Raw genomic sequence first — 115343 nt, forward strand, 5'->3', positions numbered from 1 at the left:
ACTTGCATGTATTAGGCACGCCGCCAGCGTTCGTCCTGAGCCAGGATCAAACTCTCCATAAAAGAAGTTTGACTTGCTCATTACTTATATTGCTTTTCCATTAATTCGTTAGAATTAACAGGGCAGTTTCGCTCGTTGTTCAGTTTTCAAGGAACAATCTCTTTCCCTCTTGCGTATCGCCAATGTCTCAGCGGCGACTTTTATAATATATCACAGGTGCCTAGGACATTGCAAGTACTTTTTTTCTTTTTTTCGACATCTTCCGTCGTGAATCGAATCTCCTTACTCTGCTCGATACGGCGACAACTAATATAGCACATTGGTTTACACGCGGTCAATTTCTTTGATGATATTTATAGAAGGAACAAATCACCTGACGGATGACAGGATTGCTGTTCATACCTTTGACATTTCGTTCCCCACATTTAACGGTTGCCATTAAGCTTATTCTCTCTCAGTTTTCACTTTTATTGCTGTAACGCGTTCCAGAAGGCTTACTTCTCACTTTGACGCGCGATAACGCGCTCTATAAGTGTGATTGCATATCCAATCCTTGAAACCAATTGTATTCGAAATGACACGCCTGCCTCGCTAATGCCCCACGACATAACGAAGCTCTATTTCCCCATTTGCCGAATTGTCCTGCATAACGACCACTTCTTTCAAATAAGAACGCTTTACCAGCTTTTGAATTACTAATGAGAGCTCTACACCCAATCGTTCAATGTCAGGGTAAGCCTGAAGCTCCGCAATGCTCCACGGTTCCTCTCTCCCTTGCATAATTCTGAACAACATGTTGCAGCACGACTTCATCTTGCTCATAACCGAGAACTCGCAAGCCAGCATGACAAGCTGCACACGCTGCTCCAGCGTCTCCGGACTCGCTGTCAGTTCTTCAAATAACTTGTATACTCCAGGATGTACACGTTTTATTTGTTTCCATACGGTTAGCTCCGGATGTTTTCCTTCTTCAACCAGTACGATGTGTGCCCAATGCTGGAGCGCAGTAAGCACATGCCCATATGCATCCAATAGATGCCCGTCAAGCAAGTCCTGCTTGGCATGCAGGTACGTTCTAAGAAATCCTATGAACTCCACCAGTTGCTTTTGCTCGCGCATAGCTTCAGGAAATGACAGCAGCTGCTCACGAATACCTGCCAAATAACCGTCGCGATCCAACACAATCTCCCCCCGGACCAACCACTCAATAATATTGCGGTTTTCCCCGCTGGCAATCCACCTTTGCAATTGCGATTTATGAACTGTTCGAATTAACGTTCTCTCTCCATTATATTGAATATGCTCTGTACTTTCTTTCACATTATCTCCCGCTGCAATAAGAAGAACTAGCAAATCAAGCCCGTCTATTAATGGATTGTAAGGATAAGGATTTTTGACAACGGTTAAAGCAAGCAAGTCGGACTGCTGACCAAATATATCATTGAAATAGGATTTATACTGTTCCACTAGCGCCTCCGTATAGCTAATAGCTCATATTTAGGCTATAATATTAAATGCAGTACTTTCTTTTTCGACAGATCGGTTATATATTCCTGCTTTTTTATGTTGGAATTTCTGTCTTTTTGATTCCATTCATGTATTAATTTGAAGGATATAAATATGGGAAGGATATGAACAATGAAACGATTTTTTTTCAAGTCAGCTAAAATTAACGAATTTCGCCTATGGGGCCTTGTCTTTACAATGGTCGGAATGGGAATTATGATACTTGGCACAGCTGGAATCTTGTTATGGGGACAAGCGGGCAAGATTTTTGCAGCAATATTCATGGTATTGGGCATGATCTCTTTGCTCGTCAGCGTAGCCGTCTATTTTTGGGCCGGTATGCTGTCGACCAGCGCTACTATGCTGACGTGTCCGGAATGCAATCGACAGACGAAGATGCTTGGCACGACAGACCGTTGCATGTTCTGCCGCACCATGCTGACCTTCGATCCATCCCAGGCTAACGCACACCCCGCCAAGCAACAGCAAGCGAACACATGAGATTCGGTATGTAAATAAGTCCCCTTCAGGCAATTACTGAAGGGGACTCTTTTTAAATATATATTATGGCCTTTTTGTCAAAGCTTCGTCGATAGTACTCCATATAGCGGGAGTCTGGAACGAGCGCGCCCACGTCGCCACTCCGGCAAGATCATATTTCCTCACGATATCTACCCTGGCCCGCATGGATACATCATCCTCCAGCCAGATCCGCTTCAACGCCCCATCTTCCTCGTACTCCACGTAGTTCTGGCCGGCAACCTCATCGAATACTGGCTTAAGGTCCTTCTCCTCCACAATCGCCTTTACACTCTCCATGCCGATTGCCTTCGAAGAAACTTTCACTTTGCCTTGTTCGTCCTTCTGCTCGGTCCATACACGGGTATAGAGCGGCATGCTTAGAACAAGCTTCTGAGCAGGTACGCCATCCTCCTCCAGTATTCTGGCAACGGAATGATCCGTCCAAGGAATCGAAGCTACGGAGCCCGCCTTCGGACTAGCTGCCCAATGCTCGTCGTACGCCATCACCATCATATAATCGACCACTCGTCCAAGCGATTCCCGATCCAGGAATGCCGACCACATCTCACTGTTGGATTTGGGTGTAACATCGATGGATACAACCAGCCCTTGCTCATGCAACAACGGAGTGAGCTCCTTGACGAATTGAACAAGGTTCTCCTTATCCTTCGTATATACATTTTCGAAATCAATGTTGATGCCTTGCAGATCATATAGTTCAGCGAAGGCGATCAACTGCTGAATCATGGAGAAGCGCGTTTCCACCTTGGACAGCGCCTCTGTCGTCTGATCCGGTTCAAATCCGTTATTGAACAGCGCCCATACTTGATACCCGCGTTCATGCGCCCATTTCACATAGCCGGGGTCCGCTTTCCCTTTAATCGTCCCTTGGCTGTCAACCAGCTCGAACCAGGTCGGGCTAACCACATTTACGCCAGGCATGTCACCGATTTTCGTATAATCGATTTTACGGTTGTAGACGGCTTCCCACGTCATATTAATTTTATGACCCATCACTTTCCAAGGTACGAACTTCGGCTCCCGCTCCGTCTCCGGTATTCGTTCAATCGCTGTCAACTCAGCATGCTTCTTGTTAAGATAGCCGATATGACCGGCACTGTCCTGAACGAGCAGCCATCCGTCCTGTTCGCTCCATATTCGCACCGTCTCCCCGTACGGGATGCGAAGCAGATACGGCTCGCGGATGGATGGCGCCGATCGAAGCGGTGCGTCGTCCGAAGATACATCCGCTTGCTGTATGACATTGCCCTCTCTCAGAAGAGTAACGATGCCGCTTCCTTCATCATACTCCGCCCTGAATCCGTATAGTTCTTCTAACGGTTCCATCGGAATGTAGACAATATCTTCCGCAACCTCCGCAGCAATCGACAGCGTATACGGCTTCTGATTAATCATACCCGTCAGAGCATCCGTCTTGAGGCGCAGCACTTTGTCAAGCGTCGTCATCACCAGCGTACCGGTCTCCTGTTCATAATGTATAGGCTTGTCCGCAGCAAGAATCCCATCCAGCAGCGGCAGAGGAAGCAACACATTGCCGTTCTGGATTAATGCACCGTGCTTCTGCTCAACGCCCTGCATAATAATGGGATGCTCCGATGAATAACTGGGATCTATTTTTTCCTTGCTGGGAATGTATTTCATATAACCCAGCCATCCTATCGTAGCCAGTGCAACTGCGATAAATATAGCAAAGAATAAACCTAATCCGCCTCTTCTTCTCTGTCGCGACGGTCGATGATATACCGTTTCCAACTTTCTCTCCTCCCATGTCCAACCCGATATCTCTCCCTATAGCTCCGCTCCACATTCCCTAGTTTCACCCAATCTTCTTGGTGCTGAAAACCGTGTCTTTCTAACACGAACTATAAGCAAACAAAAACGTGCAGTGTAGCGCACAATCGCTTACCGGCACGTTCTTGAGCCATGCATATTCAAATACGCTTAATTGTCCTTGGTGTTGCAAGCGGCACAGACGCCATAAATCTCCATTCTATGTCCCTGAACGACAAAGCCCGTCTCGCGAGACGCCACTCTCTCCACCTCAAGCAATGGCGGATAGCCGAAGTCAACAATTTGCCCGCAGCCCTTGCATATCGCGTGATAATGATCGGACAAATCGGCGTCGAACCGACTGGAATCATCACCGTAAGTCAGCTCGCGAATCAAGCCCGCTTCCACAAATAGCCGCAAATTATTATATATTGTAGCAACACTCATGCTTGGATAAGCAGGTGAGAGCGCCTTATAAATCTCATCCGCTGTGGGATGCGACTTGGTATCCATTAAGTAGCTTAAGATGGCGTGCCGCTGCGGGGTCATGCGAACGCCATTCATCTTCAGTTGCTCCAAGGCCAAATGTACGTTGGCTGCCATTCCCCTCACGCCTTTCTTTAGAGTCATTATTATTATTGTACGTTCATCGTTCCGAATTTGTCAATGAAAGCGCCTTGCAAGTTCTCCCTTAACGGCAATAATGTTATGCTGTTAGTCGCGTTAATCTGAATCCTGTACGTCCCGTCTCCAATCATTCCCCGTACAGCTTTTCCGCTTTTTCTCAGAGGTAATTCCGAATTAATATTACCGAAAGTTACCGATCCGTACATCGTGTAATGGCCCTCCTCGGGAAGCATCAATACGATCTCTCCCACCGAGCTGTCCAGATCCCAATCTGCTCCCACGACTGAGCTTGTTACATGTATGCCGCCATTGAGTGTATCTGCTTTTATAGATGAAGCCGCATCAATAATCACAATGTCCCCATTCTTCGTCTCTGCCTCAATATCGCCTTGGATCATCGACAGCTCGATACTTCCGTTGGAGGAATTGGCATGTAACAGTCCACCACTTATATTACGCGCTTCGATAATGCCATTTTTCGTATTTAGCCTCGTTATCCCGCTGATGGATTTCGCTTCAATATCGCCATGTTTGCTCTGCACCGTCAATGAGCCTGTCAGATTGGATACTTCTACAAGGCCACTGTTGCTTTTAATGACCGCCCCGCTCTCCAAGACCACTCCTTCGAGGGATACAGACCCGTTTTCGGCTTGAATTTCAAGCTTTTTGATCCCTCTGGGCACGACCAACTGCATGTTTATTTTCGGTTTGCGGTTGCCGCTTGCGCCATAGGTTTTCCCTTCGCTTTGGAAGAGCACCTCCGCTCCCGTCGAAGTCTTCACAGTTGTGTGCTCGGCTACAGCATCCGCTTCCGCTTGATCAGATACGTCTATCCATACCGCGGTATGCAACTCGATGTCCCGTGCAGTACCGCTTCGTACGACAACATCTCCGTTATCGCTCTTTATTCTAATAATAGAGACACTTTCATTCGCAGGCACCTTCACGATAGGCCGCTCATAATGGAAGCCCCGTTCTTCGCCGTACTCCACGTATCCGTTCACATCAACATTGAACTGATGCAGTAGTTTGGCCGGATATCCGGCATACTGTGTAACAGAGTAAGCGACGACAGCAACCACCAGGGCCGCGGGTAGTCCTAAGGCGTCAATCCGCACCCTCTTGGAACGCCTCCGCCATATTGTACTGTATAGAATCATCTCTAACCCTAGCAATAAAAATAAAATCGGCCACCACTCCAACAGCTTGATGATGGCATTCCGGTCTTGCCACTGACCCCATAGTAGCAGTACGCCTACTATTGTCATAGTCAGCACTGCGGTAATGCGACCGAATGTGAACATCGGAAGAAAGACCCTCTTACTCCGAATCGCCAACCAGACGGCAGACAAAATGAGTAGCGGTCCAACACTCAGTTCCGCCAGTTCGTTCATCCACGGAATAAGCGCTGCTGGAGGTTTTAACAGGAACATTGCAAGCACTCCTATAACGAGCAGCATGACGCCATGCACCAGTGTAATCGCACGCTCTCCCTCATTATCGCCGGCTCGCCCCGACTCCTTGCACTGCAGAGCGTCAAACACGCTGTAGAAGTAGAAGCAAGGCAGCAACAGTCCCAAGTAAACGATAAATAGCAAATGCCTTCCGCCATCGGAGTAAGCAAGACGAAAAATTGCAGTAAAATTAAGAAACAAGCCCGACATGATGAGCAAGCCTTTCGCATAGTAGCCGTTATAGACATGCCCGAGTCCCGGCATCAGGAAAGCGAGTAGAGCGGTAAGCCAGCTTCTCTTGCCCTTGCCTTGCACAAGCTCTTTCACGCTATCCCTCCCCCTGATGTTTTTACTTGTCAATCGCCTGTATGCCTATTTTAGCAGCAAAAATGCAAAAACGCGATTCATTCGCAAAGGAATAAATCGCGTTCTATTGCCATTAGCCGTTCAGACGCTCTACGAGCATTTTGTTGATCAGTCCCGGATTGGCCTTGCCCTTCGTTTCTTTCATAATTTGGCCGACGAGGAAGCCAATCGCCTTCTGCTTTCCAGCTTTGAAGTCTTCTACGGACTGCGGGTTACGCTCGATAATGGTATCCACAATGCCAAGCAGAGCGCCCTCATCGCTAATTTGAACAAGACCTTGCTCCTCCACGATCTGTCCTGGCAGCTTGCCGCTCTCCAGCATAGCCTTGAACACCGTCTTGGCAATCTTGCCGCTAATCGTTCCCTTCTCCAGCAGCCCGATCATCTCGCCAAGTCCTTGTCCTGTCAGACTAACGTCAGACAGCTCCTTGCCGTTACCGTTCAAGTAAGCCAGCAGATCGCCCATAATCCAGTTCACAACCGCCTTGGCGTCCTTCGTATAGGAGAGGCTGTCTTCGAACAGGTCGGCAAGCCCCATGGAAGCCGTAATCACGTCCGCATCGTAGGAAGACAGTCCGTAATCCGCCTCATAGCGCGCCTTGCGCGCATCGGGAAGCTCCGGGATGCTCTTGCGCACCTCTTCCTTCCACTCTTGGCTAATATGAAGGCGAACCAGATCAGGGTCCGGGAAGTAGCGGTAATCATGTGCCTCTTCCTTGCCGCGCATGGAGAATGACTTGCCGACCGCATCGTCGTAACGTCTCGTCTCCTGTACGACCTCGCCGCCGCTGTCCAGAATTTCCGCTTGGCGGAATTGCTCATATTCCAATCCGCGCTGCACGCTGCGGAACGAGTTCATATTCTTCAGCTCAGCACGCGTACCGAACTCCTTCTGACCATAAGGACGCAAGCTGATGTTGGCGTCGCAGCGCAAGCTGCCTTGCTCCATCTTCACGTCGGATACATCGCAGTACTGCATGATAGCACGCAGCTTCTCGAGGTATGCCTTCGCTTCCTCAGGCGTACGGATATCCGGTTCCGATACGATCTCGATGAGTGGCGTTCCTACCCGGTTGAAGTCTACCAGCGAAGCATAGCCGCCGTCTACATGCGTTAGCTTGCCCGCATCTTCCTCCAGATGCACGCGGGTAATGCCGATCCGCTTCGTCTCCCCGTTCACTTCAATGTCAATCCAGCCATGCTCGCCAATGGGCTGATCATATTGCGAGATCTGATAAGCTTTCGGCGAATCGGGATAGAAGTAATTTTTTCGGTCGAACTTGCTTACGTCGGCAACCTGGCAGTTCAATGCCATGGAAGCTTTCATCGCGTATTCCACCGCTTGATGGTTAAGCACTGGCAGCACGCCGGGATGGCCCAGACATACCGGGCATGTATGAGTATTAGGCGGAGCGCCGAAAGCTGTGGAGCAGCCGCAGAAGATTTTGCTCTTCGTATGCAGCTCCACATGCACTTCCAATCCGACGACCGTCTCGTATTTATTCGCAACAGTCATTCTTATCGATCCTTTCGTATCCATTCGCTTATTATTACAGACTTGGACGCAGCTTGTGATGCTCCGTATTGGCTTCATAGGCATGAGCCGCGCGCAGCACCGTCGACTCCTGGAACGCCGGGCCGATAATTTGCAGCCCGATCGGCAATCCGTCCGCCATGCCGCACGGCACGCTAATAGCCGGAATGCCCGCAAGGCTGACAGGAATGGTACAAATATCGTTCAAGTACATCGTCAGCGGATTGTCCACCTGCTCCCCGATCCGGAATGCCGGAGTCGGTGCCGTCGGTCCCACGATTACGTCGTACTGCTTGAACACTTCATCGAAGTCGTTCTTAATCAGCGTACGAACCTTCTGCGCCTTCAAATAATACGCGTCGTAATAGCCGGAACTGAGTGAATACGTTCCCAGCATGATGCGGCGCTTCACTTCCGGTCCGAATCCCTGGCTGCGCGACTTGCGGTACAAGTCGATCAGATTGTCAGGATTATCCGCACGCACGCCATAGCGCACCCCGTCGAAGCGAGCCAGATTGGAGGAAGCTTCGGACGAGGCAAGCAGATAATACGCGGCAATGGCGTATTCCGTATGCGGCAGCGATACTTCCTCCCAGGTAGCGCCCATCGATTCGTATACGCGGAGCGCGTCCATAACGGCTTGCTTGACGCGAGGATCGATTCCTTCGCCCAGGTATTCCTTAGGCACACCAATGCGCAGCCCCTTCACGTCGCCGGACAAGGCGGAGGTGTAATCCGGAACATCCACATTCGCCGAAGTGGAATCGTTCTTGTCATAGCCTGCGATCGCCTGCAGCACGTAAGCGGCGTCCTCGACATTCTTCGTCAGCGGCCCGATGCTGTCGAGCGATGACGCGAAGGCGACAAGCCCGAACCGGGATACCAGTCCATAGGTTGGCTTCAAGCCGACGATGCCGCAATAAGCGGCTGGCTGCCGGATGGAGCCCCCTGTATCGGAGCCCAGCGAGAAGTAGACTTGTCCGGCTGCAACGGAGGCAGCGGAGCCGCCGCTGGAGCCGCCGGGCACATGATCCCGGTTCCATGGATTGCGCGTCGGGTGGAAGCTGGAATTCTCGTTGGAGCCGCCCATGGCGAATTCGTCCAGATTCAGCTTGCCGATTGTAATCGCTCCGGCTTCCTTCAGCTTGCGCGATGCGGTTGCATCATAGATGGGATCATAATTTTCAAGAAAGCGGCTGGCGCATGTCGTGCGAAGCCCTTCCGTTACGATATTGTCCTTGACGCCGGCAGGCAAGCCGAACAGGAGCCCCCGCTCCCCGCCCTTCGCCAACTGCTCGTCCATCCCGGTAGCTGTGGAACGGGCCTTCTCTTCGTTTAAAGTCAGGAACGCTCCTATCGCTTCCTCGGTTTCTTTAATTCTTGCATATGATGCGTCAACAAGCTCCGTCACGGAGAGTTGTCCATCCTTCAGCTTGTTATGTACATCCTGCAGGCGCAGATCAAACAGTGCCAACTGCAGTTCCTCCCTTCAAAAATAACCCTCTGTATTATTCCAGCACCGCCGGCACTTTAATTTGTCCGTCTTCTTCATCAGGCGCGTTCTGCAGCACCTTCTCAATCGGTAATGACGGCTTGACGACATCCTCGCGCATCACATTCGTGACGTTCAGCACATGGCTTGTCGGCTCCACATTGTCTGTATCCAGCTCATTCAGCTTCTCCGCGTATTTCAAGATCGCATTAAGCTGCCCGGTGAACTGCTCCTTCTCTGCGTCGGACAGCTCAAGACGCGCCAAATTCGCAACATGTTCGACATCCTTCAACGTTATGCTCATCAGAGTCTCCCCCTCTATACAGGTCATTCTTCCTATTATAGCCTACAATGATGGCGCTCAGCAACGCAGGACAAGCAGCGCAGCGAACAAAGAGGGACCAAGAGCGCAAGCGCTCTTCATCCCTCTTCAAATCCACGCCTTCAAATTCACCTGGCGAATGAAATCCTCCCGACTCGAAGGTTTCGTCTCGCCATCCTCCTCCGCCTCTTCCTTATCCCCGTTCATAATGCGGTAAAATAATTGCTCGTTATGGGTGGCTAGCGCATAATCGATAAGCGCTTCACGCTCAATCCTCTCCACTTCAAGCTCAACCAGCGTCTCTTCCAGCTCCACGTCTTCAGCGGGAACCAGAACGTTGCGATTGGCCTTCGGCACGCGTACAACATAGTTGAATACATTGTCGGCATTCCGGTCGTATGCGATAATATAGCCGTATTCGCCGATTGGCAGCTTCTGTTCGAATTGGTCAGCCACGATGACGACTTTGGCTCCAAGCTCTAGCATGAATTCAACTCCTATGTTCTCTTCTTTTGCTATAAATATATAACAATGCTTTCTATTATCCTACTAAAAATTGATTCTTGTGTCCATGAAGACGGAAAATTGCATTCCGCGACAAAAAAAGCCCCCTCCGAATGGAAAGGGGCCGTGAGCTAAGCATTTCTGTTGTCTTCGTTTGCAGCCGGAAGAGCGAACTGAGGGCTGTTCATCAGCAGCTTCGTCAGCTCCTCACCGTAATTCTCATCCTGATTCTCTTTCATAACCGAAATCTCGCGGTTCAGGCGTTCCATCTGCTTATCCAGACGATTGGCGGCGTCTGCTGCCTGCTTCAATTCCATCAGCAGACTGGTCGGGACGGACTGTGCGTATTTGTAGAAGATTTTGTGCTCGAGACTTGCCCAGAAATCCATTGCAATGGTTCGGACCTGGATTTCGACGCATACGTTTTCTTTGCCGTCGGACATAATAACTGGCACTTCCACGATCAGATGCAGACTGCGATAGCCGTTCGGCTTCGGATTTTTGATATAATCTTTTTCCTCTAGTATTGTCAGTTCGAACTGATTTTGCAACATATCTCGTATGCGATAAATATCGGGAATGAACGAACAAGTAATTCGCAAACCTGCAATATCTTTAATATTATTCTTAATGCTGTCCAATGAGATCGGAATGCCTTTTCGGCTAATCTTGCTCATCATGCTTTCCAGCGACTTCACACGGGACTTCGTATGCTCGATAGGATTGTAGTCATGCAAGAAGTGGAATTCTTCCTTCAGAATTTCAATCTTCGTCTCCAGCTCATTCAATGCGAACTGATACATCATCATGAACCGGGTGACTTCCGTCTTCAGCTTCTTGAATTGTTCCATCTGTAACTGGGTAACCGGTAAGTTATTCATACGTCTTCTCCTTCACGCTGAGAATCCAGCCTTACTCTCCTGACACTGAATTCTTCCATCATAGTATGAACGAAGACGCATTGCAAATTCACACTACTCAATGAGGATATACGTTCTGAAATTCTACGCCACATGGACCGCTGTCCATGTTCGCATCCACCTCGGCTACTGATCCGTCTGCATAATACAGCGGTCTGTAATATTGACCGATCTTCGTCGCCGAACTGTTGGCGTAGTGGCAGATGAATGCACGGCGGAAGCGGTCCTTCGTCTTATTCCGGTAGGAGCCGTGAATCAGGTTGCCGTTGAAGAAGAGCACATCTCCTCTTTCCATCACTGCAGGTACCGCTTTCTTGTCCTTGGGAGGCTTCACGAAGTGTGTCGTGAACGACTCCTTCGCATCCGCCAGGTCGGGACAGACAATGTCGTATTCATTCGTCTGCGGCACGACCAGCAGCCCGCCGTTCTCTTCATCAGCGGCATCGATCGCCGTCCAGGCCGCAATACAGTTGCCATCCTCCACCTTCAAGTAGAAGTTATCCTGATGCAGCGCCTGGCCTCTGGAGCCTGGAGGCTTGAAGTAGAACATGCTCTGCGCTGCGATTGCAGGTTCGCCGTATAAGTCCTCCAGAATGCGCATGACCGGCTTGTGAAGCATATATTTCATGGCGGTATCATTGAAGCGATGCGGATGCATGACGCGCGGATAACGCTTCAGGGGATCTCTCGTCTCACTATCCAGCTCCGGTTCAAAGTGCCCTGGAACGATTCGCTCACTTATCTCCTGAAATGTCGCGTCAATCTCCTCTAGCTGCTGCTTGGTGAACAACCCTTTCACAATAATATATCCCTGTTCCTCAAATGCACGCTTCTGTTCTTCTGTAAGTCCCATGAATTCTGCTGTCATTTTATAAACCTCCTATGCTTATTACACATGCTACATAAATTGACCTTCGCCGAAACGGTATGTTATTAGCATACTTACCAGATCTCATTGCGTGAAGCAACAATTCTGCTTATCTGTCACACTATTCTGCTATTGTTGCTTTCATAGCGGAAAGAGATCAGTTATAGTGGAGGGAACCAATCAAGAGGGAAACGCGAAATACTGACAGGAGGAGCACCTATTATGAAACATTCCTTGATCATTGCAGGTCACTTCCATGAAAAAGAGGATTATTTTGCCACTCGCGCCGCTGGAAGAGACGATTGGCTCATCGTATACACCGTTGAGGGTCACGGCGAATTTCATGTGCCCGGTGAATCGCTATTGTGCCAGGCCGGGGACGTGACCATACTAAGAGCCGGCACACCCCATCATTACGGAACATGCCGCGGGGAAGAGTGGCAGCTGCAATGGGCTCACTTTACTCCGTTACCGCAGCATCTGCCGCTGCTGCCATCTGGCAGTCTGACGAATCAGAAAGTGCCGGGCGATTCCGATCGACTCCGAATTCATCAAGCGTTCAACAGATTATTGGACGATTCCAGGAAGCGAGGCGGTTATTGGAATGAACTGTGCATGAATGCCTTGCAGGAGGTGCTGCTGCTGCTTGCGGAGCAGAGAAAGCAGCGATTGGACGGGAGAATCGCGGAGGTGATGCATACACTGGCTCAGCGGATGCATGAGCCCTTAAGCATTCCGGAGCTCGCGAAGCAAGTGGCGCTGTCTCCCTCTCGCCTCTCTCACCTGTTTAAAGAAAATACAGGGATGTCGATTATTGAATCGCTGAATACGATGCGAATTAGAGAAGCAGTACTGCTGATGGAGCATACCGATCTCAGTCTTGCCCAGATCGCCGACCGTGTCGGTTATCGCAATTACAATCACTTCGCGAGTCAATTTCAACAGCAGCTGGGGATGCCTCCCAGTGTTTACAAACAGAAGAGGGAGCGCTAGCGCCCCCTCTGGTTCTTTCCTTATAATTGTTCCAAAACGCCTTTACGGTCAGCGGAACGAATCTCCGCTTCGACGATATCCATCGTGTCGGCCACGCTCTCGGGAGAGCATACAACGACGGCTTCATTATTCTTCACAGCGTCTAGGAAGTAGCACAGCTCGCGGTAATAACCCGTATCTTCGGACAGCTCGGCTACGAAGCCTGCGTCTTCGTTCGGATTCACCTTCAACTGACCGTTCTCGAATACGAGATTGGCCCCTTCAAAGTTAACGCGATATACCATGGTGAAGCCAAAGTCGCCTTGCAGTGTCCAGTCTGACTGCGCATTGACGACCTTGCCGTCAGGATACACATAGTTGGTGGATACAATATCATAGGCGCCTTCTGTCAGCACGGTGCGCGCCAATGTGGATACCGCATCTGGCTTGCCGAACAACCAGTTGATCATATCCACATCATGTACATGCATATCCATCAGGTTGCCGCCGCTCTGGCTGCCATCTCTGTACCAGCCAAGCGGTGTCGAGCTGCCGCGGAAGAAGTAACCTGCCGTCACCGCTCCGTAGCGGCCGTCTTCGATGCAAGCCTTCAAGTACTCATAGGCCGGCCAGAAGCGCAGGCATTGTCCGATCATCAGCTTCTTGCCGGTCCGCTCCGACGTTTCCGCCATGCGGCGGGCGTCCTCTGCTGTTCTGGCCATCGGCTTCTCACAGAATACATGGATGCCGCTCTCCATCAGACGGATTGCAACATCCGCATGAAGAGGAGTCGGCAACGCAATATCCACGATATCGAATTGCTCGCTGGCAAGCATGGCGTCAATATTGTCGTAGAGGTTGTATGTGCTCAGATCATAGACATCGCGACCTGTATCCAGATTTGTCCATACTTTGCTGTTCTTTAATTCTTCGATGCGAATATCGCAGATAGCTGTCAGTTTGATGTTAGCGCCTTCCTTCATCAAGCGCTCGTAATTGTCCAGATGCATACGCCCCATGAACCCGAATCCGATAAGTCCTACTTTCAGCATGTGAGGTCACTCCTTCAGTTTTGTAGATATGGATCCATTGCTGACAGCAATGGTCGTCTTAGCGCTCCGTGCGGCCGAGGATAGCATCCATCGCACCGGAAGTGTTATAAATGATTTGATCTGTATACGTTTTGTAAGATGGAATCATCTCAGCCGTTACATAGTTGTCATAACCGATCTCCTTGAGCGCCGCTACAACTGCCGGGTAATCCACGTCGCCTGCCAGCAGATCGACGAAGCCGTGCAGCCCGCCCGCCTCGCGGCGATAGTCTTTGAAGTGCACACGCTTGATGCGCTCGCCAAGAATGCGAACCCAATGCTCAGGGTAGCCGGAGTACAGGACATTGCCTACGTCGAAGTACGCACCTACGCGGTCTGACTGATGAGCGTCAATGAACGAACGCATCTCCAGCGGCGACAGCAGGAACTTGTTCCAGACATTCTCGATCGCGATGGATACGCCGGCACTCTCGGCATGCGGAACCAGGCTTCCGATCGCTTCCAGGGCGCGATCATATGCGCGCTCGTAATCAATGACAGCAGCGCCAGGAATGAAATCAACGCCTACTGCGCCTGGTATGACAAGAATCGCATCTACGCCCAGCCCTTGCGCGACCTCAATTTGCTTCTTGCACACGTCGACAGCCTTCGCCCGTGTTGTCGCGTCATCGCTTGTCATTGGATAATCCCAGTAAAGACCAGTTGCAAGTGAAGTAAGGGCAATGCCGGATTCGTCAATCATGGCGCGAACAGCATTGATCTCCTTGTCCGTCGCATCCAGTCCCAGCTCGCCCGATGCGTTCAGGGACAGCTCAATCCCTTCGAAGCCGGCCTTCTCAGCCAGCTCGATGCACTGCTGGATCGTCTTACCTTCTCTGAATGACCAAATGTTAATGCCTTTCTTCATCATTATCGCCTCCTGAATAATGTGTAATTCGTATGCCGCGTGGGCATTATCATGATATCAGTTCGAATGTTCCAAAGCTGGATGGCACATGATAATTCACTGCACCTGTAGGACGCCAAGCTTGATATTCCCGGTTGCCTTCGGCATCTTCGTCGATCCGGTAGAAGTTCAACTTCCAGCGGGCGCCTTGCTTCAGCCCATCCTTGAAGGCAGATGCCGGGAAGCAGATCACATAACGCAACAGATCATCGGACTCTCGCTCCACCGTCGTGCGCAAGCCATCGCAATTCCATTCTAAGTCCAGCTTGGCGACGGAATTCGCTCCCGAATTCTCCACCCTCGCATCGAAGATTACGTTATGAGGACTGATCTGGAACTCCATATAACGCTTGCCGTCTCCCTCTTCGTCGATGAATACTTCCACGACGTCCTGCTCATAGAGGGGCTCGTCCCGCTGCGTATAATCCGAGACGACGTGGCGGTCCTGGCACAGAAAGGTTACATATAACCACTCCGGACTCCAGCAGGCCTTGACCTCCGTCCATTCCTTGGTCGCTGCGCCCGTTACCGTATCTGTCAGGATGATGGCGTCGCAGACGCTCCAATCTACAACCCTGTCTCTCTCGCCATCGCGAGACAGATAACTGGCAGGTTTGCAGCGATATCCGTTGCTTGACTCGCTTGCTATGACTATCGCCTCCTTCTTTCGGCATAATCTTTTTAACGTATTCCGTCATTATTGATAAGAGCGCAAAAGTAAGCGATAATAGTTTTATATTACCCTTTGTACGGTATGATTTTCTTTAGCGAGATAAGATATTATTTGCACAATTCAGTTGTATAGTTATGAAAAGATTGGAAGAGGGAGCTATAGGCCGACATGATCGAAACGGATCTGCAATTTCCAAAACAACGGCAAGCGCCATTCCGGGATTGGTCGCCCAGTATTCATTATGCCCAGTATCAAAGAATGCCCAAGGGCCCGCTTGCCGAACGGAGGATTTATGACTTCGAGCTGCTTTATGTATGCCAGGGGGAAGCAGTAACGATAATGCAAGGCAAAGAATATAAGCTGACAACGGGCCAGCTCATCTTCCTGCCATCCGGAGTGTGGCATCGGAATGAGGTGTTGACAGAACCCGATGCGCGCTTCCTCGGCATTCACTTCGACTTCTTCGACGAGCTGGATATTCAACGTGAATCCGATATCATCTCTGATGGAGATGAAGTAGAGTGGGAGCGATTCGCTACGGAAGCGGTATGCGACAGCTTCCCGCCACTCTCTCATCAGCCCGTCTACACGCCGACGCTGGATTGTGTTCAATTGATGGATCAGCTAGTCCATGAATTCACGATGCGTCCGTTAGGCTACGAGCTGGCCTGCAAAGCGATTATGTTGAACATCCTCACTCATCTGCTGCGCTTGCCGGTATCGCGAGCTCGCTCTTATTCGTCCCAACATGCTCAGAAGCTGAAGGAGATTATCGAGCAGATCGAGCAGCACCCTTCCACGCCGTGGTCCAACAAAATGATTGCCGATCAGATGAAGCTGAGCATTGATCATACGGCCAAGTTATTCAAGGAAATTGCGGGACTTCCTCCCAATGAATTCATCCATACGATCCGCCATCGCGAAGCTAGAAGACTGCTAAGAGAGACGGATATGTCCATCGAGCGGATCGGCGAGCAAGTGGGGTACTCCGGCATCCACTACTTCAGCCGACTGTTCCGGCGTCATGAAGGCATATCTGCAACAGAGTATCGGAAGCTGTCCAAAGTGTTATAACGCCATTGCAAGGGAGGTTCATGTATGCCGCGTTCCAGGCTTGTCTTTGTTGTTGTAATTGCTGTGGTGCTCGCCGTCGCCGTATTGACGCTCCAGCGCGACCGCGCGACCTTACCCGATAGCGGGGCTTCTCATCAATCCCTAAGAGAACATATGGACGTCTCTATCGCTTTTTGGGATATTGGGAACGCATTCGAACCGAAGGATGACGTCTTGCAACATGTGGAGCAGAAGTTCAACATAACGATTGATCCCGTTCAAATTACAATGTCCGACTATAATCAGAAGTTGCTCATGTGGGCGACGTCGAACAAGCTGCCGGATGTATTCGCACACTCCATCGCCAGCGATTCCCCTGGCATCTACGACGAATGGATCAAGCACGGACTAATCCGGCCGTTGCCGGAGGATCTGACGCCATATCCTCACGTGGACAACATTGCCCAAATCCCCGATATCCGTCTGCTTAAGAAGAACAACAAGCTGTACATGCTTCCCAGAATCGGCTATCCAACGAATAGACTATGGATGTTGGAGAGAGTCGTATTTGTCCGCAGGGACTGGATGAAAGACGCCTTAATTCGGGAGATCCGCAGTTTTCATGAGTTTTCCAACATGCTGATCACCTTCAGCAACCGAAGATCCAGCGATGCGAACCACGACACGGTCGGCTTGACGGCTGCCGGCATGGGCTTTCTGTCATGGGCGCTGAGCCCGACATTTCCCCAATTCGCGGCGGGACAGTGGGTGCTTGAGGATGCGCAATGGATTCCGTTCTACGCCTCGCGCAAGATGGACGATGTGGTGATCCAGCTACGACAACTATACAGGGAAGGCGCACTGGATCAGAATTTTTATTATATGAAGGAAGACGATGCGGTAACCAAGTTCGCCCAGGGGCTCGCCGGCGCGCTCGTCTACCGCGCCACTCCGAATAGCCTGCGAGAACTGGAGGACAGATGGAATCAATATCAGACGGATACGAACTTCCATGACGCAGTGGACATCCTTCATCTATGGCCCGACGAGGAGGGGAAGCGCCATTACTATGTTGCGCAGACGTATTGGTCGGAGAGCTTCTTCAACGCCCGATTAAGCGACGAGAAGATGAACCGCATCCTCAAGCTCTATGATTACTTGCTGTCACCGGAAGGACAACGGCTGACGAGCTACGGCCTGGAGGGCATCGATTATGAGATGGACGGCGATCGCATCGTCATCACCCGCCCGATCGACGAAGCGACGAATAGGCCTATGCCGTTGCACGATACTTATCCTTCCGTGCCCATTCTCCGTTCATTGGCTTCATGGGGGAAGGAAACGTACTTTCGGCTGAACGAATCCAACAAAATGAATCTCGGCGAGAATAATATACGGAAGAGCCTGGCCGAGATGGAATGGCAGTTCAAGCATGCGGTAGCAACACCCGCTTACCATAAGATCAATTCGCTGTCCACGCCAGCCAAAGATAAGATCAGCACACTCATCAATCCGCTGGAAGATTTGATCAAGGTGACGATTGGCGACGGCGATCCGCTGCAGCTATGGCACAGCTACTTGGAGCAGTACCGTAAGTTGGGCTTGAACGACGCCATCGCCGAGGTGAATGAAGCGTTGCGGCAGCGATGAGGCTGCGTTAAGGTTCGTAAGTGCTATAGGATTACCAGTCACATATTGCGAGGTGAAAAGCCACCCGATCAGTAAGCAGATCGGCACGCTCGGTCATGCGCAACTCGCCGTAAGCCGTCTTCGCTATCGGAGCCGGCAGTTCGGCGGCGATGACGCCGAAGTGCTTCACCATCACCTCCCGCACAGCTTCGTACTTCGGCGTAATGTCGCACCATTCTGTCAGCGGCGCGTCGTAATCATAGCTTGTAACTGTAGGATCTGCACAGCAGCGCTACCAACCTCGGTATAAGCTCATCATAATACGCGTCCACCTTGGCCAAGTATCGCGGATCGCTGCAGCGAAGCGCCATCTTTAAGCCGAGCAGCCAGCCCGGCAGGCCTGCGAATTCCCACTCCGCGCATATATACGGGTTTTCTGTGTCCACTCTTGGTGCACCGATGGCGAGCGAAGGCAACTACGCCCCCGCCACTCTCGGAATGGGCAGTGGCTCCTTGCCAAGCTCTGCCCAGATGTACTTCATGAGCAGCTCCATCTTGAGCGGCTGCGCCCCCGGTACATCCCATAGATTGCGAAGCTCGCCCGGATCTTCCTGAAGATCGAATATTTCGCCGTACGTTTGCCCGTAATACACTGTTATTTTGTATCGCTTGTCCACATATGTCTTCTGATGCACCTTCGTCGGCTGCATTCGGTATTCGCATATAATATGGTCTCTCGCTGCACTCGACTTCCCTTCCCATACTCCCCGCTGACTGACGCCGGACATTGCGCGCGGCACTCCCAGTCCTGCGAAGTCTAGGAAGGTCGGCGACAGGTCTACAAGAGACTGCATCGCAGCCTGCGTCTTCCCGGCAGCCACGCCGCCTGGATAACGGACGATGAACGGCAGCTTTAGTACGTCCTCATAGTGGAAGCCGCCCTTGTCATGCAGTCCGTGCTGCCCATAGAAGTGTCCGTGATCTGTCGTGAATACCACGATCGTATTGTCCGCCAGCCCTAATTCGTCCAGCTTGTCCAGGATAGAGCCGATATACTTGTCCATCATACTAACCATCCCGAAGTAGACGGCCATATTGCGGCGGGCTTCCTGCTCGCCGATGCCAATATGGGAATGATAGCCAACTGAACCAAATTCCGTCTCCTTGTAAGACGAGAAGTCGGGATTCTCCTCCTGCGTCAAGCGGAAGTGCGGCGGATTGGCATCATGCTCACCTTCCGCGACAGCAGGCAGCGTCAGCTTGTCGGGATCGTACATCGTATCCCACGGCTGAGGCACAAGATACGGATGGTGAGGATCGAAGAAGCTCGCCCACATCATGAAGCTCTCATCATTCTCTTTATACCCTTCCAAGAGCGCATTGCAGCGCTCCGCAATCCATGAGTTATAATGATATTCCTCCGGTATAGCCCATGTATACTTCTCGTCAGGCGCCATCGTGCCGGTCGGGGCGAGGAAGTAGTCGCGCCAGTTGGCGCAGCCCTTCTCTTCCATCCATAATGCATAATGCTGTCCGACATGGGCTTCATTTGTATGATTGCGCGCCAGCTCCACATGATCGAATCCGTAGAACGGCCCGTGAAATTCCTTCCAGAACGGCAAATCCTGCAGAAGCGGGTAGGCTTCCAGAGAAGTGACCTCCTCCGTGGACTTTAGCGGCTGGAAGTGAGCCTTGCCAACCAACGAAGTGCGATAGCCCGCCTCCTGCAGATGATCGCCGACCGTCTTGCATTCCTCAGACAGCTTGGAGCCGATCGAGAATGCGCCATGCTGGCTGGGATACAATCCCGTGATGATGGATGATCGGGACGGCGTACAGGTTGGATTCGGACAATAGGCTCTAGTGAATGTCGTTCCCTCGCGCACCAGCCTGTCCAGATTAGGCGTCTTAATCTCGCTATTGAAAGCGCCGATTGTATCCCAATGCTGCTGATCGCTCGTAATGAGCAGAATGTTCGGTTTCTTCTTGTTGTTCATCGCTTGATCTCCTCCCCTTTCCCAGTGAACGACTATCCTTTAATCGCGCCAGCTACGCCTTCCACAAAATACTTCTGAAGCGCAATAAACACCGCAATAATCGGGATGACGGAGATCGTGGCCGCGGCTGCTAGTCCTGTATTGTCGGAGGAATACTGACCGACGAACGAGGAAATGCCGACGCTGAGCGTACGCAGCTCCGGATTATTCAAGGTGAATACAAGCGGCGTCAGGAAGGAATTCCACGTCCACATAAATTGCATGACGATAGTTGTAGCCATAATCGGCTTGGACAGCGGCAGCATGACCGAGACGAACGTACGGAAGAAGCCGGCTCCGTCCATCTCCGCCGATTCCTCCAGATCCTTCGGCAATCCTGAGAAATGTGCGGTGAACAGAAGAATGAACAACACATGCGCACCGCCGGATTCCGCCAATATAACGCCCGGCATCGTGTTAATGAGGCCCAACTCCAGAATAATCTGATATAGCGGAATAATCGTAAAGCCCTTCGGAATGACCAGCGTAGCCGTAATAGCAAGCATGAACAGCTTCTTGCCCCAGAAATCGACGCGCCCGAGCGCATAGCCGGTCATGGCGCACAGCACAACGACGATAGACACGGTGCTGACCGTCAGCACGACGGAGTTCTGAAAGTATTGGGAGAAGTTCGCCACTTCCCAAGCTCGGGTGTAATTGCTGAGATCCAGCTTCTCCGGAATAATGGACAGTCCGTTGCGGAAGTACTCCGTATTGGACTTCAGCGACGAAGAAACCATCCATACGAACGGATAAATCCAGATGATGCCCAGCAGTACTAATACGATATGCGTTATCTTGCGTCCAATTGATGATGTCATCTCTTATGCCCTCCGATCATTGGATCGCTTCACAATCCAGCCTAACGTAATGGAAATGACGAATATGACCATGCCGAAGAAAATGCCCGCCGCAGATGCGTACCCGACCTCCGGCATCCCAGCGCTTGTGCCTGAGAATGCGTAACGGTAAATGTATAGATCCACCACTTCCGTCTCGAAGCCCGGTCCGCCTTCGGTCATGACCTTGACCAGATCGAAGACGTGGAGGGAATTGACGACGGACAGGAGCAGAATCACTGCGCCGATCGGCATAAGCAACGGAATCGTCACATGGCGGAAGGCTTGCCATTCGTTGGCTCCATCGATCTTAACCGCTTCATACAATTCGTTCGGGATGGACTGAAGCCCGGCCAGCCAATACACCATCTTCATGCCGAACAGCTTCCAGCTCCCGACGAATATAAGCGCCCACATCGCAAGGTCGCCGTTCTCCAGCCAACGGATCGGATCGCCGATCAAGCCGAATTTCATCAGCATGCCGTTCACCAGACCGTTATGGTTGGCGAATACGTTACGCATAACAGCGCCTACGACTGCTGTCGTCGTGACGACTGGCAAGAAGTAGAGCGTCCGGTAGAACGTTCGTCCCTTCATCTTCGCATTGTTCAGTATGATGGCCATAACAAGTGCGGTAGGCAGCATGATGCCGACTGTGCCGATCATGTAGAGAAAGCTGTTTTTGAAGGCATTCCAGAACAAGGGGTCTTGGGCTACCTCCTTCAAATTCTGCAAGCCGACGAACTTGTTCATCGGACCGATGCCGCTCCAATCGTATAAGGAATAAATATAGCTCATCATGATCGGATACAACGTAAATACCGCAAACATAATCAGTTGCGGCAATATAAATATATAGGCCCACATACGCCGCTTCATTGCCCGCTTGCTTATGCTTCCTGCGCCAATTGTGACAGCCTTGGACATCATTTCCACCTCTCCCTCTATAATGATGCGCCTATCCACCGGTCAGGGGATAGGCGCATGAGTACTGCATTTCCGCATTAATACTTGTCTGCTGTGTAGTCCTCTTCCATCTTCCAATCCTTGAATATCCAGCGATCCTTACTTGCGCCCTTCACGCTTCCAAGCGCCTCTTCGAAGAATGCAGCTTGTTCGGCCGCGTAATCATTGAAGTACTTCTCCAAATTCAATTCGCCGCCTGCGAGGTAAGCTTGCACCGTGTTGCCGACAGGCAATCTCGTCTTCTTGCCCAGGAACTCCGTCATCACCTTCGCTTCAATGGGATCGATAACCGCTGCGTTGGGCTGAATTTTGATCGTGGCATTGTTAATATCGATCAACTGCTTGAATTTCGGATGAATGTCTGCCGTCTCATTCAGCTCGGAGATTGGGGACAGGCCGATATGCTGCTCCAGAATCATCGTATAGAACTTGTCGGTTAAGTAGGTCAGCCATTGTGTCGCTTCCTCGGCATGCTTCGTCGTGCTTGCGATTGCAACGCCGTTCGAAGCGCCGCCGAATGTGCCGAAGTACGGCAGCTTGCCGGATTGCGAAGGCAGCATCGCCACACCCAGATTCAGATCAGGGAAGTCTTGAATGAGCGATCTCAGATGCCATTGCCCGTCCATGAAGAATGCGGCTCGGCCGTCTCCGAACGTAGCGAGCGCATCGGGCAGCCCGGAAATCATCACGTTGGGGTCGAGCAAATCTTCATCCTTCATCGACTTCATGAACTGTACCGCTTGCACCATCGGCTCAGGCGTAACCATGACGCCCTTGTCCCACAAGAAGTTCTTATCTTCAATGCCCGGCATGGAGATGCCGCCGCCTTCTACAGTCGTCGCCAAATGCGAGATCAGCTGCTCCACGAACCAGGCGCCCTTGAAGCCAGTCGTCAGCGGGAACGTGTTCCCATCGACAGCATCCTTGATCTGCTTGGACTGCTGAATCAGTTCGTCCCACGTGACCGGGGGCTTCTCCGGATCAAGTCCTGCCTGCTCCAGAATATCCTTGTTGTAGAACATAACCGCGGCAGTGGACTTGAATGAGCTGTCAGGCCATACGTAGATGTCGTCTCCGATGATTGTGGAGCCCTCTACCCATGTGCCTTCGTCGAAGCGATCGGCGAACGCCGGCTCGAACGGAATAGGCTGCACCACCTCAAGCTCCTTCATTTGCGTCAAGGACAGATTGGGATGGACCTGGAACATGTCAGGCATGCTCCGCCCGGAGATGGCCGCTTGAATAGCCGACATATACTGGTCGATGGGATATTGCGTCACCTCTACGGTGATGCCGTCCGTATTCTCCTTATTAAATTGCTCTGCAATAGACTTGTAGAAGTCGAACGTCTCTGGGGTTCTGATCCACATACTCAGCTTGACGGGCTCCTTCGAACTTCCTTCATTTAAAGCGCCTTCAATCGAGCCCCCTGTATTGTTTCCTTTGCCGCATCCCGCAAGCAAGGAAAGCGCCATTACTGCCGTCAACCCGAATGCTAACGTTTTCTTCATTTTGTTGACCCATCCTCTCTGTTAGTTGAACACGCTTTCATTCTATCGCTATTTCAGCAGATTCGTAATGTAGGGGCTTTTTGCATTTTAGTATGTTTTTTTTGCTTCCAATCTCTTTCGGTATTCCTGTGGGGTTTCCTGATAGTATTTTTTGAACACTTGCGTGAAATAACGGGAATCGAAATAACCCACTTGCTCGGCAATAAATGCGATCTTGTGGGTAGGATCCGCCAGCAGAACCACAGCCCGTTCCATACGCAGATCCGTCAGATGCTTAATATAGGTACTGCCATTGGCGGCCGAGAACTTCCGGCTGAAGGCAGCCGCATTCATGTTCACACGTTCTGCAGCCTCTTCCAGCGAAGCTTCGCGGATGTGAACCGCCATCCATTGCTTCACATGATGAAGCCAACTCACGCTGTCGCCTTGGATGGAGGAGGCGCTGTGCGCATCGTGCTGACGCCTCTCGGATACATTGGTGCGCAGCCTCTCCAGTACGGCGCTTAGCTCCTCTTCCTCCAATGGCTTCGTCAAGTAATCGAATGCGCCAAGTCGAAGCGCATTGCGCGCATATTCAAATTCCGGAAATCCGGAAATAAATACAATACATAAATCGCCGAAATCTTTGCGTATCTGCTCCAGCAGCTTGATTCCGTCCATTCCGGGCATCTTGATATCGGAAAAAACCACATCGACCTGGCTGCTTGACAGTTGTTCAATGGCTTCAATGCCGCTGGCTGCCTCCCAGACCACTTCGAATTCGGGATGGCGATTGATTCTTCTCGTCAAGCTGTTGCGAAATAAAGTCTCATCTTCAATGACACTGACATAAATCATGCGAACACTCCTGCTCTATGCTGTAATGAACGTAGTGTATCACATTTGACCGCTACCGCTCACATTCGTTATGATGATTGGCAACGACAGCCTAAGACATGAAGGAGTGCGGCCCGCTTGTATCAACCATCCTTATCCAGACGCATATTCATTACGAATATAATATTAGTTGCGGTGCCGCTGTTCATTATCGGAATTATCGGCTACTACGCCTATACCGGAGACTTGAAGAAGTCGACCGAGCAATATCAACATCAAATCTTAACCAAGCTGGAGCAGCAGACCGACGACTACTTCACGCAATTGGACAACATGCTTGTTACCTTATGGCTTCAGGGCAATGTGCAGCGGCTCAGCGATCTGCCGCCGGAGGAATGGAGGAACGAGACAGGGCTCATCTACGCCTTAAGTCGGTATATGACGAATCTGTTCAGCGCCAGAACCGGCAGCGAAGGCATCTTCCTGCTGACAACAAGCGGAGGCGTCTACCATGAGCTGACGAAGAGCTTCGTTAGGCGCGGCTATCCGTTCCAGGAGCAACCTTACTTCAAGGATAGCGAGCACCGGCGAAGAGCCTGGGTTAGCGGACCGGCCAAGCAGGATTACAGCGGAGGCTCGCTTGTCTTCTCCTTGAACCGCTCGCTGCTGCTGACGCCAGAGCTGAAGTGGCGGGGCGTCATTCGATATGATATCAATGCTGATGAAATCTATCGGCTGATTGAAGCAACCGAGCCTAGCGAGAACGGCTATTACGCCGTCGTCGACGAGGAGGGAAGAATCATCTATCATCCCAATCGAGACAAGATCGGAGAAGCGGCGAGCTTATTCTTCGACGAGCCGCTGCTGGCCATGAACGAAGGCCATATCATCGGCGACGTAGAGGGACGTAAGTCGCTGTCCACGATCGTCACCTCCGAAGTGACCGGCTGGCAGATGATCGGCATAGCGCCGTACGATCAATTAATGGCGGGTGCATATGCCGTGCGCAATCTGTTCGCAGGAGTCGCCTGCGCAACGCTGCTGCTAGGCGTTATTGTTATCGCACGCCTCAATCGATCACTGCTGGGGCCTCTTCATCGGCTGAATCATTCCATCAAGCGGCTAGGCGCCGGCAATATGTCTACCCAAGTGGAAGTGCCGCGTATCGTAGAGCTGCAAACGGTCACCGTGCAGTACAACGAGACGGTGCGGCGGTTGAAGCGGCTGCAGCAGGATCTGCTTACGACACAGCTCGCGCAGAAGGAAGCGCTCATCCGATATCAGGAAGCGGAAATCCGCCAGCGGGATGCGGAGCTGTCCCAGCTGCAAGCACAGATTAACCCGCACTTCCTGTACAATACGCTCTCCTCTATCGACAGCATGGCTGAGGAGCAAGGTGTCTCTTCCATCAACCAAGCGATCAAGCATCTGTCCCGCATGCTGCGCTACTCCGTATCCACTGGCCAGAAGCTAGTCTCATTGCGGGAGGAAATACAGCAGGCGCAGTCCTATGTCGCGCTGCAGCAGCTGCGGCACGGTCATCGGATCTCTGTCATTTGGGACATTGACCCGGCATGTGAGCGAGCGACGATCATCCGGCTGACACTGCAGCCACTGATTGAGAACGCCTATGAACACGGTCTGGAGCCCAGTCTGGAGGGCGGTACGATTCACGTATGTGCAAAGATAGCGAATTCGCAATTAGTGCTGGAGGTGAGCGATAACGGAGAAGGCATGGAAGAAGAGACGCTCCAGGAGTTGCAACGGTTTATCCGTTCACCTGCCTATTCCGAGACAATCGACGCTACCAAGATTAGGTTTTCGGGACTGAGGAACGTGATTAGAAGGCTTTTTCTAGCATACGGGGAGGATTGCGTGGCGGATATCGCTTCAAGCGAAGGAGAGGGAACGCGCATCGTCATTGCGCTCCCCCTCTCCTAGGCACATCCCCATGGGCTCAATCATATATTATCCTGACCTTATTTCATGGAAAGGCAGGAGGTCCCTATGAGCATGGCGCCCTTGAATGATGCTTCGCCGTCTATTCAGTACGCTTATCACATGGCCAACAATCCCGTATTTCAGAAGGATAGCCATAATTATTTCACCGGTGTCTCCGTCAACGAGCTGAACTCGGTGGGTAATGCGTCTTTGCTGGATATCTACATGACGGCGGGCAATGTGATCGAGCCGCATTACCATCAGAACGCTTCAGAGCTGGTATATGGCATTATCGGAACAGCCACGGTATCGCTGATCAACCCCTTCACCAAGCAGTTGCTTACCTTCAGAGTGCATCCCGGCTCCGTCGTCAATATTCCGCAAGGCTGGTGGCATTATATTATTGCGGAAAGCGCGCATACGCATATGCTGGCCATTTTCGACGCCCCCGTCCTTGAAATCATGAACGGCTCCGACATCTTGCGCCTGACGCCGCCAGACGTGCTGGCGCATACGTATGGTCTGAATGAAAACGCACTGAAGGAAGTACTCGCGCCGTTGCAATCGACTGTCACCATCGGTCCGCCGGAAGGTTGCATGCAGCGGCAAGAGCAGCCTGCTTCTTATCGGCAAGAAGAGGTCGGGCTTTCCGACTATGCGCCTGTCGGCGGGGTGGCCGTCGGCCACGATGTCGAGTATGGCCATCATCACCGGCCGCAGCACGTCCCGACGGCGGAGTATCCCTTCCATCCTATCCCGTTCCTATACCGGAGATGGGTCTGATTATCGGACAGCCTCAGCCGATCAGACCGCTGCGTTCCACACTTTCTACGAAGTAGCGCTGCGCGAACATATAGAGCAAGATGATCGGTACGATGAACAGCAGTTCGCCCGCATTTTTGACCAGATAGGCATACAGCGGATCGTTCAGTGAGAACGAGGCCCACATGACCGGAAGCTTCGTGGAAAGCACATCTGTAGAGGTAAGGAACAACGAGACGAAGTAGCTGTCATTCCACTGCCAGACGAAGGAGAACAGAATAACTGTAACGATCGCCGGTACAGCATTCGGCAGCATGATCCGGTAGAAGGAACGGAATACCGAGCACCCGTCGATGTAGGATGCTTCCTCCAGCTCGGTTGGAATACCTCTGAAGAACTGTCGGAATATGAAAATGAACAATCCGCTCTTAATGCCCATTCCCGTAATGGATTGCAGGATAAAAGGCCAGTAGCTATCCAGCAGATTGACCCCCTTCTCCCCCGTAAACAGACTAATCAGTCCGAATATGTCGAAGTAGCGGTAATTCAAATAAGTGGTAATCATAATGGTCTGGACCGGTACGATAATCGTGAAGACGACGCAGCCGAACAAGAAGCTGCTTCCCTTGAACTTCAGTCTGGCGAATGCGAAAGCAGCCAGCGCGCAGGAGAACACTTGCAGCAACGTCGTCATGCCAGCGATCGTGATGGAATGCAAGGCCGTCTTGGGATAATCCAGTGCCTGATAGGCGATTCGTAACGTCTCCAACGTAAAATGTTTCGGTATCCATAATACCGACGTATCATATACGTCCATACGATCCTTGAAGGAGACCGAGAACTTGAAAAAGAGCGGATACAAGATGACGAAGCAAAATCCGACGATCAATATCGTGCGCAGCGCAACCCAGCTCCAATGCTTCATCCATTGAAGTGGATAAAGCCTCTTGCCCCTAATGATCAAGCCTTCCGCGCGCGAAGTCATTGCCGGCTTCATAGGCGGCTTCCCTCCTTAATCGTAGTAGAATATTTTGCGGGATATGAGCGAGGTCGTGACAACGAGAATAACCGTGACGACCAAGAAGTATACCCATGCCATAGCCGCGCTGAGACTGAAATTCAAGCTTTGAAAAGCCGTGTCCCTGATCATCTCGCTAAGCTCATTGCGGCTATAGGCGTCTACAACTGTATACACGACATTCGTCAACAGAATGGGACTGATCATCGGCAGCGTAATTTTCCAGAAGGCTTCGTACCCGGTCGTCCCTTCAATCTTGGCGGCTTCGTACAGAGAAGGGGAGATGGATTGCAGCGCAGCCAGGAAAATGAGAATTTGCACGCCGGACGAGCTGATCACCTCATAAATCCGATCCACCGAGCCTGTAATATAATCCACAATGATGCTTGATACTCCCGATTCCAGCAACAGCCTCTGCAGCTCAAAGCTGGTGAAGGCGAAGCCGCCTTCATCCGAAACGCCCGTTACTGTAGATGCAATTGCAGTCATCTCGCTACTGCTCTCCAGAGACAATACCGGAGCGGCCAGCAGGACGGGTAGGAAGAAGATCGATCTTGCAAAGACACGGCCGCGAAACTTCTGATTGATTAAGGTGGCGACGAACAAACTGAATATCGTGATCGACGGCACATTAATGACGATGTCAGATATGGCTTCTACCAGCGTTCGATTGAAGGTGGGGTGAGACAGGAACAGCTCCCTGTAGAAGCCGAAGCCTTGAAAGTCAGTGTCGAAGCCATTCTTACCCAGCTTCAAGTCGTTCATGCTGTAAATAAACGATTGTATAAGCGGCACGAGGAACAGGAAAATAAACCCAAGAAACCAAGGTGTTACGAAGAGTAGACCCAAAGCGGCCTTCTTATGTCTTAGAGGCAAATTGCCCAGCTTCATGGTCCATCACCGCCTATCACTCGATAGTCCTTGCCCGCTATCGTCATGCCTTCTACACTGACAGGGGCTTCATTGTAATTCACTACGATCGATAACCCTTCCTCGTAAGTTGTCATATAGACATTCTCGGCCAGCTTCCGATGATCCGCAATCGTCTGATGACGCACCTGCTTCAGGATGCGATTGCTCTCCTCGTACAACTGAACAGCTTCGTCTAGCCAATGAGAGTAATCGGAGGCGTACATCGCATTCAGCTTCGTATCGCGAATCGCGGAGGGATTGTCGTGCATCCATTGATAATAGAGGAGCGATCCCGTCTCCAGCGTCTGCAGCAGCGCACTGCGGGCATCTTGATCATACCCGTGATTAAGAGGCATACCGGCCAGATCAACGTAACCATGCAGCACGATGGAATAGAATGGCACCTCTTCATACGCTATATTGAACTTGCTGCTGGAGAGCGGTGCGTTCACGATCGTATCCGCATAAGGGATGGCATAAGCATTGCCCCCATCCACCATCACACCGTTCACTTCTCCCGCAATCCGCTTCATGCTGTCAGCCACTGCCGTCATGGCATCCTGGCGATCCGTCGTCGCGCCCCCCGCGTCCACTTCGCTATACAGATCATGGCCCAGATCGCGCAGTGACAGGCCGTTGCTTCCGTAGGAGGCGTAATCCTTCAGGAAGTCGTTCACCACTCCCGGCAGCTTGCGAGGAGACAGCAGATAATGCTCCCTGCCTTCGGGATTCGTTGTAACGGGATCCCGGACGAAGCTGCGTATCGCCTTCCGGTTCAGGAAGCGGGTCGCATCCCGCGACGGTCGGAAGCCGTCCCCCCTGTCATACACGCGCAGAAATGCCACGTCGGGATATAACGCCACATGGCGGTCCTCCGCATATTCCAGCAGCCGTCGGAAGCCCGATCTCCCCCCCAGCTCGGAATCCAGCCTGATCGCTCTCGGCAGTGTATGGCGGTATCCTTCGTTGAACCATCCGGCATACTTCAGTTGAATATTGTACACCCCTGCACGCTGCAGCTGATCCAGAATATCTATGGCCTCTGTATATGTCGTCATCGGCTCCACCGCATCGTAAGGAATGCCCAGGAATGTATCACGCACCGACACCGCTCCGATCAACTCTAGCACGAACGGCATATCCGTCCCCCCCTGCACACGCTCTAGCTGGAAGCGATCGATCAGCTCCTGACGGTAAGCAGCCGCCATGCCGACATAATTGGCATCCTTCCCCGTCAAGAAGCGGTAGGAGATACCAATACCGTCATCGTATAGCTCGGAGAACTTCGGCACGCGCCTCGTCATGGATCCTGCACGGAACTCCACCGGCTCCATCTCCCTTACCCTGAACGATGCGCCGATCCGATTGTAGCTATTCAGCTTGCCGCTCGTGTCCGCTGTAATCACCGCTTGAGCGTCGCCTTGCCCGATGATCGCGAGCATCGCATGCTCGCCCCTCTTCATGCCGAAGACAGGCAATCTGGAGACGGCGACAATCTGAAGCACGGCACCTTCATCCTGCTTCGTAGTGCTATCCCTTCCGTATAGAGGCACCTCATACGCACGCGCTCCCTTGTTCGTGTCGTTCAAGCCGATTAGCGCACCGGAGCCGTCCGGTACAAGCATATATCCCTCCTCCTCCATGCCCGCAGCTGCGAAGAACGGCAGCAGTTGAATCTGATGGAGCGGGAATGCTTCCGTATCTGTCACAGCTTTCGTATCGACGGCAACGAACAGACTGCTGCCGCGCAATTCGTAACGGATCGGAATGGTGAAGCGGGGAGCAAGTTCCTCGCGCTCCGGATCATCAGCGGCGGCAGCGTTATCCTGCTTCGCTTCTTCCGCCGTGTAGCCGATGCTTTCCAGCAACGCGACCACATCCTTCACGATGTAGTCCTGCATGTCCTTCCGCTCATACTGCTCCTTCTCTTCATTGAAGAAGAAGCGGGTACGCAGCCGATTCCTCGCTTGCTCGTCCTGAATTCGGCCCAGAATCCGCTCTTCGAACCGCTCCTTGGACACCACCTTCGGAATCGCGCTCAACCCCTTCTCGGAGCTGCCTATCTCATAGATGATCGTAAGAATTCCTTCTTCCTGAACGACCTCGAACTGGTTCTTCTGCACACTCTCGACAGCGTTGTTCATATAAGACAAATGCCCTCGGTCGTTGTAATAGGACACGATGAGCTGCGAGTCCAGATCCGTCCTGTTCACTGCCGTGGCGATATCGTCCTTGTCGCGGTCCAACGGATTCGTCGCCCAATCCCGTCCGGTAGCCTTCTCCCGGACGACGACCTCCGTCGTCCCGGGATGGAACAGCAGCAGCAAATGCTCATTCTCTGCCGCCGCCTGAAAGCCGGGAGGAATGGGGGATGCTGCGGAAGCCGCATTAGCCAACAGCACTTGCTGAGCAACTGCGGCGACCGGTGCTGCATCCTGTCCGGCTCCCGGCTTCTGCCCGGCGATATATTCGACCTTCTGCCCGACATGCTCGGATACGGCCGGCACGCCGCCGTTGTCCGCGGCGCCGCTCAGCAGCGCCGTACCTCCCAGGCATACGCTAGCGAGACAAGCCGCCATGATGTACAAGCGCTTCTTCCTTCCTCTCATGTCAGCACCTCCTAAGCTCTAGCCGATATTTCGGTAAACAGGGATATGACGAACGCAATCATCTGCTGCAGCAGACTGAAGCACAGAATGCCTATGAATACGATGAACAGCATCACGACAACGGTCAGCAGCAGCGTGGTGATCGTCTTCATAATGGAATATTGGTGAACCGTCATCATGCCGACGAACAGCAGCCACAGGAACCAGATCACCGCGATCGTCTCGAACAGGTAGTAGAAGGCGGCTTCCTCGCGCGTAATGATATTGCTGAACAGAATCTGCGGCAAGTAGAGCGCCACAAGCGGAAGCATGGCGTAACCGACAGCCATGACGATCTCGTGGAATTTCCCCTCGCCGTCCATTAGCGTCGTCAGCGACCAGTTCGCTACACAGAATAGCAGGAACGGAAGCACAATGTAGATCAACTCATCCACGCTGTTCAATTCGCTCAGCTTATTGTAATTGACAATAAACCCGGAATACTGCCGCTTCATCACCATCGTGACGACGAGGGCCAGGACAATAGACAAGGCAATGGTTAACCGTCCCTTCCCCTCGTACTTCAGCTCCCAGAACCCGTTGAACGGACGGAACAGCGTGTAGAATGGAACGCGCATTACGCGTGTCTCCACGAAGTAAGCGTGCTTCCGCCTCCGCACCCAATAGATGCGGGCTGCGACCGTGAGCACGGCGCCAGTGATGAGTAGGGTCATGATTGTGTCGAAGTGATTCCACATATATTCCTTGCGGTACCGCTTGAACGCCTCGGAATAGTATTGGCGATTATTCCCATTCTGAAAGTACGCCATCGCCAGTCGATTCTCGTCCTGCTTCAAGAGCGCCTTGCCCATACCGATATACGCAATGTCGAAGTTGGCATTCATCTGCAGCACTTCATTCCATGCCTTCGCCGCATCATCCGCCCGTCCCGCATCATGCGACTTGACGGCTTCCCTTATATAGCTGCCATATCGTGTCGGCGCGAACAGCGTCAGCCGGTTCATCTCGTTGTCCAGCACCGCCAGTCGGTCGCCGACCATCTCAATGGCGACCGGCTTCTGGAAGTTGTTCCACTGCGTGCCGATCCCTCCCAACTGATAGAGCAGATTGCCGTCCCTGTCATAAGTGAAGATCCGGTTACGGGTAGAATCCAGGCCGCTGTACATACCGCTGACATCCGATACGACGTCAATGAATCGAGAACTGCCCGTATTCATAAGCCCCACGTCTTCGCCGGCAGCCGCCTCGACGTGGATGACGTCAACATCCCCAATGGGCGGAAAGTAGCCCTCACGGCGCAGAATATCCTCGCCGCTGGGATTGAAGCGCTTGATCGGCGCATTGGAATTGGCTTCTGAGGAGACGGCATAAATAAATCCGCGCTCATCCAGATCGATATTGCTGAATTCAATCGGGAGGAACAGCTCCATCTGCTCCGCTTGCTCCTTCGTCGACAGCCGCTTCCACAGCAGATCAGCAGGGCTGAAGCGAACCTTGTTCGTGCCGACATAGCCCTTGAAGCCGCCGAAGCTATCGAGCTCCATAATGCCCTCGTATGCCCCTTGGGCTACAACATACATGCGATTCGCCTTGTCGACCTGAAGCTTGAGCGGAAAGTATTGAAAGTTCTCCGGCAAAATGCTGGAATCCGGCGACTCGAATATCCCGATAAGTGATCCATCATGCGCAAGCTGCACAATCCGGTTATGATGTGTATCCGCAATAAAGATATCGTTATTGTCATCGACGAAAACGCCGTATGGCTTGTTGAAACTATCGTTCTCTCCATTGTGAAGAAATCCGTCAATCGTCCGAATCAGATTGCCGTACTCATCCAGACAGACGATGCGATTGTTGCCCGAATCGGCAATGTAGATGCGACGATCCGTCGCCACGAATACATCCTGGGGCGTATTGAAGTGGCCGATGCCAAGCTCCGTGCCGTACACATGCTTCTCCGCTCGGTAAGGATAAGGCGCAGGCTCGGCGTCTCCCCAATACGAATAGTTGTAGCTATAATCCGGAAGCGCGTGGCCCGGCGCGGCGAAGCCGACGATGCCGCACAGTGTCAGCAAGAGACCTACCGTACGCTTTATAACTGCCACCTGGCTCCCCCCTTTCTTCACTATTCCTTCAGTCCGGAAGACGACATCGTCTGAATGACACTCTTCTGCGTGAAGAGGAAGATCGTCACCGGAACAAGCATCATGATAAGCGCCGCGGCGGCTAGTGGCCCAGATCGCATGAACCCGCCGGACAGAATCTGGCTGAACGCATAGTCCATCGTCTTCAGCTGCTCACTGTATACGAAGGCCGCTCCCTGACTGCCGCTGCCCGTTCCCCATAACCCCTTGAAGGAAAAGATGATAAGCGTCAGCCAAGCAGGTCTGACCATGGGCATAATAATCGTCCAGAAAATCCGGTATTCACTTGCCCCGTCGATCTTAGCCGCTTCAATGACCGCATCCGGAATGCCCTCCATGAACTGCTTCATCAGGAACAGCCCCAACGACGTGGCGAAGGCGGGGAAGATAAGCGCACCATAAGAGTCCAGCAGCCCCACCCATGTGATAGTCAAATAGTTCGGAATCTCCGTAATCTGGGGAGCGAACATAAGCGACAGCACGACAACAGTGAACAGCAGCTTATTGCCCGGCAGCCTCAGCTTGGCAAGTGGATAGGCCGCCATCGAAGCAAGCACGACATGGCCGGCCGTCCCCGTCACCGCCACGAATATCGTATTGAACACATAGCGGGACAGTGGCACCCACGAATTGGAGAAGATGAGCGACAAATCGTAGAAGTTGTCCAGCGTTGGCGAGCGGACAAAGAAGGTCGGCGGGAACAGAAACAACTCGTCTAACGGCTTAAGCGCCGTGCTGATCATGAAGACGAAGGGAATGGCCATAAAGGCCCCCGCGCCGCTCAGTATTAGAAACAAGATGAAATCCATGCTAAACGAGCGGTTCAGCTTCTTCCTTCTGCGCAGCCGAAGTACAACGTTCATCCTAATCGCCCACCTTCCGCAGCAATTTCTGCACAATCAGATTGGAGCCCAGCATCATCACGAATAGCACGGTGGCGATTGCGCTGGCATAGCCCATCTCGAAGCGTATGGATCCGAAATCTTTCAAGTGGGTGACGATCGTATGACCGGCATACTGTGGGCTCGGAAAACCCACCATGGAAGTGGCGACATCCGCTACTGCAAAGGAAGAAGTAATCTGCATAACGGCTCCGAACATTAGCATCGGGCGCATCGAGGGCAGCGTAATGAACCACAACTCTTGCCACCGATTGCGGATTCCGTCAATCGCTCCAGCCTCGATAAGCGTCGCGTCCAACCCCTGCAACCCCGCTATAAAGGCGAGAAAGGCCGTGCCCAGGCTTAGCCACAGCTGGACAAGCATGACGATCGCAAGCATATACTTGGGGTCCTGCAGCCACTGGACGGGTTCCAAGATGAACCCCCACTTCATGAGAAAGGCGTTGACATAGCCGAAGGAATCGCCTGAGAAGGCCACCTGCCATATCAGATAAGCGTTGCCGGATATGGACGGTGCATAGAACAATAACGTCACGACCGCACGAATGCCCGGAGACAGCTCATTAATGAGCCAAGCCAGGAAGAAGCAAGCGATATAGCTGACGGGGCCCGTAATCGCTGCGAACAGCAGCGTATTTTTCAAGGCGATCAGGAACACTTCATCCTTGACGAACAGATTGGCGTAATTGTCCCATCCGATCCATACCGGCGCTTCCAGCACATTGAAATAAGTGAAGCTGAGTCCGAACGCCATTAGAACAGGAAAGGCGGTAAATACGAAAAACAAGATGAAATATGGAGCCATTAGGATGTATCCCTGCCTCTGCCTCTTCACCTCGCCGCGCAGCAGAACCAGTCTGCTGCGCAACGTGGCGAGTCGACTTGCAGGCACTTCATTGTCTCTTACAGCGACACCGGCAAGATTCTCGTTCCCCATTGAGAGCCCCTCCCTCTTCGAAGATTTCTTCCCCCGTTACTCAATCGGCAAGCCGAATTCCTTACGCTTCTTCATAATTTCATCGTTGATATAACGGGTATAAAGGTCGATAGCCTCGCGCGGATCTTCATTGGAGATGACGACGCTGCGGAATGCGTTGTCCAGATGCCGCCCCGTGAAGTAGCCTCCCGCTACCTCCGGTATGCCCCGAGCCCACTCCCATTGCTCCATCAGCGTATTGTAGTCCTTCACCTGCCACGGAATGCGGGCGACGGCCTCTATCGTCGCGGCGGCATTACGGCCAGCCGGTCCGAACAGACCTTCCAGCTCCAGACTGAACTTAGCTTGAACCTCGGCGCTAGTCCACCAGTCCAGGAAAGCCCAAGACGCTTCCTTCTGCTTGCTGTCACTTAGCATGACCGCAGCAGCGCCCGATGAAGGCACGTCCCTTCGGATCGTGCCATCGGATTGCCGCGTGCCAGGCACCGGTACGAAATCCCATAACCCCTTCAACTCCGGCGCTGCGATGGTAATAATGTTGAACCTCTCGTAATCATCTATGCCGATCGGCATCTCGCCACTGCGGAATCGGTTCGTAAAGTCCGTCGCTAGCGGAAGCTTATAGGTGGTATATAGCTCCGTCCATTCCATGAACGTCTTGATCGCTATCTCCGTATCTAGCGCGCTCCGCATGCCGTCGTCGCGATACAGCTCCCCGTCGTTCTGGAACAGCATCATGCCGAAGGCAGGATTGACGGGCAGCGTGGCATTGTCCTGTACGTTGGAGCCCAGCTTGATCAAGATCTGGATCGGGAAGCCGAACAGCAGGTTCTGCTTCTGAAGCTCCGGAATCATCTGGAATACGTCATCCCAGGTATCCGGCACTTGCAGATTCAATTCCTCCAGAATATCTTTCCGGTAGAACAACACCGGGAACGATTGCCGAACGGGCAGACCATACGTCCCCCCGTTGAACGCATAAGGCACGATCGCACTTTCATGAAAGCGCGACTTCACCTCTTGAAATTCCGGGAACCTCGACAGATCCTCTACGCCGCCGCGCAGGGCATAATTGACCGGCTTGTCGTCCGGCAGAGCGAATGAAACATCCGGTCCGCGGCCGGCAAGCATCGCTTGAAGCAGCACCGGCTCGTTCACCACTTGAATATCCACGCTAATTCCCGTATTCGGCGTGAATGATTCATCGATCAACCGCTTTACGATCTTGGCCTGATCCAGTCCCTGCGTCATCCATAGCGTAATTTTCTTGTCGCCTTCCTTCGCAGCAGACAATTGATTGAAGTCGGTGACGAATGACAAGAAGAAAGCTCCCGCACTGTGCTTCATCCGCTCCCATAACGTCGCTCGAGCCTCCGGCATGCTGCGATCGGGAGAGGCAACGACGAGATAGTCCACCGACAACGGCATATAATTGATGGAATAGATCCAATCACCCAGCGAGCTTGTATTCGATTTGAATGTCTCTAACCGGCGAGCGATCGTATCGGGATGCTCCGCCATATCTCGAAGCTGATAGAGGAGTCGCTTCAAGGTAGCCGTACGGTCGCTGTCACCGCCGGCGATCAGCTCCACTTGCTGAATAACGGAATCCAGCACGCTCGCCTGCTCTTCCAGCACGTTCACCAGCTCCGGTATTTTCTCATCCAGCTGGTAATCGCGGTACTCATCGGGAACCGTACCCGTGACCATAATAATTCGACGATAGAGCCGGTTCAGCTCCAGCACGCTGGACTCCACCGTTCTTAGCAGCAGCGCCATATCGCCAAGCGTGACTTCAAGCTTGATCTCATGCCGTCCCTTGCTCAGATAGAACTTGTAGGCACCGTCTTCGTCGCCGAGCCGATTCATACTCCAATTGCTGGAGAAGGGGAAAGCGAGGCTGTCCATTTCCCGGAACGGCAGCTTGCCGTCAATATACAACCGCCGATAGGAAATCATGCCTCTCTGAAAACTTTGCAAATATTTGATGCCAATATGATAGAGTCCGTCTTCCGGAACTTCGATCTCCCAAGTCAGCCATTGTCCGGCTTCTGACCAATTGTAGCCGCCAATCGTGTTTAACCGGATTTGGGACATATGGTAAGGCTCTGTTGCGGGGCTGCTACGATCCATCATAGGATAGATGACCTGACTCGACTTCAGTTCAGCGTCTTCCCCCTGCACTTTGATGAACACATCCAATGCGTCCTTATAGCCGTTCCCTTCATAGCTTGCCGCTACCGAACTATACTCTTCCGCTTCTTCCCATTGCTTCAGCACAATATAATCGATCAACAGCCCTTCTCTTGCGGATACTAGCGATATTACATTGGTACCTTCACGGAAGTAGAAGAGATACGGGGTATTATGCCTGCCGTCGGAGCTCTGCAAGAACGTTTCCTGCCAGATGGGGGTTTCCTTCTGACTGAGATGCATATCGTTGCCCCGGTCGTCCCGCTGCATCTCCCCGTCACTTGCCCATACTCTGCGGAAGGTGAGATTGCGGCTCTCCATGAAGGGTGTTTTCCCATTAATGAGCAGCTCTCGATCAATATCCGCACCTTTACCGGCAACGGGGAAATAGCGAATCGCGATTCCGTACAGCCCTTCTTCTTTCACTTCAACTGTCCAAGTCATGGAGCCCGTCTCGCCTGTCTCCACCACTCCCCCGCTTGCCCCGTCCATATACGGGACGATTCGCGGCTGCATCGCTTCCGAACCGGAGAAGTCCTCGCCTTGCAGCATGATCTCCCGATTCGGTCTTGGCATACCCTTGTATTGACGCAAGTAATGGTCATAGCCGCCCTTGACATAATTGCCCAAGCTGCCCGCTTCCGCCTCCCTTGCCGCAGATGCATAGACTTCCTTGTCAGACTCCCCTCTGGTATGGGGGGACTGGGTTAGGAGGCTAGCGCTGCACATGGCCGCCAGCAATATGATTTTCATTCCTTTGAACGTCTTCTTCCCGCTCCCCATCGTACACCCCTTTCCCGCTTATGAGAGACACCCCAACCGCCGGACTGTTGCAGCCGATTGGGGTGCCTGCCGAATACCTATTGTTCATCCGCTTACTTTTTCAAGGTAACGTCGATCGCTGCTTGCGCCAGCGGCTTGATTCTGGCCATTTCGCTTGCCGGCGTGCCGTTGCCGGACGTGATATTATTGATCGCTTCATTAAAGTAGTTCGCCAATCCTTCATATGCGTAAAATTGCAGCACGGTTCCGTTCCCCAACATTTTACGCAGCGTATTCAAGCCTTCCTGATTTCTGAAGTTGGCCTCCTCTGCGCGAATTACCGCATCTTTGCTCTTGACCTGATCACGCTCGTACAGTTCTTTCCATACAGCCATTACTTCCTTCGGATTCTCCACATCGCTCATCAGATGCCACATATTGATTGGCGTCGGCACGACGTAGTTATCCGCATTGGGGCCTTTCGGGAAGAAGACGTAGCTCCAGTCGTCCGCCATGTTCTTATTGAAGTCGAATGCCGCCCAGCGATAGTTGGGATAGAACAGCGCTGTTCCTTCCGGCCAGCTTCCGCCGACTACCTTGTGCACGTTATACAGATCGGATACGAACTGCAGCGCCTCCATCGCTTCCGGATTGTCGAATGTAATCTGGTCATCCTTGGTCACATAAGCATTATTAGAGTAAATAAGCGGAATCGCTAAGTCGGAAGGAGTCGACGGCGGCACCACGCCGAACGTGCCGTCCTTTGTGACCGCCTTGGCCATCTCCAGGAACTTATCCCACGTCCACTCTCCGCGTTCCTGCAGCTCATACGGATCTTCCAGTCCGTTCCGTTGAATGAGCGTCTTATTATAATAGAACCCGTGGCCATTATTGTCCTTGTCGGTGAAGCTGTACTGCTTGCCATTGTATTTGCCGTAATTGAGCATAATCTGATTCCAATTGGGGTCATTCATATCTACCAGATCGTCGATCGGCTGAATATAACCCTCGCTCACCATTTTCGGAATCGACCATTCCAGCGGAATCATAATAATATCGGCGAACGGCTGGCCTGCTACGGACGTCGTAATAATCCGGGATTGAATTTCTCCGAACGGCACCGTCACATATTCAATCTTTACGTTGAACTTCTCTTCTGCTTTGCGTTGCAGCTCCTTCTCTTCCTCCGACAAGTAGTTTTCCATTCCCCACCACTGGCCGATCCGAATCGTTCTGCCCTTTAAGTCGATTACTTCATTCTCGGGAGCTTTGGATGGAGGGGCTTCGGTCGCTTTAGGAGCTTCCGTCGCTTTGGGAGCTTCTGTCGCCTTAGACACTTCCTCATTGTTATTGCTACCAGACGATTCTCCGGACGAGCAGCCCGCGAATAGGAATACCATCACCAGGACAAGTAATAGCGACAACCATTTTGCTTTCATGACTCTTCCCCCTGTATCATCGATTTTAATGAAGCGCTTTCAATTGTTGTACGATTCATTGTAAATGAAGCCGCAGACGATTGGTATATATGGAATTGCATACTTATTGTACATAAAAAGCCCCTATCGCTAGGGGCAGGCCAATCAACAACTAAATATTGTACATAAGGCCTTCAAAGCATCTCCATACGAAATTGCGAAGGCGTCTTGCCAATGATCTTCTTGAATATCTTCGTGAAATAGAAATAGTCCGCATAGCCTGCCTTCTCCGCGATCTCTCCCACCATCAGTTCAGTATCCGCCAACAGCTCGCAAGCATAGCCGATCCGAAGCTTGGCGATATAGGAAGTGAACGTCTCTCCCACCTCCTTCTTGAACAGCTGGCTAATATAGCTGGGACTGGTGTAAAACATGCGGGACAAACTCTGTATCGACAATTCTTCCAGGAAATGCCAATTGACATAGTGCAGGATGTTCCGGAATGTCTCATTGCCTGACTCCGCCGAACTATATTCGGGCGCTTCTAGAATATTCTTGCTGACGAATTGTCTCAGTTCCTGAAGCATCTCACCGGCATTCCCGTAATGACTGAGCAGCAGATCATGGCTGTACAGCATATTGTCAGCGGCATCCGCCCTGTAGCGGTACATGAACGAATATACAATATTGTACAGTTGAAGTGCGTGCTGAACGGTGTAGCGGTGTTCGCGGAATTGTAGCGCAAGCGCATCGAACGTCCGGCCTGCGGCTGCTACGTCGGCGCTTCGTATTGCCTGATCCAGTTGCTTCAAGCTTTCCTTGAACGATTCGTAAGGCGATGCCGCATGTTGACGGTATACGGCTGACCGGCCCGTCATAAAGTAGCCGTCCGACAGATGGCTGGCGCTTTCTATCGCCTTTCGCAGCATGCCCAGCTCCGTCACTTTCCCACTAACGCCGATTCCCTTCAAATCAGCGGACAACTGCACGCTCTCCCGCTCAATCATCTCCTCCAACTGCTCCCAGGGCACGATGATCACATACTTGTTTTTACCGATCTTCACATAGTGGCTCCGTTCCTGAGCGTGAGAGGCAAGCTCCGCACCAGGTGCAGTCGTGCATACGATTGCACCGACCTCCAGCCCGCTCTCCGAGAGGATTCCGCATGCCATCCATTCCTCTAACAGTCGGCTGCCGTGTTCTACTCCGGGGTCCTCCAGGTACAGATGCAAGGCGCTCTCTTCCGTTGGCCGCTTCGTCTCCCTGCCCTTCTTGATCCTGCCAAGAATCGAGACAATCTCGTCCTCATCGAACGGCTTCAGACAATAAGCCAGCGCGCCATAAGCCAGCGCCTTCTGGGCATATGCGAATTCCGCATAACCGCTAACTACGATGAACCGGGTGTGCGCATGCAACTCGCCGCCCCGCTTGATAAGCTCCAGCCCGCTCATTCCCGGCATTCGGATGTCGGTGAATACGACATCTGGACGAATGCTATCCATCATCGCCAGCGCTTCCTGGCCGCTGAGTGCCGTGCCCGCGACCTCGAAGCCAAGCCGTCCCCAGTCGACACTGGCCTTCAGACTTTCCACCACCCAAGCTTCATCGTCTACCAGCAGCACTTTGCAGCTCATCTGAGCATGTCTCCTTTCGTCGGAAGCTTCATCGTTACAGTCGTGCCTTGCATTAACACGCTCGTTACCTGCAAGCCGTAGCCTTGTCCGTATGTCAGCTTCAGTCTGGCATCCACATTAGAGAAGCCGATGCTGCTGTTGCTGTCCTCCCTCGGCCAATGCCCCGATTCCGAAGACGTCAGCTCCTGCAGTCTTTTTAGCCGCCGCTCATCCATTCCCACTCCATCATCTTCTATCGTCAGGATGAAATCGCCTGTCTCGTCCATGATGCCAGACAGGCGAAGCGTTCCATGCTCCTCCTTCGGCTCCAGCCCGTGATAGACAGCATTCTCCACAAGCGGCTGCAAGATCATTTTCGGCACCAGAATGTCCTGACAGTCCTCGTGGATCGACAGCTCTACGCTGAATCTGGACCCGAATCGCAATCGCTGAATTTGAAGATAGGACTCCACGATCGACAGCTCGGTATGCAGCGGTACAATTCCGTCTCCCTTGATCGTATAGCGGAAGATGCTGCCTAGAGATGCTGCGGCGTCCCTGATCTCCTTTGCCCCTTTCACCGCGGCCATCCCCTTAAGCATCTCCAGTGTATTGTACAGGAAGTGCGGGTTGATCTGACTTCGCAAATAAGCGAGCTCTGCCTTCTTCTTCTCCAACTCCGTTCCATAGAGGGTGGCGTGCGTGTCCAGCAGCTCTCGGGTCAAGGAGTCGATCTTGTTCAGCATGTCATTGAATTGATTAGCCATCAGACTCATCTCGACATACCCGTCCAGATCGATTCTGTTGCGCAGCTTGCCAAGATCTCCCCGTCTCACCGTGTTCATGAACGTCATCAATTTCTTGAGCGGCGTCAATATATTGTTCGTGACGACCTTGAACATCAACCCCATAACGATAGCGCCGACCAGAAAGATGAGAATAAAAAAAAGACGAATCGCATTCATATCGCGCATGAGTTCATCCTTCGGTATCATGCTGACGATGGAGCTTTTAATTTCCGGCAAATATTCCGTATGCGTAATGTAACGCTTATCTTCCCATTCAGTCTCCCTCAATACGGAGCCCGAGCGAAAATCGCCCAGAAACTGAAGCTCGCTTCCCGCTTGGAGCTGATCATTGCCGGACACAACCTTGCGTTGCCAGTCCATGAAAAATGTAATCGCATTCATTTCTTTCGTCAATTGATCAATTTCACTGATTAGCGCCTGGGGGGATACTACGAAGAATAACGTCCCGACCGACTGATTGAACAGTTCTCCGGGCTGTGAGTATTTGATTCTGCTGCCGATCAGGAATACATTCTCATGCGCGTACCGATCGCCGAATTGCTGTAAGCCGTAATAATAAAAAGACTCGTCTTGCGGGATTGCTCCCTGGTAGGACTCTGTCACCCTTCTGCCTTCCGCAATATCCATCCAGCGACCGTCTGCGCCAAGGATGACGATGTCCAATATGCCCTCCTTCAAGGTACTGGTGTTAATAAGCAGACTGTCAATCCGCTTCGCAAGCAGGAAGGCTTGTACTTTATCTTCCTCTACAAGGAAATTTTGAACATCCATATTGAAGGCGATATTCATCATCAACCTCTCCAGCACATCCTTATTGGCATACACCGTTCCCTTCATTTGCCCAATCAGATCACTGGTGAATTTGTCATTGTTCAAGCTGATAATCTTGGCCATCTGAAGATAGCTTGCAGACAACATAAACATGACGACAAGCGCCATTAGCAGGGAGATGACGAAAATCTGCGATCGTATCGTAAGCTTGCGCATCAGGGCCATGCTGATCGCTCCATTCCGCGCGTAATGTCAAATTCCGCCCACATAGCGGGCAAGCCCCTGCCGGGAAACGAATAATCACTGTAACCGGCAGGGGCATGTTCTTATCGCTACTGACTGGCGCTTGCCGTCAATGCCGCGGATATGGCAGCATTGATGCGCCCCCTGACGTCCAGCAGCCATGCCATATCGGTCGGATAGCGCTTGAAGTGCAGCGGCTCCGCCAAGCCATGCTCGATCAGCTCCAGCGCCTTGTCACGTCCGGCCAGCGATTCCAGCAGCTCCAGCGCTCGCTGATCCTGCTGTGCTTCGCGGAATACTTCCCAGCGCAAGGAATCGATCGGACCTTCTTCGCCCGGATAGACGACGAACGCATCGCCTGACGGGAACGCGCATACGGCATCGGTAACGCAGAAGGGGTCGATGACACGCGTGGAGTATTGGCTGTACCAGAAGTTATAGCCCCAATGAAGGAAGCCCTGTACGTCGAACTTGTATAACTGCAGGCCAAGTACACGATTTCTCGCCGAAGGCATGCTGAAGAAGCGATTGGACACTTCACGGAACTGTCCGCAGCAATAATACGTCCATAACGGATTGGTGTTGCCTTCCAGGAAGGCATCCATATGATCATTGGACGGTACGGGAATCTCCACCAGCCCATGTTCATAGAAGGAATAGTCCGACAAGGCGTCAATGAATTTGAAGCCGCCCAGGTGGCGGCGCAGCAGCTCGCTTGCCCGCTTGTATGGTTCCAGGTGATCGGCTTGCGGCTCATCCGACACGTGGAAGTATACCGCATCCTGCAGCCCTCTGTCCTTGATGAAGGAGACGAGCTGTGGCAGGAACTGATTCAGGAAGCCAGCATATTCCTCGCTGGCTGCATCCGTCTCCCAGCCGAATATGCGCTCCTCTCTCCCGTTGACCGTCGCCATAATCTTGGGCGCATGCTTCGCTCCCCATTGCGTGAACAGATGCGACATCTCAAAATAGCGGATGCCTGCCGAGCGGCACATGCCGATCCATCTGTCCAGCTTATCGAAGTTGAAGCGATACCCCCCATCGCCTGTCTTCTCCACTCCGACAAGCTGCACGGTTGGCCGCTCGCCTCCGACAGCCGTGTCCAGCGGCGGGGTGAACAGCGGCGTCAGCAGCAAATTCACGCCATGCTCCGCCGCATTGCGGACATATCGGTCCAGCAACTTCCAGTGGTCTTCGCTGAAGATGTCAACATCGTACTGCGTCGCGATACAATCGGTATGGAACCACTCCGTATGAATCAACTTCTGCTCAGGCAGCTCTGCCGGAATGATGTCCAGCCGGAACTCTTCTTGCCCGAGTACCTCGCCGGACTGCTCCTTGAGCGTCAACTTGATGTCATATAAGGAGGCCGTCTTGCCCTTGCCCGCCAGTCCCGCTTCCATGGCTGGCAGCTTCACCGTTACCCAGACGGCACGCCAACTGTTCGGCAGCGCGCGTAGCCCTTCGCTCTCCGCAACAGGATACAAGACGTCGGGGAACAAGCCTGGCTCTGTCGTTATGTAATTAGAATCTGTCTCCGCGTAGGCTGGCATCTCTGAAGGAGACAAGCCGACGGCGCGAATTGTCGCATAGGGGGCCAGCTCAGAATCCAGTTCCACTCTTATGCCTTTGATCAGCCGATCGGAGCGATAAGCAACCTGGAACGAATAGACTTCGTTCCATAGCGCCGTTCCGGTCTGGATTGGCGCGTCCTGCAGCTCCGCTTGCGGGAATACTTTGCTTAATGAACTGAGACAACGTGTTTCAAAGCCTTGCGATTGCTGTGTCATAGCGTTAGCTCCTTCATCTTAATCATGGTCAGACTGGTCAGTCTGATTATAAAAATTCGCCATCCAGTGCCTGCTTTCCTTCCGGAAGCGGCAAAGAGGAAAAACGAAGGTCTGATGCGACCTTCGTCTTGTCTCTCTCTTATCTGTCGCTTCATCGGAGGTGAACGGTCTGCACAGATCCAGTCCTACTCGGCAGAACTACGATCCAATACCGGGTAGTCTTGCAGCGCCACTTCATGCTTCGCGCTGCCGTGCAGTTCGAACAGAATGAGCTCGTTGGCGCCTTGCTTCAGCAGCGGCCCCGGAATGTACAACGTCTCCTGCGGACCGGCTTCCCAGTAGCGGCCCAGATTGAAGCCGTTAATATAAGCGACGCCCTTCGTCCAGCCTTTCACATTCAGGAAGGTGTCGGCTGGCTCATCCACTTGGAACTCGCCCTTGAAGAATGCAGGCTGATTCGCTTGCACCTTCGACTGCCCGATAGGCTGGAAGCTCAGGCTGGCGAGATCGTCCAGCGGCAGTGATTCAATCGTCCAGTCATACAGGAACTGCTGGCCGAAGCGAATGCCCTCCGTTACGCCTTTCGGGTCCTTCAGCAGCGGTCCGTAATTGACGCGTCCCATGTTCTCCACCAGCACGCTGACGGTTACGCCCCCTGCGGGAACCGCGAATTCCACTGTCGAATCCGGATTCCAGCGCTCGATCACGCCTTTGTATTCGCCATCGACGAATACCATTGCACGATCGCGAACTTCCTGAATGTTCAGCTTGCTGGATTCGCGCGGCCCGCTCAGCTTCGTCGTATAGCGGATGAAGCCGTAGTTCTGTCCCACCAGCTCCATAGGCTCCGGGCAAGTGCTCTGAACGACGGTAGCCAGTCCTTCCACGGAGTCGTTCAACGAAGCGTACGCTGTCATCGCTACCGTGCCGTAGCTCTTCTTCGGAATGGCTGGAGGCAGCTCCAGCTCGCCGATATCTTCATAACGGGCGATCACTTCGCGCACCGCATGGAACTTCTCCGTAATGTCTCCGCTCTCCCCGACCGGCACGTCATAATCATAGCTTGTAATCGTCGGTTCGTACTTCCCGCCGTGATTGGCTCCGCTGTAGAAGCCGAAGTTCGTGCCGCCATGGAACATATAGAAGTTGACGGACGCGCCGGCCGCCAGCATATCGTCGAGCACTTGCGCGACGTCGGCCGCATCTCTTGTGTGATGCTCTTCACCCCAATGGTCGAACCATCCGTTCCAATACTCCATGCACATGAGCGGCTGGTCGGGCTGATACTCCTGCAGCTTGGCGAACGATTCCTCGGAGCGCGATCCGAAGTTCGCGGTCGCCCATACGCCAGGCACCATGCCGCCTTGCAGCATGAAGTCCGTCGGACCATCCGATGTGAACAGCGGAACGTCGATGCCGCGCTCCAGCAACGCATCCTTCAGGTAGGTCAAGTACTTGATGTCGTTGCCGTAACTGCCATATTCATTCTCGATCTGAACGGCGATGACCGGTCCGCCCTTCGTCGACTGCAACGGAGCGATTCTTGGAATAAGCTCATCATAATAAGCGTCGATCTTGTCCAAGTAAGGCTTGTGATAGCAGCGCAGCCGCATGCCTGGGTCGCTCAGCAGCCATGCGGGCAGGCCTCCGAACTCCCACTCCGCGCATATATAAGGACTCGGACGAACGATGACATACAAGCCGAGATCGCCAGCCGTTCTGATAAAGCGCTCCAGGTCGGCCATGCCTTCGAATTGGAACTGTCCTTCCTTTGGCTCATGGAAGTTCCATGGCACATATGTCTCCACCGTGTTGAAGCCGCATGCCTTCAGCTTCCGCAGCCGGTCCTCCCAATACTCCGGCACCACTCTGAAATAATGAATCGCTCCGGCGATGAGACGAATCGGCTTGCCATCCAGCATCATTTGCTTGCTATCCAAAGATAATAGGCTCATAGGGAACTCCTCCTAATGTAATTGCTATATTTCTATATTGCTATAGCTTAATAGTAGTCAGAATACGGGCAAGCTCACAATGCACAAAATACGCATAAAGTTAACCTTTTGTGCCGAAAGTTAAGCTTATGCCGTGTTATAATGCTAGTGAAGTGAACGCTGATTACCCGATCGCCCCATTTTTAGAATGCAGACATCTATTGCGACGACGATAGATCGCGATCATAGATTTGGACGTGGGATGGGGAGTTATTATGATCACCCTCCCTCCTTTGCAATTAATAAATGGATTTTGTGCACTTATTTTTCCAAAAATCATCGTTCGCGCACACTTTACATGGAAAAAGTACAGTTAGAATTGGTCAAATAGGAGCTCAGCTCCTTTTACGAATAAAATAGTTGCAAGAAATCCAGTTCTTTATCATGCAGAGGATAATTCCGGAAAATAAAAGACATAAAATCCAGTTAGTTGAATGATAAGGTGGCTACGTTCTACGTTGGCTGGGTTCTAGTTGACCGGGTTCTCTACATTTAGTTAAGTTCCAGTTGATGAGTTCTATAGTGGCTACGTGTTGAGGTGGCTACGTTCTACGTTGGCTGAGTTATATGTTGGATTCGTTCAATGTTACGGGGAGGAAATGCAATCTGAGTTGGTGAAACATTCTGTTACAGAGAAGGAGGACAGCTGTGGACACCTTATTTCAATTCCACAACGCAACGAGCACGTTCCAGCTTGTCGGCTGCCACTTCGGCATTAAGCCGCAAGGATGGTCCTATCCGAAGCACCACCACCACTTGTATGAGCTGAGCTGCTGCATGGAAGGTGGCATCACGCAGAATATTAACGGTATTGAGGTGTCCGTAGAGGCCGGAGACTGGTTGCTGCTCAAGCCTGGCGTGAAGCATTCCCTTCATAACACGTCCCCATTCCATTACGCCTTCTTCAACTTCCACTTCGATATCGACGATCTCGGCGTGCGCAATCGGCTCGGCGCCGCGCCGTTCTTGATCATTCCCTCCTCTCCTGCAGAAGAGAGCAGACTGCCGGGGCTGCTCCAGCAATGCGAGGCCATGATGCACAAGGGCTCTTGGAAGGACGGGGAGGCGGAGCCGGAATCTAGAATTATCGAGCTTGCCGCACACGAACATCTGGCGCTGCAAGGCTATATCATGCTGATCATTCATGAAGTGATCGTACTGGCCAATTCTCTTGACAGCCATCCTGATGCAGCAGGGCAACAAGCGTCAGCTTATGAACTGGACATTGCCCATGCGGTTGAGCACAGGCTGTCGCAGAGCTTGTCCGAAGCTCCCAGCATTAGCGAGCTTGCGAAGCAGTTGAACCTCAGCCGCAGCCAGCTGTCGAAGATCTTCTCGAAAGTATATGGACTCTCGCCGCGTCAATACTTAAGCAGAAGGAAGTGGAACAACGCGAAGGAACTACTGACGACAACGAACTTGACCGTCTACTCCATCGCAGAGCAGCTCGGCTTCCGTTCTGTCAACCACTTCTCGCGTCAATTCCGGCGCTGGGTAGGCGTCTCGCCGAACCAATACCGCAGATCGAAGACGGATGGACCGCAAGTTTGAAAAGTGTGTAAAAAACGCTTGCAAATACGTGTCGAACTAGGTAGAATCGACAAGGGCTTGTTGCAAGCACCACTATTATAAATGAAGGAGCAACTATAGATGAAGAGATCTATCGGCGTTCACGAAAGACCGCCAGCAGCAACGAGCATCGTGCTCAGTCTGCAGCATTTATTCGCCATGTTCGGCTCTACCGTGCTTGTACCGAACTTACTGGGAGTCGATCCGGCGATCTGCTTGATGATGAACGGGATCGGCACGCTGCTGTACATTTTCATTACGAAGGGGAAGATCCCGGCTTATCTGGGCTCAAGCTTCGCGTTCATCGCACCTGCGGGGGCGGTGATCGGAAGTTCCACAGCCGGCGGCAGCTATGCGGCCGCGCTGGGCGGATTCATCATCGTCGGCATCATCTTCACCGTCGTCGCGCTTATTATACAATATGCCGGAACCGGATGGATTGACGTCGTCTTCCCGCCTGCGGCAATGGGAGCGATCGTGGCGATTATCGGCCTTGAGCTCGTTCCCGTCGCAGCCAGCATGGCCGGATGGATACCGGACCCGAACAATCCCGCCGCGGCAGAGACATGGGTGATGGACAAGAATACGGTTATTCTGTCCACCTCTACGCTAGCGGTAACTGTACTCGGCTCCGTCTTGTTCCGCGGATTCATGCGCATCATTCCAATTCTGTTCGGCTTAATCTTCGGCTACCTGCTCGCTATCCCGTTGAAAATGATTGATATGAAGGACGCACTTGCTGAAGCCAGCTTCATCCAGCTGCCGACATTCACGACGCCGGAGTTCCACTTGACGGCGATTATCGCCATCGCGCCGGCCGCACTAGTCGTCGTGGCGGAGCATATCGGCCATCTGGTCGTGACGAGCAACATCGTCGGCAAGGATCTATCCAAGGACCCCGGCTTGCATCGCTCCATGCTGGGCAATGGCATATCCACATTAATCTCCGGCTTCGTCGGCTCCACGCCGAACACGACATACGGCGAGAATATCGGCGTGCTTGCCATTACGAGAGTATATTCGACTTATGTCATCGCTGGAGCGGCTATCATCGCGATCCTGCTGTCCTTCCTTGGCGATGTGTCGGTGCTGATCTCCTCCATTCCGGTTCCGGTCATGGGCGGCGTGTCCCTGCTTCTGTTCGGCGTCATCGCCGCATCGGGTCTTCGCATGTTGATCGAATCCAAGGTCGACTACAGCAAGCCGACGAATCTGTTTTTGACGACGATCATCCTGGTCATCGGACTCAGCGGCGTGAAGCTGTCGATCGGGGATGTGGAGTTCAAGGGCATGGCGCTGGCAACGATTGTCGGCATCCTGCTCAGCCTCTTGTTCAAGCTATTCGAAGTGCTCCGCATGTCGAACGACAGCGAGGCTTCCGGTCACTGATTTTTATCAGTCCTCAGGCATATGACATGTCTGGGGACTTTTTTCTTTTCACCTTACCGGAGAGGTTCGCGAAACGTTCCCTGGAAGAATTGCGTATTACGATAACATATACTTCTAATAGTCACACGTAACTGGAAGAAAATCGCATATGCGAAAGGAGGATTATGATGTCAGCAGCAACGGGATCTGTCTTCGGATTTGGCGTTATTCTGGTATTCATCTTCTTCGCTTTATTCCTGCTGAATATTGCTACGAGCGTGTGGGCTTACCGAGATGCGAAGCGGATGGGCAAAAGCAGCGAATTCGCCATTCTTGTCCTTATTGGCACTCTTATCTTCCCGATTGTCGGGTTAATTGTCTATGTGCTCATCCGGAAATATTAATCCCTTTATTCTAATGATAAGGAGGTCAGGCGATGCCTAAGCTTCTGGAACTGAACGAGCAGCTTGCCCTGCTGCGGGGAAACGAACGGCAAAAACATAACTGGGAAAGCCACTTGAACCAATTGTCCGAGGAACTGAAGCGGCATACACGCGAGCGGGACGAGTGGAAGCAGCAGCTGAAAAAAGAACAGCGAGATGTGGAAAAGCTGAAAGGAATAAGTTTGGGATCATTCTTCTACACGCTCATCGGCAAGAAGGATGACAAGTTGACCGAGGAAGAGGAAGAAGCGCTCCAAGCGAAGCTGAAATACGACGAGGCCGCCGAAACCGTACAGGAAATAACGGATGAAGTGAGCGAACTGAAGCAACGCCTTCTCCCGCTCGCATTCATTCAGAATGACATTCAAGTCTTGTTAAATGAAAAGAACGAAGTCATCATCTCCTCCTATCCCGAATTGGCCGCTGAGCTCAAGCGGCTAAGCGACGAAGAAGCGGAAATAGGAGCCGATACGAAAGAGCTGAAGGAAGCGGTATCCGCCGGACGCGCCGTGCTTAGCGCGCTGGATCAGGCTAAAGAGAAGCTCGGCTCTGCGCAAAACTGGGGCACATACGATATGCTAGGCGGCGGCTTGATAGCAACAGCGATTAAGCATGAGCGGATTGACTCGGCGAAGTCGGCCATTCATAACGCCCAAAGCCGCTTGCGCAGGTTTCAGGCGGAGCTGAAAGATGTAGAGCGAGATGTCCATGTTACCATTGATATCGGAAGCATGCTGACCTTCGCCGACTACTTCTTCGACGGCTTCATTACAGATTGGGTCGTACAAGGGCGGATCAACGAATCGCTTCAGCATGTGGAAGATAAGCGGCATCGGATTCATCGTATCGTCTCGCAATTATCGAAGGAGCTGGCTGCTTGCGAAGCGAAGCGAAATGAGCTCGTACGGCGGCAATCGTCAATCATTGAGAACGCTTGATAGAGGTGTCTGATCAGACGCCTCTTTTTTGCGCTATTTTGAAATGTGGATTTTCAATATTTCATGTGGTAAAAAGTTGAAAATGAATCATACTAAGCGGGAAACTTGTCTATCTGAAAGGAGCAACGCGGGTATGAACATCTATGATTCCGTGCAGTCGGCATCAAGCGGCACGCTGTTAAGCGGAAAGACTGCCTTCATTACAGGGGCGGGCTCTGGCATAGGAAGAGCAGCTGCGCTAACGATGGCAAGACACGGCGCCGCCGTCGGCCTGATCGATCTGATGGATGGCCGTTGCCATGAGGTGGAAGAGGAAATCCGGAGTGAAGGCGGACGGGCGCTATTCGTAGATACGGATGTGTCCAATCCGGAACGAATGGCGCGCGCCGCAGCTTCCGTTGCTCGCGAATTCGGCGGGCAGATTCATCTGCTGTTCGCCAACGCAGGCATTAACGGCACTTTGGCCCCTATTGAAGATATGACGCCAGAAGACTGGGACAAGACGCTTAACGTCAACTTGAAGGGCTCATTCCTTGCTCTGAAATATAGCATCCCCTACATGAAACAGTCGGGCGGCAGCATTATTATTACAAGCTCCATTAACGGCAACCGGAAATTCTCGGGATTCGGCATGTGCGCCTACAGCTCTTCCAAGGCGGGACAAGTCGCCTTCGCCAAGATGGCTGCGCTGGAGCTGGCGCGCTATCATATTCGCGTGAACGCAATCTGTCCTGGCGCCATCGATACCAACATTGGAGAGAATACGAACAGCACTCCTCAGCTCGACAAGATCAGTATTCCCGTCAATTACCCGGAAGGAAGTCAGCCGCTGGAGCACGGTCCGGGACATCCGCAGCAGGTGGCGGATCTCGTCTTGTTCCTCTCGTCCGACCATGCCAGCCATATTACCGGCACGGAAATCTATATCGATGGCGCCGAGACCTTATTGTAATCGGTACGTCTTAGCCTTCGCTGGTCGGCAATACCGGCGTCTCTATCAAGATGTCGCTGTATTCATGCATCCACTTCTTCAGCTCGCCGGCAAGCTGAAGCAGCACTTCATGATGCTGCGGGTCGTCGAACAGATCTGCCGTCTCCCAAGAATCGTTCTGCAGATCGAACAGCTGGATACGATCTACACCTGTCTTCGTAGCAGGTGAATAATAAGTGCGGATCAGCTTCCAGCGGCCATCCGTCGCCATCCGCTGCACATCCCTGTAAGCGGAGCAGACGACATGACGCACTCTGTCTGTCTCTCCCTTGAGCACAGGCAACATGCTGACGCCCTCCACTTCGTTAGGAAGAGGGATCTGGCACAAGGAAGCGAGCGTCGGGAATATATCGATGTTGCTTACCGGAGCAGCCTGGCGTCCACCTGCAGGAACCGAAGGGCCTCGCAAGATGAACGGGATCCGCACGCTATGCTCATATACGTTCTGCTTGCCCATCAAGCCGTGCTGACCGACCGACAAGCCATGATCCGCCGTATAGACAATGATCGTATCGTCATAGATGCCTTTGACCTTGAGCGCTTCGACCACTCTTCCGATCTCGGCGTCAAGATGAGTAATCATTGCATAATAGTCGGCGATATGACGGCGTATCTCCCCCGCTTCGCGCGGTAGACCGGCCAGTCCTTCGTCCCTTACGGTCATATCGCCCGTATCGAAGGGATGCTGCTCCATGAAGTTCGCCGGCAGCGGGATATCCTCTTCCTTATACATGCTGCGGTAAGCTTCCGGAGCCGTTCTGGGATCATGAGGGGCCGTATAGGCTACATAGAGATAGAATGGCTCCTTCTCCTCATATTGTGCGATGAAATCCACCGCGGCGTTCGTGAATAGCTCCGTAGAGAACGTATGCTCCATATACTCCCGTTCCGGCGGATACTGCCCTGTCGGATCGAAATCTTGCACCGGCACTTCTGTGTGATCGCTCATACCATGGAAGAACAGCTTGTCCCCTCCGTCGAACGATCGGGCGAAGCTTGGCTTGTCATTATGCCACTTGCCGACGGCATGCGTGCGATAACCCGCTTCCCGCATTGCCTGTGGCATCAGCTTCACATCAGAGCGGATGGTAATGGCATGCTCCCAGGACATGACATCCTTGCCAATCATCGCATTGAAGATGGACTTGCCCGAGTTGACGCACGCCCGGCTTGGCGCACAGACCGCTCCCGTCAGACCGCCGAATATATGCGTATTGCTGAAAGCCGTCCCTTCCGCCGCAAGACCATCCAGTACCGGCGTCCGGACGATGGCATTGCCGGATGCCCCGAGCGACTCCTCCCGGTGATCGTCCGCAATTATAAATACGACGTTGGGCTTGCGTCCTGTGTGAACCGATTCCACATTTGACATTGTACTCCCCCGCATTTCGTCTTGGAATAGGGTGAAACGCTTGCAGAGATGTTCTGCAAGCGTCCGTCCCCCTGCGCGCAGCGCAGATGCTAACTATTTATTTTGGTTCCAGCGGTCATAGGCTTCCTGATAGATTTCCTCAATACGGTCGGCGCCCATCTTCTTCAACGTACCGACATAATCGTCCCACTTGTCCAGTGGTTCCTGTCCGGTGACGAACTTCGCTTCCATCTGCGTAACATATGTGCGAATATCCGACATAAGAGTAGTCACTTCTTCTTGCTCGTTCTCATGCAAATATACAATAGGATAGCCAATTCTGGCAATCGGCTCAAGCAACTTCTCGTTCTGTTCCTTCACCCAATCGTCATATCCCGACTCTAATCCGGAGTTAATCTCTTCCATCTTGACTGTTGGAACGACAATACCGAAGTTCGGAGTCAGCGTCGCACGGTAGTCTTCGCGCTTCATGTCTCCCGGCACTTCCAGCCATTCCTTCTTCTTGCTTTCCTTGTCCGCATATTGCCACAGCGTTCCTTCAGGACCGATGGAGAAGAGCTTAGCGCCTTCATAGGAATACTGATAGTCGATCCATCTCATCGTCGCTTCAGGAGCAGGATTGCTGTCCGTTATGGCGAATGCGCCTGTAGATATCCCGGAACTGCGATTGAATACAGGCTTCTCTACGAAGTCGCTCTGCACAGGTTGATACAATGGATGGTCGCTATTGGGCTCATCTCCTCCCATCACGAAGCTGGCAGCGTACGCTCTGAACATGCCCAATTGATTCTGCTTGCCTTTCGCCTGGCGTTGCTGATTCGTCTGCGTGAACGTCTCCTGATCCAGAAGCCCCTCGGTCCACAGCTTGTTCATAAAAGCCAAGTATTCCCTATAACCCGGTTGCGTCGGCACAAAGTGGACCTTGCCTTCATCGTCCGCATAATACTCCTTGTCCTTCTCGTAATATACGCCCCATGTACCGAGCAGCCAGCCGCGAATATCGTCAAGCTTGGTCGATGTTAACGGAATCTCATCGGCTTGACCGTTGCCGTTCGGGTCCTCTTCCTTCACACGCTTCAAGTACGTATACAACTCGTCCAGCGTTTGAGGCGTCTCCATATTCAGCGCGTTCAGGTAGTGCCCGTTATACCAGATCGGATTGGTAATCCACAAATGCTCGAGATTTATGGATGGGAGAGAATAGATATGGCCGTCCGGTGTTGTAATGGACTTGCGGATGTGCGGATTTTCATCCAGCAGCTTTTTAATATTCGGCGCGTACTTGTCAATGAGTTCCTCTAACGGAATGAGAATCCCTTGCGAGCCATAATTCACTTCTTCCGCCAGCGTGATATTGGCGCCATAGAAGATGTCGGGATACTCGCCGCTGGAGAACACCAGATTTTTCTTCGTCTCAAAGCTGTCGGTAGGCGAGTTGCGGAATTCCAATGCAATCCCCGTCATTTCTTCCATTTGCTTGAATGCTGCCATCTCTTCCCACTTCGCCATGCCTACATCTTGTCCCATCAATGTAAGCTTTACCTTCTCGTTCACGATGGGAAAGCCGGTTTCGTTGAAGTTTTCAACGGTTCCTTGACCGGACTGGTTGTCTGCATTGCCGCCTGCTTGATCGGCATTTCCATTGCCAGAGTCGCTGCATCCGGCCAGCAATGATGCCGTTAGAGCTGTAGATAACAAAACCCCCGATAATTTTTTCAAGTTGCTCAACTCCTCTTATTCTATAGATGTGCATATATCATAATCCGTATCTGATGCGAGACGGGTATGATCTCGACTTAACAATACTGGCGTCTCCTGCTATACAACTAGCCTTTCACCGATCCAATCATGACGCCCTGCACGAAGAAGCGTTGCAGGAACGGATAAATGATGACAACCGGTAAAGTAGATACAATGATGACGGAGTATTTCATGAGCGAAGCGATCTCCGCTTTCTTATCCATCGCTGCTGCCGAATCACCGGAGACACCGATTCCCATGGACTCTGCCGATAATTCCTGAAGCACCAGAATTTTTCGCAACACCATCTGAAGCGGGAATTTATCCGCATCGTTCAAGTAGATCAGCGCGCTGAAATAGCTGTTCCAGTGCGTAATGCCGTAGAAGAGGGCCATCACGGTAATGATAGGAGCCGATAACGGCAACACAATGGAAATAAACAGCTTGAAATCAGAGCACCCGTCAATTTCCGAAGCCTCTTGAAGCTCCCGTGGAATGGTGGATTGGAAAAATGTTCGAGATACGATAATATTCCATACTGTAGCGGCCGACGGAAGGATAAGCGCCCACATGGTGTCAATCATATGCAAATCCTTCACTAGTAAATAAGTCGGAACCAGTCCCCCGGAGAAAAACATGGTGAACAGGATCAGTCCCATAACCAAGCCGCGTCCCGCCAAGTCCTGCCTGCTCAACGCATATGCCGCCGGAAGTGTGACAGCCAAATTGACCAGCGTACCGACTACCGTATATAGAATCGTATTGGAGTAGCCGCCCCAAATCTCTTCGTTTTGCAATACTCTGCTATAGCCGTCAAAGGTAATGCCCATGGGATAGAGCCACATTTCTCCGGAACCGACATACTTCGGATCGCTAACGGAAGCGCTGATAATATAAATTAAAGGATAGATGACGATAACAAGCGCTACTAGCAAATATAAATAGCAGCTAAGGACAAACAACCGGTCGCTCTTCGTTTCTTTAATCCTAATGGTCATGCCTCAACGTTAACCTCCCTTACCATAAGCTATTGCTGTTGTTTATTCGACGGACAATACTGTTGACGCTGACGAGCAGAATGACATTGACGATGGAATTGAACAGGCCAACAGCGGTTGAAAAGCTGTATTGCGCGTCAACCAGACCGGATCGATAGACGAAGGTCGAGATGACGTCCGAGCTCTCCATATTGAGCGCATTTTGGAGCAACAGAATTTTCTCGAAGCCCACGCTCAGGAAAGAGCCAATGTTCAATATAAGCAAGATCGTCATTGTCGGTATGATGGTTGGAATATTAATATGCCATACACGCTTTACACGGCTCGCTCCGTCCATGACAGCGGCTTCATGCAGATGCGGATCGACCGCAGATAGCGCTGCCAAATAAATGATGGTGCCCCAGCCTGTATTCTGCCAGACGCCGCTCATGACGAATATCGTCTTGAACCAGCCCGGCTCTCCTAGAAAGTCCGTGGCCGGAAAACCTAGAAAAGTTAAAATATGATTAATGATTCCCGTAGTGGGGGATAAAAACGTGATGACTACACCCGCCATAACCACAACTGAAATAAAGTGTGGCGCGTACGTAACCGTTTGCACGCCCCGTTTGAACAGCCCGTCCTTGATTTCATTGAACACAAGCGCCAACAGGATAGGTAGAGGGAATCCGACGGCAAGCTCATACAAGCTGATGCTGAGCGTATTCCATAGCAGGTCCCAAAAATAGTAGGATTGAAAAAAACGCTCAAAATGGTCGAATCCAACCCAGGGACTTCCCGTAATGCCATCAACAGGACGAAACTTTTTGAACGCAATCTGAACGCCATACATCGGCAAGTAATGAAACACGATGAAATAAAGCACAGCCGGCGTGAGGAAAAGGTAAAGCTGCCACTTCTTCAACACGGTTGATATTCTGGAACGACGCACTGCTTGATTCATTGCTAACCTGCCTTTCTATTGAAATAAGTGCCTGTAAGGATCTTCAAATGCATTCATCGTGCTGCGCAACTGTTCGTGCAATCGTGCGATGCGATACGCATATTGATGGTCCCCCGCCAAATTATTCATCTCACAGGGATCATGAAGCAGATCGAAAAGCTGCGTCTCCCGGCATCCTTGTCCTGTCACCGGAGACTTCCGGTAGAGGATAAGCTTCCATCGCTCATCCTTTATCCCCCGCTGTACATCTCTATAGAGGGAATAGACTGTTCCTCTTATCGGCTGCGTACGTCCCCGATCCCGCATAACGGAATAGTGGCTGATTCCCCGCACCGAATCCGGCACCTGCAAGCCAACCGATTCGCACAGCGTCGGGAAAATATCGAACTGATAGCATAAATCGTCCAGCTGCAGTCCGGCTTCTATGCCCGGTCCCTTCATCATCCACGGAACCCGTATACTATGTTCGTACATGCATTGCTTCGCCATCAGCCCATGTCGACCGAGAGCCAGACCGTGATCGGAGGTGTATACAATGATGGTATTATCCGCCTGTCCGTTCTTCTCCAGCGCCGTCATCAACCTGCCGATCTGCGCATCCATATGAGTAATCATGCCGTAATAGTCGGCAATATGCCGGCGTATTTCTTCCGGTTGGCGAGGCTGCGCCGCCAAGTATTCCCCTCGAATATCTCTTGCCCCGTGATCGAACGGATGCTCCGGCAGAAAGTTGTCAGGAAGGGTGATTTCATCCGGATCGTACATGCTATCATAGGGCGCCGGAGGGGTCCTCGGATCATGCGGAGCCGTATAGGCGACATAGAGAAAGAACGGCTCGTCCTCTTTCTCCTCTTCGATGAATGCGATTGCGCTTTCGGTGAAGAGCTCCGAAGAGAAGCCGGCTTTCACTTGCCGTTGCTCCGGAGTATAATGGCCCTCCGGATCATAATCATGCACAGGCACTTGATCATGATCGCTCATTCCTCCGAAGAAGATGTTCTCACCGCCCTGAAAGCATCGGTTAAAGCTGGCAAAGTCATTGTGCCATTTGCCAGTGGCAAAAGTCCGATAACCGTGTTCCCGCATCACGGCAGGCAGCAATGCGTTCTCGGGCCGCATCGTGATATTGTTCATATCATCTTGTAATGTACCGCTTACTGTCGCCTGAAAGTACGGATTGCCGGTATGGACGCAGGCTCGGCAAGGGGCACATACCGCGCCGCTTGTACCGCCGTTAATATTCGTATTCCGAAATACGGTGCCGCTTGCCGCCAATCGATCAAGCGAAGGAGTCTGAACCGCTTGATTGCCCAGCGCATGTATCGCATCGTGTTGATGATCATCCGCGATAATAAAGACGATGTTCGGTCTCCTCCCTGACAGTTGCCGGTTCATATCCTCCCTCTTCATGACAACTGCTCGCCCGACTTCGCTCGCGTTCTTCCCGCTTCAATCATTGTCTCCAGTTCCCCACGCAGCTCGCTGATCAGCTGTGGCTGCTCCATACTGACATTGGAGCTTTCGCTGCGGTCGCTGGACATGCGGTACAACTGCTCTGCCGGATCGCCGGGAAGAATCTCGCGGTCGCTCGTATGAGGAATGCCGATAATCGTCCGCTTGCTTTGGTCGAAGCCGCCCCCCCCTGCACCTCTTACATATTTCCAGTCACCCTTACGAAGGCCCAGCATGCCGTCATAAGCCTGAAGAATAACAGACTCCCTGATTGGTCTAGTTCCCTCTTCAGCAGTGAGGTCGGGCAGCATGTCAATGCTGTCCTCGCCGGCGTCATCCGGCAACGGAACGCCGATAATCGACGCGCAGGTGGCCAGCCAGTCCGTCAGGCAGACCAGTTCATCGCTAATCGTGCCCGGCCTCACCTTAGCCGGCCAGCTGACGATGAGAGGTACCCGGTGGCCGCCTTCCCATATGTCCGCCTTCTGGCCTCTCAGCCCTCCCGACGGGTCGTGACCGTGCACCGTGATCTCCTCGCGGAAAGGGTCCGCACCGTTATCGCTGGTGAAGGCGATAATCGTGTTGTCCGCAATCCCTCTCTCCTCCAGCAGCTTCATCATCTGACCGATCGTGTCGTCAATTTCCAGAATCAGGTCGGCTCTTGGACCGATGCCGCTCTTGCCTTTGAACGCTTCGCTTGGAGACCACGGGGTATGAGGTCCCGTCAATGGCAAGTACAGGAAGAAGGGACGATCTCCGCCACTTGATTCTGCGATGAACTGCAGAGCCTTTCCCGCCAGAACAGGATGAACGTCCTCATCGCGCCAGCCCGGGACCATCAGCCCACCGCGCCCGCGCTGGCTGAAGTCTTCAGGGTCCTTCGGCTCGCTCGGAATGCCTACCGTACGGTCATTCTCAATGAAGCAATACGGCGGCATGTCCAGCGAAGCGGAAATGCCGTAGTAATAATCGAAGCCGAACGACAACGGCCCGTTCTGAATCGGCTTGCTGTAATCCACATCGCTGACGGCAGGGCCGATGCGCTCCCAATCCATACCCAGATGCCACTTCCCGATGCAGGCTGTCACATAACCGTTGTCCCTCAGATAGGAAGGCACCGTCATGCGGCCCTCTTCCATCAGCGTGCCGTCGTGTCCATGCAGTACGCCGCTCTGTATTTTGCCTCTCCAGCAATAGCGTCCCGTCATGACACCGTACCGGGAAGGCGTACAGACAGCGGAGGAAGCATGGGCATCGCGATACAATCGTCCTTGCTCCGCTAATTTATCAAGATTAGGCGTCTGGAATTGTGTTGCGCCATAACAGCTCAAGTCGCCATAACCGAGGTCATCCGTTATAATATAAATCATATTAGGTTTTGACATGGTGACGCTCCTTTATTGTGTGTTATTTATCACTGGTTGGAATGCCCCCATCGTATCACGCGAAGTTAGGTCAACACCATGGCAGCGCTTTCGGTATTTTTGACTTATCGACCAGTCTGTATCGAATGCCCATCTTGAGAATCGAAAGGAGAAGGTTCCTTGTTTATTCTTGGCGACACCTTCCATATCGATCATCTGCGCATGCGGATCAACTGGATCCGCAATATGGACAAATCGGCTTCCTTTGCTTTCGACCGCATTCGCATTCCCTATACGCTCATATGGTTCGTCCTAGAGGGCAGGCTTCAAGTGGAAATCAACGGGCAGAGGCACTGGGCCGAGCCAGGCGATCTGATCATGTGCCCGCCCAATACGCAATTCGGTCTTATCCCTCGGCATACCGGAGAACGCATCCACTATTTATCATTTTGCGCAGATTTGAAAATCGGCAATATGGATCTGCTCCCGTTATATGGACTGCCAACTTATTGGAGACTGGATCCTACAGATGGCGTGGAACGTTGGAAGCGAGAATGGCTGGCGCTTGTGGATACATTCGACCGGTTCGGCGAGCTCGTCAACAAGAAGACGGCGTCAGACGAGGGGAAGGGAAAAAACACGTATTTGCTGCATACCGATATAACGATTCATTATATGGAATTGCAAGGATTGATCTTCCGCTGGGTACAGCATTGGTTGACTGTACTGCGCGACAAGCTGCCCGATGAGCCGCTTCGCTTCGATCAACGCGTCATGCAAGTGTGCGATTACGTTCGCGACCGGTTGGACAAGCCGCTGCGGCTGCAGGAGCTGGCGGAACATGTCCATATCAGTACAAGTCAGCTCTGCCATCTCTTCTCCGAAGTGTTGGGAACATCGCCGATGGAGCTTGTCCGCACGATGAGATTAGAGCAAGCGAAAATTTTGCTGATGAACAATGAACTAACTCTTCGCGAAATTGCGGAGCGAATCGGCTATGAGGATCAGAGCCAGCTCAGCAGAGCTTTCCGCCAAGTGGAGGGCATTAGCCCAAGCCAGTACCGCAAGAGCGTGCTGGCTTCGCCGATTAATTGACGCCAACATTGGATGAGGTCGACGGTCGGCAGACAATGAGCGGAACATAAAAGCAGGAACGGGGAAAATGCATTGAAAAGCGATCATGGAAGTGAAAAGGAAAAACGTAGCATTGCCGGTGTGGCGACAAAAACAGCCGGTCTTCTGATGCATAGAGACATGTGGGTTCTCTTTCTGAAATGGACTTTGCTGGGGGCGGTCGTCGGTATGCTGGCAGGGTCGGCATCTGCGATTTTTTTAATCGCTCTTGAGGCCGCAACGCATGCGCGCATGAACCATCCCTGGCTGCTGTACCTCCTGCCTCTGGGCGGTGCGTTAGTCAGCTACCTCTACTTCAAAGCGGGGAAGAACAGCGCCAAGGGCAACAATCTCATTCTGGAGAGCATTCATGACGGGAAGGAAACGATCCCGCTTCGCATGGCTCCGCTAGTGCTGTTCGGCACGCTCCTCACCCATCTGTTCGGCGGTTCTGCCGGACGGGAAGGCACAGCTGTGCAGATGGGCGGCAGCTTGTCGGAATGGCTCGGCAAGCTGCTGCGGATCGGCCCAGTGGAACGCAAAATACTGCTTATATGCGGCATTAGCGCCGGCTTCGGCTCTGTCTTCGGCACACCGCTTGCCGGTACTGTATTCGGTCTGGAAGTGCTCGCGATCGGCCTCATCCGGCACGAGGCGTTGTTCCCTGCATTCGTCGCCAGCTTCGTCGGCAATGCCGTTACAACCTATCTATGGAAGGTGCCCCATGCTCATTACGAGATCGGGGCCGTGCCGGACTTGTCTTTTCTGCTGATTGCCAAGATTGTGCTGGCATCGATCCTGTTCGGACTGACGAGCCTCCTGTTCAGCGAGCTGACCGCCGTCTGCAAGAGGTGGTACAGCTACTTCTTCAGCAATCCGATGATCAGGAGCGCGGTTGGCGGGCTGATCGTCATAGGGCTCGTCTTCATCGTCGGCACCAGAGATTACTTGGGGCTAGGCCTTCCGCTTATTCAATCCTCGTTCGAGGAAGAAGTAGACCCGCTCGCCTTTCTGTGGAAGCTGCTCTTCACCGCCTTGACGCTGGGCGCCGGCTTCCAGGGCGGCGAAGTTACGCCTCTGTTCGCGATCGGCGCCACGCTCGGTCATTCCCTGGCGGAATTCCTCGGCTTATATGCGCCATTCCTTGCGGCGCTGGGATTCGTAGCCGTCTTCTGTGGCGCGACGAATACGCCGATCGCCTGCTTCATCATGGGAGTTGAGCTGTTCGGCTCGGATGCGGCCGTCTATCTGTTCATCGCTTGCATCATCAGCTACCTGTTCTCCGGCCATACCGGCATCTACTCCTCGCAGCGCATTGGCGTCTCCAAGGCGCATCACGTATCCGTCCCGGAAGGGGCGAGCTTGGGTTCGCTGAAGGAGCGGAAGGAAAGGAAGGAACGGGAGGAGAAGACTTAATCTGCCGTAAGTGCTTGCGGCAGCAGTTTATGGAAAGTTAGTCTTATGCTTGAATTGCCGTGATCTTTACGCACGTGAGCAAGCCCGCATCCTCCTGATGGAAGATGCGGGCTTCATATGTTCCCGCAACTTGTACGATTTTTCGTTTCTACTTAGGTACTACTAAGTAAGTAAGCGGTTATCGCTCAAAATGATCACATAGGCTCGGAAAAATAGAGAAAAATGTGTGCGATCACTCATTTTAGTCACATAGCCCGCCAAGTGTGCCTCATTCCGCCGAAAAGTAGGAGCTATCGCTCAAAATGGCCACATAGACTCGGAAAAGATGTGGGAATCGTGTGCGATCGCTCATTTTAGTCACATAGCCCCCCAAGCGTGCCTCGTACCAAATGGACCTAAGTAGTAACGATTTCCCCTACAAACCTCGGCGTTGAGGGCCTTATCGTGTGGAGAATGTCCGTTAAACTTGCTGCAACAGAAATTGCTCTACCTGCGGCTTCTCCGGAATGGATGACTGCGCGCCTGCAGCCGTCACGGTCAGCGCCGCCGCCGCGGAAGCGTAGGTCAAAGCGTGCTCCGTCGCCATGCCGAAAGAGCTCGCAGCCGCATACGCGGCATAATGAACCGGTATGCGCCAATGAGTGATGCTTCCATCTCGTACATGTTAAGTGTATCCAGGCTCAGACAAAGGAAGATATGACTTGGAATGGATTTATAGTCGTTAATTCTCCATGTTATACCAGTTTGGTGAGTTCAAATGGATTTATAGCAGCTATATTGTGCGATAATGGTGTATATGCTCCAAATCCACAAAAATAGCTGTACTTTTTCCAGTTGGTGTAACCCTGATCTCATAACGCGCGTTCCATAACTGTACAAAATCCATGTAGACTTCTGCTGCTTCCCCTTCTTCTTCATATTCTTATTAGTATCTACTGGAGTACGATAAAGGAAAAGCGAGTAACAGTTGCCCGGCATACCGATACACGTGCACTGCAATAATGAAAGGAGATGACAATGATGGCCGTCAATCTACAACACAAATCGTCCAAATCGCTCCTTAACAGAGGCAGCGGCTTCCTGGACGGCTATAGCCACACGCTCAACCCTTACATGGGCTGCTCCTTCGGTTGTTCATATTGCTATGTTCGCCGTATGCCCGTCGCCTTGTTCCGGAAGGAGGAATGGGGGACATGGGTAGATGTGAAGCAGAATGCCGCGGAGCTGCTGCGAAAAGAGCTCCTTCGAGAGCGTAAGAAGGGACCTGTGACCATCTTTATGTCCTCCAGCACCGATCCTTATCAGCCCGCCGAATATCGGGAGGGAATAACCCGTTCTCTGCTGGAGACGATGGTCGAGGAGCCTCCAGACTTCCTGTTCCTGCAGACGAGAAGCCCGCTTGTGACGCGTGATGCGGATGTGTTGCTTCAACTGGAAGGACGGGTGCGCGTCAGCATGACGGTAGAGACTGACCGCGACGACATACGCCGAGCCTTCTCGCCATATGCGCCGCCTATTGCAGCACGACTTCGTGCTTTAAAGGAGCTGGCCGATCGCGGTATTCCTGTGCAGGCGACCGTCGCCCCCATGCTTCCCTATAGCAACAATTTCCCGGAGGTGCTTCACGCTGCGGCCGATCGGGTCTGTATCGACGATTACTTCATGGGAGACGGCAGCGGCGGCAATCGAACTGAGCAGCTAGGCATTCATGGAATCTATGAGAAACTCGGTCTTCAAAACTGGTATAACCAGCAGGCTTACCTCGCATTGTACAATCAACTGCTCCAACTATTCCCTCGAGAAAATCTCTATATTAGCCAGTCCGGCTTCCTGCCGGACTGAGCTCCTACCTCCAATTCAGCTACTTTCCCCTCCCTCCAATGCACCATGGCTTGCAATTCTTTACCAGTAACTTTCGTTTCCTTCCCACTTTTTTGTCTGTTCAGACGCTTGTTCAGATTCGTGATAGTTTCATATGATAAAATTTCCTGCGGCCATTAAAATGCTATGAGAAATGGAATAGGAGGGTGAGAGCCAAATAAGACAAACAGGATGAGACTCACTCGTACACGGCACTTTTTGAAAGTAAATGATTGGATTGGAGGATTTATTACAGATGAAGAAAAAAGCACTAGCGGCTCTGCTGTCATTATTGCTTATTTTTCAATATGTCAGCTATTCCGGCATGGGGAAATCGGTTCATGCGTCTTCAACAGGGACGATAACCGCGAACATTCTGACTGGCATGGAGCTGACGACGCAAGACGTTCCGGATACGGTCATCGCATCCGTCTACGAATCCGTATATAATACGGTCAGCTACGTCGATCCCGATATCCGACTGGATTTCGGAGAAGATGATATTCTGCTGCTGAATTATGAGTGGAAGCTACCCGAAAACCACGGCTATGGAGCAGGAGATACATTCGTCTTCCAACTTCCTCCCGAGATGGAAATGTTCAATAATATAACCGACAGTCCATTGGATGGCGAGAGCGGTCCTGTCGGCACATTCGATCTGGATAAGACGACAGGCATGGTAACTATGACGTTCAACGAACAGATAGAAGGCCAGCCTGTTCAGGGCACGATGCAATTCTGGACGTTCTTCACAGAAGCCAGCGCAAGCAATCGTACCGAAGTGCCTATTGACTTCAGTATCGGAGACCCGCTTGTCATTAAGCTGAATCCGAAAGTATCCGGACCGATGTCCAAAGACGGCATTGGCGATAAAGCGATGAATCCGAGCAAATACACCTGGACGATCGATGTAAACAAAAATTTGCTCGATATTACAAATGCGGTTGTCACAGATGTCATTCCGGATGGTCTAGAATTCCTGAACGGTTCACTGCAAGTGCATAAGCTGAATGTTGGCTTGGACGGCACAGCAACTGTTGGAAATCTTGTCGATCCGGCACAATACCAAGTCACGCATCCGGTTGCATCGGATTATGAACTGAAGGTTGATCTGGGCGATATCCAATCCGCTTACCGCCTTACCTTTGACACGGACATTACGGATTTCGACAAGCCAAGCTTCACTAATGAAGCTCAGCTTTCAGGCGATACTATGACAACTCTCACTGCAAGCAAAACGGTAAACCAACAGCGCGGTGAATTGCTTGAAAGAAAAAAGGCAATTAATTACAATGCTTTAAGCGATCACCTTATTACCTGGGAAATCAAATACAACTACGGCGAGCAGCCCGTTGCAGGCAAATCGCTGACTGACCTGTTCGATGGCAGACTGGAATTGGTACCGGGCACGCTGAAGGTACATCCTGTCGATGTAAATGATGACAATATTACGCCTGGAAGTGAGCTGACAGAAGGGTCGGACTACACACTGATTCCTCATTCAGACAGCGGACGCGAAGGTTTTGTGCTGACGTTCGATCCGGGACTGGGCTCCAGTTCAGCCTACAAAATCGTATACAAAACAAAAGCCAAACAGGGCTCTTATATTGTGGAAAATGACACCGTAACAAACTCGGTGTATTCTGAAGGCAAAGATAAGCTTGCCGAATGGACACTGAGCCAGCAATTCATAAGCAAATCGCATTCCAATGCCGACTACGCCGCACGGACAATCGATTGGACTGTTAAATTGAACCAAAACAATTATGACATGTACGATGTCGTGTATGAAGATACGTTCGCGTCCGACGTACTGAAATTAGTGCCAGGATCTATGGTTATCCAACAAGATGGCACAACTGTAGGAACTTCCGTCTATACCTTAACCTATAAACCAGATGGAGTTACGGATACAACGGAAGGCTTTACGATTGACTTCCCGGATGGCAATCACTCCTACGTCATCAAGTACACGACATCGTTCGATTACGAGGACCATGCCTATGCGCCGAATTTTGACTTCGACAACGAAGGCGCTCTGACGTGGAGTTGGACGTCTGGCGGTACACTGCTCACAACACCACCTATGTCGTCAGAGTTCAATCCACGTCAAGAAGTGAAAAATAACGGCTTCAAAAACGGCAGCTACGATGCGAAAGAGAAGCAAATTACATGGAACATTGGCATCAACTACAACAGCAAAACGATGACGAACACTGTTGTTACCGATCCGTTGACTTCCGTACAGCAGATCGTGCCTGGCTCGATCGAAGTTAACGAAATGACCGTGAACGCCAATGGCAGCACCCAGCCTGGAAGCCTACTAACGGAAGGCGCGGACTATACGGTTCAACTTCCGGATAGCAGCAACGGGAATGAATTGAAAATCACATTCCCAGGCACAATTGACAAACCTTATCACATTTCCTTTAAAACCGAGCTCGAAAATGCGCTCATTAATGATGTCACAATTCCCAATACAGCTGTTCTGGAGGCTGACGGCTTCGCTCCGGTCGACTTGACCAAGAGCGTAACCATTCCTGCAGCAGGAGAATACGTCTATAAGGATGGCGAGCAGAACGACTCCGACGCTTATCTGGCGGACTGGAGCATCTATGTCAATCGCGGACAATCGACTGTAAAGAACGCCAAAATTCTCGATGTGCCTAGCGACAAGCAAATTCTCATCAAAGAATCGTTCAAGCTGTTCGAGACGATTGTGCAGGCCAACGGCAATGTGACCAAAGGCGCGCTTATCCAACCGACATCCAACTTGTATGAGCTTGCATTCATCGAAGTCAGCGATCCGGCTCTTGAGGACAAGTTGGATGTGCATTTCACTCCGGCTAAAGTGCAGGAATTGATGACTGAACTAGCAGCTGCAAGCAATATCGGGGACGAATTGTTTATTCTGTCGTTCAAACAAGAGATTTCACGCCCATACTTGCTGGAGTATCAATCGGTCATTGATGCAGTGCACAATAACATCATTGATAATAAAGCTTCCTTTATTGGCACTGATGTAGCCATGAAGGAGAACCAGAACAACACGAATATCGTGGTGCAATTGTCCGGCGGCACAGGCACTGGCGGCATCTATCGCGGAAGCATCCATGTAAAGAAGATTGAGGAAAAATCTGCGATAACCGATCCCGACATTCTACTGCCAGGCGCGACGTTCCAATTGACGCATAATACCAATAGTGGATTTGTCCCTATGACAGCTACGACGGATTCAAACGGTGAAATCGTATTTAATAATCTTCCTTACGGTACGTATACGTTAAAAGAAACCGATGCACCTAGCGGTTATTCCTATATTGGGACCGGGGAAGTTGAAGTGAAGATTAACTCTACTACGACAAAAGAGATTAAGGTGGAGAACCAGAAAATCGTTGTTCCGACGCCGAGTCCGAGCCCGTCTCCGAGTCCGAGCCCGTCTCCGAGCCCGAGCCCAAGCCCGAGCCCGAGCCCGTCTCCGAGCCCGAGCCCGAGCCCAAGCCCAAGCCCAAGCCCGAGCCCGAGCCCAAGCCCGAGCCCAAGCCCGAGCCCAAGCCCGAGCCCAAGCCCAAGCCCGAGCCCAAGCCCGAGTCCGAGCCCAAGCCCGAGTCCGACTCCAGCGCCGACGCTGAGCCCGACTCCAGCGCCGACGCTGAGCCCGTCTCCGGAGCCTACGGTTGAGCCAACTCCTGAGATAACTCCGGAACCTACGGTTGAACCAACTCCTGAGATAACTCCGGAGCCTACGGTTGAACCAACTCCTGAGACGACTCCGGAGCCTACGGTTGAACCAACGCCGTCTCCTACTCCTCCAGTTGTGAAGGAAGAGACAGAGAAAGACAAGCCTGTTAGAGGCGATATTGATGTTCCTCCAGGTGGAACGACAGACCTTAAGGATCCGCCTAAAAACGGTAACGTAACTGTGACACCTGACGGTAAGTGGGAGTATGAACCAGATCCAGATTATGTAGGAGAAGACTCCTTCACCATTGTCGTAAAGGATAAAGACGGTGAAGAATCGGAAATTGTTTTTGAAATCGACGTAGCTGAAATCCCGTTAGGCAATGTCGACGAGACTCCAGATGTTGAAAAGCTTCCACAAACAGGTGAGAACAGCTACTTGCTGCTTTACTTGTTAGGGGTCGCCTTAATCGGCGGCGGCATTGTACTTCAACTGAGGAGAGCGAAGCGTAATACGTAGCATCACCATTAACCGTCGAGCATAGTTGCTGCTCGACGGTTTTTTCTTGGCTATCTGAGTAATGCTGCTGCTTCCAGCCCACGCTCCACACAAGCTATGGCCTACTAACTTACACTTGCTCACCCCCTCGAAGAAGCCACCATCTCCGCCAATACTTCTTCGATCTCCTTGCTTTGGAACGGTACCAACACGTTCTGTGCTAAATCACTCTTCAATATAAGTAACTGATGCATGAGTTGTTCTACCGTGCCATTCGGAAAATTCTGTGCATCGGTCGTGATCATATGATGGACATAGACATCTTTCGTTTGACCGATACGATATGCCCGGTCCGTCGCCTGATTCTCGACAGCCGGGTTCCACCAACGTGTGTAATGTATAACATGATTGGCGCTCGTAATGGTTAGACCTACACCTGCAGCCTTCTGCGATAAAATCATGACACCAAAGTCTATGCTTTGATTGAATTCCAATACCACTGCCTGCCTGTTCGATGTCTCCCCGCTGATAATCGGAACTCGAACTCCATAACGCTGCATGATTGCCCGCTTCAATAGATACTGAATTCGCCGGAATTCGGTGAAAACAAGCACCTTCTCTCCACGCTCTCTGGCAGAATCCAATATTGTGAATAAATGTGCTAACTTGGGGACTCGACTCGATTCTAATTCTTCATAGGGAGGGTAGACTGCACCTGGATGACCATACAGTTGTCTCAAGCGCCCCAACACATTCAAAATCTCGAGCTTATTATTCGCTATCGAAGCAACCATTGTAGTCGCAAGTTGCTTCTGTTCAACCGACGCTTCTACAGTTATCGGCTCATGAACAACCTTACGTGGAAGTCGATCCTTCAACACTTCCTCCTTCGTCCTGCGGAGATAATGCGGCTTCAACGTATCAACCAGAGAATCATAATCAGATGTCTCTATATAACGCTTCCGGAATTCTCTTAATGATCCCAGATAACCCGGCTGAACATAGTCCATGATGGACCATAATTCTTCCAAGGAATTCTCGACAGGCGTTCCCGTCATCGCTAACCGAAAGTTGGCTTGCATAGCCCGTAGTGCATGAGAGCGCTGGCTAGCGTGTGATTTGGCATTTTGCGCTTCATCGCAAACAATATTTCTGAACTTGATTTTCCCAAGTATCATTTGATCGAGCTTTAAGGTATCATAACTTGTTATAATAATCCCGAAAGATGACAGCAACTGGTCATCACGTAACCGTTGGCTGCCGCGATGGACATAAACTTCCTTCCTCATGGTTGGGGCAAACTTCTCAATTTCTTGAATCCAGTTCTCGATCAATGCGATTGGTGTTACAATCATTGTCGGACCAAGCAGACCTTGCTCATGTTGATACAATAAGTAAGCAATTACTTGAAGAGTCTTCCCAAGCCCCATATCATCCGCTAGCAGCCCGCCTTGCCGCTCAGAGCTCAATTTTATTAACCAACGATAGCCATGTACTTGATGATCGAAGAGATCGCCATTCAATGTAGGTGGTATTGGTACTTGCGCATCTTGTCCATCTCTTTGTTCGTTGATTTTAAATTCAAGCTCATCTTCATTATTATGAATATCAAGTCTGTATTGGGACTTATGGTGCTGCACAAGTTGTTCCGATGATTTTCCGAATAATTCATCCTTTAAGTGTTTAGTCACAAACACCCAACGAGGGTGGGGCTTGGTCGTCTGGACAAACGTGCTGGTTGGTTCCTTAGCAAGCACCTCTCTCAACTCTTTCTTCTCTTCTTCCGTAATCTCAACGGGTTCACCATTAGTTTCGTCCACCCATTGCAAGCCAGTACCTTGATTATACTGGGGGCGAATTCGTTGAATGGGCACAATACCTTTAACACGTTCTGAGAACTCCTCCAGATCGAATGAGAAGGTATGGTCTTCTAAGACTGCCGATGGATTTTGAAGAAATACCGGAACTTCTTCCCCTCGAATATGAGACTTCTTTCTAAGCGCAGTCAGATCGTCTGTGACTCGCTTCGTCTTCACGTAGCGCCTTCGAAGAGTACCCTCTCCAAAGCTGGTATAAGCCTTGTTTCCTTGTAACACCTCTGACTCTTCTTTATCATTCCCCCGAATGATAACCTCCAAGTGATCAGGTGCATGAACCAGGATATCCGGTTCGTAAGAATCAATCACTCTGTAATCCTCATTTTCAAGGAAACGCTCTAATTGAATACCCGCTTCTTCGGCAAGCTTTTGGCAAATACCGATTTTTTGGTAACCATGTTCATATTCGGCCTCCAGAGCTTGCAGGAGGCGATACACACGCTCTGGAAGTAAGTATAACTGATCACTTATATCGTACATCGCCCCTCTTCTTAATCCCACACGGTCTAGGTTCCTGCCATTGGAATCATATAAAGATATGTTCAATTCCGCTTGTAGAGGCATCGATTCCAGACGTAATATTCCGGTCACCGTCAATGATTCATCAGGAATTCCAAGTTCCTTCAGTATCTCGGTGGCATCCTCGTCTTGCAGGAGGCGATAGATATGATCAAATGAAAGTATGCCTTCCTTTACAAATTGCTGTTCATAGAGTTCCTCCCAGGCAACATAGGATGAAAACCCTGACCATCTACAGTAAGTATCCAAAGCTTCTCGTTCCATTGGGATAGAAATAACCTGCGCTTTAGACCCATGATGAGCCAAGAAAGTAAAACCAACACCTGACTGCTGAAGGTTATGTTTTACTCTAATGCCTTGTTCTCTTCTTCTGCTGAAGAACATGCTCACTCACCTCCCATCCCAGATTGTCGCGAAGCCATCTATCGAATACCGACTGCCAGTCGCTATAATGTCTTAACCAGCCTTGACTGCCATTACGTGTAACAATTAAGTCCTTATTGAGCAATTTCTCTCGTTTGACCTCTTGAGGCCCCCATATCGTATGTTTAAGCCGTTCACGTTCTTCGCGCATATGATCAATCTTCTGTTGGAAGTGTTGATTAAACACTTCTCTCTCATAGATATACACAGCTCCAACCGTCAATACTTCAATGATGACATGCCGTTCAAAGTACATAATGATCGTAGTCTTGTTATCCGTTACCTCCATATCTCGAAGCATAGGGGCAAATTTACGCCAATAGGCCGCCCGCTCCGATGATGAACTGACCTGATTAAAGAAATCGTCCAATTGCTTGCCGAAGATCCAATCTGCGAATCGTTCTTTCTCTTCGTCCCCAACCTCTCTCCATAACATCGGATTTTGACGATCGGAAGACATCACATCATATATGATATAGCCGATATCGCGAACCCGATCCAAGTTCGGGCAATTTCGAATACAGTGATGCGCAAGAAACTGCTGCATGTGGTTCGATTCTCGTTGGAATATCTTCTCGAATAGCGTTTTCTCCTTCAAGAAGAAGGACTCATCCGCCTTCATTACAACCTCGAAGAACAGTCGCTTGAAGAAGGCATGATATTCTTTCAAGAGATACGTTTCTGCTGTATCCACCATGGAAGATTCAGATTGGCGAATTTGATCATTCAAGTGATCTACAGGATCATCGGCAAGTACGAACTTTCGCCATCTTATCCTATCCGACGGTTCTATACGCTTCTCCAATCGTTCCTGATGCTGCTTGTAGCCCGCTTGAATAACATCCCACAGAATCTGACTGTCATCGGTATCATACATGATATCTAGCGAAGAACGGAACAATCTCTTATTTCGCTGACTAGATGTTAACAAGTGTGCCTTTATCGTAGATTTCCACTCCGGTGTCATAGTTGCATGATAGAGGTAAATGACCAACTTCTCATCTTTAGCAGACAGATCTGCGGTAAACTCAGAGAATTCATCTGGCCCCAAGGGATAGATCAATTCGAATTTTCGCTTAAGCTCCGTTAATTTATTGGCCGGCACAGTACCTTCGTCAAAACTACCTGTTGTACGATGCATTCTATGAAATTCTCTCACAAAAGTCTGCAGCTGGAATGGATGATATTCATATTTCATGACGCGTTCACCAGATTCTCCAGTTCTTTAATCGATTCTTCGTCCTTCAAGCGGAATAGAAACTCTACTCGCCGCGAACGTTCAGGATTATAGTGACCCGCTTCATCGTTCAGAGGCTGGGAGTAGCTCTTACCATTGACTGTAATAAATTGTTGTGCCAGCTCCTTCTCGCGGAAATCAACAAGTTCATCACTATATATGAACTTGAATACCGAATATGCGCGTCCTTGCGATAAATCCATGTTGGACATATAAGTACCCACATTATCTGTATGACCCTCAATCAAGATATTCGCAATTTCGCTACGAAATCGATCATCCATAAGAATCTTCAAATACTTAGGCACAAATTCACGCAAAAACTGCTCACCTTCATCAGAAAGTTCAGTCGAATTCGTTGCAAACAAAATTTTTCCAGGAAAACGAATTGCACCTGTGCTTTGATCGATTTCGATATTCAACCCGGATTCCTTGAATGCTTCCGTTAATTCTTGAATAATTAATGATTTGACGCCGATGATGTCTTCCAACTGTTGCCGAATGATATCTTCCTTCTCAGCGATCTCTTGCTCTTGTGCTTCCAATTCCATCTGCTTCTGTGCCTCGTATTCTCGAAAGTCATAAATAACAAGTGACAACAGCAGTACGAACACCATCAGGGACGCACTCATCAGATCCGCGTATGACATCCAGTAATTGGGTTGTTCTCGTTTACGCGACTTCATTGCACGTTCACTTCTTTACGCGTTTTTACAATATTCTCTGTCAGTTTTCCAAATTCATCAATTAAATCCTCATGATGGTCGCTCAATTCTTCGACGAGCTCAGCTACTCCTTTAACCGCATTCTTTAACGTCTCATCGAAGTGCTGATACGTTTTCGTCAATCCTGAATCAATATTATCTGCAAAGTTTCTCAATGACAGGTCAAGTGACTCCCTCGTTTTCGTAAACTGTTCACCAGAATGCTCCCATTGTTCCTTCAGTAGCCTCGATTGCTGTTCCATCTGCTCTGCATAACTTTTGGATGCCGCCAAAGTTTGCGTCACTGATTCTTGTGTATGCATATTCATCTTCGACATCTCCGGCAACAGCTCCGATTGAATGACTTGCATCTCCCTCAACCCGTGGCTCAGTTCTCCCATGTTATCGATAATTGCATTCATTTGAGGCGTAACCTCGCGAGAAAGTTCTTGCAATTGTCTTAGCATGATCTCTGAATCTCTTAATGCTTGAACCTGTGTATCAAGCGATTTGCCGAATTGACTAGTCATCTGTTCATATTGATTTGTCAGCTTAGAAGTGAATTGCACCAAGTTTTCAAGCAATATCGTGTGACCATCATCCATAGACTTCTGGAAGCTTGCGAAGTCTGCAGAGATTCGTTCATATTTCTCTGCAAGCTGTTGATTATTCTCCAGTACCGATTGCTGTAACGGCATTTGATCCAGCGATTGCTGTTGTAACATCTGGATGGTCTTGCTAAGCTCACTCATATTAGCCGATGTAGCCGAATAATGAGACTGTGCGTGCTCCATCTCTCCAATCATCCGTTCAACCACCGCGAACATCCGTTGTGTCTGCTCAGCAGTTTCTGTTTGTTTCTTCTCTGATTCATGGAAGCCCGTCATGACTTGCTCCATGGTGTTCATCATACCTGATTGCATCTGATGCGTATTCTGGATCAAGTCGCCGAACTGTTGCAGCGTCTCTTGTGTCCCGCCAGTCACTTCGTCAATGATTCGGGTTGTAATGTCCGTGCTGCTGGCCTGCTGTTGTTGAATCTGCTTCTCCATAAGCTGATTAGACTGATGCAGATGTGTAACAACGGGCGACATCACTCGCTCAAGCGCATCCGTAAGCACGGTCTTCAAGTGATCATTCTGAGTCCTCGTAATCTTCTCCAATCGGTTCAAGAACAGCTCTTCATCATCTGTATTTAATAGAAAATCCAAACGCTCCGTATGTTTATCGAGTTGATCCTCTAGCTTGCGGCTAATCATACGATCGTAGAACATCCACAGCAGCGAAAAAACGACACCCGCTACTGATGTATAGAAGGCAACTCGCATCCCTCCAATTAATACCGTAATTCCCGAACGTATCTGATCGGGATTTTCCGTATTCAAGTCGGCAAGACCAACTGATAATCCAATGAACGTTCCGAGAACACCGACGCTGACACAAATTCCGCCTACAATATCCATAATTGAACGATAACCGGTATGATATAATAACACATCTTGACCAAGATAAGGCTCAATGCGAATTTTCTCATCCACTTCCTTCTGGGAAGCTCGCTCATAATAACGAGCCCACTGAAGCTTGTATTTGCTTTGATCCGGCAAGCTCAAGAACATATTATTTAGATTCATAGGTGTGTCCGGCGTCTTAGAGCCGATCTCGCTAATTTCAGTAAATATCCGCTGCATGGGCCGAATCTCATAATAGAATATTCGAAATGCAGTATGCGTTACAAACATTAAGAATAATCCCAACTGCAACAACAAGAAGCCCGAAGTGAAACTTTCCGTGCCAATGCTACTAATAAACTTAAATAAGGCGTCCACTATGCCGTACATTTCTGGAAGCACTCCCATCATATTCTTCATCTTCTTGTTCCTATTATAGTTCACTAGCTTAGGTGTTAGGAAGGGTTAATTAGGTAATACGACCCATCCACTGAAGAAAAGACGACTGATGATGTCAGTCGTCTTACAAATTTATTGTATCTATTCGCCTCACAAGATCTTCAACAACCTCGAACCCTGCCGTTCCGCTATCCACTTTAGTTAACGTTTCGAGCAAGAATCGTCCGTCCTTGGAATACTTGAATTCTCTAAGTCTCATTTGAATTTCCTTAATCGATGCTTGTCCGTTAAAGTCCCGTTCCAAGATGTGAGCGATCCAGCTAGTCTCATCGACGATTCTGTTGTTGTCAATCGGAACAACAATGCGGGAGAGTGATCCCAGCAATCGAAACTTACCGCTTTTACGCAAACAATCCACGAGCAAATCACTTGTCCATGCCAGATCATTCGGCAGCGCCGGAAGTGAGTAGTTTTCTTCAAGCCGGTCAATGGTAATAAAAGAGTATCCTAATTTCTCTTGCTGAGCAATCAGTCGATTAATGTCTTCAACGAGTTGTCTCTCGTCATCGGATGTCCAGCCAAGTCGTTTGCGATGAATATACTCGCCGAACTGGCCGCTTTGGTAATAGAAAATGTTGGAACTGCTTGCAAGTGCTTGATCCAAAGTTTCCTCCCTTGCTCCCAATTCTTCCGTCACCCAATGATAGACAAGCTCTCTTGGAACCTCCGCTTCTTGTTCTTCAATATATTGTTCAACGACTGTCAATAGTGTAAGTTCCTCAATTGGATAATTGTCATTGGAAATGAGAGGATATCTAGCAAATCTATGATTGGGAATATCAAAAACCTTAAGCAAATCGTACAATAAGTAGCCAGATTCGATTCCCATACGTACGCAACGCTCTTTACATACATCATATAATCGATTCACATGAATAACACCAACATCTTCCATCAATTGCTCCAATTGCTGCATAACCTGATTAAAATCATGCTCTGTGAATGGATAGAACTCTCTTAACGCTACCAAACCAAAGTTCGAGCTGACAAAGTCTGAATCACTCTGAATCGAAAACTCAAGCGTAAATCTCTTCCAACCACGTTTGACCACAAATTCTTCTCTAAGCGTCTCAAGCGTTAACGGACGTTGATATTCTCGAATAAATGACTTAATTACTTCTGCATTCGTTAACTGAAAGGCGTCATCTTTGTGCCAGATATGGGGGAATTTATTCGGCGCCAGTTCCTCTGATCCCACTTGACGAATCATTGTATACAACGCATATTCGTTCGGAATTCCTGCAGCCGTAAGCCGCTCCTCAAAGGATTGGAACAAGCGGCCAACCGATATGGGACTTCTCTTCTCCAGCAGAGACAACGCATATTGAGACACTTCTCGAATGAATGGCACATCAAGTGAGACGAAGGAGTAATGAATATATCGTCCTCTTCCCCACAGGTAACCGGTTGTTGCAAATTCATCTCGCGTACATACGGAGGTGAAATCACGATCACGCGTCAATTCTCCCGGTTTAATCCGGTTAGCTGCTTCAAGGAGTTCCTCAGCGCGCTTGTACACTTCGACTCCGGATGGATACAGGCGAAGCACCATCTCTACAAGGTCAGATTTCCTGGAGTTAGCCAGAATGTAAGTGCCATCCTGTACGGCGTATAGTATAGGCAACAAGATGGCAATGCCCAATTCCTTGGGAAAGCTTGGGAGCTGAACCTCATCGGAAATCAACTGGTGCATTTGTTCGGTTGTGATCTGTTGTCCACGCAGCTTCTGATTCGCAGCTCTGCGTAATTGTTCAGCCGTATCGTCTATCTGCTCCTGTGTGTATAAGGTCCACCAGCCATACTGCTCCAAGTAGACAAGTCCTTCGTATGCCTCAAGCACTTGTTCAATGAGGCCGTCATCGAACTTCTCAATGACATCGATCGGGTAATAATAGAAGGAGTGATGCGTCTCACATGCCTCTTTCAACGTTTTCTCCAGATCGATGACTTCATGATGAAGTTGACTCAATACCTTTCTAATAATTTGTCTGACCCGTTCTCTGGTCAATCCGTAATGTTGGCCCAACGATTCCAATGTTGCTTTGCGCCCTTCCCGCCTTTCCTTCCAGCGCATATGCAAGATCTGCAAGTTTCGATTAGTAGCCAAGTTCTCTTCCGTAAACCTGTTCGCCCACTTAACCTCTAGCCGATGTCGCATGAATGCAATTCGTTGATCTAATGACATCTCTCTCAAGGCTTGCTTATGTCTGGATTGCACCCGATAGGCATCCAGTCGAACCTGTAATTGCTTTAAAAACTTATCTATGGCTACAACTCCAACTCCGTCCATAAGCCGCAACTGAATCAAGTCCGCAGGCAATTCTCCAACAGTTTTCATCCCTTGTCTCTCAAGTTCCGCCAATAATCTTCTAACCATTGGAAATTCTGCTGCTTGGAGCTCCATTCGAGCATCCTCATCTTTTAATTCCACGATAGTTTCCTGCCATACCAACTTTCCATATTGTTCAGCAGTACGATGAGTAAAATCATCTGTAGGAGCGCTTGTTTGTGTTTGGCCTATCTCAGTTGTATCGTTTCTTGCGTCAATATACCCACTCAATTGTTGAAACATTTTCTGAACCGCTCCTGGTCCGGCGCCATTTATCTTTCTGGCTAAAAGCATCAGATCTTGAGGAAGCTGACCAATCACGTTCATCTGAAGCTTTCCTATAACATTTTCGATTAAGAAAGAACAGCCTCTGAATGGAATATCTTTCAGGAAATCATTCAAATACTGAGGTGGAATAACGATCGATTCATTGTTCAGGAAGAGTCTGAATGCTGTAGATTCAGAAAGATGCTGCTCAACGCTTTCTTCCGTATCCTTAGACTCGAATACCACATGTTCGGGTAGTTTCAAGCTGTCATTGATCACTTTCATTACTTCATCATACTTGTCCCTCAGTAGCCATTGCAGGGATGTTTCCGGCAATCCGTTTAATTGTTCTGACAATTGGATACCGAATCGCTCCAACTGTCTAGCTATATCGAGCGTTAGAATATCTTCCAGCAAAATTCCTGCCTTGATACTTTCCAATGGATTTGAATCTTTGCCGCGCTTCAGCTTAAGAAACCGCCCCAGATCCCCACGGAACTCGAAGCCCAAGAACCACAGCTGAACAAGAACATCATGAAGAAGCTTCGGTTGACTACGATACAACGCTTTGAGACGCTCTTCCGTCCAATCCTGGACATAGTAAACTTCCAGGTGTCCCGCTATTTCGCTAATCCGGGCAGATTTATATGTACTCATTAACCTATTATGAAGGTAGGCTGGAATAATGACGCTCGGTTGCCCACTCTCGACATTCAGCAAATTCTCGGCATCTGTAGCTGCCTGTTCAGTCGATGCCATGATCGAACCCGCAGCTATAGCCGCCTTTTCTTCACTCTTCTCTTCATTCGCTACCAATGACGTTATCCACCGCTTCTCAGAGGGTTCCTTCCCCGTCAAGAACCACGCCGGCTTGCGCTTTGTAGACTGACTGCCGTTTCTGGCGTATCGGAAATAGAAACCCGAAGGCTTTAAAGCGAATAATTGATCCTTGAGTTCCCATCCGCCTATTATCCACAATGCACCGCCATTCCCTCTTTTGTCCACTATATCAAGCGAACGATCCTTCAGATAATCGGCAATTTCCGTTTGGGTAGATTCTGAACCAATCATTTTTGATTCTGGCTTTCCATTGGCCCACTCATCCATTTGACCCGTCAACTGCTTGAATAGTACTTGCATCTCACGGAATTTCTCGTCAATAGACGGAAGCACTTTCTCGGAAAGCTGCTCTTGAAGAACTTTCTCCAGCTTTTGGCCCAAATCCTCGGTTGCGATCGGATTCATATTCTCTCTGTCTACACGTACAGGCATCTCATACTTGGGCACTTCCAAATCAAGCGGGCCGTAGGTTTCTGCATACCAAGCGCTAATGGCATGAATATGCCTGTGTGCCGTGAGCGATAGATCGATATGGATCTCCCTCGCATCGTGAGCTGCTGCATTACCATTCATCCGCAGCCATTCGAAGCTGCTGCGAAGATCATCGTCGAAGCAACCGCGCCGATGCAACATGTGTACACGATCAATTTGCTTCATACTGTAATCAAAGGTTAGGCGCTCATGCGCGGCAACTGAAATAGCCGCTTGCTCGCCGAATAGTCTGCCCTGGATAAGGGTCGCACGCGGACTCGTCCACAACGTCTGCTCTGCTTGTTCGGCGAGAGCCGTCAATTCAGGATCCACAGCCCGTAGGAATGCCATTGATGTCGTCAATCCATAAACCTCCTTGCGTTGAACATTTCATTCCGATTAGATGGTTACGTCACCGGAATAAACTTCACCTTCCGTATTGTACGTGACTGTAAACACCATATCCGATAACCACTTGTTAAACGATTGATTATCATTAAATTGCTTGAATATTTCCATATTGTCTGTCATTAAGTTTATGATGGCTTTATTCAACGCTTTATCGCTTTCAATTTTTGCATTTTGCTTATCCGAATGTTTCATTGCATTTTGGTAATTTTTATCTTTTGCCACCATTTCCGGAATGCCTGCGATATACTTCTTTACTTGATCCTCATCTGTCCATGGGATATTGCCGAACAAATCATGGAAGGTAGCCAATATGTTGCTTAATAGATCCAATTCAGGGTCCGTCTTTCCTCCTCCTGCAGAAGTGGGCACTGGATCGATTTCATAGGGCGAAGAGCTTTCCATAGCAATTGACATCATCGTTTGCGCTTCTGCTCGGTAACTATCCAGATCAATCGCTTCCAATATGCCTCTAGACAGATCTTCTTCAATCGGAGCCGGCAGCTTTGGCAACAACAAGGTTAAAAATATGGATAATCTCTCCCATGCCGGATTACTGTATGGAAGAATGGATGCCAGGAAGCCATAGGTTCTTGTGAAAGCTTTCGCTTTGCTTTTAAAATCGACCTGACCGGATTCATCCAGCTCATCCTTATAAGTTTGCGCACAGATGTCCAGAATGGGATCCAGTGTATCCCGTTCCGCCCCGTTCAGATACAATTCAACAATCGTAGCGACATGATAATCTGTAAATACGTGATGGGCATGAATATCGCTTTCCAGATCGTTCAGCTTATCCGGATCAGTCTCGTCAGACAAGATGGTCGTCGTGTAATACTTTGAGAAAGCTTCTTTAATCACGTCCGTCTCATTCGCAAAATCAAGCACGAACGTATCATTTTTAAGCGGATGGGCTCGATTAAGTCGAGAAAGCGTTTGAACGGCTTGAATATCTGCCAGTACTTTATCGACGTACATCGTGTGAAGCAAAGGTTCGTCAAAGCCCGTCTGGAATTTATTCGCAACAATTAAGAGTCGATACGGATCTTTTTTTAATTTCTTCTCGATCTCACGGCTGGCGAATCCATTCACGGCACTCTCCGATAACACCATGCCTCCGTATTCATGTTCTCCCGAGAACGCCAAAATCGCTTTAAATGAACTTTTCCGTTGCTGCAAGTAATGCGTTATGGCGTAATAATATTGCATAGCTCGTTCAATACTGCCCGTTACTACCATTGCTCTCGCTTGTCCGCCTACTTTGCCTTTCGCAATCACTTGGTCATGGAAGTGATCAACCATAATTTCGGCTTTCATCCGTATGGCGGTTTCATTCGACTCGACATACCTGCGAAGCTTCTGCTGAGCTTTCTTCTTATCGAACATAGGATCATCTTCCACAATCTTGGCAATTTTGTAGTAGCTGTGAATTGGTGTATATTTCTGCAACACATCCATGATGAAGCCTTCTTCAATGGCTTGTCTCATGGAGTAGTAATGGAAAGGCTTATGCTTGATCTTTCCCTCTTCTTCATACGGAACACCGAACATCTCCAGCGTCTTGTTCTTGGGCGTAGCCGTGAAGGCGAAGTAGCTGGCATTAGTTAGCATCTTGCGCCCTTCCATGATCTTGTTGATCTTGTCCTCAGCGGACTCTTCTTCGCTACTCTCATAATTGGCGGACAGTGACATATTCATCTTGGCCGACATGCTGCCGCTTTGACTCGAATGAGCTTCGTCAATAATAATCGCGAAATTATTCATACGATGACTATTGCCAATGTCCTCGAGAATGTAAGGAAACTTATGCACGATGGATACAATGATCTTCTTGCCGCCTTGCAAGAGCTTGCGCAGATCGCCTGAATGTTCCGCATGTCCTACGGTGTTTGCCACTTGCATGAAGCTTTTAATCGTATTTTTGATTTGCTTATCCAGATTGATTCGATCCGTAACGACGATGACGGAATCGAAGATCGATTTACCATCTTTCGAGAGCGATACAAGTTGATGCGCAAGCCAGGCAATGGAGTTCGATTTGCCGCTTCCCGCGCTATGTTGGATTAAGTATTTATGACCTGCGCCTTTGTCTGAAGCATCCGCCAGAAGAGCTTGAACGCCCGCAAGCTGATGATAGCGCGGGAAGATTTGCGTCCGTTTCAGCTTCTTCGTGTCCTCATCCTTCTCTTCCACAATCTGCGCATAATTCTCGATAATATTGGAGAGCTGATTCTTCGTTATGATCTGCTTCCACAGATAATCCGTCTTGATGCCATCCGGATTAGGCGGATTCCCGGCTCCGTCACGATAACCTTGGTTGAATGGCAAGAACCATGACTTCTTGCCATCCAGCTTGGTACACATCTTGACTTCGTTATCATCGACCGCGAAGTGGACCATGCATCTGCCGAATTGGAACAGCAGCTCCCGCGGATCACGATCCGTCTTGTACTGATACACGGCATCTTCAACGTTTTGCTTGGTCAACCGGTTCTTGAGCTCGCAGGTGATGATCGGAAGTCCATTCATGAATATAGCAAAGTCGAGCGCCAACTTCGCATTGTCTCTGGCATACATAAGCTGGCGCGTGACGCTGAAAATGTTTTGCTCGTATAATTCTTTTGCCTTCACATTCTGTTCCGACGGCAAGAGATAATATAAATCCAATGTTACGGGATATACTTTTAATCCATTGCGAAGCACGTGAATAACACCATTCTTCGCAATTTCGCCTTGGAGTCGGTTAAGAAATTTTGATTTGTTGATGTCGCTTGTGAATACACCTAACGCCTCTAGCTTATCGGGCTGCGTGGCTTGCAAGAAACGAAATAAGCGCGTCTCATCAATTGCGTATTCCTTATTGTAATCGCTATTCTGACCTTGCTCATAGCCGTTGCTGTTAACAAGGTAATTCACGATGAGAGTCTCCAGACCGCTTTCCCTTGTGTTCGTCGGCACCTACACTTCACTCTCCTCTAACTGAGCTAGTTCCTCGCTCTCCAGTTCTTCTAATTCGGTGTCTTCAAGGTCTAGAATATCTACATTTACATCCTCAACTACTAATCCTCTGACGTCTACTTTACCTGTTACGACATCGGAGATGAGGCGGGTTCGGTATTCGAGTATGAGACTAACCTCTTTCTCTATAATAAATAAACTCTTATCAATTCTATCTATCTGCTCCATTATGTGTGACAGAATTCTTTCTTGTTCCTCCACCGGGGGAACAGGAAGCCAAGTGCTCTTAATAGTATCTTGGCTGATATTGGGTTGACCTCCCCCCTTACTCTTCTCAATTAATTTGTTTCTGCAACTGTATAGTAAATAAAAAGCATATTGCAAATTTATTCGATTACTATTTACTTCACTTAAACAACAGCATGCTTGATTACAACAAGCATCAATACGACTAATTGCTAGTTTTCCAATTGTAGCACCATACATCGCTATAACAATTGTATGTTTAGGATATACCTTAAGTATTGAATGATCACTCAGGGCTATTTTTGTGACTTTTCTTTTTGTGTCGTATAAATGAGCATCCTTTAAATCTCCGGAATTAATCCATTGTATGTCGCCATCATAATATTTTAAGTCCCCGCTCTTTGGGGTAGTGCCGCTCCCAATGACTTTAAATAATCTGGTAATTTTCTCTTTACTCCAATGCTGCGGAATAGTGCCTAGCCACTCAATGCCCGACGGTTTCATCTTCACATCCGGATCTATGCCTTTCGTTACCGCCTGGTTAATCACAGCTTGCTTCTGTTCTTTAAGAGTAGCGATCAATTTCTTCTTTGCTTTGATGAACTTATTTATTTTTAAAAGCTGACTATCCAAGTATTTTACGATTTGGTTTTGTTCTTCGAGAGGTGGAACTGGTAAAACTTGAGCTGCAAAAACATCGAATCTGAAATCTGAAGATCTTTCTCGTATTCCTCTGTACAAAGATTGAATAAAACCTGTCTTTGCCATTTCTCTGACAACATATGCAAAGTAATTATTATTCAGTTTTACTTTGGGAATACAGACACTATACACTGGTGTGCCTTTTCCATCTGAATCAGATACCCCGACTGCACCGGCGAATGCATCCATAACATGTATTACAAGATCCCCTTTTCGAATACCTTGATATCCAACTTCTTTAATAGATTCAGTAAATCCAGTCGTTCTTCTTTTTTTTCGCAATGTAACCGTACCATCTCTAAAGCAAGTTACAACCTCATCATACTCTCGAACAGACCTAGTTGCTTTGTTGTATAGCGCCTTTGCTCGTTTTGTATCCCAGTGTTCAGGAATTCTATTTGCCCAAATAATTTGGGTGTATTTATAATACTCATATGGCTTAAGTCCATTTTCCACTTACTTAACCCCCAATAATTTCATGCAACAAGCCCTCTGTCTCGGCTTCTAATGCTTTTAAATCTGCTTTGATTTCTTCCAGCGATCGTAGCTGTATCGGCTTGTAAAAGTATTTCGTGAAGCTGATTTCATAGCCAATCTGAGTCTTGCTCTCGTCAATCCATGCATCCGACGCGAATGTTAGCACTTCGTCTTCAAAAAACTTTCCGACGCCGCCTTTATGCAATAATGGAATTTGCTCCGTATCACGCAGGTTGGCATCACTTTCATACTCCACGACACAACGTTTGCTGTCGATTATCGCCTCAAATAAGCCGTGACGTGGGTTGGCTTCGGCTTTTCCAGGCTTGTGAATTTTCTTTATCACTTTTTCCGCTGTTTCATCCACCTGAGCCAAATGATTTTTAATCAGATTCATTCTTTTCGCCGGCATCTTCGCGCCTGTTCGAGCAGCAGCATTGGATAGCTCAGCAAGAAACGTATTAAAATCCGTTATCGTCTCAACATGCAATTGCTCCGCCACCGCTGCCAAGAGATCCGCTAATGCCAGATCCTGTTGAGCCGAACATTCCTTCGCAAATTTGTCCAGATTGGCGCGAGATAAATCCACACGTAATCGCAACGGCCTCTCTACGGTCATTTTCCAATACCCAAATTCCTTATTATCAAAAATTTTGGATTGTTCACTTTGCTCGAAAGCAAGAAGACTATCCGTAATTTCTCTTCTAATCTCCGGTGTAAACTCACAATTCTTATTGCCCAAATTTTTACGAAGCGGACTCTTCATACCTGTGGCATCAATTAATTGTACCTTCCCACGACGATGTGGCGCTTTACGGTTCGTTACTATCCAGATGTATGTCGCGATGCCTGTATTGTAGAACATGTTCTCCGGCAGTGCGATAATCGCTTCCAGCCAGTCGTTCTCGATAATATATCTCCGCAAGTTACTCTCACCTTGACCTGCGTCACCTGTGAAGAGAGACGAGCCGTTATGAACTTCGACAATTCGACTACCTAGCTCCGTATGGTGTTTCATTTTACTCAATTTGTTCGCAAGAAATAACAATTGGCCGTCACTGGACCTTGGAATCATCCGATAATCCGTCTCGTCTTGGTGGGATACGACGAATCGGGAATCGGCAATGTCCCCTTTGCCGCCCAGTCGCTCCAGATCCGTCTTCCAGCTCTTGCCGTACGGCGGATTGGATAACATAAAGTCAAAATTGGTCGTTGGAAATCCGTCATTGGATAACGTAGAGCCATAAGCAACATTATCCGCTTGCAGCCCTCCCCCTTTCAGCAGCATATCGGCTTTCGTAATCGCATACGTCTCCGGGTTGATCTCCTGACCGTACAGATTGATGGAGATCTCCTTGTTATGTTCCGATGCTAATTGCTGAAGCCGCACCTCGGCACTTGTTAACATGCCGCCTGTACCGCAGGCACCATCGTATACCAGATAAGATCCATTCGTAATGTTGTCCGCAACAGGTAGAAATGCAATGTCCGCCATCAGCTCGACAACATCACGCGGCGTGAAATGCTCACCCGCTTCTTCATTGTTTTCTTCATTGAACTTGCGAATCAATTCTTCGAAGATGACGCCCATAGAATGATTATCAAGCGCCGGAAGCTTGATATCATCTTGATCATCCAGGACAGGCTCTGTGCTCAAATTAATGTTCGGGCTAACAAACTTCTCGATAACGGCTCCCAGAATATCGGCTTCGATCATCGTATCGATCTGATTTCTGAATTTGAATTTCTCCAGTATCTCTTGCACATTCGGCGAAAACCCATCCAAATACGCAATAAAATCAGCCTTCAATTGCTGTTGTTTGGCTCTAGACTTCAGATCTTTCAACATAAATGGCGACGAATTGCAGAACGCTTGACCGGCCACATTACACAGGGCAGCCGTCTGATTCAACACTCCTGCATTGTCCAATTTTGTTTTCATTTCAAGTACTGCTTCCTTGGTAGGCTCAAGCACGGCGTCCAAACGACGAATAACCGTCATCGGCAAGATAACATCTCTATATTTACCGCGAACATATACGTCGCGCAAACAATCGTCGGCAATCCCCCAGATAAAACTAACAATTTGATTGTGTAATCGTTGATCCATATTCAAGTCCTCCAGCCATGCTATGTAATGAATTACTAATACTAGTTTACCGCAATTTCGATATTCGTTGTAGATATCCTGATTCATTCTGAATTTCATCATACCATTCTAAAGTGACAACTAGCTGTCAGAAACAACCGTTCGTATCTCATTCATTTCCATATTCAGTTCCAGTCCGAGAATCTGCTCTCGCAAGCGCCGCTCCAACTCCTCCATCTTCGACTCCAACAAATCAAGTTGTAGAAGATGTAGAGACACGTCCCGCTCACCAGCATCAATCCGATAAGTCGCGGTCTGTGCCTTCACATTGGGCTCGCTTACAAACTTCGGATAGATAAGGAGGAGCGTCGAGACCTGGAATTTGAGCGCATACGCCATCATCTGATAGAGATCCGACTCCGTCGGTTTGAGTTCGCCACTCGGTGTAATCGGATTTTTGTATTTAGCATCGGCGACGATGGAGGCTGCTTCATGGATTGCATTATTCTTCCCATTGATCCCGCGCAATACAAAATCCGGCTTCACGACAAATCGCTTTGACTGGCGATCCAGATAAGCTTGCTCCTGATATTGCACCTTGTAGATGTTCGCTAACGCTCTATTCAGCAGCTTATTCACGAACTGCTCGAACAACCGATTCAGAGGCACGAGGAAGCTGAACACTTGATCATCGCCTGCGCGCATACCGGGTTGGGCGTTCGTATAGAACATGCGTGCCATGTTGAGCACCGGACGATACGCTTCATTCATGCGATTGAAGCGCACCGCATCGAATGCTTGGGAGGACAATCGGATGATGCGGACATCCTCCAAATAAGTAAGTGCTTGTGCCAATTTCTTTTTATTGTCTGCATGTGACGTTTTTTTGCCAATAAGGATCATGACTGACTTCAGAACCTGATTCAGCAGCGTGTCCTCCGTAAATTCCTGGTAGGCCACCATATGAAGATGCCGCAATCCATAATTACGCTCAAGCGACTGCTGGAACAGGATTTTTCCCTTCACGAACTGCACATTGTCAGTCTTGTCTTCATAGTGTCGATGAACATGCCGCTCGAACACCCCCAGGAATCTCACCAAAAAGAGATGAATGAACAGCTCTAGCATGTCATGCTGGAAACTTGCCATCAGCTGTGAGCTCGGCAACTCTCGTACGGCAAGGAATCCGGAGTAATGCAGCAACCGGAACAACATCGCCACAGACGTCCCTTCTTCATTCTCATGTGCCTGGTCTCGGAACAATTTCGGCAAGATTTGCAACCGCAAATTCGGAGTCGACACGAACCCTACATAACGCTGCAGAAGCAGACGATCATCCGCTCTCAATAAGAAGTTCTGACTGCCCCACAACGGCTCAAGACTCATCAGCTCCTGACGCTGTTCCGCTGTAAGTATACAGGAGCATAGTCGATCCTCATAGATGTTGACGACCGGACGCTTCATCACTCTATTGTCCCCTTGTAGATGCGAAGCAGTGCTTCCTCGAATTCGGAGTGTTCATTCCCCTGCCGATGAAGACTGAGCGAACGAACATTGCCGTAGGAATCGAAGAACTTGCTTCCCACGATCCCTTGCATGCTGACAAGGTCATTGTAGAAGTATTCGTTCAACAGCGGCAGCACCTTGTAATACCAGGTTTTGTGCAGATCGCCGATCGACAGAATATCCATAAAATATGCTTGTCCGATACGATGATCCCGATCAAGACGTTCCATAAGCCGCTCATTGATGCTGCGCAGCAGCTTCTCCAGATCGATGACATCATTCACCTTCGCGCTCATGTTCAGATTCGGATTAGAGAAAACTTCATAATCCGGCTCCACCTCCACGAAGGCGAACCTTCTTCGGAGCGCCGTATCCAATACTGCAATGGAGCGATCCGCTGTGTTCATCGTGCCGATCAGATACAGGTTCTTTGGCAATGTGAATGGCTTTTTCGAATAGGGCAGCGTGACGCTTAACGATTGTCGCTTATCCTTCTCGATCAAGGTAATCAACTCGCCAAATATCTTCGAGATATTGCCTCGATTAATCTCGTCAATAACCATATAATAAGGCTTAGTCTCCGCACCGGACTCTGTCGCCTGTTGCTGAGAACTCTGCTCGCTGTCCGAGCGAATAAGCTGTTGAAGGTCGCCGACATTCATGCTTGTCAGCTCATAGATCGTCTTCAACGTTAACCGCTTATTGCCGTTGAATTTGTAAATATCTATTGGCTTATCGAATTCCTTCAGCCACGTTACTTCTCGCATATGCGGGAAGGCTCCGCCCTCCTCGTACTTGTACTCGCTCCGGATGACCCCGATATCCCGGATTGTCGTTGGACCATCGTAGATTAACACCATATCCCCGACGCTCATGACATTTACGATACCATTCAACGAGCTTGCATCATTAGTAGGTTTCTGCGTATCTAACCCTCGTTCTTTTTGGAGCAAGGTATATAACTCGTCATAAGATTTCCCTTCCAGATTAAACTGACTCAGCCAATCGACTGCGACGCAATGCCTCTCTTTACAAAGACGATACACATGCTCATCTTTACGCTGACCGAGTGACACTTTCCACACCCGGGAGCTCCCTTGTGTATGTTCCAGGTCCTCATGCTTGCGATCGGACTTGAATGATTGGGTGAAAGCGGACATTGCCAGCTCCTTCAACACGCCGTCTTCGATGCCGTATTTTAGCTCAGAGCGCTCATCCCCCTCTTCGTCGAATCGTGGGCGAATGCCTTCAATAAATTCTTCATAGGAATAGGATTGATGGAAGGTGACGAACTTCATGCGGCCTTGCCGCTCCACTTCGGCGAATGGCACAACACGCCCATTGTGACGATGCTCGAACGCTTCAATTATTTTTTGAGTGGCATATGTTTTGCCCGTGCCGGGTGGTCCATAGAGGATCAGATTGGGATTAAAGTCCAGCAGCTCCGCGTAGCGCTTGTAGGTCTCCGACAGTTCCACTGTCGTTTCTTCCTCTGCTCCATCGCCTTCATCCCATTTCCGACTTACCTTGGCTGAGTCTTGCGTTCTTTTCCGACCGACCAAGACGTTATCGTACAATTGAACGGGGTTGGTAACCTTGTAGACGCCCTCTTTCTCCAATTCGTCTATGACCGTCATAAGATACTTTTCTTTGTTACCTGCACTATCTTGCTTAGCATACTGAAGCAACTCTTTCAGGGTGTATCGCTCATTCTCCGGATTCCGACTTTCATAGAGGCTAAGAAGCGGGGAATACGTTCCGGATATACCATGGCTATATTCGACGATATCCATAATTCGCATGTCTTCCACGTTATCAATGAGTACGGAGATCGTGGGATACTCGTCGTTTAACGGTTGATCGGCCAATCGAATGTCGAAATTTCTGATTCTATTCAATCGTACACGGGTAGGATCAACAGGGTAACTGTTATTGATTGTCAGCTCAAAAAAACCACAACCCCGAGTCGCTTTAACAGCCTTGTTCAACAGGTTAATGTCCAGAGCAAACGCCTGATTCCGGATGAATTGCGCAACCGGTATAGGCTCCTTGAACCGTTCAATCTCCTCGAATTCCACGACGCCGGGATGATGCTTATGGATGCGATTCGGCTTATCCACATAACGCAGCACCTTCCACAGTCCGATTACCTTTCTCTCGAAGAAAGGATAGACCCAATCGCCTGGCTGAATGCCGCCATACCATTGATCACCTTCCGGGCCAGCGGCATAGAACTTTTCCGTCACTTGCTCCGGATTATTTTCTCCAAATTTTCCGAAATAAAGTTTGGTCATCGTTTGCACTCCTTTTCACTACAATCAACTAAAAACTTCAAAATCCGATGCTTGACGATCACTTATCCACCCCAGCCACAGATCAATTCCTTTGACCCGTACTGGACCGGCAATCGCATTTGCGCCGCCTTGCAAGTCATACAACGCGAGGAATGCATCATAATCCTCCAGCCAAGCCGCACTGTCGCTGAACGAATGAACGAGCATCATCGCATGGCGAGCATGATAGCGCTTGGCTTCTATTAGGGCAGAAGCGGTTCGGTGCAGGAGCTGATACCGAATGGAACCTAGCCGCTCGTCATCTATAGACGATAAATGTAAGTGCTCCTTCAGAAATTGTAATCGACGAAGCTTCCCGGCACTTGCATCCTTCAACCAATCAGCGACTGTCGGACCAAAAGGTTCATCTACCTTGCCTTCTACCATAATTGTCATTAGATCAGTCGAAGTTCGGGCAAGGACGAACAGATCGTTCTGAGAAGGAGCTTGCCTGGTATCTAGATGCACCTGATGCTCGGGAAACATCGCAATAGGATCCAGCTCTCGCATCATGCTGATACCTGAGTCGAGCAACAGTTGTTCAATAGAAGCGGGAAATTTCATTTCCCCTTGCCAAGCGTGGGCCAATTCATAGGCGGAATACCCGTAAACCCACTGCTTATTGGGATCGGCCAACAGACTTCTCCACTGTTCCAAATTAGAAATTGGAATATAATTCATTTCACAATCTCCCCCTTCATATCACTCACATCGTACATTCGACCTAACACTTGGAAAATCCTACCGAAGAGCTCAAAATGATAGTCTTAAACAAAAAAAGCGAGAGAAGGATAATCCTTCTCCCGTAATAGGTCATGCAACCTCACTTCGAAGCAGCTTCGCAGAACTGCTTCAATGCTTGCTCCAATATGAACCGTGGACATGCCAGATTAATGCGTAGCCATCCTTCGCCTGACGTACCGTATGTCGTACCGTCATTGAAAGCGACTTTCGCCTCCTTGTACATTAAATCCAGCAGTTCTTTCCTTGAACGACCCAAGCCGCGACAGTCTACCCACAACAGATAGGTTCCTTCCGATCGCATCGGCTTCACCTGCGGCAAGTGCTGCTCCAAGTATTCTATCGCATAATCCATATTGCCACGCACATAAGCCAGCATGGCCTCCAGCCATTCTTCCCCTTCAGTGTAGGCCGCCTCCACCGCATCTTGAGCGAAGTGGCTTGCCATATGAATACTTAACGTCTTGATGCGCTTATCCATTCGGGCTTTCATTTCCCGGTTGGACGTTACCATGAACGAAGTATGCAACCCAGGCAAGTTAAATGTTTTCGTGGCCGCTAAGCATGTAATCGTGATATCTGCCATCTCATGCGACAACGAAGCGAACGGAACATGGACATGTCCAGGATGCACAAGATCGCAGTGGATTTCATCGGACACGACCTTAACGCCGTAGCGCAAGCATAACTCTCCAAGAGCGAGTAACTCCTCCTTGGTCCATACCCGGCCTCCGGGATTATGCGGATTGCAGAACAACAGAAGCTTGCCCCCGTCCTTGAACAGCGCCTCCAATTGCTCTAGATCCATCTCATAACGACCGTTACGAACGACCAACGGGTTCTCTGCAATGACCCGATCGTTGTCCCGGACAACATCATAGAACGGATAATATACAGGCGTCTGAATCACTACGCTGTCGCCAGGAGCAGTGAATTGCTCTACAGCCAGACTAAGCGAAGTCACTACGCTTGGAGAGTCCGTAATCCAGTCCGTACGAATAGACCACCCGTGACGGCGCTGAAACCAATCGACGATCGCTTGGAAATATCCTTCCGTTCGGATCGCATAGCCATAGGCTTGGAGATCGACGCGCTTGCGAAGCACTTCCTGCACAGCCGGCGGACTAGGAAAGTCCATATCCGCAACCCATAACGGCAAGATATCTTTATCTCCAAACAACGGGCCGACCTGATCCCACTTGTAGGAACGCGTATTCTTACGATTAATAAGCTGATCAAATTGAAAAGTCATCGCTGCACTTCCGCTCCCTTATCCGCTAATTACTTCATTCATCTATCTTACCTATAGCGTCAGGTGAAGTGCAACAGCCAATTGCTCTGCAATCTGCCGTCTGTAATAGATGTGGGCTCATTCATACCAATTCGAAGCGATCGCTCGGACTGATTGCTCCACTAAGATACGTCCGCCTTCCGCCCCGACTAACACACTGGAAACCCCTGTGCTATAACCTCCCGATGCAATGGCCTCGGAAGTAGGAAGATAGCCCGCATAGTCGCAAGCCAACTGGACGACAAAGGTTTGCCGAGCCGCGCTTCTCGCTTTAATTTGCAATCCATATTCCGTATACAACTCGAAAGGATTCGTAACCAACACCGTTTCCCCTATTCGCAAGACATGCAATTCCATCGAATAGAATGGTTCGCGTCTCATGCGTTCATGGCGCATCACGATCGCTCCATTCTTCAGGGTATGAAGCTGAATATCCAGATCCAACGCTCTGAAATAAGCGATTGGATCGGTCTGACGATTATATATGTCCATAAACTTCTCATATTCCCGATGTGCGGCATGGCTCTCCTTCATCGTAACATGAAGAACAGGCAGTTGAATATGTTCAACCTTGTGTATGAGCTCACTTGATTGATCGATCATCCGCCCTGGCTCCTCCCATGCATCCCGAATAACCTGGAACAACGTATTCGCGATTCTCCTCAGTTCCTCTTCCGCATCTCTCTTCCGGTCTCTCATGCGAATTAAATCATAAGGCGCTGTATCGCCGGCTGCTCCGATCAAGCCGAGGAAGGACACCTCTTTCCCCCATTCCTGCTTGACCAAGCGTCTGACTTCACCGAGGTAATCTGCGGATATCCGAATTTCTTGCTCCAGAACTTGAGCCGGGCAGGCTACATTGACAAGCACCCCCGTCAGCTTCCTTACCTCATTGTAGGTAAACATCAAATCTACGCGATGATCTTCCACACCGCCGAATTTTTGGAAATGAACCGTATTCAATTGCCCATACATGATTGCCGAATGATCATCGTATTGCACTCTTCGATTGTGACCGATTGCTGCATAACCCTCGGCCGAGCCCATTTGGCCCTGCTTGCGGGTTTGCCAGGCTTCACATACAGCATCCGCAATCCGTGACACCGCCAGTCTCGAGTAGGCTTCCGGACTCATCAAGTTCGAATAATCTCGCCGCTGTCCGAGCGAAGGCACCCACTTGTTCTCCCTCATGCGAGGGGCGGTGTGCGAATGAACCGCGGTCAGAATAATGGATTCGGGGTGTAGATCAGGCATACGTACTCGCACCTGTTCCCGTACTCCCGCAGTGATATGCCACTCCATTCCGATCAGATCGCAAGCGACAATCACAGCTTGCTCCATCTTGTCTTCTCGCTCCAACGCCATTGCGGTCGCATAAAGCGGATCTCTTGTCCCTTCAGCAATCCGTTCATACATTTGCCCTTGCAGTTCGACCGGCCGATCAGGCGTAAGTTCAACGCTCCCCCAGCCGATAAGCAGCTCTCCCATGATGTTATCTCCTTTCCAAGTAGGAATAATCAGATTCAAATTCATTTACCCTTTTACAGAGCCGGAGATACCTTCAATGAAATAACGCTGAAAAAAGATAAACACAGTAACAATTGGAATGAGCGCGATGGATGCGCCTGCAGCCATTCCCGTGTAATCAATATCCAGATCGCTAGAAAAATTGTACATGCCTACAGCCAAAGTTTTCAGTTCTGATGCGCCAAGCGTAAACACAAGTGGAACAAAAAACGAGTTCCATGAGTAAATGAATTGCACGATGGCAACCGTCGCGATAATCGGCATCGACAAAGGCAAGATAACCTTAAAGAACGTTTGCACAAAGCCGCACCCGTCGATTTCTGCACATTCCTCCAGCTCCTTCGGAATCACAGCGAAAAAAGCGGAAAACAATAGAATAAAGATCACATGCGAGCCGGAAGATTCTACAAGAATAAGGCCCGGCATCGTGTTCAGCAAGCCGATCCATTTGATGAGCAGATATACCGGTATTATCGTATAGCCTTTCGGTATGAACATCGTCACTACGAATAAGCCCATAAGCAGCTTCCTTCCAGGAAAGTCCACTCTGCCGAGCGAATAACCCATGAGGGAGCTGACAATCACCACAATAATCACAACAGAAACGGTGAAAATAACCGTATTCATAAAGTAAAGGTCAAAATGGGCCACTTGCCAGGCTCGCTCATAATTATGCCATTGCGGAATTTCCGGAAGCAGCTTCAGTCCGCCGCTCACAAACTCCGATTGCGTTTTAAGCGATGACGACAGCATCCAAATGAACGGATAGATCCAAATCAGGCCGATGATGGCCAGCAGCAGATGCGTTGCTAATTTCAAAGCAGCTTTACCGTTCATATTCATCTATCACACTCCTATGCAGCCAAATTATTTCGTACCGTAACGATCACGCATGACTTTGACTAGTCCCGACAGCAGCAAGGTAACGGCGAACACCATAAGACCAAACACGATGCCCGCTGCAGAGCCTACTCCGATTCGCGGTAGTCCCGATGTGAACACAAGCTTGTATATAAATAAATCGACTGTTGTCGTAGCGAAATACGGCCCGCCGCCGGTTAAGGTCATCGCCAGATCGAATACATTAAAGCCGTTGACGATGCTTAACAGCAAAATGACCGCAGCGGCCGGCATCAGCAGCGGCAATGTAATGTGTCGGAAGGATTTCCATGCGTTGCAGCCATCGATTTTCCCCGCTTCATATACGTCCTGAGGCAACGCTTGCAAGGCTGCCAGCCAATAGATCATTTTCATGCCGAACTGAAGCCATGCGCCGACCAGAATAAGGATGATCAGCGCCGAAGTCGATTCCAGCAGCCAGTGTACGGGCTGCTCGATGATCCCCAGCTTCATAAGAAGCGAATTGACCAGTGCCCCCTCATTGCCGAATATATACCGCATAATCACGCCCACTATAGCAGTCGTGGACACGACGGGGATGAAGAACGCCGTTCGGAACACGACTTTGCCTTTAATAAACGTGGAATTGAGTATAATCGCCATCAGCAAGGATGCGGGCATGACAAGTGCAATCACTCCGGCTATATACAAAAAGCTGATCCTAGCAGCTTGCCAGAATTGCGCATTTTGCAAAATGTACCTCACATTGTCCAAACCGACAAATTTCTCCAGCGGGCCAATGCCATACCAATCAAAAAGCACATACACATAGCTCATCAAAATAGGATACAAAGTAAACAACACATACATAAGCAGCTGCGGCAAAGTGAACAAGTAAGCCCACATATATTTCTTTCTCTTCAGGGAACGCAAGCTGCTGGGTCGAGCTGCGTATTTGGCAATAGCGGTCTGCATGCTTCCCTCTGCACCTCCATTATAAGCGTCTTCTTTGGCCATCTAAAAGAAGAGCGGGGGCAAACCCGCTCCACTCCACAAAGTCTTAATTGCCGTAGTTCTCAAAAGGCTTCCAGTCCGGGAAAATGAAATCATCCTTACTCACATTTTTCCCGCTTGCTTTTACCGATTGAATGGAATCGTTCCATATCTTGTCGAACTCTGCATCCACTTTATCCAGCTCCGCCTGTACAGACGATAGCTGACCGGACAAATAACCGTAAAGCACATCGAAATGAGTTAATGTAGGCGCTTTATTATTATATTCCGTCTGCACGTCAATCGCGTTGGCATTACTGGAGACCGGATCAGGAACGACCATATAGCTATCGTTCAGCAGTGCCGTCAGCTTGTTGAACAACGGATTATCCGATTGTATCGACTCGTTCAGGGCTATAATCGGGGATCTGACCAAGCCGGACTGCAGTCCTTCGGTGTAACCGTAATCCATCACGGCGTTCAGAAATAGTTTAATCTCCTCAAAGTGCTCAGACTTCTTCGACACCATCCATTGCGTATCAATAGCGCCGTTGTAAGGGACATAAGAGGGCTTGCCGTCTTTCGTCGGCAGTGCGGTCAGACCCGAATGTTGATCCAGCAAGGTGGCGCTTTCCGCCAGTTGTATCGTGAACGCCGCCTCGCCGTCGATAAACAGCTGCCTGACCTCAGGGTTTGTCATAAGCAGCCAATTGGATGGCATCAGCTTATCATCGTCCAGTTTTTTAAAAAATTGCATCGATTCGACCAGACCAGTATTGTTGTATTGCCACTCGCCAGTCAAGTAATTGAAATGATTGCTGATTTCCGGATCAATTGCGGTACTCATTTGATTCAGGATGGGATCATGGAACCAGCCATAGTCCGTTCGTCCCGACACAGTAACCCCCACTTCCAATTGATTCGCTTCCTTCGTCTTCTTGACCACCTCGACGAACTTGTCCCAGGACAGCTGGCTGGATAGCTCTTCCTCCGTATAGCCGGCTTTTTCGATCATCTCTACGTTGAATAGAACAAGCCCTACGTGCGGTCTCTGATCTCTCGTCGGCACTCCGTATATCTTTCCGTTCAGCATCGATTGCCCTTCCGTCCATATGCCCGGCATGAATGCGTCTTTTTTCTCCGGCGGGAACAGCTCATCCAGCTCGCGTACCATGCCAAGCTCCACCATCTGCTGTGTCGGTATAGTTCCGTTGAGGAACAAATCCGGCAATTCATTGGCCGACATCGCCGCCTGCATCGCTGCAGTATATTGATCCGGCGGCACATGATTGATCTCTAGCTTGATGTGGGGGTTTTCACTCTCGAATCTTTGCTGAAATTCCTCGAAGAGCGTTTTGTAATAATTCCCTAATCGGAACCACACCTTTAATGTTACAATCCCATCGGAGATTTCTTCTTTCTCGGCAGCGGACGACTTGGATTCATTGGCCGGTTCGTTTGAGCACGCACTCAGAATAGTCGAAATCGACAAGATCAGAGCCGCTATTATGAAAGCGCTTTTCTTGATCATAGCTATACCCCTTTTCACCTTTGTTTGCTTGCCTACTCATTCTAGCACTCGCTTATGAATGCAAGTGTGCGAAATAATTAAAGAAAAGTAATAAAAAATTTATTGTACACCGCATGCCTACCTATTCCCCGAGAACAATGGTAAACTAAGACAAATCAACCCCTGCGGAGTGAGAATTAGTATGAATAAACCTTCCAAATCATTGCATCGCCAATTATTTTCTATCGTTTTATTCGTATCACTAATCCCATTGTTTATACTAAGCTACTTCTCTCAAACGTTTATGTTCAAGGCAAGCACCAATTTCATAACGGACAATGCCGAGTTATATATGAGTATTGGAGAGCAGAAGCTCGATGCATATATGAGCAAGCTCACTCAGCCAATCAACGAATTGACAGCTTCTGTCGATTTTCAACAGTTTCTGAAAATTGCCGAGGACAGAGAAGCAGCTCAAAAGCTGGCAGCATACACGATCTTTGAGCAATTCCGCGAAAAAATTCTCTCTCAGCCTGAAATAGCTTCCATCCTCATTTTGCACGAGTCCGCGACCGCCTATCACTTTTCCAGTCGATTTATCGGCTCAACGAATTACGCTCATTCGTTCGCTCACGATCCCATCTATAATCAAGTATTCGAGATGGAAACACCTCAACTAATCGCTTCTCATAACCAAACCTATCTTGTCAATTCCGATCGTGAAGTCGTTTCCTTTATCAAGCCAGTCAAAAATTTCAGGGATTTCACTACTAGCGGATGGGTGATCGTCGAGTTGGATACACAGTTTGTCGTCGGTATGCTGGAGCAAATCCAATCGGTGCATACCGGTTCGATCATGCTATACAATACGAAAAATGAATCTTTTATATCGAGCGAACAGATCGGGGAGTCCATGATCCATACTTCGGCGCGGTTGCTCAACAAAAACGGGCTGCCGAAGAGCGGCAGCCACATTACGAATATCGATTCCCAGAAGTATTTATTCACCCATCAATCTTTGTCACTCGGCGATTGGCGGCTTGTCAGCTTTTCTTCCTTCAAATCACTTACGCAAGGCATTGCATTTACGAATATTATGACCGTGGCCATTGCCGTAATCAGCCTCGTTGCAGCTCTTATTCTTTCCTACGGATTTATTGTCCGTCTTCTAAAGCCGCTGTACAAATTGAGACATGGCATGAATCTTTTCGGTATGGGGATGAATTCCAAAGTACAGGGAAATTACAGGAATGAATTCGGCTTTCTCATACGCACCTTCAATCAAATGCTTGATGAACGTGACCGAATGGAGAAAGAGGTGATCCAAACGACCATTCAGGGCAAAGAGAAGGAGCTTCTTCAACTTCAGGCCCAAGTAAATCCCCATTTCCTCTTTAATACATTAAGTACGATCGAAGCTTTGTCCGAGAAAGGCAATCAACAACATGTATCCGAGATCATTCACGAAATAGCGCAAATTCTGCGATTCAACATTCGCAACGACAGCGGCTGGGTCAAGCTGCGTGAGGAAATCGAGTATATACAGCATTTTCAGAACATCCATTTCTTTCGATACGACCGCGCAGTCAACATTCTATACGATTTCGATCCGCTTGCTCTGGACAAACCATTTTTAAAGCTGGGGCTGCAGCCTTTCGTGGAAAACGCATTAAAATATGGCTGGAATGATAGTATGAATACCGAAAATGTTGCCGTGGAACTAAAGGGAACGATCGATGATGGGTTTATTCGCATACAAATTTCCGATAATGGCCCGGGCTTCGATGAAGAAGCTTTGTCCAACCTTGCGCTCCTAACGGCTCCCAGCAGTGACTCTCTCCCCCCCTACTTCACCATGCATACGGGAATCTATAATGCATTCAGAAGATTCCAGCTCGTATACGGATCGTCTCTCAGCATCTCATTCAATAATCGAGAGCATGGCGGAGCGACCATCGATATATCGATTCCCTGGAGATAGGCCAAGGTTCTTCAGTGCGTACCATCGATAATCGCACCCTGCTCTTTCAAGCGGGTGCGAAGCTGTCCAACCTCAATGCTACGCATATCCTCAAGAGCAGAGGATATATACATGGCTGACGCCGTCCCGGCAGCCTGCCCCATGGCCAAGCATCCCCCCATCACGCGCGCAGTGCCCTGTGCAGCGCGGTCGGCCGAGAGACATCGTCCGGCGACAAGCACGTTGCGCAGCCTGAGCGGTACGAGCGAGCGGAACGGAATATCATAGGAACCTCCGCCCGCAATAGGAATTCTCACCTGCTTCGTTCCATCTTGATGAATATCGATGTGATGGCAGCCCTTCGCCACCCCGTCCTCGAACTTAATGCCGCTCTGCGCATCTTCTCCTGTCAGCATATATTCTCCCCTAATACGACGGGTCTCTCGAATTCCGATACGCGGTGCAATAGCTGATAGATGAGCGTTCTTGAATCCGGGGACACGACTCCGCAAAAACCGTATACATAAGTTGATTTGATCGAAAAGCTCACCCATCGTGCCGCTCAGCGCTTCCGTATTCAAAGCGTTAATATGAGCGACGCGGGTGCAGTTGATGCAGACTTCTTGACGCGCAGAGGACGTTGGCTGAATCATGATCAGCGCAGTTGGGAACATCTCCCCACTCTGAATCGCATTGGCGAGCAGCGGGCCGTTCCCTTTGAAGAACACGGTCGGCTGTCCTTGCTTGTACAACTCCTCCACAATTTCCTTATCCGTGCGTCCACCACGAATTTCTTCGCTCTCACCGACCGCCACAAATTCGGGATGATCCCGTACGAATTCGAGAAGCGGCTCAGTCTCGACTCCGCTCATCCGAAAGATCATGGATACCGGCTGCAGTTCTCCTTCAGGGGATCCTATCTCGAACGGCGCACCGGCCATCGCGCTTACATCTCCGTCTCCCGAGCAATCCGCAACCGCTTTCACATTTATGATCCGGCGTCCTCCTTTATTTCGAATCACCAGACCTATTGCATGTCCGTTCTCCATCACGACGTCCTCGACTATCGTATGCAGCAGAATATCTACGCCATACTTGCGCATCACGTTCATCACGGCCATTTGCATCATCACCGGATCTATGCACACATAGCGAATCAGTCGCCAATCGTTGAAAGCTCCTACATATCCATCCAGCTGTTTCAGTTCCTCGATCAGCTCATCCAGCACGCCTCCGACAATCCATTCGCCGCGGGCGTTGATCGCGCCGTCAATGGTCATGCCGCTAAGCAGTTCGCCCCCAAGCGTCGGTCCAGCATCTACAATCAAAGTGCGAGCGCCATTTCTGGCCGCAGCCGCAGCAGCGGCAATCCCTGCGCTGCCCCCGCCAACCACAACGACGTCGTAATTCAGCTCTTGCGCAGCGGTTCTTTCTGTCATCATCATAACCAGTTTCCTCCCTGCAGATTGGACTTCGTGTCTGGGACAACAGACTGTTTACTCAAGTTCTCGCCGGTCTTCCGCTTCTTCATTTCTTCTAAATTGTTGCGGAACTATGCCATATTCCTTTTTAAAGAGTGTACTGAAGTAACGGTAATTGGAATACCCGAGTTCTTCTGTTATTTCACTTATTTTTTTGGAAGAATGCAATAGCAGTTTTTTTGCGAGCGCCATCTTCCGCTTTGTTGCATATTGAATAAAATTGATACCGACATGCTTCTTGAACAACTTGCTCAAAGATACCGGATGAATATGGAATTGTTCGGCAAGAAAGTCCAGACTCATCTCTCTGTAATCTCGCATATTTTCAACTCTCTCCTGAACGCGCTGCATAATCTCGTAATCCGTGAGTTTCTCCACAGCTTTCAAGTCGTTCATAGCGGATAAACCCTTATGGATTAAATAGTCGATCTTGTTCGTTAATATTTTCCATTCCGTGAACATCCCGACCCAATCCTCCCAATAAGCCTTGTCCGCCTCTTCGATAAACCTCGTATTGCAGTTTTGCAGTGCACCGTCCAATGACGACAGCAGCAATACGCATTCACTCCGTACGTAACGAACCGGCAGTACGCTGATTTGCTCCATCCACTGCTCGAAGCATTCATAGATGCGGTCAACATTGAGCGTATCGGAACCGATAACGGAGACCAGCAATTGTCGTGTTGCACCCGCAGATTTCAAGATGGAAGCGGTCGGCTGCTCCATTCGCCGCAGCGAGCATTGCGCACCCTCGCCGAAAAACTGTTGTTCGGCGCATAATTCCAGCACACGACGAAGACGGTCGCTCCATTCGCTTCTATCGTAGAAGTCCCACTCCAGCGAATCCTCCTGATCCGCAACTACTACATATCCTACTCCGAACTTGCAAGCTTGAAATTGAAAAATGCAGTTTTCTAGATGCAGGTCGTCATGACCATTGTTCATCACGATCACTTTTCGCTTATTCGAATCAAACCACCAGCCAGGCGAAACGATTGATGTTATCGAAACCTCATGATCCTCCTGCTCTAACAGACGGATATCCTGTTTAACCTCCTTCTCCATCTCCCTGACAAGCTCGGCGCGCACCTCTTCAACTGCTTTTTTTAAGTCTTTGTCATATATAGGCTTCAACAGATAATTTTTTGCCCCCAGCAGAAGAGCTTCCCGAGCATATTCAAACTCCCCGTACCCGGTTAGAAAAATGAACTTCGTATTGGGCAGACTCCCCTTTACCTTCCTGAGCATGTCTAGACCATTGATCTCAGGCATGAAAATATCCAGAAAAACGAGATTCGGCTTTAGCAGTAACAGTCGCTCCATCGCTTTGAAGCCATATTCGATATCAAATATCTCATTCTCGGTTGAAAGCTTAGATAGCTTATAGACAATGCTTTCCCTTAACGTCTTCTCGTCCTCTACGACGCATATTCTCATGCCTACCCTCCCCATATTCCCGGTTGATTTTCTACTTACGTTAACGGCTTATCGTTCGAGAAAAGTTCCGGGGATTGTCTCAACAAGTCACCAATCAACTCCGCTGTCTTCGGAGCTGCGCATAGCCTGGTCTCCGCCTGACCGAATCTACCCATGTGCATAATCCCTCTTGCCTTCAGTATGTCGTCCACCTTGGGGTAATGATCCCATGCAGGTGTTGTATGACCATATACAGGTACACGAATTCGGGTTCCCTCACGGTTCAACGTATACAACTCCATAGGCCTATCCGAAAGCCGGTCAGGGATGCCCGCCCACTCCTCCGCACCGTGTATGAACGTATTTCGCGACTGATCAACGCCAATCAGCAGAATGGCCGCGTGACGATCGATCAACCTGCCCCAGGCCGATCCGCGCGCGCATGGCGTTTGAAATCGCTCGTCGCCGGATACGAAGTCCTCCGCGTCTCTGCCCAGTGCTGCAACGGAATGTGTTGGATGCAAGGAGCGATGAACGCCGGGCCGCTTGCGAAATAGCTCAGACAATATGCCTACGCATGAAGGGGATTGCCGAACGTCGAATACAGCGCCATCGTGATTGATATACGACCAGGTGTGTGTAGGGAAGACGAGCAGACCGTTGTTCATATATTCTGACAGCGCATTCAGAACCGTATCCGCTCCGCCGTCCACATTTCCGATGCTTTTCATCGAAGAGTGCACCAGCAACGTCCCGTTAGAGTCGATTCCCAGGTTTTCAAGATCCTTTATCAAACTGGATTTCGTTATCAGCATATTTTTCTCCCCCCATTCGCTGTCATATGGCCGTTTATTTATCCATGTTAAACGTCAATAAGACAACGGTATGTTTGGGGATGAGCAATGACATCGGGTTATGCTCCCTTACCGCCCAGCTTTCACACTGAAGATTTCGATCCTTGTCCAATATGTAGAGCTCACTCTTTAGAGATGGCTCCAAATCCAGCAACTCCAGCTCGTATAAGCGCGTCTCGCCATCGAAGTTACTGATCAGAATGGCTGCTTCGCCTTCTTCATTTCTGGCCGCGCAGCAATAAATGCCTTGCGCTTGTTCGGATTTCGCCACCTCAACCTTAATCGGGAATTGACATATTCGATTAAAAGCTTCAAAAGCATAGTACGTTTTTTGAGGCACCCCATAATAATCGAAAAGTCCGCAAAATAAAGCATGGGGCTGTCCATCATAGTAATTCGCCTGATCAACCGGGCATTCCTGCAGTAAAGTCAATACAGCCGCGGCGAAAGAAGCTCCTTCGACTCCTTTGCTTCTTTCAAACATATCTTTCCGCATATATTCACTGCCCTGTTCATAAATAATCTCCCATAGTCTGCCGTCAAAGAAATTCCATTCGTCGAAAACACTTTCTGTTTCGGTGAAACCGTGCAGATCCAGCTGATGGCGAACATAGAATGCCAGCTCCCGAATCTCTTCCGGGTTAATCGCATACAAATGCCAGGAACAAAAATCGAGAGGCAGCTTCTCGTCTTGACACATTTTAAGAAAACCCTGCATCAGCTCCGCTCTTGGTACTGCTGCTGCCGGTCCGCCCACTTTTAATGAAGGATCGAGCTTCTTGATGGCCAGAGCTGTCTTTCGATATAAATCAAAGTACTGTTCATCTGTTCCCGACCACATTTTATCGCCACCTACATCGGGTTCGTTCCAAATTTCCCAGTATTCAATTCCAAATTCATAGCCGTTCGCCCACCCCTGATTGTAGTGACGGATAATGCCTACGCAAATCTGCGCCCATTTATCAAAATCAGCTGGAGGGTGCACGTAATATTTCTGAGGGGTATGCTCAATGCTTTCGCCTAGACGAAATAATATCTTTGCTCCTGTATCGACGATTCGTTGAATGTAAGCGTCGGAGCGAGAAAAATCATAACTTGTCGGATCCTCGGGATCCCTCATAAAATCCGGGAATATCGTATGAATATCGATTTCCCATGCATGCGGCCAATTGGGATCGTGAAGTCTGACAAGAGGAATCTGCGCCTTCTTATAATAGTGCGACACGTCCACCAGAACGCCGTATCCCTCCGGGCCGTTATTGACGCCATGCAATCGTTTGATGCTGCCTTTGTTGCTGTTCATATGAACGATAATGTCTGCCATCTTACCTATCTCCTTTTCTTTTCATTTTGGACAACCTTCTTTAAATTGTAACATTGCGATTTTCGGGTCTAGTATGAGAAATTTTTAATGGAATGTACTAATTTTTTGCTCGAACCATTGAAAATCATGCAGTACACTCCCCCTCCAGTGGCAGACAAGAGTTTCTTACAAGCTCTTGCTGGCTGTCGCATAACTGTCCAAGAGCCGGGCAATCTATAGGAAAGGAATCTCATCCTTTACAACTATTTGATGGATGCATGAGGTGATGCAAGTGGATATGCAGGAGGATCTGATTACTCACTTGGCGGAGCTAAGAAGACGGCTGCTCGCGATCGCAGCAGCCTTCGTTACCGCGATGTGCGGAGGCTTGTACTTCTCTCCCCGCATACTGCGGTATATTCAATCGGGACCGACGGCTGAAGCGGTGCAGTGGAACGTGTTCTCGTTCACTGACGGATTGTTCATTTACATGCGATGCGCCTTCTTGTTCGCTCTGCTGTTCACGCTTCCCGTGCTGATCTACCATCTGTGGGCGTTCGCGAGGCCGGGCCTGACGGAGAAGGAAGCCAAGGGCACGCTTGCCTATGTGCCGATCTCGTTCCTCTTGTTCCTTGCGGGTGCAGCATTCAGCTACTTCGTCGTCTTTCCGATGATGCTCACGTTCATGATGGAGATGAACCGGACAGTAGGAGCTGTCGAGACATACGGTATTGACAAATATTTCAGCTTCCTGTTCAGCATCATGTTCCCGCTCGGCCTTGCCTTCGAGATGCCGCTGGTCATCCTCTTCTTGACTCGGCTGGGACTGCTGACGCCGGAGAAGCTGAAGGGGACGCGCAAGTACGCCTACTTCGGGCTGACGATAGTGGGGGCCTGCATCTCACCGCCCGACTTCGTCTCCCATCTGTCCGTTACGGTGCCACTCGTCATTCTGTTCGAAGCGAGCATCCTGCTCTCAAGGCGCTTCACGAAGCGCACCGCCGCTATAAGCGGCACAACCTGACTACACAATTGGAGATGATTGTATGTTCAACAATATCGGCGTATCGGGGTTAATCGTTATCTTGCTTATTGCGTTAATTGTCTTCGGACCGGCCAAGCTGCCTATGCTGGGACGGGCGTTCGGCGATACGCTTCGTGAATTCCGCACCTCCACACGCGGCATTGTAGAGGAAGAAGCCGACAGCCAGGCGACAATCGACCAGAAGGATGAAGTACACAAGCTACTGTAACACAGCTATGCGCTTTCTCTCCCGCAGATAGATGCAAAACGGTGAACAACATGAAGAACAAGCCTCCGGCACGAAGCCGGAGGCTTGTTCTTTGCCCGGACAACTTTCGGGCGTCTTCTTCATGCTTGCTTATTGCAAGTCTTGTCATGCTAGACGAGCATTCCGCCCTTCTCCCTGTACTTCAGAATGCCTTCGGCGGCCCGGTAAGCCAGAGCGCCCACCGTATCCGTCGGATTGTAGCCGCCATTTTGCGGGAACGAGCTGGCACCGATGACGAATACATTATCCGCATCCCACATCTGACTGTAATTGTTGACGGCGGAGTTAGACGGATCGCCCCCCATTATGACGCCGCCGGTATTGTGGGTGGACTGATAGGACATAATCTCGTACGGCCCCAGTTCCTTCAAGAAATCCACCTTACTGGCTCCCATCTCCTTGACGATCTCCGAACAGCGCTCCGAGAGGTACTTCGCCAGCTCGCGGTCCTGCTCCTCGAAGTCGAAGGTTATGCGCATAAGCGGATCGCCGTAAGCGTCCTTGTACGTCGGGTCCAGATCGAGGAAGTGATGCTTGTAGGCCATAGATGCGCCTTGCGTCCCGACAGCCAGCGTCCGATTGGCGTAGTGAATCGACTGCGCCTTGAAATCTTTCCCCCAGCCCGCCGTTCCAGACGGCACTCTGTTGCTCTGGATCGGCCTTGCCCCCGTCTGCGACAGTGAGACGACCCCTCCATGTATAAAGTTAAGTGAGGAATGGTCGAAGTTATCGCCGTTGTAGTCATCAATAGAAGCGCCGAGCGAGCCCGCCCCCGCGTACGTATTGAATTGCTTGTCGTCGAAAAAGCCGACCGCTGCCCCTTTAATGACTTGGTACGCATAGTTTTTGCCGACGACACCCGATCCTGATGCGGGATCGTAAGGCTTGCCCAGCTGCGACATGAGAAGCAGCCGCACATTATTGAAGACATAGCTTGTGACGACGACGATGTCCGCAGGCTGCACGATCTCTTCCCCAGTCGTCACATCGACATACATGACTCCCGTCGCCTTTCCGCCTTTGTGAAGAATGCGTCGCACGTCGGAGTGGGTCCGGATCTGGAATTTCCCCGTCCCGTTCGCTACAGGAATGACGGTAACGACCGGGTCGGCCTTGGCTCCGTATTCGCAGCCGAACCGCTCGCAATAACCGCAATATTGACAGCCCGCCCTCTCTATACCATCAGGATTCGTGTAAGCTTCGGGCAGATTGGCGGACGGCATCATGTAAGGGTTCAGCTTCATCCGCTTCGTCGCGTCCATGAACAGCTTGATGCCTTCCGTCTGCTTCATCGGGGATAGCGGGTAAGGGCCGGAGCGCTTCCCACCCAGCGGATTTTCTTCCCCTGCTATGCCCGCCATTTTTTCGAACTGATCGTAATAGGGCTCCAGCTCATCGTACGTAATTCCCCAATCCTGGATGGTCATCTCCGGAGGAATTTTGCCTTTGCCGTATTTTTCGATCGTTTTGCTTCTTATCTCGAAGTCGTAAGGCAGGAACCGGTATGTTTGTCCGTTCCAGTGCACGCCTGCCCCGCCAAGCCCGTCGCCGATCAGGAAGGAGCCATATTGCCGCATAGGCAGCGCTCGTACCCCTTCATTGCTGCGGAAGGTAATCGTCTCTTTGGACAGATCCTGCATCATTTCATACCGGAGCGCGTACCTCAGTTCGTCGTGCACCATGAAGTAATCTTCCGTTTTCCTCTCCTTGCCGCGCTCCAGGCCAACGACACTTAATCCTTTCTTGGTCAGCTCGGAAGCGATGATTCCTCCGGCCCAACCTACTCCGACAATAACGACATCCGTTTTAGGTAATGTTTTGGCCATAATTTCCTCCTGCCGGCTAATGGGTAGCCATATGATCCTGCAAGCTGCTCGGCTCGATGTTCGTGAAGCCTTTCTCTATCGTACTTAAGTAGCTCATCTGATTGCCGGGATACCCCCGCATTCTCCAGCCGTCCATATTGCGGTTGCCGCCATAGAGGGGATCGCTGTATACGCCCTCCAGCGTGCTGCTGCGCAGCATGTTGAAGAAGCTGCTCTCCGATATAGTGGAGAGGTTAACTTCATTCGTTTCGAATGCTTTCAGAATTTCATCCTGCTGCTCGCCTGACAAGTCGGCGAACTTCTTCTCATGTCTCGACAAGCTGTAGTTCTCGAGTTCTCTTAATCCGATATCGAATATTTCCCGGCGCTTCAGCCGCCCCTGATAGCCCTGCACCTTCTCCCCCTTGAAGAAAGGCGGAGTCATATAATCGCGGCCGTTGAACCCCCATTCCCCCGCAAGCTGATGGTCTATGAAAAAGGCAGCGCCCATCGTCTTCGCTCCCGGCCCATTCTCATCCTCGGGGAAAATGCGTTCCGTCGCACTCTCCACGATGCGGAATTGGTCCTGTGTCAAATACATTAACGCTTGATTATAGTTTTTGGCTGTCGGCTGCTGCTTCGACTCCTCCCCTTCCGCCGGGGCAGGCTCCGCCGCTTTATTGCAGCCGACCAACGCTGCTAGTGTGCCGCTCACCATCAATCCGCCTAGCGCATACCCCGTGTTGACTAGGAATTTGCGCCTGCCGCTGTTCATAGCCTCCGGTTCCGGGACACTTGCCTGCTCTCCTTCAACGCCAGGCTGGGTGGACGGATCGGCTTCCTCGTTCTTTCCTTGCTCTACATGCTGTACCACTATCCAACACCTCCTTCAATCTTTGCACAGACTTGTCCCGATTATTATTTTCCATCTGACCATGAATATTCATTTCATGGAAAAGCCTATCCTAAGACAAGCCTGAAGAAATTGAAGGGGGATAACACGACTATGCGAGTATGGAGAAAAGAATGGATAATTGGAGCGGCCATCGGATTGCTGATTGTGTCCGGATGTACGAACGATACGGCGAATCAGGCCGATATGGAGGCTAAGGCAATTCACCGTCAGCATATGGAGATGCTTCACGACCCGTCCGTCATCCCGAGCGAGAACGGTCCCAAAGTGCATACCACCAATAAAGACGGCAAAACGACGAACGGGATGGGCACAACCGTATACAGCATGATCGGAAGCTCCGGATTGCATGCGAACGGCTTCTCCGCTCATCTGGAGTCGCGGCTGAGCGGCGAGGGTATTCCGGGCGTCCGCGTATTCGTATTCGACGATACGGTAGTACTTGCTGCAGAGAAGAGAGAAGCTTCCGCCTCCCAATACGATGACGTCCAGAAAAAACTGCTGAACGGAGAAGAAGGATTGTCGGGCAGCGGCTACCAGCCGATGGGATCACCCGAGGGCATTCTGGGGACGGACAGCTCCAGCCATGACAACCTTACTTTGGCTGCGAGGCATATTCAGCGTTTCATTGGAGGCGAAGTGAAGATTTTGACAGCGGAAGGCGCCAAGGCGGTGGAACTGATCGAGCGAATTCGCAGCGAGGCCACTTCCGAGTCTATGTCGCCGGCGGCAATCGCTGATGATATGCGAGCGCTCCTAGAGATCGCGAAGCCTTAGATGGCGAAGCCTTAGATGGCGAAGCTTTAGATGGCGAAGCCTTGGATGGCGAAGCCTTGGATGGCGAAGCCTTAGATGGCGAAGCTTTAGATGGCGAAGCCTTGGATGGCGAAGCCTTGGATGGCGAAGCCTTGGATGGCGAAGCCTTGGATGGCGAAGCCTTGGATGGCGAAGCCTTGGATGGCGAAGCCTTGGATGGCGAAGCCTTGGATGGCGAAGCCTTGGATGGCGAAGCCTTGGATGGCGAAGCCTTGGATGGCGAAGAGGCCAGTGCGTGAAACGCACTGGCCTCTTCTTTCCGCTCAATCCCAGACCCTACGTGACCATTTTGAGCGATAGCTCACACTTTCCCATCATTTCCGAGGGCTATGTGAGCATTTTGAGCGATAGAAGGTTACTTTTTAGGCAGACATGGCACTGCTAGCGGTCTACGTGACCATTTTGAGCGATAGCACACACTTTCCCATCATTTCCGATGGCTATGTGAGCATTTTGAGCGATAGAAGGTTACTTTTTAGGCAGACATGGCACTGCTAGCGGTCTACGTGACCATTTTGAGCGATAGCACACACTTTCCCATCATTTCCGAGGGCTATGTGAGCATTTTGAGCGATAGATGGTCACTTTTTAGGCAGACATGGCACTGCTAGCGGCCTACGTGACCATTTTGAGCGATAGCGCACACTTTCCCATCATTTCCGAGGGCTATGTGAACATTATGAGCGATAGAAGGTTACTTTTTAGGCAGACATGGCACTGCTAGCGGTCTATGTGACCATTTTGAGCGATAGCACACACTTTCCCATCATTTCCGAGGGCTATGTGAGCATTTTGAGCGATAGATGGTCACTTTATAGGCGGACGTGGCACTATTAGCGGCCTACGTGACCATTTTGAGCGATAGCTCACACTTTCCCATCATTTCCGAGGGCTATGTGAGCATTTTGAGCGATAGACAGCTATTTCCTCCGGCACGAGCCGGTTGGTTCGATAGGATAGCTACTTCCTCCGGCACGAGCCGGTTGGTTCGATAAGATAGCCACTTGCTCCGGCACAATCAGATAGATACTGCTTAATAACGGATTTTCTCATCAAGATAACGAGTCATCCACAGGCATACTTCCCATAGATCGGCAACCGGCTGATTCGTATACGGCAGCGTATGCAGATAGCCGGGAGGACCGAATTCCGGCGTAATCGTGATGAGCTCGCGGCCTTCGGCCTTGCGGAGGTCGACGATCTTCTGCCACCATCCGGCATGCGTCTCCAGCTCAAGCGCATATTCCGGAGCACCGGGATGCGGTACCTGCGGTCCCTGAGCATACCCGACGCGAGCATGAATATGGATGACTCGCTCGAACGCGCGGCGAAGATTGTCCTCCTGATTACCCAGCAGCGACTCACATACGCAGCACCAGTGACTGAAATCGGCCGTCAGCTTCAGCTCCGGCAGCTCGTCCAGCAGACTGGCAGTTCCCCAAGGTGTGAACATGGCCCGGCCCCGATGCGTCTCGTGACCGACGGCTATGCCGGCTTGGCGTTCCACTTCAAGCGCTCTGGCGAAGAAGGCCACCTGCTCCTTGAACGGCATGCAGTCCTGCGCGCTATGTGAATTAATCAACAGCGGATTGAAGCCTATTGCCCGCTCCACCTGCTGCTCGAAGGAAGCCGCATGATCCTCTCCCCCCGTGAATACCATGGCAATATAGTCTAGTCCGTAGCGGCTCAGCAACTCGCGGAACTGCCCCTCTTCTTCCGCGGTAGGCATAGGAGCTTCGATGCCGGCATACCCGGCTTCGGAGATTCGTTGCAGTTGTTCCTCCAGCGAGCCTTCCATTCCCCAAAGCGCTTTAATCATTTTTCTTTCCATTCCATTTCCTCCTTGACGGGAGCTATACTCCCCATTCTTTCCGTGCATCGGCTACGGATTTCGAAGGGGTCTGGCCCCAGGCGTAATGCCCCTTCGGCTTGTGCCCGATCCATCTCTCGTCCACCGGCTCGGAAGCCAGCTGATAGCGGGTATCTGCGCTGATCCGGTAGCGATTGGTGTTATTGTTAAGCGATGTGTGCATCATGTACATACCGAAGATGATCGCGTCCCCCGCCTGGAATTCCGTCGTCGCCCATTGACCGCCGAACGTATCGACAATTTCGATGGGATCTTCGGAGAACCAGCCCGTGGCCACATTGTCGCGATCCACGTCCATCTCGCCGTACGTTTGTTTAATGCGTTCAAAATGCTGCGAGCCCAGGCACATCGCCAGCGTTCCCATCTCCAGAGAAGTGTCTCCGAACGGTGTCCACATCGTGTACACCCGCTTCGTCCCTCTCCCCATATAGACGACATCGTAGTGCGCGCCGGTATTGCCCCCGTAAGGAATTGCCCGAGGCCACTTGTAGTCATAAGTCATGGATTCTCCCCCCAGCAATCGGTCGAAGAACTCCATGACGGAAGGATGATTGACCGTATCCAGGAAATGCGGGAAATCAACTTGCAATTTCTCACCGCTGCCTCCCCACATCGCCCCTTTATTTTCCTTGGCGATTACACCTTCTTCCAGTGAATAATCCGGGTCAAGCCTTCCCATCGATTGCAGCTTCTGCAGAAACTCCATTCTCGCGGACATAATCCGTTCCCGATCGTGGAAGCCGCGGATCAGCAGATATCCCTCTTCCACCAGACGCGCTCTCAGCGACTCCGTATCATCAAATATATCGTTGCTGTCCCTTAATTCCGTCAGATACTTGCCGCCAATCTCCAATTCACGTTGCCCAATCGTTACTTTCATGCCAATTCCCCTCTCCTGCTCGCTGCGTAGCGATGCCTTATGCTTGGTTCCCTATCAGCATAGCAGGATGGCCGGTAGCAAGTCGTTAGTCATATCCATCCATTATTTACGCAAAACCTGAAGCTCTTGCCGGCAATTACCCTTATTTACTTGTTCTCCAAGCCAGTATTCCTGTGTTCAGGCTCGTGCATGCTGTCAAAGCGGCTTGTGACGTATGAAGCTCCTCGCCCCATGTAACATAGTAACGGAATTCATAAAATCCTCCCAATGTCGCCTTGAAGTTCGTCTCCCAATAATTGTTCATCGGCCATGCATAAAGGTGAGCCGGATCATGAGCCACCCCCGGGTGACCGCTCAGAAGGCGATCTTCGTAGTCTAATGAACCCATTTGAATCAACGGTGCGTCAGGCATTGCAATCGCAACCCCTTGCGCTTCATTGACATACGCTACGCCCTCATCCACGCAGTAAAAATCGGCAAGGCAGCCTGGGAGTTGATCGATTCGCGGACGCACTGCCGCACCTGTTTTTTCAATCCATAACTCATGCTGCCGTGAAGCTGGAGCACTTCCGAAAGGAAGAGAAATGTACAGATTCTCGGGGTCCCATACACTTTCCTTATGCATGCGTACAGCAACATCAACACGGGCACGGTCACTATATACAGTAACGAGTAACGAATAATGACTACAGCCGTCTACTCTATAGGTTAACCGAACAGTACCGTAGAGTGCTCCCTTCTCCACTATATCAACGTTCACAAGTGTGCCTACAGAAGTAATCGCATCGGGGCCTCTGCGATTGCGTCCCATCTTGCGGCGTACATCGTACATGCCGAACTCATCAGGTGCCCGCGTTACATTGTAGACAGGCGTAAATGCATGATGAAGACGGTCTGCTCGAAGCAGATCCTGGTTCGTGGATTTGTCCATCCATTTCGTAAGGCCGGCGCCCATCTCCCATTCCAGCCGAACAAAAGGAGATTCTATAAACTTCGGCGTAATGTGAAGCTTGGGTGTAACGGGTGGCATAATATCCATCATACGATCCGATCCTACATAATCTGTTCGGAACGCCGTTACAGGCTTGCGGTTCGCCAAGGGCTTGATTGTCAACTGCACTCGTTGCTTAGGCTGTAGAGTTACCGGGACCGTAATGATAACGCCGCGGTGCCCTGTAACCATTTGAGCCTCGTAGTTGCTGCCTGACGCCTCATCAACTACTTCAAATCCATTCTTTAATTCCGATATATGCCAGCCTTCCATAATGAGCTTGGCATAATCGGATTGCGCAAATGCATTGGGATTGTAAAGCTCAAATTTCATTGGACGATCCGGACCCAGCAGTGCATCGCCGCGCGCCTCAAGTATGTCATATAAAGCGGTATGAGCTAGCGAGCTTGCATTGGCCGCATAAGCTTCTTTCCTGCAACCAAGCTCCTGAACGAATGGATTCCATGGTTCTGTGACAGACGAATGATAACCCCAGGTATGCTCAGCGAATAAAGCAAGCTCGTATTCGATGGCTGCGAGACGTTCTTTGGAGACAATCTCACACGCGGGATCTACTTGCTTCACCTTCTTATAGACACGTTGTGCTTCACGGAAGATCTGTACATGCATTGGAGTCGACGCCGAGCCATCCGTCCACCAATCTGGCCAATCCCCACTATAGGTCTCGATTTCTGCAGGATGCTCTGCTGCATAAGCTCTTACATCTGTAAAGAAATCGTCCAATGTCGCCGGTTGAATATAGATGCGGTCGCCATGCTTCTCATTCCATGGATTCACAAAATCCATTAATGAAGCATTGGGCGAACCGTTGTCGGTTGGGAGTCCCGATACCATCACCGGTACAAAGGGGAACGTAAAGCCATCAGCGACCAATTGCTCCAAATAACGCTCAATTCGCGCTTCAGCCACTTCAAAGGATACCCCGCTGTGTATGTCATGATCGTCTCGAATCGTATAAGATCCGCCAAGGCCAGGGATCAATCCCAGATCATTGCCGAACATGTAATGTTCACCACTCCAAGTGAGAATACGTTCTCCATTCGGGGTCTCCCACCAGAATGGCGTTTGCTTCTTCCACAACGGGAACATGGAGTGATGGGTATGAATGCATGTCATTACATTCTCGACGCCTGCATCCGCCAGAACTTGACTGTATCCCCATCCGAAGCCTGTAATGTCTGCCGTCATCGCGGAACGCACAGGGAATCCAATGGATTGTCCGTAATCTGTAATCCGCTTAATCATAACCGAGATCATCTCTTGATTCAATTGCTCGCCAAAGTTGAGGTACGTGCCGGAGAGACCGATGTACCCTTTATTCACAGCTTGAGCGAATTCTTCTCTTTCTTCGGCGGTGGATTTCAACAGGAACGACTCCACAGGCCAATACGTTTCACATACCCACTTATATCCCTTCCAGTCAGGTCTAGCGCCGCTCTCAATATGTCGCACAATTTGTAGAGCCTGCCGGATGTAATTAACATGATATTGGCGAATTTTTTCTTGTCGTTCGGTATAGCCCACATCGGTATGGGAGTGTTGAATCACATACATTTTCCAAGGTTTGTTTTGATGCATCGTCAAGAGCTCCTTTCGAGGTTACTATCAATCATCCTATTGAGCATGCGAAACCATTACAGACGTGAATCTATTCATGAATATCGCTTTCAGTGTAAAGCAATTCATTTCAAATAACTTTTCGATTTATATCCAATAGAAACAGAAACATAATAAATAAAAAACCGACCCAACCATTTCAAGTAATGGATGGGCCGGTGTGTATTTTAAAGTTGTCAATCAAGCTTCGAACAAGCTCACATTAGATTCAGGACATCTGTCCCACTCACATTTCCCAAATATCCACTATCGGCTGATGAACAATCAATCATGGTACAGTCTTTGGCGCGCTCTCCATTCCGACGGCGGGCAGCCCTCCATCTTCTTGAACCAGAGAGAAAAGGAGTGCAGCTTGTTGAAGCCGATCATGTCGGCAATCGCTTGCATGCTCTTCTCCGAAGAGCTGAGCAGCCACTTCGCTTCCGCAAGTCTGCACATCTGCTGGTATTGCTTGGGAGTAACGCCGTACACCTTGTAGAATTGCTTGCGGAACCCATCCTCCGACAGTCCCGCCTCTTCGGCGAGCGCAGAGATCGGAATCGATTGCTGCAGATGTTCCCGGATGTAGTCGCCGGTATGCGCGATGGACAAGGCCTGCTGGTCGGAATGGCTATGCTCGTTCAGGAAGAGCAGCATGACTTCGATCCAGGCCATGTAATTCCGCTCGGGCTCCTTCAACGGGGAGGAATGGATGCGAAGCCACTGCCGGAACAACCTCTCATAATGATCCTGATCCAGCCTTGACAGCGTAATGACACGAGGCATTCCGTCGACTATGAGTCTGTCGAACAATTCCCGTATACAGGGAGACAGTCCATCAATGAGCAGCACCCCGAATCGAACGGCCGATACCGCATGGAAGGAATGGGGGTAATGAGGAGGGATGAGAACAATCTGGCCGGCCTCCACCACTCGCTCCTGCTCTTCTCCGCGGAATCGACAGCTTCCCTCCAGAACGAGAGTGA

At 50.3% G+C, this 115343-nt stretch carries 84 protein-coding genes, 1 rRNA gene and 1 pseudogene (1 of these 86 running past the window's edge); 20 read left to right on the forward strand and 66 right to left on the reverse strand.

All coding sequences use genetic code 11. The features are described 5' to 3' along the window. Together ACFQ2I_RS14125 and ACFQ2I_RS14130 are read right to left on the reverse strand one after the other, a co-directional pair. A 16S ribosomal RNA gene (locus ACFQ2I_RS14125) occupies nt 1-62 on the reverse strand; the annotation flags it as partial. 529 nt (nt 63-591) lie between these two features. After that, entirely contained in the window at nt 592-1467 is an 876-nt protein-coding gene (locus ACFQ2I_RS14130; RefSeq protein ID WP_377565053.1) for a nucleotidyltransferase-like protein, read from the reverse strand. 171 nt (nt 1468-1638) lie between these two features. Between ACFQ2I_RS14130 and ACFQ2I_RS14135 the strand changes: the two genes are divergently transcribed. Further along, the gene (locus ACFQ2I_RS14135; protein ID WP_377565055.1) at nt 1639-2007 is read left to right on the forward strand and encodes a YgzB family protein; all 369 of its coding nucleotides are present in this window, start codon (nt 1639-1641) and stop codon (nt 2005-2007) included. Between the two features lie 63 nt (nt 2008-2070). Here the strand turns inward: ACFQ2I_RS14135 and ACFQ2I_RS14140 are convergent, their stop codons facing one another. The 9 genes from ACFQ2I_RS14140 to ACFQ2I_RS14180 form a co-directional block, all read right to left on the reverse strand. Then, nucleotides 2071-3801 carry a glycosyl hydrolase family 18 protein gene (locus ACFQ2I_RS14140; RefSeq protein ID WP_377565057.1) on the reverse strand — a complete coding sequence of 577 codons (1731 nt, stop codon included), beginning with the start codon at nt 3799-3801 and terminating at the stop codon, nt 2071-2073. Nucleotides 3802-3990: 189 nt separating this feature from the next. After that, the gene (perR, locus tag ACFQ2I_RS14145; protein WP_377565059.1) at nt 3991-4422 is read right to left on the reverse strand and encodes a peroxide-responsive transcriptional repressor PerR; all 432 of its coding nucleotides are present in this window, start codon (nt 4420-4422) and stop codon (nt 3991-3993) included. Between the two features lie 32 nt (nt 4423-4454). Continuing rightward, nucleotides 4455-6227 carry a DUF6677 family protein gene (locus tag ACFQ2I_RS14150; protein ID WP_377565061.1) on the reverse strand — a complete coding sequence of 591 codons (1773 nt, stop codon included), beginning with the start codon at nt 6225-6227 and terminating at the stop codon, nt 4455-4457. A gap of 112 nt (nt 6228-6339) precedes the next feature. Further along, the gene (gene gatB / locus ACFQ2I_RS14155) at nt 6340-7782 is read right to left on the reverse strand and encodes an Asp-tRNA(Asn)/Glu-tRNA(Gln) amidotransferase subunit GatB (protein WP_377565063.1); all 1443 of its coding nucleotides are present in this window, start codon (nt 7780-7782) and stop codon (nt 6340-6342) included. 34 nt (nt 7783-7816) lie between these two features. Continuing rightward, nucleotides 7817-9274, reverse strand: coding sequence for an Asp-tRNA(Asn)/Glu-tRNA(Gln) amidotransferase subunit GatA (gatA, locus tag ACFQ2I_RS14160; protein WP_377565065.1), 1458 nt, complete (start codon nt 9272-9274; stop codon nt 7817-7819). Between the two features lie 34 nt (nt 9275-9308). Beyond that, nucleotides 9309-9596 carry an Asp-tRNA(Asn)/Glu-tRNA(Gln) amidotransferase subunit GatC gene (gene gatC / locus ACFQ2I_RS14165; protein ID WP_377565067.1) on the reverse strand — a complete coding sequence of 96 codons (288 nt, stop codon included), beginning with the start codon at nt 9594-9596 and terminating at the stop codon, nt 9309-9311. Nucleotides 9597-9722: 126 nt separating this feature from the next. Beyond that, complete coding sequence (locus ACFQ2I_RS14170; RefSeq protein ID WP_377565069.1) at nt 9723-10100, reverse strand: ATPase; 378 nt, start codon at nt 10098-10100, stop codon at nt 9723-9725. A gap of 149 nt (nt 10101-10249) precedes the next feature. Next, nucleotides 10250-10999, reverse strand: coding sequence for a GTP pyrophosphokinase (locus ACFQ2I_RS14175; protein ID WP_377565071.1), 750 nt, complete (start codon nt 10997-10999; stop codon nt 10250-10252). Nucleotides 11000-11096: 97 nt separating this feature from the next. Next, nucleotides 11097-11906, reverse strand: coding sequence for a phytanoyl-CoA dioxygenase family protein (locus ACFQ2I_RS14180; protein WP_377565073.1), 810 nt, complete (start codon nt 11904-11906; stop codon nt 11097-11099). Nucleotides 11907-12128: 222 nt separating this feature from the next. Between ACFQ2I_RS14180 and ACFQ2I_RS14185 the strand changes: the two genes are divergently transcribed. Then, nucleotides 12129-12899 (forward strand): helix-turn-helix domain-containing protein, encoded by a 771-nt coding sequence (locus ACFQ2I_RS14185; protein ID WP_377565075.1) that lies wholly within the window; start codon nt 12129-12131, stop codon nt 12897-12899. A gap of 20 nt (nt 12900-12919) precedes the next feature. Here the strand turns inward: ACFQ2I_RS14185 and ACFQ2I_RS14190 are convergent, their stop codons facing one another. Genes ACFQ2I_RS14190 through ACFQ2I_RS14200 form a run of 3 tightly spaced genes read right to left on the reverse strand, consistent with a single transcriptional unit; the run spans nt 12920 to nt 15531 of the window. Then, nucleotides 12920-13930, reverse strand: coding sequence for a Gfo/Idh/MocA family protein (locus tag ACFQ2I_RS14190; RefSeq protein WP_377565077.1), 1011 nt, complete (start codon nt 13928-13930; stop codon nt 12920-12922). A 58-nt stretch (nt 13931-13988) separates the two neighbouring features. Next, complete coding sequence (locus ACFQ2I_RS14195) at nt 13989-14837, reverse strand: sugar phosphate isomerase/epimerase family protein (RefSeq protein ID WP_377565079.1); 849 nt, start codon at nt 14835-14837, stop codon at nt 13989-13991. Between the two features lie 49 nt (nt 14838-14886). Beyond that, complete coding sequence (locus ACFQ2I_RS14200) at nt 14887-15531, reverse strand: carbohydrate-binding family 9-like protein (RefSeq protein ID WP_377565215.1); 645 nt, start codon at nt 15529-15531, stop codon at nt 14887-14889. Between the two features lie 186 nt (nt 15532-15717). Between ACFQ2I_RS14200 and ACFQ2I_RS14205 the strand changes: the two genes are divergently transcribed. Beyond that, complete coding sequence (locus tag ACFQ2I_RS14205) at nt 15718-16623, forward strand: helix-turn-helix transcriptional regulator (protein ID WP_377565081.1); 906 nt, start codon at nt 15718-15720, stop codon at nt 16621-16623. A gap of 24 nt (nt 16624-16647) precedes the next feature. Continuing rightward, the gene (locus ACFQ2I_RS14210; RefSeq protein ID WP_377565083.1) at nt 16648-18252 is read left to right on the forward strand and encodes an extracellular solute-binding protein; all 1605 of its coding nucleotides are present in this window, start codon (nt 16648-16650) and stop codon (nt 18250-18252) included. A gap of 31 nt (nt 18253-18283) precedes the next feature. On the opposite strand, the gene ACFQ2I_RS23865 is transcribed toward ACFQ2I_RS14210, so the two are convergent. The 7 genes and pseudogenes from ACFQ2I_RS23865 to ACFQ2I_RS14240 form a co-directional block, all read right to left on the reverse strand. Further along, complete coding sequence (locus ACFQ2I_RS23865) at nt 18284-18421, reverse strand: hypothetical protein (protein WP_449290080.1); 138 nt, start codon at nt 18419-18421, stop codon at nt 18284-18286. A gap of 94 nt (nt 18422-18515) precedes the next feature. Further along, a pseudogene (locus tag ACFQ2I_RS23870) lies at nt 18516-18665 on the reverse strand (beta-galactosidase); the annotation flags it as partial. A 42-nt stretch (nt 18666-18707) separates the two neighbouring features. Beyond that, nucleotides 18708-20228 carry a sulfatase family protein gene (locus tag ACFQ2I_RS14220; RefSeq protein ID WP_377565085.1) on the reverse strand — a complete coding sequence of 507 codons (1521 nt, stop codon included), beginning with the start codon at nt 20226-20228 and terminating at the stop codon, nt 18708-18710. 32 nt (nt 20229-20260) lie between these two features. Beyond that, the gene (locus ACFQ2I_RS14225) at nt 20261-21088 is read right to left on the reverse strand and encodes a carbohydrate ABC transporter permease (RefSeq protein WP_377565087.1); all 828 of its coding nucleotides are present in this window, start codon (nt 21086-21088) and stop codon (nt 20261-20263) included. 3 nt (nt 21089-21091) lie between these two features. Next, nucleotides 21092-22036 carry a carbohydrate ABC transporter permease gene (locus ACFQ2I_RS14230; protein ID WP_377565089.1) on the reverse strand — a complete coding sequence of 315 codons (945 nt, stop codon included), beginning with the start codon at nt 22034-22036 and terminating at the stop codon, nt 21092-21094. 74 nt (nt 22037-22110) lie between these two features. Further along, the gene (locus tag ACFQ2I_RS14235; protein ID WP_377565091.1) at nt 22111-23583 is read right to left on the reverse strand and encodes an ABC transporter substrate-binding protein; all 1473 of its coding nucleotides are present in this window, start codon (nt 23581-23583) and stop codon (nt 22111-22113) included. An 87-nt stretch (nt 23584-23670) separates the two neighbouring features. Next, nucleotides 23671-24420 (reverse strand): response regulator transcription factor, encoded by a 750-nt coding sequence (locus ACFQ2I_RS14240; RefSeq protein ID WP_377565093.1) that lies wholly within the window; start codon nt 24418-24420, stop codon nt 23671-23673. A 117-nt stretch (nt 24421-24537) separates the two neighbouring features. Here ACFQ2I_RS14240 and ACFQ2I_RS14245 point away from each other — a divergent pair, with 117 nt between their 5' ends. After that, nucleotides 24538-26340, forward strand: a complete 1803-nt coding sequence (locus tag ACFQ2I_RS14245) for a cache domain-containing sensor histidine kinase (protein WP_377565095.1) — start codon at nt 24538-24540, stop codon at nt 26338-26340. A gap of 72 nt (nt 26341-26412) precedes the next feature. After that, the gene (locus tag ACFQ2I_RS14250; RefSeq protein ID WP_377565097.1) at nt 26413-27123 is read left to right on the forward strand and encodes a cupin domain-containing protein; all 711 of its coding nucleotides are present in this window, start codon (nt 26413-26415) and stop codon (nt 27121-27123) included. Between the two features lie 13 nt (nt 27124-27136). Here ACFQ2I_RS14250 and ACFQ2I_RS14255 read toward each other — a convergent pair whose 3' ends face one another. The 12 genes from ACFQ2I_RS14255 to ACFQ2I_RS14310 all read right to left on the reverse strand — a co-directional run bounded on the left by ACFQ2I_RS14255 (nt 27137) and on the right by ACFQ2I_RS14310 (nt 47178). Further along, nucleotides 27137-28099 (reverse strand): carbohydrate ABC transporter permease, encoded by a 963-nt coding sequence (locus ACFQ2I_RS14255; protein ID WP_377565099.1) that lies wholly within the window; start codon nt 28097-28099, stop codon nt 27137-27139. Nucleotides 28100-28114: 15 nt separating this feature from the next. Further along, complete coding sequence (locus ACFQ2I_RS14260; RefSeq protein WP_377565101.1) at nt 28115-29011, reverse strand: carbohydrate ABC transporter permease; 897 nt, start codon at nt 29009-29011, stop codon at nt 28115-28117. Then, a complete protein-coding gene (locus ACFQ2I_RS14265) occupies nt 29008-31641 on the reverse strand; it encodes a DUF5696 domain-containing protein (protein ID WP_377565103.1) in 2634 nt (877 codons plus the stop codon). Before ACFQ2I_RS14265 ends, ACFQ2I_RS14260 begins: the two co-directional genes overlap by 4 nt. Nucleotides 31642-31652: 11 nt before the next feature. After that, the gene (locus tag ACFQ2I_RS14270) at nt 31653-33746 is read right to left on the reverse strand and encodes a YIP1 family protein (RefSeq protein ID WP_377565105.1); all 2094 of its coding nucleotides are present in this window, start codon (nt 33744-33746) and stop codon (nt 31653-31655) included. Between the two features lie 20 nt (nt 33747-33766). Further along, nucleotides 33767-34648 carry a carbohydrate ABC transporter permease gene (locus ACFQ2I_RS14275; RefSeq protein WP_377565107.1) on the reverse strand — a complete coding sequence of 294 codons (882 nt, stop codon included), beginning with the start codon at nt 34646-34648 and terminating at the stop codon, nt 33767-33769. Between the two features lies 1 nt (nt 34649). Then, the gene (locus ACFQ2I_RS14280; RefSeq protein ID WP_377565109.1) at nt 34650-35624 is read right to left on the reverse strand and encodes a carbohydrate ABC transporter permease; all 975 of its coding nucleotides are present in this window, start codon (nt 35622-35624) and stop codon (nt 34650-34652) included. A 36-nt stretch (nt 35625-35660) separates the two neighbouring features. Beyond that, complete coding sequence (locus ACFQ2I_RS14285; protein ID WP_377565111.1) at nt 35661-38600, reverse strand: extracellular solute-binding protein; 2940 nt, start codon at nt 38598-38600, stop codon at nt 35661-35663. Between the two features lie 92 nt (nt 38601-38692). Then, a complete protein-coding gene (locus tag ACFQ2I_RS14290) occupies nt 38693-40018 on the reverse strand; it encodes an ABC transporter substrate-binding protein (RefSeq protein WP_377565113.1) in 1326 nt (441 codons plus the stop codon). Nucleotides 40019-40191: 173 nt separating this feature from the next. Then, nucleotides 40192-41631, reverse strand: a complete 1440-nt coding sequence (locus ACFQ2I_RS14295) for a response regulator (protein WP_377565115.1) — start codon at nt 41629-41631, stop codon at nt 40192-40194. Next, entirely contained in the window at nt 41628-43415 is a 1788-nt protein-coding gene (locus tag ACFQ2I_RS14300) for a sensor histidine kinase (RefSeq protein WP_377565117.1), read from the reverse strand. The genes ACFQ2I_RS14295 and ACFQ2I_RS14300 overlap by 4 nt, the downstream gene beginning before the upstream one ends. A 107-nt stretch (nt 43416-43522) precedes the next feature. Further along, complete coding sequence (locus tag ACFQ2I_RS14305) at nt 43523-45223, reverse strand: DUF4091 domain-containing protein (protein ID WP_377565119.1); 1701 nt, start codon at nt 45221-45223, stop codon at nt 43523-43525. A 185-nt stretch (nt 45224-45408) separates the two neighbouring features. Then, nucleotides 45409-47178: a glycoside hydrolase family 35 protein gene (locus ACFQ2I_RS14310; protein WP_377565121.1), complete on the reverse strand. Its 1770-nt coding sequence runs from the start codon at nt 47176-47178 to the stop codon at nt 45409-45411. A 687-nt stretch (nt 47179-47865) separates the two neighbouring features. On the opposite strand from ACFQ2I_RS14310, the gene ACFQ2I_RS14315 reads away from it, so the two are divergent. The 5 genes from ACFQ2I_RS14315 (at nt 47866) to ACFQ2I_RS14335 (ending at nt 52487) form a co-directional block, all read left to right on the forward strand. Continuing rightward, complete coding sequence (locus tag ACFQ2I_RS14315; RefSeq protein WP_377565123.1) at nt 47866-48768, forward strand: AraC family transcriptional regulator; 903 nt, start codon at nt 47866-47868, stop codon at nt 48766-48768. A 99-nt stretch (nt 48769-48867) separates the two neighbouring features. Then, nucleotides 48868-50175 carry a uracil permease gene (gene uraA, locus ACFQ2I_RS14320; RefSeq protein ID WP_377565125.1) on the forward strand — a complete coding sequence of 436 codons (1308 nt, stop codon included), beginning with the start codon at nt 48868-48870 and terminating at the stop codon, nt 50173-50175. 167 nt (nt 50176-50342) lie between these two features. Continuing rightward, on the forward strand, nt 50343-50558 hold the full coding sequence (locus ACFQ2I_RS14325; RefSeq protein ID WP_377565127.1) for a hypothetical protein: 216 nt from the start codon (nt 50343-50345) through the stop codon (nt 50556-50558). Nucleotides 50559-50590: 32 nt separating this feature from the next. After that, on the forward strand, nt 50591-51535 hold the full coding sequence (locus tag ACFQ2I_RS14330; RefSeq protein WP_377565129.1) for a hypothetical protein: 945 nt from the start codon (nt 50591-50593) through the stop codon (nt 51533-51535). A 133-nt stretch (nt 51536-51668) separates the two neighbouring features. Further along, nucleotides 51669-52487, forward strand: coding sequence for an SDR family oxidoreductase (locus ACFQ2I_RS14335; protein ID WP_377565131.1), 819 nt, complete (start codon nt 51669-51671; stop codon nt 52485-52487). 10 nt (nt 52488-52497) lie between these two features. Here the strand turns inward: ACFQ2I_RS14335 and ACFQ2I_RS14340 are convergent, their stop codons facing one another. The 6 genes from ACFQ2I_RS14340 to ACFQ2I_RS14365 form a co-directional block, all read right to left on the reverse strand. Further along, the gene (locus tag ACFQ2I_RS14340) at nt 52498-53898 is read right to left on the reverse strand and encodes a sulfatase-like hydrolase/transferase (protein WP_377565133.1); all 1401 of its coding nucleotides are present in this window, start codon (nt 53896-53898) and stop codon (nt 52498-52500) included. Nucleotides 53899-53991: 93 nt separating this feature from the next. Then, nucleotides 53992-55617, reverse strand: coding sequence for an ABC transporter substrate-binding protein (locus ACFQ2I_RS14345; protein ID WP_377565135.1), 1626 nt, complete (start codon nt 55615-55617; stop codon nt 53992-53994). Nucleotides 55618-55724: 107 nt separating this feature from the next. Then, nucleotides 55725-56636 (reverse strand): carbohydrate ABC transporter permease, encoded by a 912-nt coding sequence (locus ACFQ2I_RS14350; protein ID WP_377565137.1) that lies wholly within the window; start codon nt 56634-56636, stop codon nt 55725-55727. Between the two features lie 19 nt (nt 56637-56655). Beyond that, nucleotides 56656-57579: an ABC transporter permease gene (locus ACFQ2I_RS14355; RefSeq protein WP_377565139.1), complete on the reverse strand. Its 924-nt coding sequence runs from the start codon at nt 57577-57579 to the stop codon at nt 56656-56658. A gap of 15 nt (nt 57580-57594) precedes the next feature. Next, nucleotides 57595-58974, reverse strand: a complete 1380-nt coding sequence (locus ACFQ2I_RS14360; RefSeq protein ID WP_377565141.1) for a sulfatase-like hydrolase/transferase — start codon at nt 58972-58974, stop codon at nt 57595-57597. A gap of 11 nt (nt 58975-58985) precedes the next feature. After that, nucleotides 58986-60416, reverse strand: coding sequence for a sulfatase family protein (locus ACFQ2I_RS14365; RefSeq protein WP_377565143.1), 1431 nt, complete (start codon nt 60414-60416; stop codon nt 58986-58988). A 159-nt stretch (nt 60417-60575) separates the two neighbouring features. Here ACFQ2I_RS14365 and ACFQ2I_RS14370 point away from each other — a divergent pair, with 159 nt between their 5' ends. Continuing rightward, nucleotides 60576-61490, forward strand: a complete 915-nt coding sequence (locus ACFQ2I_RS14370; protein ID WP_377565145.1) for an AraC family transcriptional regulator — start codon at nt 60576-60578, stop codon at nt 61488-61490. A 147-nt stretch (nt 61491-61637) separates the two neighbouring features. Beyond that, complete coding sequence (locus tag ACFQ2I_RS14375; protein ID WP_377565216.1) at nt 61638-62924, forward strand: voltage-gated chloride channel family protein; 1287 nt, start codon at nt 61638-61640, stop codon at nt 62922-62924. A 460-nt stretch (nt 62925-63384) separates the two neighbouring features. Here the strand turns inward: ACFQ2I_RS14375 and ACFQ2I_RS14380 are convergent, their stop codons facing one another. Next, nucleotides 63385-63510, reverse strand: a complete 126-nt coding sequence (locus ACFQ2I_RS14380) for a hypothetical protein (RefSeq protein ID WP_377565147.1) — start codon at nt 63508-63510, stop codon at nt 63385-63387. 434 nt (nt 63511-63944) lie between these two features. Between ACFQ2I_RS14380 and ACFQ2I_RS14385 the strand changes: the two genes are divergently transcribed. Both ACFQ2I_RS14385 and ACFQ2I_RS14390 read left to right on the forward strand, forming a co-directional pair. After that, nucleotides 63945-64766: an SPL family radical SAM protein gene (locus tag ACFQ2I_RS14385; protein WP_377565149.1), complete on the forward strand. Its 822-nt coding sequence runs from the start codon at nt 63945-63947 to the stop codon at nt 64764-64766. A gap of 274 nt (nt 64767-65040) precedes the next feature. Further along, nucleotides 65041-68985 carry a collagen binding domain-containing protein gene (locus ACFQ2I_RS14390; RefSeq protein WP_377565151.1) on the forward strand — a complete coding sequence of 1315 codons (3945 nt, stop codon included), beginning with the start codon at nt 65041-65043 and terminating at the stop codon, nt 68983-68985. 119 nt (nt 68986-69104) lie between these two features. Here the strand turns inward: ACFQ2I_RS14390 and ACFQ2I_RS14395 are convergent, their stop codons facing one another. From ACFQ2I_RS14395 to ACFQ2I_RS14470, 16 genes are all read right to left on the reverse strand, one after another. Continuing rightward, nucleotides 69105-71744, reverse strand: a complete 2640-nt coding sequence (locus ACFQ2I_RS14395; protein ID WP_377565153.1) for a DEAD/DEAH box helicase — start codon at nt 71742-71744, stop codon at nt 69105-69107. Next, on the reverse strand, nt 71710-72924 hold the full coding sequence (locus ACFQ2I_RS14400; protein WP_377565155.1) for a hypothetical protein: 1215 nt from the start codon (nt 72922-72924) through the stop codon (nt 71710-71712). Before ACFQ2I_RS14400 ends, ACFQ2I_RS14395 begins: the two co-directional genes overlap by 35 nt. 53 nt (nt 72925-72977) lie before the next feature. After that, nucleotides 72978-73571: an OmpA family protein gene (locus tag ACFQ2I_RS14405; RefSeq protein ID WP_377565157.1), complete on the reverse strand. Its 594-nt coding sequence runs from the start codon at nt 73569-73571 to the stop codon at nt 72978-72980. A 131-nt stretch (nt 73572-73702) separates the two neighbouring features. Continuing rightward, nucleotides 73703-75412 (reverse strand): MotA/TolQ/ExbB proton channel family protein, encoded by a 1710-nt coding sequence (locus tag ACFQ2I_RS14410; RefSeq protein WP_377565159.1) that lies wholly within the window; start codon nt 75410-75412, stop codon nt 73703-73705. Nucleotides 75413-75695: 283 nt separating this feature from the next. After that, a complete protein-coding gene (locus ACFQ2I_RS14415) occupies nt 75696-79901 on the reverse strand; it encodes a sigma factor-like helix-turn-helix DNA-binding protein (protein WP_377565161.1) in 4206 nt (1401 codons plus the stop codon). Nucleotides 79902-79937: 36 nt separating this feature from the next. Continuing rightward, on the reverse strand, nt 79938-82904 hold the full coding sequence (locus tag ACFQ2I_RS14420) for a type I restriction endonuclease subunit R (RefSeq protein WP_377565163.1): 2967 nt from the start codon (nt 82902-82904) through the stop codon (nt 79938-79940). Then, nucleotides 82905-84308 carry a restriction endonuclease subunit S gene (locus ACFQ2I_RS14425; RefSeq protein WP_377565165.1) on the reverse strand — a complete coding sequence of 468 codons (1404 nt, stop codon included), beginning with the start codon at nt 84306-84308 and terminating at the stop codon, nt 82905-82907. A gap of 4 nt (nt 84309-84312) precedes the next feature. Beyond that, the gene (locus ACFQ2I_RS14430; protein WP_377565167.1) at nt 84313-86439 is read right to left on the reverse strand and encodes a type I restriction-modification system subunit M; all 2127 of its coding nucleotides are present in this window, start codon (nt 86437-86439) and stop codon (nt 84313-84315) included. Between the two features lie 120 nt (nt 86440-86559). Next, a complete protein-coding gene (locus ACFQ2I_RS14435; RefSeq protein WP_377565217.1) occupies nt 86560-87882 on the reverse strand; it encodes an McrC family protein in 1323 nt (440 codons plus the stop codon). After that, nucleotides 87882-90218, reverse strand: coding sequence for an AAA family ATPase (locus ACFQ2I_RS14440; RefSeq protein WP_377565169.1), 2337 nt, complete (start codon nt 90216-90218; stop codon nt 87882-87884). Before ACFQ2I_RS14440 ends, ACFQ2I_RS14435 begins: the two co-directional genes overlap by 1 nt. A gap of 24 nt (nt 90219-90242) precedes the next feature. Then, nucleotides 90243-90938, reverse strand: a complete 696-nt coding sequence (locus tag ACFQ2I_RS14445) for a DUF6946 family protein (protein WP_377565171.1) — start codon at nt 90936-90938, stop codon at nt 90243-90245. A gap of 142 nt (nt 90939-91080) precedes the next feature. Beyond that, entirely contained in the window at nt 91081-92250 is a 1170-nt protein-coding gene (locus ACFQ2I_RS14450) for a MalY/PatB family protein (RefSeq protein ID WP_377565173.1), read from the reverse strand. A gap of 117 nt (nt 92251-92367) precedes the next feature. After that, on the reverse strand, nt 92368-93777 hold the full coding sequence (locus ACFQ2I_RS14455; RefSeq protein ID WP_377565175.1) for a hypothetical protein: 1410 nt from the start codon (nt 93775-93777) through the stop codon (nt 92368-92370). Between the two features lie 45 nt (nt 93778-93822). Continuing rightward, nucleotides 93823-94659 carry a carbohydrate ABC transporter permease gene (locus ACFQ2I_RS14460; RefSeq protein ID WP_377565177.1) on the reverse strand — a complete coding sequence of 279 codons (837 nt, stop codon included), beginning with the start codon at nt 94657-94659 and terminating at the stop codon, nt 93823-93825. A gap of 24 nt (nt 94660-94683) precedes the next feature. Continuing rightward, complete coding sequence (locus ACFQ2I_RS14465; protein ID WP_377565179.1) at nt 94684-95631, reverse strand: carbohydrate ABC transporter permease; 948 nt, start codon at nt 95629-95631, stop codon at nt 94684-94686. An 85-nt stretch (nt 95632-95716) separates the two neighbouring features. Then, nucleotides 95717-97180: an ABC transporter substrate-binding protein gene (locus tag ACFQ2I_RS14470; RefSeq protein WP_377565180.1), complete on the reverse strand. Its 1464-nt coding sequence runs from the start codon at nt 97178-97180 to the stop codon at nt 95717-95719. A gap of 181 nt (nt 97181-97361) precedes the next feature. On the opposite strand from ACFQ2I_RS14470, the gene ACFQ2I_RS14475 reads away from it, so the two are divergent. Beyond that, the gene (locus tag ACFQ2I_RS14475) at nt 97362-99140 is read left to right on the forward strand and encodes a cache domain-containing sensor histidine kinase (RefSeq protein ID WP_377565181.1); all 1779 of its coding nucleotides are present in this window, start codon (nt 97362-97364) and stop codon (nt 99138-99140) included. A gap of 11 nt (nt 99141-99151) precedes the next feature. Here ACFQ2I_RS14475 and ACFQ2I_RS14480 read toward each other — a convergent pair whose 3' ends face one another. The 4 genes from ACFQ2I_RS14480 to ACFQ2I_RS14495 are packed head-to-tail and all read right to left on the reverse strand — an operon-like array spanning nt 99152 to nt 104194. Next, nucleotides 99152-100564 carry an FAD-dependent oxidoreductase gene (locus ACFQ2I_RS14480; RefSeq protein ID WP_377565183.1) on the reverse strand — a complete coding sequence of 471 codons (1413 nt, stop codon included), beginning with the start codon at nt 100562-100564 and terminating at the stop codon, nt 99152-99154. Between the two features lie 51 nt (nt 100565-100615). Continuing rightward, a complete protein-coding gene (locus ACFQ2I_RS14485) occupies nt 100616-102037 on the reverse strand; it encodes a response regulator transcription factor (RefSeq protein ID WP_377565185.1) in 1422 nt (473 codons plus the stop codon). Nucleotides 102038-102072: 35 nt separating this feature from the next. Continuing rightward, entirely contained in the window at nt 102073-102828 is a 756-nt protein-coding gene (locus ACFQ2I_RS14490; RefSeq protein ID WP_377565218.1) for an AAC(3) family N-acetyltransferase, read from the reverse strand. A 37-nt stretch (nt 102829-102865) separates the two neighbouring features. Further along, nucleotides 102866-104194 (reverse strand): GH39 family glycosyl hydrolase, encoded by a 1329-nt coding sequence (locus tag ACFQ2I_RS14495; protein ID WP_377565187.1) that lies wholly within the window; start codon nt 104192-104194, stop codon nt 102866-102868. 265 nt (nt 104195-104459) lie between these two features. Here ACFQ2I_RS14495 and tatC point away from each other — a divergent pair, with 265 nt between their 5' ends. Together tatC and tatA are read left to right on the forward strand one after the other, a co-directional pair. After that, complete coding sequence (gene tatC / locus ACFQ2I_RS14500; RefSeq protein ID WP_377565220.1) at nt 104460-105197, forward strand: twin-arginine translocase subunit TatC; 738 nt, start codon at nt 104460-104462, stop codon at nt 105195-105197. 22 nt (nt 105198-105219) lie between these two features. Further along, nucleotides 105220-105426, forward strand: a complete 207-nt coding sequence (tatA, locus tag ACFQ2I_RS14505; RefSeq protein ID WP_377565188.1) for a twin-arginine translocase TatA/TatE family subunit — start codon at nt 105220-105222, stop codon at nt 105424-105426. Nucleotides 105427-105575: 149 nt separating this feature from the next. Here tatA and ACFQ2I_RS14510 read toward each other — a convergent pair whose 3' ends face one another. Both ACFQ2I_RS14510 and ACFQ2I_RS14515 read right to left on the reverse strand, forming a co-directional pair. Next, entirely contained in the window at nt 105576-107291 is a 1716-nt protein-coding gene (locus ACFQ2I_RS14510) for a GMC family oxidoreductase (RefSeq protein ID WP_377565189.1), read from the reverse strand. Nucleotides 107292-107307: 16 nt separating this feature from the next. Further along, on the reverse strand, nt 107308-108045 hold the full coding sequence (locus tag ACFQ2I_RS14515) for a gluconate 2-dehydrogenase subunit 3 family protein (RefSeq protein ID WP_377565221.1): 738 nt from the start codon (nt 108043-108045) through the stop codon (nt 107308-107310). 231 nt (nt 108046-108276) lie between these two features. Here ACFQ2I_RS14515 and ACFQ2I_RS14520 point away from each other — a divergent pair, with 231 nt between their 5' ends. Continuing rightward, entirely contained in the window at nt 108277-108960 is a 684-nt protein-coding gene (locus ACFQ2I_RS14520; RefSeq protein ID WP_377565190.1) for a hypothetical protein, read from the forward strand. Between the two features lie 41 nt (nt 108961-109001). After that, nucleotides 109002-109238 carry a hypothetical protein gene (locus ACFQ2I_RS14525; protein ID WP_377565191.1) on the forward strand — a complete coding sequence of 79 codons (237 nt, stop codon included), beginning with the start codon at nt 109002-109004 and terminating at the stop codon, nt 109236-109238. 794 nt (nt 109239-110032) lie between these two features. Here ACFQ2I_RS14525 and ACFQ2I_RS14530 read toward each other — a convergent pair. The 4 genes from ACFQ2I_RS14530 to ACFQ2I_RS14545 form a co-directional block, all read right to left on the reverse strand. Next, on the reverse strand, nt 110033-110830 hold the full coding sequence (locus ACFQ2I_RS14530; RefSeq protein WP_377565193.1) for a sugar phosphate isomerase/epimerase family protein: 798 nt from the start codon (nt 110828-110830) through the stop codon (nt 110033-110035). A 22-nt stretch (nt 110831-110852) separates the two neighbouring features. Continuing rightward, on the reverse strand, nt 110853-111749 hold the full coding sequence (locus tag ACFQ2I_RS14535; RefSeq protein ID WP_377565194.1) for a phytanoyl-CoA dioxygenase family protein: 897 nt from the start codon (nt 111747-111749) through the stop codon (nt 110853-110855). A 142-nt stretch (nt 111750-111891) separates the two neighbouring features. Then, nucleotides 111892-114339 (reverse strand): glycoside hydrolase family 38 N-terminal domain-containing protein, encoded by a 2448-nt coding sequence (locus ACFQ2I_RS14540; RefSeq protein WP_377565196.1) that lies wholly within the window; start codon nt 114337-114339, stop codon nt 111892-111894. A 303-nt stretch (nt 114340-114642) separates the two neighbouring features. Continuing rightward, nucleotides 114643-115343, reverse strand: the 3' portion of a protein-coding gene (locus tag ACFQ2I_RS14545; protein WP_377565197.1) for an AraC family transcriptional regulator. The gene runs 82 nt beyond the window's last position; only the last 701 of its 783 coding nucleotides appear in the window; its start codon lies off the right edge, out of view — the gene reads right to left on this strand; its stop codon occupies nt 114643-114645.

It is taken from the genome of Paenibacillus chungangensis (assembly GCF_042675905.1).
Taxonomy (GTDB): Bacteria; Bacillota; Bacilli; order Paenibacillales; family Paenibacillaceae; genus Pristimantibacillus; species Pristimantibacillus chungangensis.

Excerpts from the sequence above, each read along its gene's own strand:
- ACFQ2I_RS14135 (WP_377565055.1), top strand. The coding sequence starts at position 1,639 with ATGAAACGATTTTTTTTCAAGTCAGCTAAAATTAACGAATTTCGCCTA.
- perR (WP_377565059.1), bottom strand. The coding sequence starts at position 4,422 with ATGGCAGCCAACGTACATTTGGCCTTGGAGCAACTGAAGATGAATGGC.
- gatB (WP_377565063.1), bottom strand. The coding sequence starts at position 7,782 with ATGACTGTTGCGAATAAATACGAGACGGTCGTCGGATTGGAAGTGCAT.
- gatC (WP_377565067.1), bottom strand. The coding sequence starts at position 9,596 with ATGAGCATAACGTTGAAGGATGTCGAACATGTTGCGAATTTGGCGCGT.
- ACFQ2I_RS14170 (WP_377565069.1), bottom strand. The coding sequence starts at position 10,100 with ATGCTAGAGCTTGGAGCCAAAGTCGTCATCGTGGCTGACCAATTCGAA.
- ACFQ2I_RS14175 (WP_377565071.1), bottom strand. The coding sequence starts at position 10,999 with ATGAATAACTTACCGGTTACCCAGTTACAGATGGAACAATTCAAGAAG.
- ACFQ2I_RS14180 (WP_377565073.1), bottom strand. The coding sequence starts at position 11,906 with ATGACAGCAGAATTCATGGGACTTACAGAAGAACAGAAGCGTGCATTT.
- ACFQ2I_RS14185 (WP_377565075.1), top strand. The coding sequence starts at position 12,129 with ATGAAACATTCCTTGATCATTGCAGGTCACTTCCATGAAAAAGAGGAT.
- ACFQ2I_RS14190 (WP_377565077.1), bottom strand. The coding sequence starts at position 13,930 with ATGCTGAAAGTAGGACTTATCGGATTCGGGTTCATGGGGCGTATGCAT.
- ACFQ2I_RS14195 (WP_377565079.1), bottom strand. The coding sequence starts at position 14,837 with ATGAAGAAAGGCATTAACATTTGGTCATTCAGAGAAGGTAAGACGATC.
- ACFQ2I_RS14205 (WP_377565081.1), top strand. The coding sequence starts at position 15,718 with ATGATCGAAACGGATCTGCAATTTCCAAAACAACGGCAAGCGCCATTC.
- ACFQ2I_RS14210 (WP_377565083.1), top strand. The coding sequence starts at position 16,648 with ATGCCGCGTTCCAGGCTTGTCTTTGTTGTTGTAATTGCTGTGGTGCTC.
- ACFQ2I_RS14220 (WP_377565085.1), bottom strand. The coding sequence starts at position 20,228 with ATGAACAACAAGAAGAAACCGAACATTCTGCTCATTACGAGCGATCAG.
- ACFQ2I_RS14225 (WP_377565087.1), bottom strand. The coding sequence starts at position 21,088 with ATGACATCATCAATTGGACGCAAGATAACGCATATCGTATTAGTACTG.
- ACFQ2I_RS14230 (WP_377565089.1), bottom strand. The coding sequence starts at position 22,036 with ATGATGTCCAAGGCTGTCACAATTGGCGCAGGAAGCATAAGCAAGCGG.
- ACFQ2I_RS14235 (WP_377565091.1), bottom strand. The coding sequence starts at position 23,583 with ATGAAGAAAACGTTAGCATTCGGGTTGACGGCAGTAATGGCGCTTTCC.
- ACFQ2I_RS14240 (WP_377565093.1), bottom strand. The coding sequence starts at position 24,420 with ATGATTTATGTCAGTGTCATTGAAGATGAGACTTTATTTCGCAACAGC.
- ACFQ2I_RS14250 (WP_377565097.1), top strand. The coding sequence starts at position 26,413 with ATGGCGCCCTTGAATGATGCTTCGCCGTCTATTCAGTACGCTTATCAC.
- ACFQ2I_RS14255 (WP_377565099.1), bottom strand. The coding sequence starts at position 28,099 with ATGAAGCCGGCAATGACTTCGCGCGCGGAAGGCTTGATCATTAGGGGC.
- ACFQ2I_RS14260 (WP_377565101.1), bottom strand. The coding sequence starts at position 29,011 with ATGAAGCTGGGCAATTTGCCTCTAAGACATAAGAAGGCCGCTTTGGGT.
- ACFQ2I_RS14265 (WP_377565103.1), bottom strand. The coding sequence starts at position 31,641 with ATGAGAGGAAGGAAGAAGCGCTTGTACATCATGGCGGCTTGTCTCGCT.
- ACFQ2I_RS14275 (WP_377565107.1), bottom strand. The coding sequence starts at position 34,648 with ATGAACGTTGTACTTCGGCTGCGCAGAAGGAAGAAGCTGAACCGCTCG.
- ACFQ2I_RS14280 (WP_377565109.1), bottom strand. The coding sequence starts at position 35,624 with ATGGGGAACGAGAATCTTGCCGGTGTCGCTGTAAGAGACAATGAAGTG.
- ACFQ2I_RS14285 (WP_377565111.1), bottom strand. The coding sequence starts at position 38,600 with ATGGGGAGCGGGAAGAAGACGTTCAAAGGAATGAAAATCATATTGCTG.
- ACFQ2I_RS14290 (WP_377565113.1), bottom strand. The coding sequence starts at position 40,018 with ATGAAAGCAAAATGGTTGTCGCTATTACTTGTCCTGGTGATGGTATTC.
- ACFQ2I_RS14295 (WP_377565115.1), bottom strand. The coding sequence starts at position 41,631 with ATGAGCTGCAAAGTGCTGCTGGTAGACGATGAAGCTTGGGTGGTGGAA.
- ACFQ2I_RS14300 (WP_377565117.1), bottom strand. The coding sequence starts at position 43,415 with ATGGCCCTGATGCGCAAGCTTACGATACGATCGCAGATTTTCGTCATC.
- ACFQ2I_RS14305 (WP_377565119.1), bottom strand. The coding sequence starts at position 45,223 with ATGACACAGCAATCGCAAGGCTTTGAAACACGTTGTCTCAGTTCATTA.
- ACFQ2I_RS14310 (WP_377565121.1), bottom strand. The coding sequence starts at position 47,178 with ATGAGCCTATTATCTTTGGATAGCAAGCAAATGATGCTGGATGGCAAG.
- uraA (WP_377565125.1), top strand. The coding sequence starts at position 48,868 with ATGAAGAGATCTATCGGCGTTCACGAAAGACCGCCAGCAGCAACGAGC.
- ACFQ2I_RS14325 (WP_377565127.1), top strand. The coding sequence starts at position 50,343 with ATGTCAGCAGCAACGGGATCTGTCTTCGGATTTGGCGTTATTCTGGTA.
- ACFQ2I_RS14330 (WP_377565129.1), top strand. The coding sequence starts at position 50,591 with ATGCCTAAGCTTCTGGAACTGAACGAGCAGCTTGCCCTGCTGCGGGGA.
- ACFQ2I_RS14335 (WP_377565131.1), top strand. The coding sequence starts at position 51,669 with ATGAACATCTATGATTCCGTGCAGTCGGCATCAAGCGGCACGCTGTTA.
- ACFQ2I_RS14340 (WP_377565133.1), bottom strand. The coding sequence starts at position 53,898 with ATGTCAAATGTGGAATCGGTTCACACAGGACGCAAGCCCAACGTCGTA.
- ACFQ2I_RS14350 (WP_377565137.1), bottom strand. The coding sequence starts at position 56,636 with ATGACCATTAGGATTAAAGAAACGAAGAGCGACCGGTTGTTTGTCCTT.
- ACFQ2I_RS14355 (WP_377565139.1), bottom strand. The coding sequence starts at position 57,579 with ATGAATCAAGCAGTGCGTCGTTCCAGAATATCAACCGTGTTGAAGAAG.
- ACFQ2I_RS14360 (WP_377565141.1), bottom strand. The coding sequence starts at position 58,974 with ATGAACCGGCAACTGTCAGGGAGGAGACCGAACATCGTCTTTATTATC.
- ACFQ2I_RS14365 (WP_377565143.1), bottom strand. The coding sequence starts at position 60,416 with ATGTCAAAACCTAATATGATTTATATTATAACGGATGACCTCGGTTAT.
- ACFQ2I_RS14375 (WP_377565216.1), top strand. The coding sequence starts at position 61,638 with ATGCATAGAGACATGTGGGTTCTCTTTCTGAAATGGACTTTGCTGGGG.
- ACFQ2I_RS14380 (WP_377565147.1), bottom strand. The coding sequence starts at position 63,510 with ATGGCGACGGAGCACGCTTTGACCTACGCTTCCGCGGCGGCGGCGCTG.
- ACFQ2I_RS14385 (WP_377565149.1), top strand. The coding sequence starts at position 63,945 with ATGGCCGTCAATCTACAACACAAATCGTCCAAATCGCTCCTTAACAGA.
- ACFQ2I_RS14390 (WP_377565151.1), top strand. The coding sequence starts at position 65,041 with ATGAAGAAAAAAGCACTAGCGGCTCTGCTGTCATTATTGCTTATTTTT.
- ACFQ2I_RS14395 (WP_377565153.1), bottom strand. The coding sequence starts at position 71,744 with ATGTTCTTCAGCAGAAGAAGAGAACAAGGCATTAGAGTAAAACATAAC.
- ACFQ2I_RS14400 (WP_377565155.1), bottom strand. The coding sequence starts at position 72,924 with ATGCATCGTACAACAGGTAGTTTTGACGAAGGTACTGTGCCGGCCAAT.
- ACFQ2I_RS14405 (WP_377565157.1), bottom strand. The coding sequence starts at position 73,571 with ATGGAATTGGAAGCACAAGAGCAAGAGATCGCTGAGAAGGAAGATATC.
- ACFQ2I_RS14410 (WP_377565159.1), bottom strand. The coding sequence starts at position 75,412 with ATGCAGCGGATATTTACTGAAATTAGCGAGATCGGCTCTAAGACGCCG.
- ACFQ2I_RS14430 (WP_377565167.1), bottom strand. The coding sequence starts at position 86,439 with ATGGATCAACGATTACACAATCAAATTGTTAGTTTTATCTGGGGGATT.
- ACFQ2I_RS14435 (WP_377565217.1), bottom strand. The coding sequence starts at position 87,882 with ATGAAGCGTCCGGTCGTCAACATCTATGAGGATCGACTATGCTCCTGT.
- ACFQ2I_RS14440 (WP_377565169.1), bottom strand. The coding sequence starts at position 90,218 with ATGACCAAACTTTATTTCGGAAAATTTGGAGAAAATAATCCGGAGCAA.
- ACFQ2I_RS14445 (WP_377565171.1), bottom strand. The coding sequence starts at position 90,938 with ATGAATTATATTCCAATTTCTAATTTGGAACAGTGGAGAAGTCTGTTG.
- ACFQ2I_RS14450 (WP_377565173.1), bottom strand. The coding sequence starts at position 92,250 with ATGACTTTTCAATTTGATCAGCTTATTAATCGTAAGAATACGCGTTCC.
- ACFQ2I_RS14455 (WP_377565175.1), bottom strand. The coding sequence starts at position 93,777 with ATGGGAGAGCTGCTTATCGGCTGGGGGAGCGTTGAACTTACGCCTGAT.
- ACFQ2I_RS14460 (WP_377565177.1), bottom strand. The coding sequence starts at position 94,659 with ATGAATATGAACGGTAAAGCTGCTTTGAAATTAGCAACGCATCTGCTG.
- ACFQ2I_RS14465 (WP_377565179.1), bottom strand. The coding sequence starts at position 95,631 with ATGCAGACCGCTATTGCCAAATACGCAGCTCGACCCAGCAGCTTGCGT.
- ACFQ2I_RS14470 (WP_377565180.1), bottom strand. The coding sequence starts at position 97,180 with ATGATCAAGAAAAGCGCTTTCATAATAGCGGCTCTGATCTTGTCGATT.
- ACFQ2I_RS14475 (WP_377565181.1), top strand. The coding sequence starts at position 97,362 with ATGAATAAACCTTCCAAATCATTGCATCGCCAATTATTTTCTATCGTT.
- ACFQ2I_RS14480 (WP_377565183.1), bottom strand. The coding sequence starts at position 100,564 with ATGATGATGACAGAAAGAACCGCTGCGCAAGAGCTGAATTACGACGTC.
- ACFQ2I_RS14485 (WP_377565185.1), bottom strand. The coding sequence starts at position 102,037 with ATGAGAATATGCGTCGTAGAGGACGAGAAGACGTTAAGGGAAAGCATT.
- ACFQ2I_RS14495 (WP_377565187.1), bottom strand. The coding sequence starts at position 104,194 with ATGGCAGACATTATCGTTCATATGAACAGCAACAAAGGCAGCATCAAA.
- tatC (WP_377565220.1), top strand. The coding sequence starts at position 104,460 with ATGCAAGTGGATATGCAGGAGGATCTGATTACTCACTTGGCGGAGCTA.
- tatA (WP_377565188.1), top strand. The coding sequence starts at position 105,220 with ATGTTCAACAATATCGGCGTATCGGGGTTAATCGTTATCTTGCTTATT.
- ACFQ2I_RS14510 (WP_377565189.1), bottom strand. The coding sequence starts at position 107,291 with ATGGCCAAAACATTACCTAAAACGGATGTCGTTATTGTCGGAGTAGGT.
- ACFQ2I_RS14515 (WP_377565221.1), bottom strand. The coding sequence starts at position 108,045 with ATGAACAGCGGCAGGCGCAAATTCCTAGTCAACACGGGGTATGCGCTA.
- ACFQ2I_RS14520 (WP_377565190.1), top strand. The coding sequence starts at position 108,277 with ATGCGAGTATGGAGAAAAGAATGGATAATTGGAGCGGCCATCGGATTG.
- ACFQ2I_RS14530 (WP_377565193.1), bottom strand. The coding sequence starts at position 110,830 with ATGGAAAGAAAAATGATTAAAGCGCTTTGGGGAATGGAAGGCTCGCTG.
- ACFQ2I_RS14535 (WP_377565194.1), bottom strand. The coding sequence starts at position 111,749 with ATGAAAGTAACGATTGGGCAACGTGAATTGGAGATTGGCGGCAAGTAT.
- ACFQ2I_RS14540 (WP_377565196.1), bottom strand. The coding sequence starts at position 114,339 with ATGCATCAAAACAAACCTTGGAAAATGTATGTGATTCAACACTCCCAT.